Source organism: Aeromonas sp. 55A (assembly GCF_051919665.1).
Taxonomy (GTDB): Bacteria; Pseudomonadota; Gammaproteobacteria; order Enterobacterales; family Aeromonadaceae; genus Aeromonas; species Aeromonas veronii.
The window spans coordinates 286,912-401,355 of record NZ_JBQBEH010000008.1; the positions used below are offsets into that span (position 1 = coordinate 286,912).

Below are 114,444 nucleotides of genomic sequence, written 5' to 3' on the forward strand. Positions count from 1 at the left end.
CCACGATCACTTCGGTCGGGCTGACGATGTTGGCCATCGCAGGGTTCACTTCGGAGTCGAGATACTCGAACCCCACGTCCATCACCGGCGCCCAGGCATCCTTGTAATCCTCAAACACCAGTTTGAGCAGCATCTGGATAATGCGCCGCTCGGTCGGGGTAAATTCGCGCCCTTCAATCTTGGCGTGATAACGGCCATCGCCACCGAAGAAGTTCTCCACCAGGATGAAGACCAGTCGGGCCTCCATGGTGATGAGTGCCGTCCCCTTGAGCGGGCGGAACCGCACCATGTTGAGACTGGTCGGCACAAACAGGGTATGAACATACTCGCCAAACTTGAGCATCTGCACCCCGTTGATGGAGACCTCGGCGGTACGACGCATCATGTTGAACAGGCTGATCCGCATATGGCGGGCGAAACGTTCATTCACCAGCTCCAGCGTCGGCATGCGACCACGGACGATGCGGTCCTGGGAGGAGAAGTCAAACTGGGCTACGCCGGGGTCTCCAGCGCCGCCTATCTCTTCCTCTTCGACATCATCGACACCGTGCAAGAGGGCATCAATTTCGTCCTGACTTAACAGATCGCTCACGCTTCACCTACTGCATTACAAAGCCGGTAAACAGCACTTGTTCGATAACGGGGGAAGAGACCAGGTCCTTGAGCACCCGACGGCACTCTTCCAGTGAATCCTTGCGCAGCTTCTCCTTGCCTTCAAAGGTCATCAGCTGTTCGGCACTGGCTGCGCTGAATACCCGCAGCAAGGTGCCTTCAATCAGGGGGATATTCTGTTTGGCCAGCGTCTCGTCGGCGGTACCGCGCACCATCAGCTGGATCTTGATCTGCACCAGTCGATCTCGCTGGGCACCTGCAACGTTGAAGACAAAGGGGCGCGGCATACCGACATAGAGGGAAGGTTTAGGCGCTTCCTCCTTGGGTGCGGCCTCGGCACCTTCCGCCGCTTCAGCGGGCGGTTTATCGGAGCCGGAGAGCATCAGGAAGGCGCCAGCACCACCACCGCCCAGCAAAATAACCGCTAGGGCAATGATAATGATCAGCTTCTTTTTCTTGCCCGCAGCCGGGTCTTTTAGCGTCAACTCGTTATCGTCAGCCATCCCTTGTCCACCCTAGTCTCAAACTTGTTCGATATCATAAACTTACTCGGGATTGCATCAAGCATAGAAATCAATTCCGGAACCGTTTGTCGATTCCACCAGCAAACTGGGGTTGGAAGTGGTGAGTTCCCCTTCAACCAGCCCGTTACCGGACCGCGGCTGACCACTACTCTGACCTTGCTGACCCTGCCCGTTAAAGGTGGGCTGGCCCTGTTGCTGCTGTTGCTGCGACTGCTGCTGCACCTGCGTCTGGCCAAGCTGGATCCCCTGCCCTGCCAGCATGTCACGTAGCCGGGGCATCGCCTGCTCCAGCATCTCGCGGGTCTGTCCATGTTGTACCACAAAATGGACGTTTGCCTGGCTGTCGGCCCCCATCTGGATCTGGATCTTCATCTTGCCAAGGCCGAGGGGGTCGAGCTGAATTTCCGCCTGTTGCAGTTTTTCGGCCAGCATCACATTGACCTTCTGGTGCAATTCGGCAGGTGCTTCCTGACTGGCCAGTTTCAAATGGGGTAAATTCTGCGGCTCACGGCGCAGCGTCGTCTCAGCGGCGGGCGCCCGGCTATCGGCCACCTGTGGCTGAGTCTGGCTGTTCTGGCCATGCTGAACGGTCTGGCTCGGGCTGCTCTCGCCGCTAGATGTCGTCGCAACCAGGCTCTTCTCCGCCTCACCGGCCTTCGGTTTTACCTCAAGCGAAACCGCTTTGCGCACCTCGTCGGTGCCGGTCACTTCCATCTGCTTGATGCCGGCTGAAATAGTCGACAGCGGCGCTTGCGGCCCCTGAGATTCAGCCTGTGCCAACACCTGCTGCGGCGCCACCATCACGGGGGCGGCAGCACTATCGGTCTGAGCCATCGCATTTGTCGTTACGCTGCTCTGGGCTGCGGCACTTTCTGCGACACTCTGCGCCGTCCTCACGGGCGCCGAACTTTGATTAGCGGCGGTGGCTTGCTGCTGGCTACCCTCGGCGGCCCCCTTTTCTGCCCCCTTGCCAGCTACCCCACTTCCATCCACAGTTGCTGAGGTGGTTGCAGCGCCAGCTTCAGGCTGCTTGAGCCCCTCGCTGAAGGCCTTGAGCGCAGCCCCCTGAGTCGCGGCTTGCGTCGCCTGCCCCTTGTTAGTCAAAGCATTGCTGGCGGCGGGATCGGATTTGCTGTCGCCAGCCTCTTTTGCCGCGAGTGACTCCGCGGATTTGGCGGTGCTTGCCGACTCATCGACCGGCAGCACCTTGGCCAGCTGGGCCATCCGCTCTGCCCCCGTGAGGGGCTTGGTGTGCTTGCCATCTGCTCCGAGGGTTTCGCCCTTGGCAGAGGCTTTCTCCCCGGTCTGCCCATCCGCAGTGGTGGCGGCATCTTCACCTTCAGAGGAGAGAACGGCAGCAGAGGCATCGCCCTGCACCACCACTCGCGCCGCTGAGGACGATACGGTGGTTTCTGAAGTCGAATTGGCGGTCGTCGCCAGCGGCGACTGCGCCCCGGTCTGACCGGCAAGCTGGCTGGCAATTCTGGCAGCGGCAGGAGTCTGCTCGCTTTCATCAAGCGCAATCCCCTCCAGCTCACCCTCTTGCGGCAACGGATTGCCGTCTACCACAGTGGCGCTCTGTTGGGCTGCTACCGCCAGCTGGGGTGTCACTAGCGAGGTATCGAGCTTGAGGGAGTCTTGCAGACGCAGCAGAAAGTCGTTGGCAGGAACCTCCTCCACCTTGTTGTCGGCGTCAGAAGCCTGCTCCTTGCCGGTCTCCTCTTTGGGAGAGGCGCTCTCGGTCGCCAAAGATTTGGCTGATCGGACATGGTTACCGCCCTGAGTGGCCTCGGCGGCGCCCTGTTCGCTGTTCCGGGCCTTGGCAATCAGGGTGGCGAAATCCCCCTTACTGTCGCTGCCGGTCCCACCATCGATGCTTTTGCTCTCGACGGAACCGCTCAGAGGCGCTTTATCCAACCCGTTGGCCGCAGCCGAAGGCGTTTGTGTCAACAGTGTCTGCATCATGATGGGATCCCTGAATTCTGGTGGCCCCCAAAAAGATGGCCGCCGACAATGTCCATATCAAAGCAAGTTACAGGCCAGATTGATGAAAGCGTCGCAACATGGCGTACTCATCCAGCATCTTCTGCTCCTGACGCTGGGCTTTCTGCTGCTCGCGGCTCGCCTGCTTCTCCAGCAACAGCTCCACCGCCTTGCGCCGCTGCTGGGCCGCCAGCCACTCTTCACGGCGCTGTTCCAGCGCCTGACGCACCTGCAACACCCCTTCGTACTGCTGGGTCGCTGCCTGTTCGAGCTTGTTGATAAAGGCGTGATACTGGGTATTTTGCTGGGGCGAAATCCCCTGCAGGCCGCGATCGGTCCACTGCTGGTGATAGATCTGGCGGTACTGGTTGAGGGCATTTTGCTGATCCATGAACAGCTTGAGATCCTGCTGCGCCTTCACCAGTGCCAGCGCACACTGCTGCTCCGCCTCCACCAGCCGATCGGCCAACAATACCAACCCTTTACTCATCGTCGACCTCTCTGTTACCGACCATCATCAGCGCATCAATGGCATCGCCACCATCTGCAAGGCTTGCAGGCCATCATCGTAGTGAATGACCTCGCGCATCCCCTGCTGCAAGAACTGATCCAGATAGGGTTTTTGAATGATGGCGCGGTCGATGCGCGGATCGGAACCCTGACTGTAGGCGCCGATGGTGATGAGATCCCGGTTCTGCTGATAGAGGGAGTAGAACTGCTTGAGGGTGCGCGCCAGATCCATATGTTCCGGCGAGGTGACCATGGGCATGACCCGGCTGATGGACTTCTCGATATCGATAGCCGGATAGTGGCCCGCATCGGCCAGCTCGCGCGACAGCACTATGTGGCCATCGAGGATCGCCCGCGCCGCATCGGCAATGGGATCTTGCAGGTCATCCCCCTCGGTCAGGACGGTGAAGAAGGCGGTGATGGAGCCCTGGCCGTCACTGCCGTTACCCGCACGCTCCACCAGCGCCGGTAATTTGGCAAATACCGAGGGCGGATAACCCTTGGTCGCTGGCGGCTCGCCCACCGCCAGCGCGATCTCACGCTGGGCCTGGGCATAACGGGTCAATGAATCCATCAAGAGCAACACGTTGAGCCCCTGATCGCGGAAATACTCGGCGATGGCAAGCGCCGTTTCACATCCCTTGAGCCGCATCAGCGGCGAGGCATCAGCGGGAGCCGCTACCACCACGGAGCGGGCACGGCCCTCCTCTCCCAGAATGTCTTCGATAAACTCTTTCACCTCCCGGCCCCGTTCACCGATGAGGCCGACCACCACCACATCCGCCACCGAGCCACGGGTCATCATGCCAAGCAGCACCGATTTACCGACACCGGAACCGGCAAACAACCCCATCCGCTGGCCCTGACCGACCGTCAGCACGGCGTTGATGGCGCGCACCCCCACGTCCATCGGCTGATGGATCGGGCGGCGAGAGAGCGGGTTGATGCGGTGCTGGGCAAACTGCACGGTCTGGGAGGAGAGAATGGGGCCGAGGCCATCGAGTGGCTGACCGATGCCGTCGATGACCCGACCAAGCAGGTTCATCCCAACCGGAATGCCGTGCTCTTCGGTGATGGGCACCACCCGGGCACCGGGGATCACCCCCTTGAGCTGCTCGCTCGGCATCAGATAGAGGCGATCGCCAGAAAAACCGACCACTTCAGCCTCCAGCGTCCCATCAAGGGTATCGATGCGGCAGAGGGCACCGATAGCGGCACGGCAGCCGATGGCTTCGAGGGTCAGCCCCACCACCCGGGTCAATTTGCCGGCGACCGGCGGTTTGGGGGCGCTGTCGCGTACCTTGTACCCTTGCAAACGGTTCAGTAGCGAGCCGCTCATCTGGCCTCCTGAGAGCTAAAAAGTGCAGCCGGACGGCAACGTCCGGCATCGGTTATGGGCGTGAGTCCTGCGAAGCCGGTTTCTGCGACGCATTGTCCCGCAAGAAGTTGCGCAGCAACTGATCGATGCGCCCGGAGAGGGTCAAATCGATGCTGGATAGCTCGGTCGCCAGTTGCAGATCGCCGGGGGAGAGGGTGGGATCGCTCTGCAATCGCCAGTGGCGCTTGGCGCACTCTTCGGGGCCAAATGCCTGTTCGATTCGCGCTATATCGTCGGGATGCAACATCAGAGTCACCCCCTGTTCGGCGGCAGGCAGCAAGGCCAGCCCCTCTTTAAGCGCCTCCAGCAGAATGCGGGGGGAGGTCTCCGCTTCGTGACGAATCAGCGCGCGGGCCAGTTGCATCACCAGCGAGACCAACTGCTGCTCCACCGCCTGATCCAGCTCGTTAAGCGGATTGGCAAGGCGCGCGGCGAGCCCCTGCCAGTGGGCGATCTCCTGCTCCACCAGCTCGCGGCCCATAGCCAGCCCCTCCTCGCGCCCCTGTTCGAGACCGGCAGAATGACCCTGTTGCAATCCTTCCAGCTTGCCCTCTTCCATTCCCTTGGCATAACCGGACTCGCGCCCCTCAGCCATCCCCTCTTCCCAGGCGGCCTGACGGATCGCTTCAAGCTCTTCGGCGGTGATGCTGGGGGTCGGCTCCTGTTCGGGCTCCGGCTCCACCACCTCCTCTTCCTGCTGATACCAGTCAGGGGCCAGGCCAAGAGCATTGGTAGGCGCTCCCGCCTCTACCTCGACCTCCATCTCGGGCCAGCCCCAGGTCTCAACCCGGGCATCATCACCCTCGGGGCGCACATACCCACGCAGTTTGTTGTTCATGCTTTGCGCGGCTCCTCACCACTGCCTGATGCGGGCTTGGCATCGCGGTTCTGTTTATGGGCCATGGCTTAGAGGAACTCCTCGCCGCCACCGGCGCCCAGCATGATCTCGCCGGCATCCGCCAGACGACGGGCGATGGAGAGGATCTCTTTCTGGGCCGCTTCCACTTCGGAGACCCGGATCGGCCCCATGGCCTCCAGATCGTCCGCCAGCATTTCGGCCGCCCGTTTGGACATGTTCTTGAAGATCTTCTCGCGCATCTGATCGTCGGAGCCCTTGAGGGCGCGTTGCAGCAGATCCCCCGGCACTTCCCGCAGCATGGTCTGGATGCCGCGATCGTCCACATCGATGAGGTTTTCGAACACGAACATCAAATCCTGGATCTGCTGGCTCATCTCCTCGTCCGACTCGCGGATGGAGTCCATCAACTGGCCTTCGATATTGGTATCCAGATAGTTCATGATGTTGGCGGCAGCCTTCAGGCCGCCCATCTTGGCTGCCTGGGCACCAGCGGCACCGGCGAACTGTTTCTCCATGATGTCGTTCAACTCTTGCAGTGCCGCCGGTTGTACCTCTTCGAGGTTGGCGATACGCATCACCAGATCGAGGCGCACCTGCTCCGGGAACTGGCTCAGGATCTCGGCGGATTGCTCCGGCTCCAGATAGGAGAGCACGATAGTCTGGATCTGCGGGTGTTCGTTCTGGATGATGCTGGCCACCTGACGGGCATCCATCCACTTGAGCGAATCGAGGCCACGGGCGCCGGAACCGAGAATGATCTGGTCCACCAGATTGCTCGCCTTGTCCTCGCCAAGGGCCGCCACCAACGCCTTGCGCACGAAGTCTTCGCTGCCGATACCGATGTTGGTGTACTTCTGGATATCGTCGATGAATTGACGGTGCACCGCCGCCACCCGATCGTGACTGAAGTCGGACATGGAAGCCATCGACATACCGAGCCGCTGCACCTGCTTGGGCTCGAGATGACGGAAGATCTGGGCGGCATCCTCTTCATTGAGGCTCAGCATCAACACCGCAGCCATTTCCATCCCCGACATCTGGTCGAGGATCTGGCGCTGACTGTCGGTAATGTCATTGCCGGTGACTTGACTCTTCTTTTCTTCAGGCATCTTTGTTCGTTACCCATTCTTTAATGACCTGAGCGGCCAGATCCGGCTCGTTCGCCACCAGCGCACGTACCGCCTTGAGCAAGTCTTCATCACGGTGCAGATCCGGCAGTTTCAGCTGGCCATCGCGGACACCAAATACCTGATCGTTCTCGACTTGTGCTGACAGCAGACTCAACTCGTCGTCGCCACCCAGTACGGTGTGGTTGTCGAAATCCACTTCCCCTTCCGGTTTGGCATCCGGGTAGAGCAGTCGCTTGAGCATGGGGCGAACCACGGTGACGATCAAGACGATGATCACCAGTACCGAGGCGGCAATCCGCACCGCACGCCAGAACCAGGGCTGATCGTAGAGCGGCACCTCGGCCACGGTATCCAGCTCTGGGCGATTGAACGGAATCGCGATCACCTCAAGGGTATCACCACGGGTCACATCAAAGCCAAGGCCACCGCTCAGCAAACGGCGCAATGTATCGAGTTCTGCCTGGGTGCGCGCCTCACGAGTCACGGCCCCGTCGGCACCGGGCACCGCTTTGTAATCCACGGCAACCGAAACAGTCATGCGGCGAATGCCACCCATTTGGCGACGGGTATGGCTGACGGTGGTATCCAGCTCGAAATTGCGGGTCGCCTCTTTGCGGGAACGGCCCGAAGCAGCAGCGCTGGCACCATCACCACCGGTCGCCTCCTCGGGAATATTGGAGGCGGCAGGGGGCTGGTTGGAGAGGGCGCCGGGCACACCACCGTTGCTGCCGCTGGCGCTGTTCTCTTCCATGGTCATCTCGGAGCGCACTGCAGGCAGGTCCGGGTTGTAAGTCTTGCGGGTCTGCTCCTGCTGGGAGAAGTCGAGGGAGAGATCCACTTCCGCCGTATAGTTGTCGGCCCCCAGCACCGGGATCAGGATGGCGTCAATTTTTTGTTTGTACTCCAGCTCCTGCTTCTGCTGCATGGCAAACTCTTTGCGAGTCTGGGCCGAGATCGGGTCTTGCGAGCCGGAGTTGAGCAGGCGGCCATTCTGGTCGGTGACGGTGACGCGGGTCGGCTCAAGGCCATGGACGGCGGAGGCCACCATATCGACGATGGAGTCCACCTCCCCCTGCCCCAGCGCCGCCCCTTTCAGGTTGAGCACTACGGTGGCACTAGGTTTGCGTTCGTTGCGGGCAAACACGTTGTCTTTCGGGATAGCCAGCAGCACCTGGGCCTTGGCCACATTCTGGAACTGCTCGATGGCGCTCGCCAGCTGGCGCTCGCGGCTCAGCTTCAGACGTTCGCTCTCCATTCGCTGACTGACGCCGAAACTGGAATCTTTCAGCAGGATATCTTCACCACCGATGCTGCTATCGGTGGCATTGGCAAGACCGGCACGGGTCAGGGCCAGCTGGATAGTAGGGTAGCTTTCGGCGTTGACCAGCACGCTCTTGCCATCTACCTCGTAGGGGATCTTCTGCTGATCGAGGAAATCGAGAGTCTTCACCAGCTCCTGGGTGGTGTAGGTGCCGAGGGGACGCATGTCCGGCTCCTTGCCCCACAGCAGGATAAACACCGCAATGGCCAGACAGATGGCAAGCCCCAGGATCAGGGTGATTTGCCGCAGCACATCGGTGTTGGACAGGAAGCCCAGCGCCGAACTCTTCTGCTCATTTTCATCGAGGGCGGCGGTGCCCTCATCGTTTATCAGCAGATCGCCATTTTGGTCAGTAGCCACGATTTATGTCCTTATTGCTGACATGTTCATGATGTTCAGTCGTCATGGTTTATTGGCGTCGCTTATACCGGCATGTTCATGATGGTCTTGTAGGCATCGACCATCTTGTTGCGCACCTGTACCGTGGCTTCAAAGGCGATGGAGGATTTTTGGCCCGCGATCATCACCTCGGCCAGATCCACCGACTTGTCGCCCATGTCGAAACGGGTACGCAGATCATTGGCGGCTCCTTGCAGTTCGTTGACGTTGCCAAGCGCCTGTTGCAGCAGCTGACCAAAGTCGGAGGTTACCTGACGACCGGGTTGTGCCAGCGGCGTTGCGCCTGCTTCGATCTTGAGCGCCTGCATCTCTTGCATCAGGCTGCTTGCACTAATTTCCATTTTCCATCCCCAGACAATTCATTGACGCTGACGGACCAAAAGCAATAAAAGTGCCAATTAGGTAAAAACGATCTCAAGCCGCAGAAATGGAGGGGAAAAAGAGATGATGAGGGGGATCGGGGAATAGGCCGCTTCACGCACGGCACGGCTCCGTAACCGGCCACACCGTAGAACCGTGATGTTTGTCGAGCCACTTGACCAGTGGTTTGTTGTGAAGATTAACCACTCGACGGGCTATCAGTCCGGGGGGATGGCGCGTGCAGAGCCGGCTATCGGGCTCTGCACGCTTGTGGGTGCGGACTGATGCGCTCCACGGCCCCAGTCAAAGCTGGCATCGGACACTGCCGTTATGGCTCAGAAGTGTCCCCCCTGGCGGCCAGCGCCTCATCTACCTGCTGATCCCGCTGCCCGGTCATGCCGGCGTGACGGGCGATCAGGTGGTAGGTGGCGGGCACCACCAGCAGGGTAACCAGGGTCGCCAAGGAGAGACCGAAGAAGACCACGGTCCCCACCGCCATCCGGCTCTCGTAGCCAGCCCCCATGGAGAGCATCAGCGGCACAGCGCCGATGATGGCGGTGAGCGAGGTCATCAGGATCGGCCGAAGACGGCGCACCGAACCCGCGATGATCGCCTCTTCGAATCCTTCACCGCGCTGACGCAACTGGTTGATGAACTCGACGATGAGAATACCGTTCTTGGTCACCATGCCGATCAGCATGATCATCCCGATCTGGCTGTAGATGCTCATCTCCTGCCCCGTCAGCCAGAGGCCAAGCAGACCGCCGAAGATGCCGAGCGGCACCGTCATCATCACCACGGTCGGGGTGAGGGTGCTCTCGAACTGGGCCACCAGCACCAGATAGACCACCAGCAGGGCGAGGCCGAAGACCATCGCCATCTCCCCCTGATTGTCGCGGTAATCCTTGGAGTCACCGGCGTAATCGACCGTCATGCCGCTCGGCAGATGCTCGTTGGCCCAGCCGTCGAGGAAGTCGAGCGCCTCGCCCAGGGTGTGATCCGGTGCCACATCGGCGGTCAGGGTCACCGCCTTCTGGCGCTGATAGTGGTTGAGGCGATTGGCGGTCGCCACCTGCTTGACGGTCGCCAGGGTCGAGAGGCTCACCATCTCGCCATTGGCCGCTTTCAGGTAGATGCGGCCGAGATCCGAGATGCCGTTGAACTCCTTCTGGTTGGCGCGCAGATAGACGTCATACTCCTCGCCCCTGTCCACATAGGTGGTCTTGCTCACCCCGCCCAACATCGCCTGCAGGGTGCTGGCAACGGTGGAGACCGGTATGCCGAGCTGGCTGGCGCTGTCGCGCGAGACGGTCACCTGCAGCTCAGGAGTCTTCTCGGCGTAGTCGAGATCCGGGCTTATCATCAGGCCACTGGCCTGCGCCGCTTTTTGCAGCTCTAGCCCCTGCTGGTAGAGCTCGGCATAGTCGTTGCCCTGCAGCACGAACTGCACCGCAGCGGTAGAGCCGCCACGGAAGCCTGGCTGGAAGGTGCGGATCATCACATCGGGAATAACCGACAGCTTGGCCCCGAGCGAGCGGGAAAACTCGGTGGCGGTCACATCGCGCTCGGCCCAGTCGGTGAGCTGGATGATCACCATGCCGGTCTGATCGCCGCCACGGCCAAAGGCGGGGGTACTGAAGCTCATCGCCTTGACCACCCCCTGGCCCAGCATCGGCATGATGGTCGATTCCACCTGCTGCATGTTGCGCTTCATCCGCTCGATGCTGGTCCCCTCCGCCCCCTTGACGAAGACGAAGACCACACCGCGATCCTCGGTCGGGGTGAGACTGCTAGGCAGCTGGGTAAAGAGGGCACCGATACCGGCCAGACAGAGCAGCAGCGCCAGCGGCATCCAGCGCGAGCGACGCAGCAGCCCCTGCAGCAGATGACGATAGTGCCCCTCCATCCGGCCCAAAGCGCGATCGAGGGCCGCCGTCAGCCGGTTCGGCTTGTCGAGCGGGCGCATCAGCCAGGAGCCCATGGCTGGCGTGAGGGTCAGCGCCACCAGCGAGGAGCAGAGCACCGCCAACGAAAGCAACATCGCAAACTCGGTAAAGAGCCTGCCCACCATACCATCCATAAAAGCGATGGGAATAAAGACCATTACCAGCACGGCGGTGGTAGCGATGACCGCAAAGCCCACCTCGCGGGTGCCGTGCCAGGCCGCCAGCAGGGGGGCTCACCCCGCTGCAGATGGTGGTGAATGTTCTCCACCACCACGATGGCATCATCCACCACCAGACCGATGGCGAGAATAAGCGCCAGCAGGGTGATGAGGTTGATGGAAAAACCGAGATACCAGGCGCCGATAAAGGCGGAGATGAGCGACACCGGGACCGTGATGGCCGGAATGAGTGTGGTGCGCCCCTGCCCGAGGAACAGATAGAGCACTGCCACCACCAGCACGGCACAGATGGCCAGTGTTTCATATACCTCGTCGATGGCCTGCTTGATAAAGATGGTGGAGTCGTAGTCAACCTCAAGGGTGGCCCCCTCCGGCAGGAAGCGCTGCATCTCCACCAGCTTCTTCTCCACCCCCTGTGCCACCGCCAGCGGGTTGGCGGTGGACTGGGCGACGATGCCGATACCCAGACTCTCGCGGCCATTGCGCTGGTAGGCACTGTCTTCGTTCTTGGCTCCCACCTCCACATCAGCAATATCGGCCAGATAGACACTCTGACCGTTGGTCGCGGTACGGACCTGCAACTGCTGGAAATCTTCGGCGGTGTGGTAGAGCCGGGCAATCTGCACCGACATGGTCATGGAGTTGTTGCGGATCTCGCCACCCGGCAGCTCGATGTTCTCGCGCTTGAGGGCATCCTGCACATCCGCCACCGTCACGCCGCGGGCCGCCATATCGGCCGGCCTCAACCGCACATACATCACCTGGGTCAGATCGCCGGAGAGCGCCACTTCACTCACCCCATCCACCAGGCTCAAGGGGTCGACCAGCACCCGGTTGGCGTAGTCGGTCATGGCGGTGCGATCCATCTGGCTGCTGCTGAAGTTGAGCCAGACCGCCACATCACCGCTGCCGCTATCCTTGGTCACCAGCGGTTCGTCGGCATCCTCCGGCAGCTTGCTCTTGGCGCGAGTCAGGGCGTCGCGCACATCGGAGACCCCCTCCACCATGTTCCAGCCAAGCTTGAACTCGACGGTGATCATCGAGCGCCCCTTGCGGGTCACCGAGTTGATATTCTTGATACCGCTGATGCCGGAGAGCTGATCCTCGATGGGCTTGGTGACCTGACTCTCCATCACTGCGGGAGCCGCTCCCTCATAGGTGGTGGTGATGGAGACCGACGGGATCTGCACGTCCGGCATCTCCCGCACCGTCAATTTGCTAAAAGCGACCAGACCGAACACGCTGAGCAGGGCGCTGAGCACCACCGCCACCAGCGGTCGGCGTACTGAGATATCGGAGAGCCACATCAGCCATTCACCTCCGCCAGATCGTGCACCTTGGCACCATCACGCAAGTTGACCAGCCCCTCGACCACGATGCGATCGCCGACTTTCAGCCCCTCGGTAACCCAGACAGTCTCACCCTCGGTCTCGCCGAGCACCACTGGCACCCGCTTGACCCGGCCATCGGCCTCAAGGCGATAGACGAAACGCTGCTCGCCGGCGTACTCCACCGACTGGGCAGGGATCAGAGTGAGCTGGCGGGAGGGGAGCAAGAGCTCCACGTTGAGCAGCATGCCCGGGCGCAACTGGCCGTTATTATTGGGTAACTCGACCCTCGCCTTGATGTTCTGGGTCTCGTTGGAGATACGGCTATCGAGGGTGGTGAGGGTGCCGTTAAAGCGCTGATCCGGCCAGGCTGCGCTGGTCGCTGTCACCGCCATGCCGGGGCGCAGCAGGGAAAGGTAGCGCTCCGGCACTGCCAGATCGAGGCGCAGGGTGTCGATATCGTCGAGGTGCAGCAGGGTATCGCCGCTATTGACCAGGGCCCCTTCGCTCAAATCAATCAGGCTCACGGTACCGGCAAAGGGAGCGGTGAGAGTGCGCAGGGAGAGTTCGTAACGGGCGGCATCGACCCGCGCCTGCACCTGATCAACGGTGGCCTCCTGCCCCTCCAGCACCGACTGGGTGACGGCTCCACGGGCGACCAGCTTGCGCATTTCGGTCAGCTTGCGATTCTCGTCGCGCAGACTGGCACTCTGCTCGGCCAGCTCCGCCTGTTGCTTGCCCGCATCCAGCGCGACCAGCGTATCGCCCTTGTTGACCTGCTGACCCGACTGCACCGCAATCTTGACCAGGCGCCCGGTCACCTCGGGAGTGATCACCACCGAGTGGTTGGCCGCCAGTTTACCTACCAGCTTGAGAGTCGGCTCGGCCAGACTCTGCTCGACGGTCTGGGTACGAATATTTATCTCGCGGGAAGGGGCTTTGGCTGCTGGTTGCAAGTGGCCAACCGCCCACCAGATGGCCGCTACCAGAGAGAGCAGGCCGAGGCCAATCCAGATACGCATTTTCATCAAACAATCCATGAAGTGTTAAGAAGGGGAAATCTGAGTGGGGGCCATTTTAGCCCCAGACTATGCCGTGACTATGTATAAATGTGACAAAACGTAACAGGTGCATGGTGAACTCACCCGGTTTCAGGTAGTTCAGTTTGTTTTCACACCACATCGCATACACTAACGACAATTTCCTTCGCAACCCGACTGACTGCCTATGCCCAACATGTCTGGCCACCGTTTTCTCACACGCCTGACCTGGCTCCTGTTCGCCGTGGTCATCCTGCTGATTGGTTTGACTTTGTGGCAAAGCCTGAAACAGATTGAACGCCTCTATCAAAGCGATACCCTCAACAGTGCCATCTACCTGCGGGATCGGTTCAAACGGACCGAAGTATTTCTGGAGGCGATGCGCGGGCAGGCTGAGGAGCGACTGCGCAGCGACCCCCAGTCGGTGCTCACCCGCCAGCTCTATCGCCATATCGAGGCGCTGCCAGAGGGGCTGGCTCTCGACAAGCTCCCCGGTGATTTGCCGGCCGGACTGGCAGGCAACCTCACCGGTGATGGCCCGCTGCCGCCCCCCGGCAGCGAGCGTGAGGCACGCATTCATCTGGCCCTGAGCCTCTCCCCCTTGCTTGCCACCGCCAGCCAGCGCCTTGGCAACGAGATCGCCTGGGTTTACTTCACCGGTGTGGACAACTTTATCTATCTCTACCCTTGGCAACCCTCCAGCCGGTTTCGCTTTTATCCCACCATCTACCAGAAGAGCTTCTGGCAAGATGCGCTGCACAGCACCAATCCGGACAAGAAGACCGTTCTCTCGCGCCCCTATGAGGACTTTATCGGGCGCGGCCCCATGGTCACCATGTCCCAGCCCCTCTACAAAGAGGGAACTCTGGTGGGAATGATCAACATGGATGTGCTGCTCGCCCGCCTGCAGCAGCAGCTCGATCAGATGACCCCGGCGCTGGGGGAATATCTGCTGCTCAATCAGTACCACCAGGTGCTGGCCAGCAGCGCGCGCCAACCCGTGGCGCCGCAAAACACCGAACCGACCGGCGAATATCAATGGCGGCAAGGCACATTGCAGCTGACCATGGCAATCCCAGATACCCCGTTGCGACTGGTGCACAACGTCACCCTGCTGCCGCTGGTGTGGGCCATGCTCTGCCAGTCCACGCCGACCCTGCTCGCCATCCTCTTTATGCTGCTGGCCGCCCTCTCCAACCTGAGATCCCATCGCCTCAACCAACGGCTCAATTACCTCTCCTGCCACGATGCCCTCACCGGCGCCTTCAACCGCCACTATCTGGTGCTGCTGGAGCAGGCGGGAGAGCTGGCCCGGTTGCAAGCGGGGATCCTGATGTTCGATGCGGATCACTTCAAACGGGTCAATGACAACTTCGGCCATGCAGTCGGCGATATCGTGCTGATCCGGCTGGTGCAGATCTGCCAGCAGCAGCTTGGGCCCACAGATCGCCTGATCCGCTGGGGGGGTGAAGAGTTTCTGCTGCTGATTGGCCGCAGTAACGCCGCACAGATCGGCGAACTGGCGGAGCGGCTGAGAAAGGCGGTGGCAGATCACGACTGGGCCGCCATCGAGCCCGAGCTGGAGGTCACCATCAGCCTCGGCTATCTGCCCCACCAGGAGAACCTTCCCCTGCACGAAGCGGTACGCCGCGCCGATGTGGCGCTCTATCAGGCCAAGGCCAACGGTCGCAACCGCAGCGAAAGATGGCAGGATGACGCCTCCTGACTCTCGGAGTAAGCTGACCCCTCAACCCCTTTTTTGGAGGACTGTCGTGGCACGTAAACCCCGCGTAGGGCTCGCTCTCGGGAGCGGCGCCGCCAGAGGATGGGCCCATATCGGCGTCATCCGCGCCCTTGAACGTCTCGGCATTAAACCGGATTTGATCGCTGGCTGCTCCATCGGCAGCTTTGTCGGTGCCGCCTATGCCGCCGGAGAACTGGATCGGCTGGAAACCTGGGTGCGCGGCTTTACCCGCCTGCAGGTGGTCAGCCTGCTCGACCCGGCCCTCTCCGGCGGTCTGTTTCGCGGCGAAAAGGTGTTTGGCCTTGCCGCCAGCCATTTGGGGGATCCCGATCTCGAGAGCCTGCCCATCCCCTTCGCCTGCATTGCCACCGAACTCGATACCGGCCGCGAGATCTGGCTGCAACAGGGCCCGCTGCGCCAGTCGGTACGCGCCTCCTGCGGCATGCCGGGGATCCTCACCCCGACCCGGATCAACGACCGCTGGCTGGTCGATGGCGCCGTGGTCAATCCGGTGCCCATCTCGCTGGCCCGCGCCATGGGTGCCGAGGTGGTGATTGCGGTCAACCTCAACACCGACATGCACCAACCCTGGACCGACGAGCCGGATCAACCCGGCAGCGGCGGCCTGCTCAGCCAGTGGCTCAATCGCGGTGAATCCGCGCCAGCCACCCCGGGTCTGTGGAGCGTGATGAGTGGCTCCATCAACATCATGCAGGAGCGGATCACCCGCGCCCGGATGGCCGGTGACCCGCCGGAGATCCAGCTCTGCCCGCGCCTGGGCAGCTTCTCCATCATGGATTTTCATCGCGCCAGCGATGCCATCAACGAGGGGGAAGCCTGTGTCGAGCGCAATCTCGATCAGCTCAAGGATGAACTGGGCCGCCTCGGGTTGCTGGGCAGTTAGTTGTCGACATGCTGCGGTTTACACATGAAAAAAGCGCCATTCGGCGCTTTTTTTTTCAACTCACTTACCCGGTGACTCCTTACGGTAGAAGAGCAACCCGAGCAGAATCACCCCCACAGAGACCAGCAGATAGAGCCCCAGACTGGGATTGGTGATACCGCCATACAGAATGATGAGCGCGCCCAGAGTGGCGCAGGTCGGGATCACAAACCGCTTTATCCAGCCCAACTCGGTAAAGGTGCGCATGTACCAGACATAGAGGAACAGATAGAGGCCATAAATCAGCACGATCGGCATCTCGTCCAGAGCGATGTAACGACCGAATGTCTCGTTGATACTGCAGTACCACAGCACTGAGTAGATCACCGACAACAAGGCTGCCGCGAGGGCCGAATTGATTGGCATGTGGTGATGCGGTTCGATACGGCTCATCCACTTGGGGGCTGGCCCCTGATTGCGGATCGCCAGCGAGTAGGGAATACGCATGGTCGCCAACACCAGACCATTGAGGGTTCCGAGGCAGGAGATAATCACGAACACGGTCAAAATGGTCGAGGCAGTCCCGCCAAACAGGCTGGTTGTCGCGAGATTTACCGCGTTATCCCCTTGCGCCACTATCTCGTCCGTCGGCAAGACGCTGGCGATCCCCAGAAAATAGGTGACATAGACCACAAAGACTATCAGGGTACCAATCACCAGCGCTCTGGGCAGATTCTTCTTGGAATCGCGAATTTCGCTGTTGATGGTCACAGCGGCAATCCAACCCTCATAAGCGAAGGCGGTGGCAACCACGGCCGTGGCCAGCGTGCCTCCGGAGCTTCCTATCCCATCCATTGCCTGCACAAAGTTGGTCACGGTGACACCATTGAGCAACCCTGAAATGGTGCCCACAATGGCAACCAGGATCAGCGGGATCACCTTGATCAGGGTAGAACCCACTTGCAGCTTGCCCGCCAGAACCGGGGTATAGAAGTTAATCAGGTAGGTGACCGTCATATAGACAGCCGCCAGTATCCAGGTCGCACCAGAGTTGGTCGGATTATCACTACCGAGCAAGATCATGGTGTATAGAGCGGCGACCCAGGCAAGGATGGCGGAAAGAGGGGCGTAATAGAGTACGCCTTTGAACCACCCCACCAGATAACCAAACATTTTGCCGTATGCCGCTTCGGCATAATCGACGATACCGTTGGACTTTTCGATCCGCTGGGCAAACTCGGCAAACACAAGCGCGCCGAAGATCATCGAAAATGCCCCCAGCGCCCATGCCAACAGCGCAATGGCCAGATTACCGCCAGTCAGACGCAGTACATCATCGGCCTTGAAGAAGACTCCGGAGCCGATCACCACGCCGACCACCATCGCAATGGCAGTCATCAGGCCATAACGTTTATCCAACTCATTACTGCTCATACCCATACTCCATACGATTGCTCATATCATCCTGAATGTAATAGTGTTCAGGTGGCCAGATACCACCAGGGGCCCACTTTTCGGGGCCGCTTATTCTCGTTGGCCTGCATGGATAATTCAAAGCGCGTTACTTCAAAATATCGATCGGCGACCCAAAAAAATACCGCCCGAAGGCGGCATTTCTATTCACATCGATGATCACGCCTTGGCGAGGTCATCCGGGCCAATCTGGCCGATTTCGGCGACTTTCTTGTCTGCCAGCAGCCATAGGGTGAACTTGTGCAGATCAGGGTGGTGCGCCAGGGCAACCAGGAAGGCGCCCCCAACTTCACGGTAACCCAGCTCGTAGTTTTTCAGCGTGGTGGGAGGAACACCCAGCAAATCTGCAAACTTCGGACGGCTCAAACCGACCGCTTCACGGATCTGACGGATCTTCTTGCCAACAGTGACGATATTTGAATTCATAATGTTCCATACTCCGTTTGGCGGATTTACTCCGCCTTTTATTTTTCGCGACGACTCGTAGTCAAGTGTATCAGTTTTGTTCGGACTCGTTATGGTCGAGCCTCTATCTTATGAGCGCCTTTCGGCGACAACCCTTGCCTTCAAGGGGGGATGGTAATCGCTCAGCCGCCTCAGGTAAACAGTCTCGAAAAGAAACCTTTATTGTGGCCCCCCCAATAACTCGTATAATCCGCCGGATACCCATTAAGAGGAATAAGTATGGCGTTTCCCGGCATTATCTCTCGCCTGCACCCCGTATCCAGCACAGAAGAACTGGCACAACAGCGCCTGCAAGGTGAACAATATCGTGCCGAAGCATTCTGGCTTCCGGCCTTGATGTCCAGCCACGCCAGCGAGCTGCTGGCCGCCCTGCCGGAGAGCTGCAGCCTGTTTCTTGAACAGGCATGCCCGGACCTGGCCTTGCGCAGCCACGACGGCACCCTGCATAACAATGAGCAGCTCATCACGGTAAATGGTCAGGCTATTGCTCTGGCAACCACTCAAGGTGATGGTGGTCTGGTGCCCGAATCGGGCCTGTGCGAGATGGCCGACTGGCTGGAGGCGGGACACCGTCATTTCATCTGTTCAGCTGCGGTTCAGCCTGTGGCTCGCGCCATCCTCAACATCTGGCCCCTTGACCCCTATCTGGCCCGACATTTCTTGATGACATTTACCCCCCTGCTGCAGAGCGCAACCCAGGCAGATTACCTCGCGGTCTTTGCCGCCAGAGCGAATCCTGCCAGCCCGCATAGCGACTGGGTTCAGGCTTATATGAAGCTGGAGAAGAAACTGCATAGGGCCTATCTGGATCACTAATTAATCAAAATAAACAGCCAGTTAAGGGCACGACACAATTTGCCACAAGGCTCATTTGTGAGCTTGATCATGTTTTAAAATCGGCATAGAGTGCGCCTCGTCATCGGAATGACATCAGTTGCCTGGCAGTGGTTTCTCACGCATTGCGTGCCATGCCAGCGCACTCGACACACCAGGAGAGTGTGCAACCCGGTTATACCGGGTCATCTGCCAGACTCGACGCCAGCCGTACGGCGGAGCCTGCAGCTTACATAAATTACAAAGTGTGAAGCACGTGAATAACGTGCGATCTCAACGAGGATTTTTTTATGATGAAAATGGCTCCTTCCATGATCGCCATCGCCATGGCTGCTCTGGGTGCTACCGCTGCTCACGCCGCTGATGACATCTACTTCGGTGCCGGCGTCGGTGCTACTCACTTCAACGGCCTGAACAAGCTGGAAAGCACCAATGTAGGCCAAGAAGACGCGGCTGCTGCCAACGCCTTCATGGGTTACAACTTCACCGAAAACTTCGGTACCGAACTGGGCTACCAGTACACCGGTCGTGGCAACACCAACGGCAACCGTTACGAGAGCCAGGGTGCCACCCTGTCCGGTATCGCCCGTCTGCCGGTTGGCAACGACTTCTCCCTGTTCGCTGAAGGCGGCGCCTACTGGGGTCACACCGACGGTCTGGGCACCAGCGACACTAAAGTTTCCCCGCTGGCCGGTGCTGGTGTGACTTACAAGGTAAATGACGCGCTGGATCTGCAAGCTCGCTACCGCTACATGTGGGACGTGGCTGACCTGCACGCCAACGGTGAGCGTTACAAAGCCAACCAGAGCATCGCTACTCTGGAAGCGGTATACCACCCGTTCCGTACTTCCTACGTAGCTCCGGTAGCTGCTCCGGTAGTTGAAGAAGCTCCGGCTCCTGCTCCGCAAGTGGTAGAGAAGAATTTCGCCCTGAACTCAGACGTGCTGTTTGCCTTCGGCAAAGACACCCTGAAGCCGGAAGGCGTTGCAGCCCTGAACGGTCTGTATCAGCAAATCGTTGAGTTCCAGCCGAAAGATGGCAACGCTGTTGTTGTTGGTTACACCGACCGTATCGGTTCCGACGCTTACAACCAGAAGCTGTCTGAAGCCCGTGCCCGCACCGTTGCCAACTTCCTGGTCAGCAAAGGTATGGCTGCCAGCAAAGTTGCCATCGAAGGTCGTGGCGAAGCCAACCCGGTTACCGGCACCAAGTGCAACGGCGTAACTGCTAAAGCTCAACTGATCTCCTGCCTGGCTCCGGATCGTCGCGTAGAAGTTCGCGTATCTGGCGTACAAGAAGTTCAGCAATAATCTGACCTCGTTCAGATAGTGCGAAAAAAAGGGATGCTGCGGCATCCCTTTTTGTTTGTCTCGTTCTCGCTTGCATCCCTCATTCCCGCCTCCCTGCCCTTGCCTGCCCCGTCTCGAAAGCATAAAGTAGTTGCGCCTGTAAGGTATTGGATAAGCACTAAAAAGCGCTTCTTGTCCGGTCTGTTGTCCATGACGCCAATGCATCATGAGAGTCCAAAGCCTTCGCTATCCACTTTGCTGGCGATTTTTCGCAGCAATAAAAACAAGTGCATTGCCCGACATGGGCTAACACAACGAGGATAAACCGATGAAACTCAAAATGGCTCCTACCCTGATTGCACTGGCGCTCGCCGCCGCAGGAACCACGGCTCAGGCCGCCGATAACTGGTATACCGGTGTCGGTGCCGGTTGGGCTTATGCTCACAACCTGGATGACTTCGGGACAGACACTGACAAGGATGCCACCGCGCTCAATCTGTTCGGCGGCTACAACTTCAACGACTACTACTCGGCAGAACTGGGATACCTCTACGCAGGTAAAGCGGGCGTTGACGGTGCCGATTTCAAAACCCAGGGTGCCACCCTCTCCGGTATCGCCCGCCTGCCGCTGGGCGACATCTTCTCGGTGTTTGCTGAAGGCGGTGCCTACTTCAATCACGTCAACGGCAATGGCAACAGCGACAATGGCACTGCGCCGCTGGCGGGTCTGGGTCTGACTGCCAAGCTCTCCGACCTTATCGATGTGCAGGCACGCTACCGCTATCTGTGGAATCTGGGTGACGAGCAGAAAACCTGGGAGAGCGACATAAGCGTCGCGACCCTGGAGCTGGTGATGCACCCGAATCGCACCTCTTATGTTGCCCCGGTTGCCGCCCCTGCGCCTGAGCCGGTTCCCGAGCCGGTACTGGTCGACAAGAACTTCGCCCTGAGCTCTGACGTGCTGTTTGCCTTTGGCAAATCCACCCTCAAGCCAGAAGGTGTCGCAGCGCTGAACACCCTGTATCAGCAGATCGTTGATGTTCAGCCGAAAGATGGCAGCGCCGTGGTCGTCGGTTACACCGACCGTATCGGTTCTGATGCCTACAACCAGAAACTCTCCGAAGCGCGTGCCCGTACCGTGGCCGACTTCCTGGTTGGCAAAGGTCTGCCTGCCGGCAAAGTGGCCATCGAAGGTCGCGGTGAAGCCAATCCGGTCACCGGTACCCAGTGCAACAGCGTCAAGGGCAAGGCTCAGCTGATCTCCTGCCTGGCACCGGATCGCCGCGTTGAAGTGCGCGTCACCGGTGTGCAACAAGTCACACAATAATCCTGATCACCTGGATAAGCAGGAGGCCGTATGGCCTCCTTTTTATTGTCTTCCATGCCGCCCACCTCAGGCTATCTTCCCTCTTCCCGCATGGTTTCAGTGACATAGGTTCACTTATTGCCGCAATCCACACCTCTTGAGTGGTTAAAAACAACCCGTCACCTATACATAAGTGTGGGGTTTGACCAGCAGGCAACCCCCACTACACCAAACATCGACGAGGATAGGCGATGAACATAAGAGTAAAACCTGTGTGGATTGCACTGGCATTGGCGAGCACAGGCGCACAAGCGGAACCGGTTCACGACTGGTATGCCGGGGTCGGCGGTGGCTGGGCCATTGCCCACAATCTGAATGATTTCAGTCAGGATGTCGGCAAGGATGCGACTGCGCTCTCCCTGTTTGGCGGCTACAACTTCACGGAAAATCTGGGGGCCGAGATTGGTTATCTCTCCACCGGTGACTGGGATATCAGCGGCCATGACTTCAACAGCAAGGGAGCCACGCTGTCAGTCATTGGCCGCCTGCCGCTCAGCGAGATGTTCTCGCTCTTTGCCGAGGGCGGTGGCTATATCTATCACGTCGAGTCGGTCAATGGCGGGGACGACAACCTGGCGCCGCTGGCGGGTCTGGGAGTGACCGCCCGGCTCCATGACTGGGTCGATCTGCAGGCACGCTACCGCTACATAGTGCGCGTTGGCGATGATCCGGATAACGGCAAAGCCAACAGCGGCACCCAGCGCTGGGTCAGCGACATCAGCACCGCCACGCTGGAACTGGTGATCCACCCGAACCGCAGCCAACCCAAAGAAGCCGCCCCCACGCCCGCCCCGGTCGTGGTTCCCCCGCCACCGGCCGAACCGGAGGTGGTGGATCAGACCTTCAACCTCAGTTCCGATGTGTTGTTCGCCTTTGGCAAAGCGGACCTCAAACAGGAGGGAATGAGTGCGCTGGACGATCTCTACCAGCAGATCGTCGACGTGCAGCCCAAGGATGGCAGTGCAGTCGTGATGGGGTATACCGACCGCATCGGCTCGGATGCCAACAATCAGAGGTTGTCAGAAGCTCGGGCCCAAACCGTTGCCGACTTTCTGATCAGCAAGGGATTGCCTGCCGACAAGGTGAGCATCCAGGGCAATGGCGCGAGTAATCCGGTCACCGGCAACCAGTGTGATGCCATCAAGGCGAAGGCGGCGCTCATCGACTGCCTTGGGCCGGATCGCCGGGTAGAGGTGCGTGTCACCGGCGTACAGGGCGGCAGCGAGTAGTTGATCTTGAGGCGATAACCATGTCAGACGTGCAGTAAAAAGGGATGCCGAGGCATCCCTTTCGCTTTGCATCTTACCGCAGAAATCAGAACGAGGTGCGGCGGTAGCGGCGATACTCCGGATGCCAGAAGTTGGCGTCGATGGCCTGATCGATCACCTCATCCGGGGTCTGTACCGCCTTGCCCTGCAGCATGGCGGTCTTGGCCACCATCTTGGCGATGTAGCGGGAGACCTGATGGATATCCGCCAGATCCGGCAGCAGGGAGCCCTCCTCCCCTTTCACCAGCGGCGAGCACTCCGCCAGCGCGCGGCTGGCCGACATCAGCATGGCGTCGGTCACCCGGGTGGCGCCGGAGGCGATGACGCCAAGGCCGATCCCCGGGAAGATGAAAGAGTTGTTGCACTGGGCGATGACGTAGCGCTTGCCCTTGTACTCCACCGGTGCAAACGGACTGCCGGTGGCCACCAGCGCCTGACCGTCGGTCCAGCGGATAAGGTCTGCCGGCGTCGCCTCAACCCGGGAGGTGGGGTTGGAGAGCGGGAAGATGATGGGACGGGCACAGTGCTTGTGCATGGTCTTGACCACCTCTTCGGTGAACAGCCCCGGCTGACCGGAGACCCCGATCAGAATGTCCGGGCGACCGTGCTCCATTACCTCCAGCAGGGAGATATTGTCCCCCACCGGCCAGTCAGCAATGCGCTCCACCGGCTGGGAGAGACGGCGCTGGAAGTCGAGCTGGTTGGGGATCTTGTCGGTGATGAGACCAAAGCGGTCCACCATAAAGACACGGCTGCGGGCCTGGGCATCGGTCAGCCCCTCGGCCTTCATCTGCGCCACGATCTGCTCGGCGATACCGCAACCGGCGCTGCCCGCCCCGAGGAAGGCAACCCGCTTCTCGGATAGCTTGGCGCCGGAGGCCTTGCAGGCGGCGATGAGGCTGCCCAGCGTCACGGCAGCCGTACCCTGAATGTCGTCGTTGAAGCAGCAGAGCTCGTTCTTGTAGCGGTTGAGCAGCGGCATGGCGTTGTTCTGGGCGAAATCCTCGAACTGCAGCAGGATATCGGGCCAGCGGCGCTTGACCGCCTGAATGAAGGCATCGACAAACTCGGCGTACTCATCCCCCGAGATACGCGGATTGCGCCACCCCATATAGAAGGGGTCATTCAGCAGTTGCTGGTTGTTGGTGCCCACATCCAGCACCACCGGCAGGCAGTAGGCGGGCGAGATGCCACCACAGGCGGTGTAGAGGGAGAGCTTGCCGATGGGAATGCCCATGCCGCCGATGCCCTGGTCACCCAGACCCAGGATCCGCTCGCCATCGGTCACCACGATCACCTTGACGTTCTGCTTGGTGGCGTTTTGCAGCATGTCATCGATCCTGTCTTTGTCCGGATAGGAGATAAACAGGCCACGGGCGCGGCGATAGATGTTGGAGAACTCCTCGCACGCCTTGCCCACCGTCGGGGTGTAGATGATGGGCAGCATCTCGGTCAGGTGGTTGTGCAGCAGACGGTAGAACAGTGTCTCGTTGGTATCCTGGATGTTGCGCAGATAGATGTGCTTGTCCATGTCGTTGCCAAACGCCATGAACTGGCGATAGGCGCGCTCGGCCTGCTCTTCGATGGTCTCGATATTTTGGGGCAACAGACCTTCGAGGTTGAAGTTGCTGCGCTCTTCGCTGGTGAAGGCGCTGCCCTTGTTGAGCAAGGGGGTCTCCAGCAGGGCGGGACCGGCGTAGGGAATGTAGAGAGGACGTTTCTGGTTATTATCTTCAAACATGGATCTTGGTACCTAAACGGTTAGCTAGACGCAGGGACCCGCCGATCCTAGGGGCTTGTCTCATTAATTTCAAAGAGTTTGCACATCCGTTGCAAAAGGTTTGCGACCCAGTCGACGAAAGGCGCCGGGGGTCTGACCAGTCAGACGACGAAAGCGGTTGGCAAAGTTGGCCCCATCGCTGTAACCGACCCGGGCCGCCAGCTCGCCAAGTGGCCAGTTGGTATAGAGCAGCAGCTGGCGCGCCTTGTTCATTCTGAGCTCGGTCACCCTCGCCATCGGCCCCATACCGAACGCTTGCTGACAGAGCCGGTGCAGATGGGGAACGGAGCAGGCCATCTGTCGGGCCAGCAGGGCGACACTCCAGGGTTCGTCCAGGCGCGCCTCCACCCGGCGAAACAGTGCCTGCAATCTGAGTTCAGGGGTGCCACGCACCTCCCCTTGCAGGGTGCGCTCCAGCAGCGCCAGCAACAGGCTGAGCAGTTGGGGTTGCAGCGAAGAGCGAACCCCTTCCCCCTGCATCAGGCTGAGCAGATGGTAGAGCTGATCGCCGCCATCCCCTTGCCAGATACGGTGACCAAGGCGATGCAGGTGCTGCCAGCGCGGCACGTCATCGAGCAAAATCCAGCTGATCTGCCAGCTTTCGCCAATCAGCTTGAGACCACCGGGCACGGCGGCGGGCAGGAAAATCAGCGACCCGGCCGGAATGGCTTGCTCCCCCTCGTCGGTGAGCAGCGCGCCCCCCTCATCATGACTCATCATCAGGATGTGAAACTCGGGGCGATTGCGGCGGATGAGGTAGTGATCCCGCACCCGGGAGAGGCCGGTCAGGAAGATCCCTGCCTCGCCGAGCAGGGGCAGCCCTTCACGTCCCAACATCTGCTCTTCACAGGCTGGCGCTATCTCCAGACACTCGCTGGCAAATGGCATAACACCTCAACAGGATATTTTTACACAAGAAAACCGAGAGCTACTCACAGTGAGAAGAGCCTCGTCAGCCCCTATCATACCCCTGACAAACCTTGCTTTTCTCATACCCGGTTAACAACTATGAATTATTGGCAAGCGATTTTAAAACAAACCACCGATCGCGAGTTCATGACCCGATTGTGGCGGCTGGCTCTGCCTGTCTCGCTGCAATCCATGATGTTCTCCCTGCTCGGCCTCATCGATATCATGATGGTGAGCCAGCTTGGCACCACGGCTGTGGCGGCGGTCGGCTTGGGTAACCGGGTCTTCTTTTTCAATCTGCTGGTGATAGCGGGCCTCGCGGGCGGGGTCTCGGTATTGGCAGCACAATACTTCGGGCGCGGTGAGATGGCCGGGGTGCGCCGCTCCCTGGCGCTGGCCATAGTGGGCGCCCTGCTGGTCACCCTGCCCTTTGCCTTCATCTATGTGTTATCACCGGGCAGCGTGCTGGGTTTTGCCAGTCAGGATCCGGCACTGCGCGAGCTGGCGGATCAATTCTTGATGATCACCGGCGCCACCATCCTCTGTACCGCCATCGTGGTGCCGCTGGAGTCAGCCCTGCGCTCGGTCGGCAATGCCGCCGCGCCGACCCGCATCGGCATTATCGCCATCATCGCCAACGTTATCCTCAACTACGCCCTCATCTTCGGTCACTTCGGCTTCGAGGCGATGGGGGTGGCCGGTTCGGCCTGGGGCACCACCATTTCACGGCTGCTGCAGACAGCCCTGCTGCTGCTCTACGTAAAGCGTTATGAAGCGCGCCTGATCCCGCGTGCACCAGACTGGCTGGCCGCCTTCAAACGCAAGGAGGTGGTGCGCTTTACCCTGATCGCCCTGCCGCTGCTGTTCCATGACGGCCTCTGGGCCTTCGGCATGCTGATTTACGGCTTTCTCTATGCCCATCTTGGCACCGATTCGCTGGCCATCATGACCACCCTCGGCACCCTGGAGAGCATCCTTATCTCCCTCTTCTTCGGACTGGCGGTGGCCTGCTCCACCCTGCTCGGCCACCGGCTCGGGGCCGAGGAGTACGAGATTGCCTGGCAGCACTCCCAGCTGTTCCTGCTGCTGGCACCGATTGGCGCGCTACTGGTGGGGATCATCGTCTGGCTGCTGCAAGCCAACCTGCTGCAGTGGGTCGGCAACCTGCCCCCCGAGCTGATGACGGAAGCGGGACAGGTGCTCGGCATCATGTGCCTCGGGATGCTGCTCAAGGTGTTCAACATGGTGGGGATCATCGGGGTGCTGCGCTCTGGCGGCGATGTGAACTACAGCATCTTCATCGATATTGTCGGCATGTGGTGCATCGGCATCCCGCTCGCCTGGGTGGCGGTCACTCTGCTCGGCTGGCCCCTCTCCTGGGTGGTGGCGGTGGTCTTGCTGGAGGAGCTCAGCAAAGTGTTGCTGGTGCAGCGCCGTATTCGCCAACGCTGCTGGTTGAAGAATCTGGTGATCGGATAAACAGCCACAAATCGGGGTCATATCAATGACAGAAAAACCCTGTTTGCAGTATGCTGGGCGCCTCTTCAATCAGAGGCAGGGATCCACGATTTCCCTGTCCAGTAGTCGTTTAAGGAGACGAGCATGCAACCACAGAAAGAGCTGATCACCGAGACGGCCCTGCTTGAGATGGCCAACAAGATCATCAAAGAGCATGAAGACTTCATCCACGGTATGCGCGCCGATTCGGTGGAGCAGAAGGGGGATATTCTGGTGTTCAAGGGGGAGTATTTCCTGGCCGAAGATGGTACCCCGACCGGCAAGACCATGGCGGTCTTCAACATGTTCAAGCTGCTGGCCCAGCAGCTCTCCGGCAAGTACAAGCTGGCCTGATCTCGCCAGCTCATTGCCAACAGGATGCCGCCCTCAGGCGGCATCTGTTTTTGCGCGGTTCTGCCCCTCGACCACCACGCAGTTGCGTCCCGCCATCTTGGCCTGATAGAGACACTCGTCGGCACGGTTGATCAGAATATCGATGGTGTCATCGGCACGAGCCATGGCAATCCCGATACTTACTGTCACCTCCAGCAATTCGTCCGAGGTGGGGCTCTTCACCAACCGCGCCTCGACGGCAATGCGCAGCCGCTCGGCCATTTTGCTCGCCAGCGCCGGATCGGCGCAGTTATGCATCAGGATGGCAAACTCTTCGCCGCCATAACGCCCCAGCACCATGTCAGGCTCCAGCTGCTCCCCCAGGGTGGTCGCCACCTCCTTGAGCACCGCATCCCCCGCCAGATGGCCGTAGATATCGTTGATCCGCTTGAAGCGATCGAGATCCAGCAACATCACCGCAAAGGGCTTCTTCTTGAGTTGCAGCCGGATTCTGGCCTGCTCCAGCTGCTTCATCAGCAGGCGGCGGTTCATCATGCCGGTCAGCTCATCGGTGGTCGATTCCCGATAGAGCCGCAGCAGCATGTTGAGTTGGCCGCACTGCACCCAGCAACTGGCCATGGTAAACATGCCGAGCACCCACACCTGATTCAGGGTGGCCTGACTCCAGATGCTCTGACCCACCAGCAACCAGTGGCCCAGCAGCATGGTCACCAGCACCACGCCTGCCAGTTGCAAGCCGAGGGAGAGTGGGATGGGGAAGATGGCAAACAGGGTGATCAACAAATAGGGAAAAGCCGCATAGCCCGCCTGCAACTCCTGTCCGGCGCCAAAGCTGTTCAGGCAAAAGAGAGAGAAGAGCATCATCACGGCCATCAGGTAGCCAAGGGCCAGCTTCATTCGCTCTCGCTTGAAGTGGATGAGGTACGAGAGCGGAATAAGTGGCGAGAGCGCCAGGGTGCAGAAGATCCTGGCCTGGAATAGCTGCTCGAAATGAACGGCGGGCAAGGTCAACCAATCCACCACGGCCCAGGCGGGCAATCCGAGCATCAGCAAGCAGGTCAGCAGGCGCAAACGCACTGTCATAAACCCCATGCGAGTACGAGTAAAGTCTTCGGAGTGAACCCTCGCACTCCAGAACTCTGACAACTTGAGCATCCAGAGTCTCCACGATGAATACTGAGGGCTCATTCTACACCTACAAAGTGGTAAAAATGTCATTAGCGGGGAGAATAAAAAGGAGAGGTCGGTCACACAAACCGACAGATGATAATCTCAGCGCGCAAACGTTTCAACCCATCAAAAAATAAACCTTTTTTTGCATAATTAGCGCTGGTCAGCCTCATTTCAATCACTACAATAGCGCCCAATTTTCTCCCCCTCCCCACACAATTCGAGGTACTTATGGAACAGGCTGCTGTCACACGCGCCAATCGAGAGGCACATCCACCCAGGCGAGCCCATAGCGAACTGGTCTATGGCATAGAGGATGTCCCGCCTCTGCCCCAGACGCTGTTCGCCGCCCTGCAGCATATGCTCGCCATGTTTGTCGCCATCATTACCCCGCCCCTGATTATTGCCAATGCCCTCGGCCTCCCTGCCGCCGACACCCGTTATATCGTCTCCATGTCGCTGGTCATGTCCGGCATCGCCTCCTTCATTCAAACCCGCCGCTTCGGTCCCATCGGTTCCGGCCTGCTCTCGGTACAGGGCACCAGCTTCAACTTCCTCGGCCCCATCATCGCCTCCGGTCTCGCCCTCAAACAGGCGGCCATGCCCACCGACGATCTGCTGGGCACATTGTTCGGCACCATGATGGTTGCCGCACTCACTATCGTGGTGATGAGCCGCTTCCTCCATCTGGTGAAACGGATCATCACCCCGCTGGTGACCGGCATAGTGGTGCTGCTGATCGGCCTGACCCTGATCAAAGTGGGCCTGATCAGCATGGGCGGCGGCTATGCAGCCCTCTCTGATGGCAGCTTCGCCAGCCACACCAACCTCTTCCTCTCCCTGCTGGTGCTCGGCCTTATCGTGTTGCTGCAACGCAGTCGCAACCCCTGGTTGCGCCTCTCCGCCATCATGATCGCCATGCTGGCGGGCTATGCCGTGGCCCTGCTGTTGGGCAAAGTGAGCGCCCCCACCTTCGACGGCCCGCTGGTGATGGTGCCCATTCCGCTCCACTACGGTCTCGGCTTTGACTGGCAGTTGTTCGTGCCGCTCGCCATCATCTTCGTGGTGACGGCGCTCGAAGCGATCGGCGACATGACCGCCACCTCGGATATCTCCGGCGAGCCACTGGAAGGGCCTGTCTATATGGAGCGGATCAAAGGCGGCGTGCTGGCCGATGGTGCCAACTCCATGCTGGCGGCAGTTTTCTCCACCTTCCCCATGTCCACCTTCGCCCAGAATAACGGCGTCATTCAGCTGACCGGCGTCGCCAGCCGTCACGTCGGGCTCTTTATCGCCGCCATGCTGGCGCTGCTTGGCCTGTTCCCGGCGGTCGCCAGTCTGGTGCAGCAGATCCCCGAGCCAGTGCTGGGCGGTGCCACCATCGTGATGTTCGGCACCATCGCCGCCGCTGGCGTGCGCATCATTGCCCGCGAGGAGCTGGATCGCCGCGCCCTGATGATCCTGGCAGTGTCGCTGGCCATGGGGCTGGGAGTCGCGCAGGTGCCGGAAGTGCTGCAACACCTGCCGGAGCTGGCCAAGAGCGTGCTCTCCTACGGCGTCGCCACCGGTGGCATTACCGCCATCGTGCTCAACCTGCTGCTGCCCAAGCGCGAAGCGCGTCACTCCTGAGACATCGTCCACCGATAGCCAACCCAAGCCCCGCACTGCGGGGCTTTACCTTGCCAGTCTCCACGGGTAGTGTGCTGGGCAGCCTTTTTTGAGGATGCCGCCATGCCCTATCGCCTGCTCTCTCCCCTCCCCGATACCGCTTCACCCGCACAAATACTGGCGCAAGAGCAGCGCTGGCTGCGCGACTGTGCCCATGACGGCCAGCCCCGCGCTCACCTCTGGCAGGCGCCCCAATGCCTGATTGTCACTCGCAAGGATACCCGCCTCCCCCATTACGAAGCCGCCTGCAAACAGCTGGCAGACGAAGGCTGGCCGGTGCATGTGCGCGACAGTGGCGGTACCGCCGTGCCCCACGGGGCGGGGATCCTCAACCTATCCCTGCTGCTGCCCCGCACCACCACAGATCTCGCCCACTACTACCGGCTGCTGGGGGCGCCGCTGCTGACCCTGTTGGCGGAGTACGGCCTTGAGGGAAGCTATGACTTCGTGCCCGGATCCTTTTGCGATGGTCAGTACAATCTGGTGATCGGGGGACGCAAGATCACCGGTACTGCCCAGCGCTGGCTGGCGCCGGGGCAGGATCACCAGGGCGCCGTGCTGGCACAAGCCATGCTGCTGGTGGCGGGTGATGTGGATGAGGGAACCAGGATGGCGAGCCGCTTCTACGAGCTGGCGGGCGGCGAACTGCGTTTTATGGCGGGAACCTCCACCACGCTGGCAAGCAGCATCGATTGGCACGGTAGCGATCAGGCACTGGTAGAGAAAGTGCGAGCACGTCTGGATAGCCTGCTGAGCGAGGGGCTATCCCCCCCATCCTGACCTTATTCCGAAGGGAGAGGGAAAGTACCTATCCTTAGACACAGCGCACAAAAAAGCCACGACCGAAGTCGTGGCTTGTTCTTTTCAAGGGAAGCGTGAAACGAGCTGAGGCGCTCAAGCCGTCTGCGGCTCCGGCTCGGCTTCACTATCCAGATCCCGGCTAAAGTAGGCGCGGGTCTCGGCGATCACCACATGGCGCAGGCCAATCAGGCCGATGAGGTTGGGCACCGCCATCAGGCCATTAACGATATCGGCCAGCAGCCAAATCATGTCCAGATGGAGGAAGGCACCGCTCGCCACCAGCGCCAGATAGACCAGACGATAGGGCTTGATTGCCTTCACCCCAAACAGGTACTCGGTGCAGCGCTCGCCGTAGTAGTTCCAGCCAAGGATGGTGGTAAAGGCGAAGAACAGGAGGCCAATGCTCACCAGATACTGGCCGACATGGGCATCGAGCCCCTGGGCAAAGGCCAGACTGGTCATGGCCGCACCGCTTGCGTCGCCGCTCCACACGCCGGTCACCACCAGGGTCAGGCCGGTCATGGTGCAGATGATGATGGTGTCGATGAAGGTACCTGTCATAGAGACCAACCCCTGCTCCACGCACGAATCGGTCTTGGCTGCCGCCGCCGCGATGGGCGCAGAGCCCAGTCCCGATTCGTTGGAGAAGACCCCGCGCGCCACCCCGGACTGAATGGCCAGCATGATGCTGGCACCGACGAAGCCGCCGGTCGCCGCATGGCCGGTGAAGGCACTCTCGATCACCAGCATGACGGCATCGGGCATGGCGCTAGCGTTGTTCACCAGCACGCCCAGACAGGCGACGATGTAGAAGATGGCCATGAAGGGCACCACCTTGCTCGACACGCTGGAGATGGACTTGATCCCCCCCAGGGTCACCAGCGCCACGATCAGGGTCAGCACCACGGCGGTCGCTTCACGGGGCACCGAGAAGGAGAGACTCATGGCGTCGGAGATGGCATTGACCTGAGGGAAGGTACCGATGCCGAAGAAGGCCACGCCGATACCGAACAGGGCAAACAGCTTGGCGAGTGGCTTGGAACCGAGCCCCTTCTCCAGATAGTACATGGGACCGCCCGCCATCTGGCCGTTGGCATCCTGCTCGCGGTATTTGACCGCCAGCAGACACTCGGCGTACTTGGTGGCCATGCCGAACAGCGCCGCCATCCACATCCAGAACAGGGCACCGGGGCCGCCGAGCTTGATGGCGGTAGCCACTCCGACGATGTTGCCGGTACCGATGGTGGCAGAGAGGGCGGTACAGAGGGCGCCGAAGCTGGAGACATCCCCCTGCTTGCCATGCCCCTGATCGCGGCCAAAGACCAGCCGCAGAGCGAGCGGCAAGCGCACGACCTGAAGCAGACCCAGACGCAGGGTGAGATAGATACCGGTCCCGACCAGCAGGATCAGCAGGGGCGGCCCCCAGATAAAGCTATCGATGGCGGTTAACGCCGATTGAATTGATGACATGCATCCTCCTTAAGAAACAGAAATTAAGGAGGAGAAGGATGATCTTCCCATAGGTGTCGCGATCGGCCAGAGGCGATCGGATGCGGGCCAAGCCCAGGTACAACCATCCCATCCCCTCTGTCCTTTTGCCTGAGAGTTTCCGGCGCCTGCCTGCCCTTGCGGGTAGTCGTGGTGCCTTGCTCCTTCGGCGCCCGATTTAACGGGTCTCTCCAGAGTATCGTCCAGTAGCAGTCCACACCGGTTGCCCGGTACCTGAAAGATTCACTTCTTCGGTGGATGGTTGCCCATCGCTCTCCTGCTACCTTCATCCGAACTAGTTTGGATTAGGAAGTCGGCATGTTAATCCAAAAAATGTGAGCTGTCTCGCACTTGGCCGCCCCCATTTATATTTTTTTAGTGACCACCAGAATCGCAGCAAGAATGTTAAATGTTAGTTAACTATCAACAAGTTAGGCTTTCACGGATCAAATGTGGCCCAAACGGGAAAAATGGCGGATAGAGAACAGTGATCCCTCTCGTTTCGCCAAGAAAATCTTGCCGACATATCCAATCAAAATGCTTGCGCACAGAATCAATAAGCCGATAATCCGCTGCATAACCAAGCACTTTGCCATCAATTTATGCACTGTGTTCGGTTGGTCCCACCGGACCGCTCGCCTGACCCGGCCGTCGCCGGTTCAATCGCATATGGCTTGGGCATATCACGCCCCCTAAGGATGACCAAAAGAGAATGAACGAGACCCTGGTAGCACAAGATTACCGTCAGCTGGTTGAACAATTCGGCTCCCCCCTGCTGCTGCTCGACAAGGCAGCCGTCCGCAAACAGTATCGGGCCCTGGCCGCCGCCCTGCCCGATGTACGATTGCACTATGCACTCAAACCCCTGCCCCATGAGGCGGTGGTCTCTGTCTTGAAGGAAGAGGGTGCCTGTTTCGATCTGGCCACCAATGGCGAAGTGGATCTGGTGCGCAGTCAGGGGGTTCGCCCGGGACGTTGCATTCATACCCATCCCATCAAGCGCGACAGCGATATCCGTTATGCGCTGGAGTTTGGCTGCACAGTGTTTGTCTACGACAACCCGCTGGAGCTGGAAAAGTTCATTCCCTACAAGGACGAAGTGAAACTGCTGCTGCGGGTCAGCTTCCCCAACCCCGAGACCAAGGTCGATCTCTCCAAAAAGTTCGGCTGCACTCCGGAGCAGGCGCTGCCGCTGCTGCAACTGGCCCACGCCAAGGGGATCAAGGTGATGGGGCTGTCGTTCCACGTCGGCTCGCAAGTGCCTCATGCCCGTCGCCATGTGCAGGCCATCGACGCCTGCCGCGAGATCATGGAGCAGGCCTGGGCGCTCGGGCTCAAGCCCTGGGTGCTGGATATCGGCGGCGGTTTCCCGGTGGATTATGAGGGGGGCGAGTTCGATATCGACGGCTTCTGCGCGCCGATCCGCGACGCGCTGGCTAAGTTGCCCGCTACCGTGCAGAAGATTGCCGAACCGGGCCGCTTTATCAGCGCGCCGGCCATGACTTCGGTATCCAGCGTGATGGGCAAGGCCCACCGCGGCGACAAGATCTGGTACTACCTGGATGACGGCCTCTACGGCAGCTACAACGGCCAGCTCTATGACCACGTCACCTATCCGGTGAGCACGCCTTATGCCAGCGGCGAGCAGCACAACTCGGTGCTCTCCGGCCCCACCTGCGACAGCGTGGATGTGATCCGCGATGGCATCATGCTGCCGGATCTGGCTATCGGCGAGTTGGTGGTTGGCAAGGTGATGGGCGCCTACACCTGGGCCTCCGCCTCCACCTTCAACTTCTTCCCCAAGGCCAGCATCCTCATTCTGGACAGCAGCCAGAAGGGGCAGAAGCTGGTGGCAGTAGCCTGAGCACACCGCTCGCTCGCCAACAGGTTCACTGGGCAAAAACAAGAGGGGGAAGCTTGAGCTTCCCCCTCTCTCATTTCACCAACACCTATCAGATAAACTGACTGGTCAGCAGCCAGCCGGTGTAGGCGACGAAGCAAGTCAGCAGCACGCCCCCCTCCAACCGGTTGATACGGCCCTGCCCCTTGCGGCCCAGACACATCACCAGCAGCAGCAGGGTCAGCCCCATCATGATGCTCCAGTCACGGGTGAGCACCTCCGGCGCCACATCGAGCGGGTGGATGCCCGCCGCAATCCCCACCACCGCCAGGGTGTTGAACAGGTTGGAGCCGAGCACGTTGCCAAGGGCCAGGTCATGCTCGTTCTTGCGAATGGCGATGAGGGACGAGGCCAGCTCCGGCAGGGAGGTTCCCACCGCGACTATGGTGAGACCAATCACCAAATCGCTGATACCAAGCGCCTGAGCGATGGTCACCGCCCCCCAGACCAACAGGCGGGAAGCGCCGATCAGCAGCACCAGCCCGACCACCAACCAGAAAACGGCGCTCTTGAGGGACATCCCCTCGCTCTCGATATCCTCGGCGGTCTCGGTATCCAGCGCATCTCCCTTGCCATTCATGCCAGCCCAGATGGACCAGCCCATCAGGGCAACGAAGACGGCCCCCAGAATGACCGCATCCATCCGGCCCAGATGACCATCAATCAGCAGGGCACCTGAGAGCAGGGTAATACCGAGCAGGATCGGGATCTCCTTGCGCACTACCTGAGAGGCCACCGCGATAGGGCTGATCAGTGCCGTCAGACCCAGGATCAGCGCGATATTGGTGATGTTGGAGCCATAGGCATTACCAAGCGCCAACCCGGGATTGCCCTGGGACGCCGCCAGCGCCGAGACCACCATCTCCGGGGCCGAGGTACCAAAACCGATGATCACCATGCCGATCAGCAGCGGCGGCATCCCCGCATAACGGGCGGTCGCCGCAGCACCATCCACAAACTTGTCAGCACTCCAGACCAGCAGCGCCAGTCCGGCAATCAGGGCAACAACAGCCAGGGTCATAACATCTCCATCCCATCGCCAGTAAGCAACAGAGTCAGGACAAGCTCCTGACCCGATTCAAAAGTGGCGCCAGTGTAACGAGCCAGCCTCCCATTTCAAGGGGAAATCAAACTGCGATTAACATTTCACAGCACAGCCAGCAGACTCGCGGCATCGGAGACCTCAAACTTGCCAGGCGCCTCCACAAACAGCTGCTCGACCACGCCATCGTTGGCGATCAACGCAAAGCGCTGGGCGCGGATACCTCCAAAGGCGCCGGTATCCTTGGCCAGACCCAGCGCCCGGGTCCAGCTGCCGTCGCCATCCGCCAGCATGGTGATCGCCTCGGCATTCTGGGCCGTCTGCCAGGCCCGCATCACGAAAGCATCGTTGACCGACAGACAGCAGATGGCATCCACCCCTTTGGCCATAAACTGATCGGCCAGCACCACATAACCGGGCAGGTGGGCATTGGAGCAGGTGGGAGTAAAAGCACCGGGTACCGCAAACAGCACTACTTTTTTACCGGCGAACAGCGTCTGGCTATCCCGCAGCTGCTTGCCCTCGGCGGTGATAAAGGTAAATTCGCCCGAAGGCAGGGTCTGACCCATCGCAATCATTGTGCTCGTCCTTAAGTGGAGGGAGGAGGCCCCAGTCTACCCCACTGCCGAGCTGTGACACAGACCTCCCTTTGCCTGGATCATTTGAACTAACCTTGAGCAGGATCAGCCGACCAAGGAGGCCTCATGCAGCACTATTACGATGGACTGGAAATTCGCCCCCCCGCCTTGCGCGAACAACAGCAGCTGGAGCAGCTCAATCATCAGCTTACCCATGTCAGTCAATATTGCGCCGGTTACTCCAGCGTCTATCGCCAGTGCCGCCTCGAGGATCTGGCAGAGCTGGCCACCCTGCCACTGCTCGACAGCAAAGAGCTGTTTGCCGCCCAGCAGGCTCACCCTCCGTTCGCCGGACTCACCGGCCGCCCCGCCAGTCAGGCGCTGCGGGTCTTCTCCTGTCCGGGCCAGCTGGCCATCCCCGAGTATGCGGGAGCAGACTGGTGGGGGGCCGCTCGAGCACTGTTTGCCGCCGGCTTCAAGCCAGGTGAGGTAATACTCAATGGCCACGACTATCATGCCGGCCCCACCGCCTTTATCTTCGATAACGGAGCCCGCCAGCTCGGGGCTCCCGTGGCACCCTGCGGCCCCCACGATACCCAGCGCCAACTGGAGGCGCTGCTGCGCTATCAACCCACCGGCTACGTCGGCCCGCTGGTGACCCTGCTCGATCTGCTGGAAGCGGCCGAAGCGGCGGAGATCCCGAGCGACTCGCTGCGCCGCGCCCTGCTGTGTGAAGCCACTCACCCGGAAACCGCGCCGCTGCGCGCCATTCACGGCATTGCGGCCCTCAACTGTCTGGTGTGGCAAGATGTGGGGGTGGTGGCTTACGAGAGCCGACCAGGAGAGGGATTTATTGTGAGCGAGAGTTGCATCATCGAGATCATCGATCCCGCCAGCGGCGAGCCGGTGAGCGGCGACGAGACCGGCCAGCTGGTGCTGACCAGGCTTGACCTAGAGTATCCATTGCTGCGCCTCGTCACCGACTGGCAGGGGCACTGGCTCACGACGCCAAGCCCGTGCGGTCGCTCCAACCGGCGCCTAAAACTGGTGTAGCAGGCCAAGTAAATTCACAAATGCAGACGGGCAGCCATCAGGCTGCCCGTCTTCTCTCTGGCGAAGAAAATGTGCGGCGCTTGTCAGCGTCTCGCCTGCCAGGTGGCGATGGCGAGCAGGGAGTCGGGGGTAAATTCGCTGGCACGCTCGGCAATCTCGGCCAGGCTCATCCAGTGCACCGCGCTCACCTCTTCGGCCTGCAACTGCAGCGGCCCCTGATAACGGCAGCTGAAGAGACCGCCCCAGACCCGGTAGCCCTCCCCTTCGGCATAGAAGCTGCCAAAGCCCTGCAGTGGAACATCCATAATCCCCAGCTCTTCGGCCAACTCGCGCCGAGCGGAGCGCTCCATCTCCTCACCGGTGGTGACCACGCCACCAGCGCAGGCATCCAGCATGCCGGGGCAGAAATCCTTGCTGAGGGTGCGTCGCTGCACCAGGATCCGATCCGCGTCGTCGAGCACCAGAATATAGCTGGCGCGATGGCAGAGATTCTCCCGCCGCACCTTGGCTCGCTCGGCCACGCCAATCACCCGGTTATTCCCGTCCACCACATCAACCCATTCCACGCACAGGCCCTTTCGTTTGTTCCATTCAAGCCCGCAGTATATCGGTGCGGTGGTTTGCCATGGCACAACTTTTTCGATGATGACGTCAATTTGCCGAACTCACTGGCAAAATAAGGATTCATGCAAATCTTTATAAACCGTCATATCAATGTCATTGACCGACACCATAGTGTGCCCTGTCCAGGCAATCAGGGAACCGTGTGATGAAGGTATTCAAGCAGTTATCCCCACGGCAGATCGCTCGCTACATCAAGAGCTTTCATCGAGGCTATTTTGCCATCGAGTCGCTGGGGACATTTGAATTCAACGCGGGCAGGATCAGCCTCCATGGCCTGACCTGCCGCCAGCGGCTAAGACTGGCTCGCCAGATCAATCTGGCGGTCAGACAACTTGGTCACAACGACCCCTTGCCGGACATGTGAGTCAAAGGGTCTTGCCCTGCTGTCTGTTGTGCATCCATGCCTTTCGCCCGCCGGCTACTCGCCGCGCGGGCCATTTTCGATGTCGATTACCTTGCCGTTGCGCACGGTGACAAAACGCATGAATTCGTTCTTGCCGAAGTTATAGGTCCAGCGTTCACCATATTTGACCTCGACCACGTTGCCGTACTGATTCTCCTCGTTACGGGTAATATCTTCCCGCAACATCGGCTCGCCGCACTTGAGCAGCATCTCGGCGGTGGTGTCTCCCTCTGTGATCAGGGCGTTCTTGCAGCGCATGGCATCGGCGCTGGCCGGAATGCTCAGCAGCAACAGAGCAAGCCCCGCTACATTCTTCATCTTATTGCTCATCGGGTTCTCCTTATCCTCTCTAATGAGTCGCAGTATGCCTGTTTCCGTTTCTGAAAAAACCAGTCAATGGCGCAAAAACGCCGTCCTTTTCTGCTCTCCAGCCCGCTGCCCGCGACAAATGCTGTCTATCACATAACCCAAAAACAAACGGCGACCCGAGGGTCGCCGTTTGCATCAAGCCAGCAGGATCACAGGATGTCCAGCAGCTCGACTTCAAATACCAGTGCAGAGTAAGGCGGGATGGAGCCCGCGCCACGGGCACCGTAGGCCAGATCGTGGGGGATGTAGAGCTTCCACTTGGAACCAACCGGCATCAGCTGCAGCGCTTCAACCCAGCCAGCGATCACGCCGGTCACCGGGAATTCAGCCGGCTGGCCGCGAGCGACGGAGCTGTCGAATACGCCACCGTGGGTGAAGGTACCGTGGTAGTGCACACGCACGGACTGACCGGCTACCGGAACGGCACCGTTGCCTTCTACCAGCACTTCGTACTGCAGACCGGAGTCGGTCACCTTCACTTCAGCGCGCTTGGCGTTATCAGCCAGGAAGGCTTCGCCGTCAGCAGCGGCGGCCTTGGCGGCGGCTTCCTGCTCTTCTTGCATACGCGCAGTGATCACCTGGAAGGCATCATTGATATCGTCACGGCTGACCGCGAACTCCAGACCATTCAGGGCATCTGCCAGACCTTGTTGCAGGGCCGGGATATCCAGACCGGCAAAGGCTTGCTGCGCCAGCTGATCACCCATGTTGCGGCCGATGCCATAGCTGGCCTTCTGTTCGATAGAGTCGTATTGGGACATTGAGATGTTGCTCCAGATCCATGTAGTAAAGAGGCGGGATAATATCAGACTTTTGGCCGGGGTGCTGCCGGGGGCGCCCCTGATTTCCCCGTCAGTGGGAGGAACTTCACACAAGATGCGGATGAACGCCGCCCAACGGCGGCGATCTGCTTAACCGCGATCCAGCAATGCTCTGACCGCAGCGACCTTGGCACCATCGGTGATATTGACCCGACCATCATCCGAAGTGCCCATATTCACTCCGTGCGGCACCATGCCACCGCGCCAGCCCATGCCGGACATATGCACTTCACTCACCCCGGTGAACTCGATGATGGTACGCACATTGTCGGCATTGACCCCGGCGCCCGGCATCAGGCTGGCACGTCCCGCCAGCGCCTGCTGCATCTCCTGCAGGGTCTCGAGCCCAGCCAGCGCGGTTGCGGCGTGGCCCGAGCTCAGAATACGCTCGCAACCGGCCGCGACTATGGTCTCCAGATCCAGACGCCAGTCGGAGGAGAGGTCGATGGCGCGATGGAAGGTGACCCCCAACGGGCCGGCAGCATCCACCAGCTGTTTGAGCTTGGCGGCTGGCACCCGCCCCTCCTCATCCAGCAAACCGACCACCACCCCTTGCAGCCCCGCAGCGCGTGCCGCCGCGATATCTTGCAGCATCATCTCGAACTCGCCGTCGTTGAAGCAAAAATCCCCGGCGCGCGGGCGGATCATGGCGTACACCGGCACGGTGGCGTGGCGGGCAGCCAGTTGCATAAAGCCGTAGGAGGGGGTCAGACCGCCCAGCCCCAGCGCAGAGCAGAGCTCGATGCGATCCGCCCCGGATTGCTGGGCGGTAAACAGGGATTCCAGGTTGTCGATACAGATTTCAAGACGGGTCATGAGGACTCCTTTTTCGGGGAGATCAGACCCCACATCTGATCTCATAGATTGAGCAAGGCTGCGCCGCGCACACCACCGGCACCGCCGAAGCGAGCCTGGCGGATCTCGGGCAGGGCGACCCCGGGCAGCAAGTGACCGGGCAGACGCAGCGGCAGCTGTTCATAGAGGGCGGGCAGGCCGCTCAGGCCGCCCCCCAACACCACCACTTCGGGATCAATCACCGAAATGGCGGTGGCAAGCCCGGCGGCCATGACCTCCAGCCAGCAGTCGACCGTCTCGACCGCATGGGGTTCATGGGCCTCGAAGCGTCCCACAATCTGGTGACCCGTGGCGCGCTGGCCATGGAAATGATGATAGAGACGCTCCAGACCGGTGCCGGAGGCATAGGTTTCAAAACAGACCAGACGGCCGCAGCCGCAACGGGGACGGGGCAACTCGGGGAACTTCATCAGCATGGTCGCGGGCAGGGGGTAGTGACCAATCTCGCCAGCCAGCCAGTTGCGCCCCTGAATAAGCTTGCCCGCCAGATAGACGGCGCCGCCGATGCCGGTGCCAATGGTGACGCCAAGCGCACTGCCTGCGCCGTCGGCTGCCCCTTGATGCACTTCGGACCAGAGGAAGCAGTTGGCGTCGTTATCCACCTTGACCGGCCGCTCCAGCAGCTCGGCCAGATCGGCACCCAGATGGCGACCATTGATGGAGGGTAGATTGGCCGCCACTATGCTGTGATCCTGGCTGTTGATGACACCGGGGAAACCGATGCCGACCGAGCCCCGAGCGCCGAAGCGGGCATCCGCCTGCTCGACCCGGGAGCGGATCAGCTGCTGCAGCCCCTCGTAATCGTTGCCCGGGGTGCTCATGCGCTCCTCGTGGCAGAGGTTCAATGCACCGTCATAGACCGCGAAGGCGATCTTGGTGCCACCGATATCAAAGCCGTAATACATGCCAGCACTCCCTTGTCAGCCCGTGTTTATCCAACTCTGTTCCAAGGGGGACATTGTATTAATTCGCAAAAAAAATAAAGTGACCGAAGGCGAAAAACGGGAGAGTGATCAGAGCAAACGGCTCATTTGTCGCTGCAGGCAGGGCTGCCCGAGGCTTATCAGGGTGCGCTCCTCGCCATCAAAAACGAAGCCGCGGCGCAGGTAGAATCCCTCGCCAATGTGGTTGCCATCGAGCAGCCACAATTTGACGCTATGGCAACCGGCGCGGCGCATCTGCATCGCCACCGCCTGCCACAGCCGTTTGCCATAGCCTTGTCGCCAGTGGTCGGGATGGAGGTAAAAAGCGCGGATCAGGGCATGGCTCTGTCCCGCTTCCTGCTGTGGTTGCCAGTAGAGCAGACCAATCACCACCTCATCGAGACAAAGCAGCATGGGCCTTGGGCCCGGCTCGGCCAGACGGCTCTGCCAGATCTGCAGATGCGCGGTGACATCGAGCTGTTCCAGCAGGTCGGCTCCGAGCACCTGGCCATAGGCAGCGAGCCAGCTGGCTCGCTGCATCACCGTCATGGCGGCAGCATCGTCGCTGCGCGCCATGCGCAGGCTTATGCCTTGCATTGGGGCACCAGACCGTTGGCGCGGGCCTGCTCATAGAGCGGCAACACTTGCGTCTGTTGCGCCTGCAACTCGGCGATCCGGTTCTCGTTGCTCGGGTGGGTGGAGAGCAGTTGCGGCGGGGTGTTGCCACCGGCGGCGGCACTCATGTTTTGCCACAGGGGGATTGCCTCGGCCGGATTGAACCCGGCGCGCGCCATCAGCTCAAGCCCCAGCCGATCCGCTTCGCTCTCCTGAGTGCGGCCGTAGGGCAGCATCACTCCGACCTCGACCCCGAGGCCAAGGGCGGCCATGGTGGCGCCGCGATACTCGCTGGTGCCCATGGCAATGTCCGCAGCCGCCAGACCGATCCCCGCCAACTGGCTGCGTGAGAGTCGCTCGTTGGAGTGCTGGGCCAGCACGTGAGTCAACTCGTGACCGATGACGGTCGCCAGCTGATCCTGATTCTTGGCCACCTTGAGCAGGCCGCTGTAGACCCCGATCTTGCCGCCGGGCAGGGCGAAGGCGTTGACCTGCTTGGAGTCAAACACCACCACTTCCCAATTGGTGATGCCATAGCTGGCCGGCACCTGGGCGGTCACCGCCTTGGCGACACAGGAGACATAGGCGTTGAGTTTGGCATCCTTGCTCACCTTCTCCTGCTTTTTCATATGCTCGAAGGAGTCGGCACCAAGCTGGTTCATCTGCTGGGGGGAGTAGAGCAGCATCTGGCTGCGGCCAGTCGGCGACTGGGCGCAGGCGACCAGCAGGGAACTACAGAGGGCTACCAGGCCAAACTTGGAGAGGGACGCAATCATGAAGGGATCCTTTGCCATAACGTTGCCCTATTCTCGGAAATGCAGCCCTGCTACGCAAGGGAACCTGCCCCCGGCTGGCGGAAAAACATCCATCCAGCGCTATTAACAGAACTGACAGTCACCAAAAACAAAACGAGCCCGATTGGGGCTCGTTTTATCAGTAGATGCTGGCAGCAAGCGGTTACATGATGCCCAGCTTTTTCAGATCCGCCTGCACCACCTTGGCCGGTACCGGTACGTAGCCATCTTTGGCAACGATGTTCTGGCCCGCCTTGGAGAGCATCATCTTGACGAACTCCTGCTCCATCGGAGAGAGCGGCTTGTTCGGATGCTTGTTCACGTAAACGTACAGGAAGCGTGACAGCGGATATTTGCCGGTGATGGCATTATCGGCAGTAGCATCGACAAAGGTCTTGCCATCCTTGGAGAGCGGAATGGCACGAACGCCGGAGGTAACGTAACCAATACCGGAGTAACCGATACTGTTGAGGGAAGCGGAAACAGACTGCACCACGGAGGCGGAACCCGGCTGCTCGTTCACACCGCTCTTGAAGTCACCATTACAGAGCGCGTGCTCCTTGAAGTAACCGTAGGTGCCGGATACCGAGTTGCGACCGAACAGTTGCAGATCCTTGCCGGACCAGCTGCCATCCAGACCCAGATCAGACCACTTGGTAGCCGCCTTGGCTTCGCCGCACTTGAGTGTGCTGGAGAAAACGGCATCAACCTGCTGCATGGTCAGCCCCTTGATGGGGTTGTCCTTGTTGACGAATACCGCCAGGGCATCGACGGCAACGCGGATAGCGGTCGGCTTGTAGCCATAACGCTTCTCGAACGCTTCGATTTCACCGGCCTTCATGGCGCGGCTCATGGGACCAAACTGGGCAACCCCTTCGGTCAGGGCGGTCGGTGCGGTAGAAGAGCCGGCAGCCTGGATCTGGACATTGACGTTGGGGTAGACACGCTTAAATTCTTCTGCCCACAGGGTCATCATGTTGGCCAGAGTATCAGAGCCGACAGAGGACAGGTTGCCTGAGATACCGCTGGTCGGAGTGTAATCCGGCAGATCCTTGTCGACACCATAGGCCAGGGTGCTGGCAGAAAACAGGGTTGCTGCGGTAAATCCGATTACACCAGCCAGTTTGTTGAGTTTCATCCAATCTCTCCAAAGTTACAGAAGGTCCGTTCTTAAGACGGCGCCAGTATCTGACCTGGCAGTGACAAATTTATGGATTAAATGTGACACTTTAATGACATGACAACAAAGTTGCACAAATGCAGAGAGGGCCCGCATTGTGGCCCTCTCGAATTTACTAACCCATTGTCATAAAAGCTATTTTAACACCACCATACGAGCCGGTATCAGGAAGCTGAAGCGACTGCCAAGGCCGACACGACTTTCAATCTCGAGCTGACAGTCATGATGACTGAGGGCATGCTTGACGATGGCAAGGCCGAGTCCGGAGCCACCGGTGTGGCGGGAGCGGGCCTTGTCGACCCGATAGAACCGTTCGGTCAGCCGCGCCAGATGCTCGGGGGCAATCCCCTCCCCCTCATCCCTCACGGCAAACAGCGCCATTGCCCCCTGCTTGCGCCACTCCACGCTGATCTTGCGCCCTGCCGGTGTGTAGTGGATGGCGTTGTAGACCAGATTGGAGACGGCGCTGCGCAGCTGCTCCTTATCCCCGCGCACAAACAGGTCTGGCTGCACCATGAATTCGATCTGGTGGGCCCGTTCGCCCGAGAGCGCCCGCGCCTCCTGCTCCAGCAGTCCGAGCATGGCAGGCATGTCCACCAGATGGGAGAGATCCACGGTCGGGGCCGCCTCGATGCGCGACAGGGTGAGCAGCTGGTTGACCAGATTGTCCATCCGGATGGTCTGCTCCATCATCACCCGGTGCGCCTTGGCCCACATGGCAGGCGGGGGCGGATCTTCAGTCATCTCCAGATAGCCCTTGAGCACGGTGAGCGGAGTGCGCAGCTCGTGGGAGACATTGGAGACAAAGTGCTTGCGGGTCTTCTCCAGACTGCGCAGGCGGGTGACATCGCGTACCACCAGCATCGCCTGATCGGAGGCGTAGGGCATAATGCGAAACTCGAGAAACTTCTCTTCGTTGATCGGAGAAGTCATCTCCAGTGGTTCATCATAGCTCCCCTTCCCCAGATAGGCGGCAAAGGCAGGATGGCGGATCAGGTTACCAATGTGCTGACCTGCATCTTCCGGCCAGCGGAAACCGAGCAGTTGCTCTGCCAGCCGGTTGCACCATAGGATGCTGCCATCTTCGCGAAACACCACGGCCGCATCGGGCAGCGCCTCGGCCCCCTCCCGAAAGCGGCGGATCAGCCCCGCCAGCTCGCGCCGCCGAGCCCGGTGACGCTGTTGCAATTTGTAGATCCCGTTGAAAATGTGCTCCCAGCTGCCACTGCCGTTAGGTGGTACCAGGCTGCGGTCGTGCCACAGCCAATCAGACAGCCGCTTCTGAAAACGGTAATGCCAGCCCAGATGCAACACTGCCGCCACCAACAGGCAGAGGGCAAGATGATCAATCAACCAGCCAACCAATGCGAAGGGGGCGTAGAAAAACGCCATTCGCCACAACTGTCGCCGCCAGGCGTAAGGTTGCAACATAACTGCCTCTAGAGACGGGTTGAGAAGCGGTATCCGGCTCCACGCACCGTCTGGATCAATCTGTCGTGCCCTGTCTCTTCAATCGCCTTGCGCAGGCGCCGAATATGCACATCCACGGTTCTGTCCTCGACGTACACATTGGTACCCCAGACATTGTTGAGCAACTGCTCACGGCTATAGACCCGCTCGGGGTGAGTCATGAAGAAATGCAGCAGCTTGAATTCGGTCGGCCCCATGTCGAGCGCCTTCTCCTCGGCACTGACCCGGTGGGAGACGGGGTCCAGCTTGAGCCCCTGCACCTCGATCACCTCGTCTACCGAGGTAGGGGAGACTCTACGCATCACCGCATGGAGGCGAGCGGTGAGCTCCTTGGGCGAGAACGGCTTGGTGATATAGTCGTCGGCACCGGCCTCCAGACCACGCACCTTGTCCTCCTCCTCACCGCGGGCGGTGAGCATCACCACCGGGATCTGGCGGGTCACCTCATCCTGCTTGAGCTGTTTGATAAACTGGATGCCACTGCCGCCCGGCATCATCCAGTCCAGCACGATCAGTTCCGGGTAGGGTTCACGCACCTTCGCCAGTCCGTCGGCGAAATCTTCCGCTTCAATCGTCTCATACCCCTTCTGCTCCAGCACGAAACAGAGCATTTCGCGGATCGGTGCTTCGTCCTCGACCACCAGAATTCGCTTAGCCATTCCCTTCTCTCTCCTCTGTGAAGATGGGTGCGCCAATTATTAGAATTTTCTGTGACACTTTTATGACTTTATGACAGGCGGGATGATAAACGTTTTCAGATTCAGTTGGCAGCAGCGCGTTGCAGCAGGTCCCAGCGGTTGCCACTGATATCCTCGAACACTACCACGGTGCCGTAGGACTCCTGTCGAGGCTGTTCACAAAAATGGACACCATACTGCTGCATCCGCCGGTAATCCCGCCAGAAGTCATCGGTCTCGAGGAACAGAAATACCCGTCCGCCACCCTGTTTGCCAATGGCGGCCAGCTGCTCCGGGGTCGCAGCCCGCGCCAGCAGCAACGAGGAACCCGAGCTGCCAGCGGGAGCAACCCGCACCCAGCGTTTGCCCGGTTTACCCGGTTCGTCGAGCCGGGTATCTTCCAGCAGCGCAAACCCCAGCCCCTCGGTGAAAAAGGCGATAGCCTCGTCATAGTCGGCCACCAGCAGGGTCAGGGCACCAATAGATTGTCTGGTCATCTTGCTCTCGTCTTTAACATGTCATGCTACCGCCCTCAATGCGCCACTACCCGGTTGCGTCCCTGCGTCTTGGCCTGATAGAGCGCCTCGTCGGCACGTTTGAGTACGCATTCCCATGGCTCTCCCCCCCGCTCGGCCACCCCGAACGAAGCGGTCACCCGCAAGGCCAGCGGCCAATGGGGAGATGCCTCCAGCAGGGTACGCAGCCGCTCGGCCAGGATACACGCCCGCAACTCATCGTAATCAAGGCAGACCAACACAAACTCCTCTCCCCCCCAGCGCACCAGATGGCAGAGGGGATCGCAGTGGCGCAGGATCTCGCTGACCAGCAGTTTGAGCACCTCGTCTCCCACCGGATGGCCATGGCTATCGTTGATCTGTTTGAAGTGATCCACATCGATATAGACAAGAGTGCAGGGCTGCTCACCTATCTCGAGCAGCAGTCGCTCACCGCCGAGCCGGTTGAGGGCGCCGGTCAGGGCATCATAACAGGCCTCCTCGCGGGAGCGGCGATTCTCTTCACTCAAGGTCCGGTTGAGCGCCTCGGCCTCCAGTTTGGCCTGATGGGCATGCTGCAAGCGCTGCTTCATCAAAAGGTGGTTGATCAGAAAAACGGTACAACCGTAAAGAAACCAGACAAACAGGATCAGCCGATAGAAGAGGGTGGCATCGAGCCAGCTACCGTGAAACTGCAGCGCTTCGATCACCACGCCATGCTTACCGGGCGGCATATCTGAACCAGCCATAACCTCGATGGCATAAACCCGATCCAGATTGGCCCCCTGCTGCTGCAACGGCACATTGTAACGGGTGATCCACCAGGTCGCCGGGGTAAACACATCCAGTGGCACCTCGTGATCCCGGCCGTAATCCGCCGGCCGAAAAATGATCTCGTTGAACTTGGATTGCTCAGGCTCATCAACCCGGTCATAGACCGGATTGTAGTTGCGCAGATACAAGCGCCAATCCTGCTCGCCAGCCCCGGTTACGCTCAAACGGATATGAAGTGTGCCAAAACGGGTCAGATTAATCCCCTTGTCACGGGGGGTCAGGGTGAGGATAAGGCCGCAACTTGGGTAGCTGGCCGGATTGGCGGTTAACGTACAGACCACTCCGGGATGATCATCCGCCGAGGGTTGATAGCGCACCGCCCCCGGCCCAGCATCTCGTGGCTGCTGCACTGTGATGGAGAGCGGCCACTCCTTGATATCGAGAACTCGCTCTGGCCCGAACTCGAACAGCAGGATGGCACAACCGGTGAGCGCCAGCAGATACCAGAATAGTGACTCGGCCAAACGGGAACCGGACGCGATCATGCTTACCCTAACCCCTGAATATGAAGGCACAGCTATTCACTCGGGCAGACAACCGATCGTTGCTGCCAGATGGCCCATGATAACAGGGCTCTATGATAATCCCTGTAACGACAAGAAACAGGCTACTTATCATGGCATTCACACTGCATCGCTCCCGTTTTTTCCCATTAGAGCCCCCGTTCTGCCGATTGCTGGCGATAACGCTGGGGTGAACATCCCAGCTCCCGGTTGAACATGGCGATAAAGGCCGAGGTGGAGCCGTAACCGAGCCGCCAGCTGATCTCCTGAATGGGCATGTCCCCCTTGAGCCAGGCCAGCGCCTTGAGCAGCCGCAACCGCGCCCGCCACTGACCGAAGCTCATCCCCAGCTCCCGCAGGCAGCGCCGCGCCAGGGTGCGCTCTGTGGTATGCAGTTGTCCGGCCCACTGGGCCAGAGTTCGGGGATCGGCAGGATCGCGGTGTAACGCCGCCAGCATGGGAGCCAGCAGCTTGTCCTGACTCATCGGCAGGTAGCTCTCCTGACAGCGGGTGCGCGCCAGTCGCTCCACCAGTAACTCGGCCTGACGCTGATCCCACTCATCCGCCATATGGCTCACCCGCCGTTCGCAAAAATCGCTCAGCAGGGCGCGGATCAGCGGGGTGAGCAGCAGCAATCTGGGCTCTGGCGGCAGCTTGGCCGCCAGCTCGTGACTGACGTAGATGGAGGTGTAGTCGAGGGTCTGCTCGTTGTAGGAGGTGTGCTCGAGATCCGCCGGCACCCAGATAAGATAGTCGGCAGGGGCCACCAGTCGCTGATCCCCCAGCTCTATCTCCATGATCCCCAGGCTGATCATGTTGAGCTGGCCCCAGGGGTGGGAGTGCAGCACGGTCGCGCTGTCGGCCAGCATCTGCTGGTAACTGAAATAGAGCGGATTGGGAGCGGGCAGAACGGCATCTACCGGCTGAAAGTGGTGAGTGGCCATCAGCGCCCCTTGTCAGTGAGAGAGAGGAGCAGGCGTGATGCAACGCCCTGTTGGCTCGGTCTCCGGCACAGGCCAAAAGCAGCCATCAGTTGCGAGCAAACGCAGCCCGTGTGGGCCGGAATAAGGTGCATCAGAAAGAGTTGTCTTTTCCGCTGGGTCATCTGTCTGTTTTACGCTACTTGATATTATTAAGACAAGGGTAGACTTGGCCCCCTGTTAATAAGGAGCCTCTGATGCGAATCTTTTCCCCTCTTCTCTTTCCGCTGATGGCGGTACTGATCTGGGCTACCAATACCGTGGTGTCCAAGGCGGCCGCTAGCGTGCTCGACCCCGCGGCTATCTCCTTCTATCGCTGGGTGATCGCCGCTCTGGCACTGACCCCCTTCTGCCTGCCGCAGCTGTGGCGCCGCCGTAGCGAGGTTCGCCCCTGGCTCGGCAAGCTGCTGGTGCTGGCGGCCCTCGGTATGGTGCTCTACCAGTGCCTCGCTTACTACGCTGCTCACAGCACTTCGGCCACCAATATGGGGGTGATCGGCTCCCTCATTCCACTGCTCACCCTGCTGCAAGGGTCGCTCTTCTTCGGCCAGCGTCCCGGCAAACAGGCACTGCTCGGCATGAGTATCTCCCTGTTCGGGGTGCTCTGGCTGCTTGGCAAGGGCGAACCGCTTGCCCTGCTCCATAACGGCATCAACCCGGGGGATGGCATGATACTGCTGGGGTCCGCCAGCTACGCCCTTTACGGCCTCTTGATCCGCCGCTGGCACCTGCCGTTTGGCCCCTGGCTAAACCTCTACATGCAGATCCTGCTGGCGGTACTGCTGCTGGTGCCGCTCGCTCTCAGTGCCGACTCGATGGCGGTGCCGGCAGAAGGGTGGGGACTGGTGCTCTTCGCCGGGCTCGCCTCCTCCCTGCTGGCGGCTTACTGCTGGATGCGCGGCCTCGCTTGCATGGGGGCAGAGCGCACCTCGGTCTTTATGAACCTGATGCCGCTCTGTACGGCGCTGATCGCCGTCGTCGGTCTGGGGGAACCGATCCATGGCTACCACCTGCTGGGTGGCGGGCTTATTCTGGGAGGCGTGATGATCTCCCAGCTGAAAAAGCGTGTCCCACTGCCGGAACGCAATGCGGCCTGACGGGCAACATGCAAAAAACAACAAGGGAGCCGCTGGCTCCCTTGTTCATTTCTATCGTGCTCTAACGACGGTGAACCTACTTCACCCCGCCCGGCGCCAGCGGTAGCGCCGCTCCGGCCGCCCCCGCTGACCATAGTTGAGATCCACATCCACCCGGTCTTCCGACTCCAGATACTCCAGATAGCGGCGCGCCGTGGTGCGGCTGAGGGAGAGCCGCAGCGCCACCGTGTCGGTGGAGAAGACGTTCTCCGGCTCGCCCGCCAGCAGATCCAGCACCTGACGCAGGGTGATGCTGTCGATCCCCTTGGGAGTGACGCGCATCTCCTTAATCTGGGAGCGCCCCCCCTTGCCCAGCAACTTGTCGAGATCTTCCTGCTCCAGCCGACCCCGCTCGCAGAGGCGGCTGTGCAGTTGCAGGATCTCGTCCAGACTCTGCTGGATGCGAAACAGCCGCAATGGTTTGATGACGTAGTCATGAACCCCCAGGTTGAGGGCCTGCTGGATGGTCTCCACATCCCGCGAGGCAGTCACCATGATGACGTAGGCTTCGCGGTTGTGGCTGCGCAGGCGGCTCACCCACTCAAGGCCGGAGCCATCGGGCAGGGAGACATCCACCAGCAGCAGTTGGGGCACCACACCGGCCATCATGGCATCGGCCTGGGCCAGGGTGCCGGCCCGCCCCAGCAGGGAGAAACCGGGTGTCGCCGCCACCAGTTCTGACAAGATGGCACCGATCCGATCGTCATCTTCAATAACAAGCGTGATTATTGGGTCCATGGCTCACATTAATTGGTTTTTATTCAAGTAGATACCAAACAGGGTGGTCTGCTCGGCGGTTCGCCGCCATTCTATCACACCCTCGTGCCGACCCACGGTCTCCTTGACCAGGAACAGACCCACCCCGTGATCGCCGCTCTGGCGACTCACCCCGTAATCGAACAGGTGATCGGCCAGCTCCTCGTCGACTCCCTCGCCACTATCCTCCACCTCGATCACCAGTCGCCGCCCCACATCGCACAGAGAGAGCAGCACCCGCGGCGGCCGCTGCTGGCGGTTGCGCCAAGCCGCCTGCAGACCGTTGTCCAGCAGGTTGCCAATGAGGGTGATGAGATCGGCCGAGACCGAGGCCGGATACTCCGCCAGCGCCGAATCGGGATCTAGCTCCAGGGTCACCCCGAGCTCGCGGGCCCGGCTGAACTTGCCGAGAATAAGCCCCGCCACCGGCTTGTTGTCGATCAGCCGCAGCAGCTCCTGCAGCATGGTCTGGCACGCTTCGTTCTCCTGCTGGATCAGCTCCACCGCCTGATCCACATGGCCCAGCTGCAACAGGCCGGAGAGGCTGCTCAGCTTGTTGGCGAACTCGTGGCTCTGCATCCGCAGCATCTCGGCATACTGGCGCAGATGGGTCACCTGTACCCCCAGACTGGCAGCCACCTCCGGACGACTGAAGATCAGAAGCCGCCCCGGCGCCTTGCCCTGCACCGCCTGCCAGCGACCGACGAAGGACTCCCCCTGAATGGTGAAACTCACTTCTCCACCCTCCTGCTCCAGACAGGGGGCAAGGGGCGGCACCAGCTCCGCCAGCGACTGTCCCTGCAGGGCGTGGCGCCCGGTGACCGGCAGCCGCAACTGATAGCTGGCGGTGCTGTTGATCATGTTGATATTGCCGCGACCATCAAGGGCAATCACCCCTTCAGTGATGTGCTCCAGCACCAGATCCTGCAGGGTAAAGCGGCGCACGATCGCCTCCGGCTCCAGATCGAGCAGGGTCTTGCGCAGCAGGTATTGCACCCAGAGCGCCAGCAGCAGGCCGCACCCCAGCACCGCCACAATGGCGCTGATGAGCAGGGCCACCCGCTCCATGTAGATGCCCTCCACCTGCTGCATCAGGTAGCCCACCACCACGGCACCCATGACGCGCCCATCCCCGCCCACCACCGGGGAGAAGCAGCGGATCGCTGGCCCCATGGTGCCCCGATCCTTGGAGCAGTAGCTGCGCCGCTCCTGCAGCGCGGGCCAGATATCCTCGCCGCGAAACTTCTGCCCCACCAGCTCGGGGTTGGGGTGGCTGAGGCGGCGACCATGCTCGTCGGTCACCACCATATAGGTGGCGTCGGTGCGGTTGCAGACCGCCTCCACATAGTCGCGCAGGGTAGGATCACTGCCCTGACGCAGGGCCTCGACCACCCGGGTGTCCGCCGCCATGACCCGTGCCAGATCGCTCCCCTTATCCTGCAGATTGCTCTCCAGCAGATGGCGGATAAAGAGGGCCAGCAGGCTGCCCAGAATGAGGATCAGCAGCAAGGAGAGCCCAAGAGAGAGGGTGACCAACTGGTGGCGAAGTTTCATGCACATACCTTAAAACGTCAGGACGCAGCCCAATAGTGCGGATGCCACCAGGTCTGGTCAATCAAAGGTGCCGGATCGCCGACAAAATCGGCCAATCCTTCCTCGCGGGCACAGAGTGCCACCGCTCTGGCGACGGCGCGGGCCACCTCTCCCACCTGCTCGATGGGGGGCAACAGCCGACCCGCCACCAACGGATAGGCGCCGACCGCCCGCACCGCGGCCAGCAACATGCCATCGCTGATGCGGCGCGCCTTGACCGCGCAGGCCCCGAGACCAATCCCCGGGAAGACATAGACGTTGTTGCACTGGGAGACTACCCGCCGCTCCCCGGCCACCGTTACCGGCGCAAAGGGGCTGCCGGTGGCCAGCAGGGCGCGGCCATCTGTGGCGGCCCACACCTGCTCGGGCGTCGCCTCGGCGCTGCGGGTCGGGTTGGAGAGTGGCAGGATCACCGGCTGATCGCACACCGCCCCCATCGCCTGCAATACCTCGCGGGTAAAGAGGCCACCCTGACCACTCACGCCAATCAAGACCGCCGGTCGCACTTGGCGGATGGTCTCCAGCAGCGAGCAGTTACCCTCCTCCACGGCGCGGGCAAACGGCTGCTGGGCGCGGGTCAAGTTGGGACGATCGCAGCAGACCACCCCATCCTGATCAAACAGCCAGACACCGTCGTGACTCCCCGCCAGCTGGGCCAGCATGGCGGCAATGCCGCAACCGGCCGAGCCCGCCCCGACGATCAGCACCGGGGCATCGCACAGGGCCGTGCCCGCCTGTTGCAACCCGGCCAGCACGCAGGCGGAGGCCACAGCCGCCGTGCCCTGAATATCGTCGTTGAACATGCAGAGCTCGTCCCGATAGCGGGTTAGCAGGTTGGCGGCGTGCTTGCCGGCAAAGTCTTCAAACTGCAGCACCACCTGCGGCCAGCGCTTGCGAATGGCGGCCACCACCTTGTCCATGAAGTGGTAGTAGCTCTCGCCATCAATGCGCGGGGATTGCCAGCCGAGGTAGGAGTCATCCTCCAGCAGCTCGGGGTTGTTGGTTCCCACATCAACGCAGAGCGGCAGAGTACGGGCCGGGTTGATGCCGCCAGCGGCGGAGTAGAGCGCCAGCTTGCCGATACAGATCCCCATGCCGCCGATACCTAGATCGCCGAGCCCCAGCACCCGCTCGCCATCGGAGATGACGATCACATCCACCTCCTGCTCCACCGACTCGAGGATGTCGTCAAGATCATCCCGGTCGTGCCAGGAGAGGTAGAGGCCGTGACTGCGCAGATAGAGATCGCTGTGGCGCTGACACGCCTCCCCCACCACCGGGGTGTAGATGATCGGCAGCAGCTCCGGCAGGTGGTGGCGCACCAGATCGTAGAAGAGCACCGGGTTGTCCTCCTGCAACTGGCGTAGCAGCAGATGCTGGTCAAACGGGCTCTGCATCGCGCTGACCAACCGGTAGATCCGGCGCCGCTGTTGGGAGAGTGACTCCTCCTTGTGGGGCATGCGGCCTCGCACCCCCTGACGCTTGCGTTCTGCATAGGGCAGGCTGGTGCCCATCATGATGTCGTTCATCTTATGTGTTCCTCAATCCGGTATCAGGCAAGCAGGGAGATTAGGGCGGTGGCCAAGATCAGCATCACGGCGCCGCCGAGGCGAGAGGAGATCTGGGCAAAGGGCATCAGCTTCATCCGCTGGGCCGCCGAGAGCACGGCCACATCGCCGGTGCCGCCCATGTTGGCCATGCAGAGTCCGCCGGTGATGGCCGCCTCGATGGGATAGAAACCGATCATCCGGCCCACCAGCGCTGCGCCGAGGGCGCCACCGATCACGGTGACCATGACCAATACGAAGTAGCTGATGGAAAAAGCGCTGATGAGCTCCGGAATACTGGTATAGGCGACGCCGATCCCCACCAGCAGGGAGGGGGTCAGGTTGCTCACCACAAACTGATACCAGTCGGCCGCCGCCTGCTCATAACGGCGCGGCAGCAGGCCGCTCACCTTGATAAAGGCGACCGCCAAAATCATCAGGGCGAAGGGGTGCATGGGGATAAAGTTGCCAAGCAGGGAGCCCAGCACAAACATGCTGGAGCTGATAAAAAGCCCCATGCCCAGACTCTGCAGGGTCGGCGCCTCAGCCTGCTCCTCGGCGATACTCTGGCTACTCTCTTTAACCATCAGCTTGCCGTTACCAGTCAGGGAGGGGTAGCGGCGGCCGAGCCGCGCCAGCAGCGAGCCCACCAGAATGGCCAGGGTATTGGCGATCACCACCGCCGGTACCATGCGTGACAAGAGATCCGCACTGGACATCTGCATCGGGCCGGAGAGGATCTCCACCAGAGGCACCGCACCGGCGCCCATGCCACCGCCCATGATCGGCAGGCCGATCAGCAGCACCGCATTCTTGAAGCCATACCCCATCAGGGAGCCGACCAGCCCCACACTCAGCAGTGCCAGTGCGACGCCGCCAAGAATGACCGGCAGATAGCGCATGGCGGCATTTTTCAGCAAAGCGCCGCTCATGCCGAACACGGAGCCAGTCACTAAGCTGGCGATAAAGAAGTTGAGAAACCCTCCCTCCTTCATGAAGTTGGTGATGACCTGCCCCGCCTGCACCGGCAGCAGCTGGTATTCGAACAGGGCGGCGCCGCCAAAGATGGCGAGTATGGTGCCACCCCCCAGGTATTCACGGATCGGCATGATCCGCTCACCCAGCTCGGTCAGCAGGGTGCCCAGCACAAACATCAGTGCCAGTGCACCGACCATGCCGAGCGGCAACGAGCCATTCCAGCCGGAAAAGAGAACGCAGGTCGCCAGCCCCAGAAATATAAAGAGCGGCATACCGGCAATTTGTTGGCCGCCCATAAAGGCGGCCTTTTCTTGTGTGGTTTGTAGGGGGGAGAGGTTTTTCATTGTTATGTACTCTGCGTGTGATTGTGGCCGCTACTTTATTGATCCCCCTCTCCCCTGTCGGTTAGCCAGACTGCAAAGCCATATAAAAACATTAAAAACTTAAACATCATGGTGCCGCCAACGTGCGCTGCACAATAGAACACCAGACCATCGATGCCCTGCTCGACCAGGAAATAGGGCGATAAAACGAGCGAGCCCAATGGCGGATATTTCGGTGATCAGCAGTAATAACGATGCGATGATCTCCCCCCTTCGGGGAAATAACAGAGCCAGATGACAAGCTCTGCGACCATTTATCGCCACAGATCCTGTGAGTGATAATCAGCGGGCAATGTCATCGTCATAACGCGAGCGCCACGGCTTGCCACATCAGGGTTTAAGTCAGCGTGCAGGAAGCACGCACGATGAAAAAGGGTGAGGAGAAAGATGCAAAAAGGGGAGATTGAAATAGTGATGAGTCAAGCCAGCGAATACCAGAGCACTGGCTTGAACTCACAAGGATCACACACGGTCAGGTCTATTCTGCCAACAGCAATGGAATATTGGCGGGGTCAAAATCATGACTGATATCGGTACTTCTGATTGCGCCTTCCCGATTCACGCCATGGTGTGACTCTGCACCATATTCTCCATCACTCAACAGCGCTTCAATTGCCAGATACACACATCCACTGTCATATCCATCCACAACCCGTTTCTCCCTTGTTTTATAACCCCATCAATATTAGCGGATAAAAAAAGAGCTGCTCGCTGAAGCTGAAAATTTCATGAAAATAACCACCGGATATCCTCTATTCACGGCGCAATATCCGAATCGGCAAGAGAGTCTCGAGTGGATCAGCCCCGAGAATAATATCAGGGGCTCGAATGCTGCTCGCCCTCACCAGCGAAAGATCTGACCAGAAACATGATCAGCATCACACTATTTACTTAGCCTGCTAAACAAGTATGATAGTTAGCATGCTAAGTACATTGAGGATGAGAAGATGACGGATCTGGAAAGGTTGCGCGAGCTGTCGCTCGCCGAGCAGATAGCGCGGATGCACCGGCTATGGCGTACTGCCGCCGACCTGGAGCTGGCTCCCCTTGGCCTCACCCATCCCCGCTGGACCGCGCTGTGGAAACTCTCCCGCATGGGGAACCATGTCAGCCAGAAGACCCTGGCCGAAGCCCTCGAGATAGAGCTCCCCTCCCTGATGCGCACCCTGGGCCAGCTGGAAGAGCAGGGACTGATTGAGCGCCACTGCTGCAGTCAGGACAAGCGGGCCCGCATCGTCTGTGTGACCCCGGCCGGCCAGACCCTGCTCGATCAGATCGCCGACCGCATCATGAATATCCGCCGGGAGCTGCTGGGGGGCATCGACGAGCAGACCCTGCAACTGTTTGAAGCCACGGTGCAGCGGATCTCGGCCAACGCCCTCAGCAAAATTGAACAACACCACGACCGACAAGCCGGAGGCGATACAAGCCCTCCCGAGACCGACACAGAGAGAGAATAAGATGACCCCGGATCAACAATTTACCCGCTGGATCAAATGGTCCATGGCTGGCTTTGCCACCTTGTTTGCCTATTTTCTGATAGCCGACCTGCTGATGCCCCTCACCCCTCAGGCGATGGCGACCCGGGTGGTCACCAAGCTGGCCCCCCAGGTGAGCGGCAAGGTGATCGAGGTTGCCGTTCACAACAACCAGCAGGTCAAGAAGGGGGATCTGCTGTTCAGGCTGGATCCGGCCCCTTTTGAACTGGCGGTGGAGCAGGCCCGCCTTGCGCTGGCGCAGGCAGAGCAGCAGAACAGTGAACTGGATGCCGCCCTGACCGCTGCCGTTGCCGAGATCAACGCCAAGGAGACCCTGGCCAGCCAGAAGTGGCGCGAGGCTGAGCGGATCGATGCGCTCTACCAACGTCATATGGTTTCGCTGCAACAAAAAGATGAAGCTGACAGCGCCCTGCGCAGCGCCCAGGCCAACCTGCGCGCCAGTCAGGCCAAACTGGCCCAGATCAAAGCCAGTCGTGGCGTAACCGGTGAGGATAATCTGTTGCTGCGCCAGGCCCGCAACAAGCTGGCGCAAGCGCAACTGGCCCTCTCTTACAGCCGGGTCCACGCGGATCAGGATGGCACCATCACCAACCTGCAGCTCAAGCCGGGCAGTATCGCCAGCGCGGGCAGCCCGCTGCTGGCGCTGGTGTCGGAACAGGTGGACGTCATTGCCGATTTTCGGGAGAAAAGCCTGCGCCATGTCGGCGCGCAAACCCGCGCACTGGTCGCCTTCGATGGCGAGCCGGGTCAGCTCTATCCTGCTCGGGTAAGCAGTCTGGATGCCGGGGTGAGTGCCGGTCAGTTTGATGCCAATGGTCGACTGGCCGCACCGGTGGAGTCGGATCGCTGGGTACGGGATGCCCAGCGGATGCGGCTGCACCTCGAGCTGGAGCAGCTCCCCGACCATCTGCCAGCCGGGGCGCGGGCCACGGTGCAACTGCTGCCGGACAATGCCCTGACTGCCATGCTGGCACGGGGCCAGATCCACCTGCTCAGCCTGCTCCATTATGTCTACTAACCACGCCACTCACCCGTCGGCCGATACCGCCCCAGCCCACCCCGCCGGTGGGGCTGCCGCTCACCTCTGGTATCGGCCCCTCACCGGCAACGAGCTGCGCCAGTGCCTGCGCATCGCCTTTGGCTGCACCACGGGCTTTCTGCTCTGCAAGCTGTTTGGCTGGAATTACGGAGTCTTCTATACGGTCACGCCTGTGCTGCTGCTGGGGATGGTGCCGGTGATGAATCGCCATGCCGCGCGCCAGCTGATCGCGGCGGCGGTGGTCTGTGGGGTGGAGGTCGGGCTGCTGGGGGGACTGTTTGGCAGCCATCCGGCGCTGATGACCCCTATCGCCTTCATGCTGTTTCTCTACCGCTTCGCCGCCATGTCGCGGGGCAGCCTGTTTCTGTTCGGGGCCAACGGGGTGCTGAGCCTCAGCATCATGCTGCACTTTGCCAGCTATCCGCAGACCGACCTCAACGACCTGCTCCTCAACAATATCTGGGCGAGCCTGCTGTCGGTGCTGATCGCCTACCTGATGACCATGCTGATCCCGGATGTGGAAGCCAGACCCAAGCCAGCCTCGGCCCCCAAGGCGCCGCACCGGATGCGCCATGAAGCTCTGCTGGGGGCCACTGTGGCCACCCTGTCGTTTCTGGTATTTCAGGTGTTTGACCTGCGTGACTCCATGTCTGCCCAGGCCACAACCCTGCTGGTGCTGTTCCCCATGCATTGGAACGGTGCGCTGAGTTATGCCCGCAAACGGGCGATGGGCACCTTGCTGGGTGTCACCTTCGGCTTGCTCGGCCAGCTGGTGCTCTATGACTGGTCAGGGCAACTGCTGCTGGTCGCTCCACTGCTGTGGCTCGGCGCCATGCTGTTCAGCCATGCCCACGTCAAGGAGGCTGGCGGCTCCGGAGTCGGCTTTGGCGCCCTCACTACCCTCGGCATCCTGTTTGGCCAGTACCTCACCCCGGGCAACGATCTGGTGTTCAGCGCCCTCTACCGGGTGAGCAGCATCCTGTTTGCCATCGTGGTCACCCTGCTGGCCTGCTACCTCGTCCATCGGCTGCTCAACCGCTTCGAGGCAACCCGCTTCGGTTATTGATTTCCTGTTGTAAGCACTGTTGTCAGCCCATGGATGAGCTCTCTTTCGCCCCGTCGCCTGCCGGGGCTTTTTTTCTCGCCCTCGCTTACCTCCCTCACCAATACTCCTGCCACTACAAGTCAGCGCAGAAGTGTGGCTATGCTTGTAAGGCTGCTGTCGATGAGGTGCACACTTATGGTTCCGTTGTTAAAAAAATGGCTGGTTTGTCTGATGCTGTTGGCTACCAGCCCGCTCGGGGCCACCTCGCTTGTCATTGGTGCCGAAGATGACTGGGCCCCCTACTGCGAGCGCGACAAGGACAATGAGGATGACCAGCCCCACGGATTGGCGCCTGAGCTGGTCAAGGCGGTGTTCGCCGCCGAAGGGATCGAGATTGTCTTTCGCACCCTCCCCTTCGCCCGCTGCATGCACGATGCGAAAAGCGGCAAACTTGCGGGGTGCTTCAACGCCACCATCACCGAAGAGAACCGCTACCAGTACCATTGGCACGATACCCCCATGTTCGAAGAGGATCTTGCCATCTTCGCCCTTGCCAGCGACCCGCAACGGGATCTCAAACTCACCTCGCTGGAGGGCAAGCGGGTGGGCATCACCCTCGGCTACACCTACCCCACCGATTTTATGGAGAACCCCAGGATCACCCGCTTTCAGGCCAAATCCGATGCCCAGATCCTCGAGATGCTGGTACGTGGCCGGGTCGACTACATCCTGATGAACGGCATGCCGGGCTACCTCAAGATCCAGCAGAAGCAGCTGACCGGCAAGGTGGTCAAGGTTGGCAAGCTCTCCACTGATGGCTTCTGGCTCGCCTTCTCCCGCCACCACCCGCAAGGGGAAGCGCTGGCCAAGCAGTTCGAGCAGGGGCTGCAGAAGATCAAAAACAACGGCATCTATGAGACGCTGATCCGCCAGTTTGAAACCAGACTTGGCCTCTACTGATTGACGATGCCTTCCTGATAGCACCCTCTCATACTCGCGCGGTATGCCGGACAGCCAGCGACGCACCGAATGGCCCCGCGGATTGCACAATAACGGCAACCTGTTAGGCTCACGCCCGTATGACACCAATGGAGCTGTAATCATGAATAAGGTACATATGATGGCCGCTGGTGCGCTGGCCCTCGGCCTGCTCGCTGGCTGCAATCAGGGCAATACCCTCTCCGTCACTGGTGGCGAACCGGTCAGTTACCAGTGCGAGCAAGGCAAGAAGGTGCAGGTGCGCTACTTCTCCCTCTCCGACGAGAGCCTCAGCTTTATCAAGCTGTCGCTGCCGGATGGCAAGGATTACACCCTGCCCCAGGCCGTCTCGGCCTCCGGCGCCCGCTATACAGACGAACATGAGGCCGTCTGGTGGAACAAGGGGGATGAGGGCTTTGTCGAGCTTCGGGATCAGGATGGCGAGTGGCAGACCGCCTACAACGACTGCAAACAGCAATAAACGTGACCCCGGCCTGGCCGGGGTCTCTCTTTCTCTGGCATCAGAGTGGTGGGGAATCAGTTGATCTCGATCTTGAAGCGGTTGGTCACCTCGACCGGAATGGCATCCGGGTTGCCCTCTGCCGGGCTGTAGCGGATCCGCGAGAGAGTCGCCAGCGCGCTCTGTTCCAGCTCGCCGGGGGGCTCGGCCGCCACCACTTCCGGCTTGACCGGCGTGCCGCTGGCGTCGATTTGATAGCGAACTTCCACATACCCCTTGACCGGTTTGGCCGGCTGGGCGGGCTCGTCATTGCCAAGCCATGACCACTGCTTCTCCTGAACCCAGTAGCTGGACAACTGCTCGAGAGAGATAGCGATCGGAGCGCGCTCGTGCGCTACCTCCTGACGGGATGAGCACCCCAGCAACAGTGTCACTGCCAGACCTGACCATACTGCGACTTTCCACTTCATGTAACGCTCCTTGTTCTCTGCCGGTACTTATTGCCGGACTGCAGGCCGCTCAACACGCGCCCTTTTGGTCAGTCACCCATCCTAACGAAAAAGTATTCGTATGAACATGAACAAAAGGGCCAACCCCGAGAGGTTGGCCCTTTTATCGTCAATAAGCTCACTAACCATCCGCTGGCATCAGCCGCGCTTGTCGCTCACCACCAGCCAGAGCGCATGGACCATGCCCGGCAGACCGCCCATCAGGGTCAGCACGATGTTGATTAAAAAGTGCAGGCTAAAGCCCACTTGGATAAACGCGCACACCGGGGGCAGGAAAATGGCCAGCAGGATCTTGAGCAGATTGTTCATCTCGGCTCTCCTCTTCATGAATGTCGTCAGGATTGGAATGGGCTAACCATAAACATCCCGGGCTTCAACTGCAAACCAGACAGGGAATTAGCTCACCCGCATCACGCCAGGCGTTGAGGTCGTGGATCTGCTGATTGCTGCTGCCACGCCAGAGCAGGCCGGGGTCTGCCAACTCCTTTTCATACTTGCCATCCACCAGCACATCCAGCAAGGCCACCAGCTCGCGCTGGGCCTCTGACAGTTCGCCGAGCAGATAACCGGTCCAGCACCAGATATCCTTGCCCGGACACTCGGCGCGTACCCGTTTCACCAGTGCCAGCACGTGGGGCACGTTGGCCGGGTGGAGCGGATCGCCGCCGGAGAGCGACAGGCCTCGCCGTTTGATCCGGCTGTCGTTGAGGTCGCTAATGACGCGATCGCTCATCGCCTCATCGAACGGCTTGCCGCCATCGAGCCGCCAGGTGCTCTGGTTGTAGCAACCCGGGCACTGGTGCTCGCAGCCCGAGACAAACAGGGTGGCACGGGTGCCGGGGCCGTTGATCACATCGACCGGGTAGTATTGGTGGTAGTGCATCGCTTGTTTCCTGCCTCGTTCACGGGACAGCGGCATAACTGCCGCCCTCCAATGAAAATGGCCCCTTGAGTCAGGGGCCAGCTCTTCATCGCCTGTGCGCTTACATATGTTTGACGCGGCGCTTCACCTCTTCCTGCTTGCCCGCATTGAAGGGGCGCGCATCCGGGCTGCCGAGGTAGCCGCAGACACGGCGGGTCACCGACACCTTGGCCGGGTCGTGGTTACCGCAGCGCGGGCAGGTAAAGCCCTTGGAGGTGCACTCGAACTCGCCGGTGAAGCCGCAGTCGTAGCACTCGTCGATGGGGGTGTTGGTACCGTAGTAGGGCACCTTGTCATAGCTGTAATCCCAGACGTTTTCGAGCGCTTCCAGATTGTGCTGGATATTGGGGTACTCGCCATAGCAGATGAAGCCGCCGCTGGCGATGGGCGGATAGGGCGCCTCGAAGTCCAGCTTGTCGTACGGGTTGACCTGCTTTTCCACATCGAGGTGGAAGCTGTTGGTGTAGTAACCCTTGTCGGTCACGCCGGATACCACGCCAAACTCCTTGGCATCGATGCGGCAGAAGCGGGTGCAGAGGTTCTCGCTCGGGGTGGAGTAGAGGCTGAAGCCGTAGCCAGTCTCCTCTTTCCACTCATCGATGGCCGCCCTGAGACGGGCGATGATGGCGATGGCCTTCTGTTGCAGCTCGGCGCTGTCAAACAGGTGCACCTTGTCACCAAACAGGGCGTTGATGGTCTCGTGAACCCCGATATAACCGAGGGAAATGGAGGCACGACCGTTCTTGAAGATCTCGCTGACGTTGTCGTCCGCCTTCAGCCGCACGCCGCAAGCCCCTTCCATATAGAGGATCGGAGCAACCCGTGCTTTCACCCCGTCCAGACGGGTGATGCGGTACATCAGCGCCTTCTTGGCGACCCGCAGGGAGGCATCCAGACGATCCCAGAAGTCCGCTTCGTCACGGGATTTCAGGGCAATGCGCGGCAGGTTGAGGCTCACCACACCCAGGTTGTTGCGACCTTCGTGGATCAGCTCGCCATTCTCCTCGTAGGCACCGAGGAAGGAGCGGCAACCCATGGGGGTCTTGAAGGAGCCGGTCACTTTCACGACCTGGTCGTAGTTGAGGATGTCCGGATACATCCGCTTGGAGGCACACTCCAGCGCCAGCTGCTTGATGTCGTAGTTGGGATCGCCCTGCTTGTGGTTGAGGCCATCCTTGATGGCAAACACCAGTTTCGGGAACACGGCGGTCTTCTTGTTCTTGCCAAGACCAGCGATACGGTTGCTGAGGATGGCACGCTGGATCATCCGCGACTCCCAGCTGTCCCCCAAGCCAAAGCCGAAGGTGACGAAGGGCGTCTGACCGTTGGCGGTGTGCAGGGTGTTGACCTCGTACTCCAGCGACTGGAAGGCGTCGTAGCACTCTTTCTCGGTGCGGGCCATGGCATAGGCTTCCACATCGGCAATGCCCCACTCTTCGGCCACTTCACGGTGCTTCTGCCAGCTGATGGTCACATAGGGGGCCAGCACTTCATCGATGCGGTTGATGGTGGTGCCACCATAGATGTGGCTCGCCACCTGGGCGATGATCTGGGCGGTCACGGCCGTGGCGGTGCTGATGGATTTCGGGGTATCGATCTCCGCATTGCCCATCTTGAAGCCGTGGGTCAGCATCCCTTTCAGATCGATCAACATGCAGTTGAACATCGGGAAGAAAGGTGAGTAATCGAGATCGTGGAAGTGCAGATCACCGCTCTCGTGGGCCTGAACCACATCACGGGGCAGCATGTGGCTGGTGGCATAGTGCTTGGCGACAATACCGGCCAGCAGGTCGCGCTGGGTCGGGATCACCTTGGAGTCTTTGTTGGCGTTTTCGTTGAGCAGGGCGGCGTTGGTCTGCTCGACCAGACCACGGATCTCCTGCGCCAGACGGCCGCGCGCCTCGCGAGCCTGATCCCTGTCGTGGCGATATTCGATATAGGCACGGGCGATGGCCTTGTCGTCGGAAGCCATCAGGTGGTTTTCGACCCGGTTCTGGATCTCGTGGATATCAACTTCACCACGCCCTTCCAGCTCCTGACTCACGGCATTGGCAATGCGGGAGGCGAGTGCCGGATTGGCCTGATTGACCGCTTCCGCCGCTCGGCTGACCGCATCGCGAATCAGCTGGGCATTGAATGGTGCGCGACATCCGTCACGTTTGATCACAACCGGTTTCATGGATTTTCCCCGTTAAAAGGCCAGGCATTTGCCTCTGGCTCACCCTTGTTGGGCCCCCCTCCCGGCATCTCGTCCTGGACGCAAATAAATTCAGCCGAGGCTTGACAAGCCTGGGCTGAAGATAGGAGGGGAACAGCTTATACACAGCTTAATAACACAACATATAGGGATTAAAAACGAATGCGTCCCTATATGTGGTGTCTATTAGGCACCAAAGCGCAGCCTCATTTCTTGATCCAGAACAGGTTTTTCAGCGAGCGGGACAGTTCACGACCAACCAAAAAAAGACTCAATAAAACCCGACCCCAAGCAGAGTGCGGGCTGGCGTCCGATCCGCTCAACCGAAAAAAAATCGCGCCCTGCCATACCGGTTTCGAGATGACAGTAACGGCAAACACTGCCCATACTGAGCATGCATACACTATCACTCGACAGGGGCCTTCCCATGCGCACCTCCCTGCTGTTACTACTGCTCTCCACCCTCTCCCTGCCGCTCTGGGCCGCCAACATTCTGGTGATCAGCAGCTACCATCCCGAATACCTTTGGGACCAGAGCTACAACGAAGGTTTGCGCAAAGGGTTGCAGGGGGAGCACAAGATCTCTCACTTCTATATGGATACCAAACGCCATCCACGGGAGGCGTTCGACGACATCGCTCAACGGGCTATCGCTTTTTATCTCAAGAGCAAACCGGATCTGGTGGTGCTGGGGGATGACAATGCCATCAACTATCTGGCCAACGAGATCGCCTCGCTGGGTACTCCCGTTGTTTTTCTCGGCATGAACGAAAACCCCCGCCTCAAGGGCTTTGTCGGCCACCCCAAGATCACCGGGGTGCTGGAACGCCCCCTGCTCAAGCGCAACATCAGCGAAATAAGCCAGATGATGGGGGATTACAGCCTCTGGCAGGAGGCGGTGCTCAACGCCAAGAAGAATGGCTATCAGGCAATCTTCCTCGGCCTCTACCACACGCTGGTCGACGATAATGGCAAGCATGTGAGCGAACAGACGGTGCTGGAGTGGACCAGCGCCAACACACCGGTTCCTCTCTTCTGTTTCTGGGAGTTTGCCGTCGGCAAGGGGATGGCCATCGGCGGGCTGGAACTGGACGGCCACGATCAGGGGTTGCAGGCAGCGTCCCTTATCAACACCATACTGGCGGGCACCCTGCCCCGTACTATCTCCCCGCGAGCGGCCCTGCGCGGCGAATATGTCTTCAGCAAGAGCGAGCTGGCCCGCTGGCAGCTCACTGTGCCCGACAAATGGCACAACAAAATCATGTGGCGTGAGTAACAATAAGTAACCCGGCACATTGGCCGGGTAACACCTGCACAGTCAGATGACTGATGACCGAAAGCCGCGTGCGTCAGCTGGCAGCAAAAGGCAGGGAGAGGCGCTTGGCAAGCGCCTGGAAGTGCTGGCTGATCTCGGCACCAAACAGAGGATCACCGATAGCTCGGTTCTGCCAGTTTTGCTCCAGATGACGCCAGTCATCCTCGGTCAGGGAGTCACGCAGATGGGGGAAGATCACCCCTTCTTCGTAGTTCATGTGTGCCTCTTGCAGCTCCACGAAGCGCTCCAGCTTGGCGGTGAACTGATCGAGCGGGATCACCGCATCCATCAGGATCATCTCCACCATCTCCTTGAGCTCGGTCCCCGCCTCCAGCAACTTGAGATGCTCCTCATGCAAGCGGTTCGCGACATCCCCCTCCACCACCCGGTATTTCAGGTAGTAGTCATAGACAAGATCTTCCTTGGGGTGGTGATACTTGTCAGAAACCTCCCGCAGATAATCGATGACATCGCGCACCAGAAAATAGCTGATAGGTTGCTCGGCACGAATGGCGGCCAGCTTCTGCTTCAGCAGATCCAGCAGTCGGGCGATATTGAGGTGATCCTTGTGCAGACTCGATAACATGGGCACTCCTTGGCGCTGAAATAAAATGTTACTTTCCTGAGTATACGGTCATTTGTCGCCCGAACTTTGCACTCAATCAAGTGGTTGGCAGACAGATTGCCATTCGATCGGGCTTTTACCCTGCAATTCCAGCAGGCGGTTGGTCTCGGAAAAGTGGCCGCAGCCGATAAAACCACGGTGGGCAGAAAGGGGGCTGGGATGGGGTGCCGTCAACACGTGGTGGCGCTGCCGGTCGATAAAACGCCCTTTCTTCTGGGCATGGGAGCCCCACAACAGAAATACCACCCCGTTACAACTGGCATTGATCTGCTCGATGACCCGATCGGTGAAGGTTTCCCACCCCAGATGGGCATGAGAGTGTGCCTGACCGGCCTGCACTGTCAGCACTGTGTTGAGCAGCAGAACCCCCTGTCTGGCCCAGGACTCCAGAAAACCGTGATTGGGTGTGACGAAACCAGGCAGATCCCGCTGCATCTCCTTATAGATGTTGACCAGTGAGGGGGGAGTACGCACCCCGGGCAGGACGGAGAAGCAGAGACCATGTGCCTGATTCGGGCCATGGTAGGGATCCTGCCCCAGGATCACCACCTTGACCTGATCCAGCTCGGTCAGCTTGAAGGCATTGAACACATCGGTGGCTGGCGGATAGATCACCTTGCCCGCTTCCCGCTCGGCTCTGACAGTTGCCAGCGTACTCTTGAAATAGTCCTGCTCTTTCTCAGAGCCAATCACATCACTCCAGGTCAGCACCCCGGCCTCCTCACTTGATACGGCGAAGGGCTCAGGATAGGGGGCCAGCCCGCAAGACGCAACCGTGGCTCACGCTTTCCAGAGCCTGGCGAGGCGTCCCGAGCGCTCCAGCTTGCGCAGGCCGGTATTGAACAGCAGCATCAGACGGCGTGCCTCGGGATCAGCCTTGCGCATCAGCAGGTATCCCGGTTGCGACCAGATGGGGTCGGCGGCACCGGTCAGTGACAGCGATTGGGGATGACGAACGAGCGCCTGCTGGAACAGAGTCTGTGCCACCTGCTCATCCATCACCAGATAGTGGATCCGCCCGTCAAGCAGCTTGCCCATGCTCTGCTCATCGGAATCTGACCACTCGAGAGTGAGCCCGGCTTGGCGAGCGGCAAAACCATCGCCATAGAAGTAGCCACGGGTCACCCCGACCGGCTCGTGTTTCAGCTCACCCAGATTGACCGCGGGCGTACCGGTCAGCGTCATCAGGCGAGTGGTGAAATGGCCGAGCGAGGCGGAGAGATAGAAAAGCTGCTCCCGCTCGCGGGAGCGAAACCAGGGCATGGTGACCACATAGCGCCCTTCCAGAGTCAGTCGGTAAGCCTCGGCCCAGGAATAGAAGTGAAAGCTGACATCGAGCCCCTCTTCGGCAAAGGCCTGGCGCACCACCTCACAGAGAAAGCCCTGATTGGGCAACGCCTCACTGATATAGGGCGGCCACTCGCCCACAGCAATACGCACCGTCTCGGCCCGTACCGCAACACTGCTTGCCCAGCAACAGAACAGGGCCAGCCATGCCCACTTTCGCCACCCATTATTCACCCGGCACTCTCCTCGCTTTTTTTGCTGAGTGTAGCCAACCCCTCAATTAACCCCAGAAAAAGCCGAAAAGATGTGGTTAAATTACTAGATTAACGAGATAAAAGATGCATAATTTGGATATCTTAAAAAATCAGAAAAATGACCTATTTTTGATTCAACTCAAGAATTTAATCCCATTGAAATGGCGATTTGTCGGATTTTCTTGATCCAGATCAACTTTGGTAATATTACCACCGTGGTATATATGACCCCATCAAAGAAAAGGTGTAAGGCAAGGGCCCTTTAAGTCATCGCTATCGACGGTAGCTTAAATACATCAGGGTAATTTCCTTACAGTTGGATTCGCGTTCCCATTGAGGAGTCATACCATGATCAAAGGCATTCAAATCACCCAGGCCGCCAACACCGCTCTGCTGAACTCTTTCTGGCTGCTGGACGAAGAGAAGCAACAAGCTCGCTGCATCTGCGTCAAAGGCGATGCTTTCGCTGCCGATCAAGAAGTACAACTGGCTGACCTGGGTCAGTTCGAATACCGCGAACTGCCGGTTCAGGCTGAACCTGCTGTTGAAGGTGGCCAGCACCTGAACGTCAACGTGCTGCGTCGCGAAACTCTGGAAGATGCAATCGCCAACCCGGAGAAGTACCCGCAGCTGACCATCCGTGTATCTGGCTACGCAGTGCGTTTCAACGCCCTGACCCCGGAACAGCAGCGTGACGTGGTTACCCGTACTTTCACCCAGAGCCTGTAATCAGCGTCCTGCAGTGAACCGCTGATACTTGCTGTATCAGCACAAAAAACGGCCTGTCGGCCGTTTTTTTATACGTGCTTTCACTGGGCAAGCGCAAAAAACAAGGCCTCGCATTGCGAGGCCTTGTGATAAGTGCTTGTCCCATCAAGCAGAGGTATCCAGGGGCTCAAAACCCTTGATCAGGTCATCGATGGCCTTCATCTGTTTGAGGAAGCCTTCCAGCTTGTCGAGCGGCAGGGCGCTCGGGCCATCACAGCGGGCAATTTTCGGATCCGGGTGTGATTCGATAAAGAGACCGGCCAGACCGACCGCCATGCCGGCGCGCGCCAGCTCGGTCACTTGCTCGCGACGGCCACCGGAGGCGGCACCCAGCGGATCACGGCACTGCAGGGAGTGGGTCACGTCGAAGATCACCGGATAGCCACCGGTGCTCTTCTTCATCACGCCCAGACCCAGCATGTCCACCACCAGGTTGTCGTAGCCGAAGTTGGCACCGCGCTCGCACAGGATCAGCTGATCGTTGCCGCACTCCTCAAACTTGTCGGTGATGTTCTTCATCTGGCTTGGGCTGAGGAACTGCGGCTTCTTGATGTTGATGACGTTGCCGGTGCGGGCCATGGCTTCCACCAGATCAGTCTGGCGCGCCAGGAAGGCGGGCAGCTGGATAACGTCCACCACCTCGGCGACCGGCTTGGCCTGATGGGGTTCGTGCAGATCGGAGATGACCGGCATGCCGAAGGTCGCTTTCAGCTCCTGGAAAATCTTCATACCCTCTTCCAGACCCGGACCGCGGTAGGAGTGGATGGAGGAGCGGTTGGCCTTGTCCCAGCTCGCCTTGAAGACAAACGGGATGCCCAGCTTGCTTGTCACTTCCACGTACTTCTCGCACACCGCCATCGCCATGTCGCGGGATTCCAACACGTTCATGCCACCAAACAGCACGAACGGTTTGTCGTTGGCAACGTCGATCTGGTTGATCTTGATATTCTTCTGTTCCATCTAAGACATCCTTAATAAAAGGGCTTGAAGCCTAGTTACTCCGTTGCGACCGGACGCAGCGGCCTTGATATTCTTCTGTTTCAGTTTCAAGCCGCCCTTAATGGAGGGGCTTGGGGCTCAGATCCAGCGCGGCCAGCTGTACTTTCAGCACATCGGCGACCGGATCGTCCGGGCATTGTTCAATAAAATATTCAAAATCGTCGGCGGCCTGGCGCGGGCAATCGAGCTGCTCGTAGATAAAGCCGCGATCCCGCGTCTCCAGCGGATCGCCGGGCTTCATCCGCAGCAACAGCTCGCTGCAACGCAGCGCCTCGGGCATGCGATCTTCCCGCAGCAGGGCCCCCTTGCTGACGTTGAGCAGCCGTTCGATGATCTCCCACTGGCCGGAGGGCTGCAGGTAGTCGGGAGTGAGGGTCGCCAAGTCCCCCAACGCACCGCGCAGCAGCAGCTCGATGCGGGCCAGACTCAGCTCGTCGCCGGTAAAGGGGTCGACATAGACCTCCCCCTCGCCACCGGCAAAGCTCACCAGGAAGTGGCCGGGGAAGCAGATCCCCTCCACATCGAGCCCGAGCTTGCGCCCCAGCTGGATAATGAGAATGCCGAGGCTGACCGGGATCCCCTTGCGCTGAACCAGCACCTGATTGAGATCGCAGTTGTTGGCAGAGAAATAATCCTGCCAGTCGCCATGAAAACCGAGGCTGTGGTAGAAGCCCTGCAGCAACTGCTGGCGCACCTCGTCGCAGGTGCCCTCTTCGATCTGCTCGTCCAGCCATTCGTCCAGCAGGTTCAACTCGCGCATCCCCTCCTCGACCGAGCCATAAATTTCGTCACTGACTGACAACGCCAGCTCGGTGATGTCGTGGGCTTCGAAATCGGTCCATTCGTCTATGTGTAACATTCTCTTCATGCCTTAGCCGAACACACTCGTCTGTTTGAGCACTGCCAACTTGGCAATAAAGTAGATCCAGCCGAGCGCCCCCAGAAAGGAGCACCAGCGCACCAGATTGCTTTTGGCCAGCCGCAGCGCCATCGCCGCCAGAAATACCAGCACCAGAATGGCCATCAGCTTCTCGCTGAGCCAGGGCGTTCCGTTATTGAGCGGGTTGAGATCCAGCACCATGCAAAGCAATACGCCGGAGAGCACCACCAGCCCGTTGAGCCAGCCGCTGACCTTCATCACCGGCGCGCTATAGGCACGGCCAGTAGCGGTCTGTACCCAGTAGAAGCGGAGCATAAACATCAGCACGGCCCCGGCAATCAGGGTGAGGTGCAGGTGTTTGAGCACAAAAACCATATTCAATCCTTGCATGGGGGCGCACAGGCAACCCGCCGTGTAACAGTGAGGAACCGTCAGCGCAGCGGGCAGAGGCCCAGCGTCACCCTGTCGTTATCCCCGTAATCGCGCACCGTGGCTACCTCACGGTAGCCGCCATCACGCAGCAACTGACGCACCGCCTCCCCCTGATCCCAGCCATGCTCCAGCAGCAACCAGCCATCGGTCAGCAGATAAGCGGGGGCGTGGGCCACGATGTGGCGGATATCGGCCAGCCCGGCGTCATCGGCAACCAGCGCCGAGCGGGGTTCAAAGCGCACGTCACCCTGCTCGAGATGGGGATCGGCGCCATCAATATAGGGGGGATTGGAGACAATCACCGCAAAACGTGGCGCTTCGTCGCGATCCGGCTCGCCAAGGGGCTCGAACCAGCTGCCGTCGCGCACCTCGATGGGTAGCCCCAGCGCGGCGCTGTTCTCGCGGGCCAGCGCCGCGGCATCCGCCATCCGATCCACCGCCCACACATCGACCTCGGGCCGCTCGGACTTGAGCGCCAGCGCGATGGCGCCGGTGCCGGTGCCGAGATCCAGCACGGCGCACGGCCCTTGCGGGATTCTGGTCAGTGCCTGCTCGACCAGCACCTCGGTATCGGGGCGCGGGATCAGGGTCGCCGGGCTCACTTTCAGCGGCAGCGACCAGAACTCCCGCTCGCCAACGAGATGGGCGATAGGTTCGCCGTTGAGACGACGAGCCAGCCACGTCTGCAGGGTGGCCTGCTGGGCGGCATCCAGCTCACGCTCGGGCCAGGTCATCAGATAGCTGCGACGGCAATCGAGCAGATGACAGAGCAGTACATCGGCGTCGGCGCGGGGGGATTCTCCCCCAGCCAGCATGGTCATGATATGGGCGCGGGCCTGCTGGATCTGCATCAGTGCCACTCCACCTTATGGGCACGACACTTAATGCGAGCTTGCCGAATCACCATTTGCATCAGTTGTTCTCGGCCAGCGAGGCGAGCTGATCGGCCTGATACTCCTGCACCAGCGGGGTGATGACGCAGTCCAGATCCCCTTCCAAAATTTCGGAGAGGCGATAGAGGGTCAGGTTGATGCGATGCTCGGAGAGGCGGCCCTGCGGGTAGTTGTAGGTACGAATGCGCTCGGAGCGATCACCGGAGCCCACCAGATTGCGGCGGGTGCTCTGCTCGGCGGCGCGGTGGCGCTCATCCTCGGCCGCTTGCAGGCGGGCGGAGAGCACCGACATCGCCTTGGCGCGGTTCTTGTGCTGGGAGCGCTCGTCCTGACACTCCACCACCAGACCGGTCGGCAGGTGGGTGATGCGGATGGCCGAGTCGGTCTTGTTGACGTGCTGACCACCGGCACCGGAGGCACGGAAGGTATCGATCTTCAAGTCGGAAGGGTTGATCTCGATCTGCTCGGCTTCCGGCACTTCCGGCAGCACGGCGACGGTACAGGCGGAGGTGTGCACCCGGCCCTGGGATTCGGTCTCCGGCACCCGCTGCACCCGGTGACCACCGGATTCAAACTTGAGGCGGCCATAGACGCGCTCGCCGTCGATCTTGGCGATCACCTCCTTGTAGCCACCGTATTCACCGTCATTGCAGCTGACGATGGAGACGCGCCAGCCCTGACGCTCGGCAAACCGTGAATACATACGGAACAGGTCACCGGCAAAGATGGCCGCTTCGTCGCCACCGGCACCGGCGCGGATCTCCAGATAGCAGTTGTTGTCATCCTTGGGATCCTTGGGCAGCAACATCAGTTGCAGCTCCTGCTCCAGCGCCTCCAGATTGGCCTTGGCCAGCGGCAGCTCCTCCTGCGCCATCTCGCGCAGGTCGGCATCATCCTCCTCCAGCATCATCTGGGTGGTCTCAAGATCATCCTGCGCCTGACGGTAACGCTGGAAGGCGTGAACGATATCTTCCAGCTGGGCATATTCGCGGGTCAGGGCGCGGTAGCGATCCTGATCCGAGACCACATCCGGCTCGCCGAGCATGGCCTGTACTTCTTCGTGGCGCTCGATGAGGCCTTCCAGCTTTCTGATCAGTGACGGATTCATAACTCTTGCATTCTCAATGGAGGACGGGACAACCGGCAGGTTGCCCGAAAATTATGGCTCTTGTGACAACCCCAGCGCCTGCCGCAAGCGGGAGAGCTCGCTCTGATCCCCCTGGGAGGCAGCCTGGCGCAACGCCTGGGTCGGCGCGTGGATCAATTTGTTGGTGAGGCGATGGGCCATCGCCTTGAGCGCCTGTTCGGCACTCTCGCCCTGCGCCAATGCCAGCAGGGCCCGTTGCAACTCTTCATCAGCCACTTGCTGGGACTGATGGCGGTAATCGCGAATGAGGTCGACCGAGCTCTGGCCACGATACCAGCCCATAAACTCGTCGCGCTCTTCCTGCACGATCACTTCCGCCTGGGCGGCAGCCCGTTTACGGGTTTCGAGGTTCTGCTCAATGATCCCCTGCAAATCATCCACCGTGTAGAGATAGGCATCGGAGAGCTCATCGACTTCGGCTTCGATGTCGCGCGGCACGGCAATATCCACCAGAAACATGGGTTTGAAGCGGCGGGCCTTCAGCGCGCGCTCCACCATCCCCTTGCCGATGATGGGCAGTGGGCTGGCGGTCGAGCTGATGACAATATCCGCCTCGTGCAGATAGTCGGGGATCTCTTCGAGCGTCATCACCTGGGCACCGAATTCGGCTGCCAGGGTCTGGGCGCGCTGCAAGGTGCGGTTGGCCACCATCATCTTGGTGACGCTCTGCTCGCGCAGGTGACGGGCCACCAGTTCGATGGTCTCCCCCGCCCCGACCAGCAATACCTTGGTCTGGGAGAGATCGGAGAAGATCCGCCGACCCAGACTGACGGCGGCAAAGGCCACCGACACGGCACTGGCGCCAATCTCGGTATCGGTACGCACTCTTTTCGCCACCGAGAAGGATTTCTGGAACAGCCGCTCCAGCGCCCCCTTCACCGACTCCGCCTGCTGGGCGTGAGCGTAGGATTGCTTGATCTGCCCCAGGATCTGCGGCTCCCCCAACACCAGCGAGTCGAGCCCGCACGCCACCCGCATCAGGTGGCGCACCGCCTCTTCATCGTGATGCTGATAGATGGCAGTGACCAGTTCGGCCGCGTCCAGCCCGTGGAACTGTTGCAGCCAGCGCAGCACTTGCTCCTGCCGCTCCTCCTCCAGATTGCAATAGAGTTCGGTCCGGTTGCAGGTGGAGACGATCACCGCCTCGCTGACACCGGGTTGGCTCACCAGCTCACGCAAGGCGCGATCGATGCAGTCCGGGCCAAAGGCGACCCGTTCCCGCAAGGCGACACTGGCGGTGTTGTGGTTGATTCCGAGGGCAAGCAAACTCATGAGTGGGCGACGATCATTTCATACGCTGGGTGCAAAGGCTGCCAATTGTACGAGAAAGGGTAAGTCTTTAAAAGCAATACGGCCGCCCCGTATACTGTGGCAAATTCCTCTCTCTGGAGCCGTCCCTTGCTGCTACGTATTTTTACCCTCACCAGCCTGCTGTTGCTGGCCGGTTGTGCCACCACCCAGCCCCAGCGTGACCAGGTGAACTGGAACCAGGAGCGGGCCCGTCTCGAGCAGCTGACCCACTGGCAGCTATCCGGCAAGATGGCCATCATCACCCCCCAGCAAAAGGGCAGCGCCCGTCTCAACTGGCAGCAGGATGGGGAGGATTATCGTCTCAACCTCACCAGCCTGATTGGCACCAACATTCTGGAGCTCTCCCGCAGCAAGGGGGAGATCACCCTGCTCGACAGCGACGGCAATCGCCACCAGAGCCAAGACGCCGAAGCGCTCATCTATCAACTGACCGGCTGGCATATTCCGGTCGCCGGATTGCCAGAGTGGATCAAGGGGCTGCCGGGTCAGGCGGAATTTGCGCTCAACCCCGACAGCAGTCTGGCCAGCGTGCGCGACGGCCAGTGGCAGATCGTCTATGGCGATTATCGGGATCAGGATGGCTACCGCCTGCCGCACCAGCTGACCATGACTGGCCAGAACAGCCGCCTCAAGCTTCAGATCAACCAATGGACTCTTGCACGTTAATGGCTTCCACACGCTGGCCGGCACCGGCCAAACTCAACCTGTTTTTACACGTCAATGGCCGTCGTCCCGATGGCTATCACGAGCTGCAGACCCTGTTTATCTTCCTCAACCACAGCGACTGGCTCGAGTTCGAGGTGATACCGAATAGCGACACACTCACCCTGAAACCGGCCATTCCCGGGGTACCGGATGAGCAGAATCTGATTATCCGGGCGGCGCGGCTGCTGCAGGCAACCCTGCCGAGCCCGCAAGGTGCCCATATCCGGCTGGAGAAGGTGCTGCCCATGGGCGGCGGCATTGGCGGCGGTTCGTCCGATGCAGCGACCACGCTGGTAGCGCTTAACCACCTCTGGCAAGCGGGTTTGAGTGAAGATGAACTGGCTGCGCTCGGCGTCCAGTTGGGGGCTGATGTACCGGTGTTTGTTCGTGGCAAGGCGGCCTTTGCCGAAGGGGTGGGCGAGCGACTGCAACCGGTCGAACTGCCCGATGCCTGGTATCTGGTACTCAAACCCGATTGCCATGTAGCTACTGCGGCCGTATTCCAGGATCCGGACCTGCCCAGAGCCACGCCGAAAATGGCGCTGGACAACCTGCTGGAAGGCGAGTGGAAAAACGATTGCGAATCACTGGTGAAAAAGCGCCACCCCGAGGTTGCCAATGCGCTCGGCTGGTTGCTAGAATACGCGCCGTCAAGAATGACGGGCACAGGAGCCTGCGTCTTTGCTCAATTTGAAGACGAAGTGACTGCTCGGGAAGTGTTGGCCTGCGTGCCGAAGGGACTTGATGGGTTTGTCGCCAAGGGCGAGAACATATCACCTCTCTTCTCCACATTGCAACAGTTCAAATGATTGGGGTATCGCCAAGCGGTAAGGCAGCGGGTTTTGATCTCGCCATTCCTAGGTTCGAATCCTAGTACCCCAGCCAATTTTACCGAACGGTATTGATGATGATTAACGTGGCCGGTTTTGCACTCGGCCACGGATTCGGGTTACCGGTATCATCACATTCATTGGGCAGCAGACACCTTGTACGTTATCTTGATAAATCGTTTGCCCCAAAACGATAGGGTCTGATTTCAGACTCCCCCACATACTGGATGCAACCCCGAGGTTTCAAACCGTGCCTGACATGAAGCTGTTTGCTGGTAACGCAACGCCGGAACTAGCCCAGAAGATCGCAGATCGCCTGTTTATCAAACTCGGCAATGCTGCCGTAGGTCGCTTTAGCGACGGCGAGATCAGCGTACAGATCAATGAGAATGTACGTGGTGGCGATATCTTCATCATTCAATCCACCTGTGCCCCGACCAACGACAATTTGATGGAATTGATCGTCATGGTGGATGCTCTGCGTCGTGCTTCAGCTGGCCGTATCACTGCCGTTATCCCCTACTTTGGTTATGCCCGTCAGGACCGCCGCGTCCGCTCCGCCCGTGTACCCATCACCGCCAAGGTTGTCGCTGACTTCCTCTCCAGCGTCGGTGTGGATCGCGTGCTGACCGTTGACCTGCATGCCGAGCAAATTCAAGGTTTCTTCGACGTTCCGGTAGACAACGTGTTCGGTAGCCCGGTGCTGCTGGAAGACATGAAGTCCAAGAACCTCGAGTCTCCTGTCGTCGTCTCTCCGGACATCGGTGGCGTCGTGCGTGCCCGCGCCATCGCCAAGCTGCTGGATGACACCGACATCGCCATCATCGACAAGCGCCGTCCCCGCCCGAACGTCTCCCAGGTCATGCACCTGATCGGTGACGTTGCCGGCCGCGACTGCATCATCGTTGATGACATGATCGACACCGGCGGCACCCTGTGCAAAGCCGCAGAGGCCCTGAAAGAGCGCGGTGCCAAGCGCGTATTCGCTTACGCCACTCACCCGGTCTTCTCCGGCTCTGCCGTCGAGAACATCAAGAACTCCGTGATCGATGAACTGATCATCACCGACTCCATCCCGCTCACTGCGGAGATGAAAGCGGTCGGCAAGGTCAAGCAGCTGACGCTGTCAACTGTACTGGCCGAAGCCATTCGTCGCATCAGCAACGAAGAGTCCATCTCTGCCATGTTTGAGCATTGATAGATTCAGCAATAACGAAAACCGCCATCAGGCGGTTTTCGTCTTTCTGGACCTTCTCTTTCCAACTTTCTGCTATCTGGTACGACCCTGCCCCCGGCAGGCTTAAGGATTTACCCATGAATTGCTTGCGTCCCCTCCTGCTCGCGACCCTCACCTCCGCCCTGTTCGCCTGTCAGCCCGTCAAAGAGAACCCGCCCTTTGTGCTGACCCTGGCTCACATGAACGACACCCACTCCCAGTTTGATCCGGTCAATGCCGAGATCAAAGGGCAGATCTTTGCCCAGCAGGGGGAGACGGACACCCTCTATACCCGCTTCGGCGGTTATCCACGCCTGCTGACCATGGCGAAAGCCTATCAGGCCGATGCGCTGGCCAAGAACCAGCCCTTGCTGCTGCTGCACGGCGGCGATGCCTGGCAGGGCAGTGGCTACTTCAAGCTCAACGAGGGGATGGCCAACGCCGAGTTGCTGAGCCAGTTCGGCCTCGATGCCATGGCGCTGGGCAACCACGAGTTCGATCTGGATAACCAGAAGCTGGCCCGCTTCATCGAGGGGGTCAACTTCCCGGTGCTGGCCGCCAACCTCGACACCAAGGCCGATCCGGCCCTCAGCAAGGCTGACAACCTCAAGCCCTTCGTGGTCTACGCCTTTGACGGCAACCAGAAGAGCCCGGTCACCGATCTCGACAACCTGCCGCAAGGCAAACAGCTGGTCGCCGTCATCGGTCTGGTGCTGGAAGACATGGGCAATATCGCCCCCAACGTCGGCAAGCTGCGCTTTGGCAAGGAGGTCGCCTCGGCTCAGGCCACGGTCGACATGCTGCAAGCCAAGGGGATCCACCAGATCGTGGCGCTGACCCACATCGGCAACGAGCGGGATCTGGCGCTGGCGGCCAAGGTAAACGGCCTCGATGCCATCGTCGGCGGCCACTCCCACAGCCTGCTCGGCGATTTTCGCAATATCGGCTGGGGCAAGACCGGCGATTACGCCAAGCTGGTGACCAATCCGGATGGCATCGGCAAAACCTGCGTGGTGCAGGCGGGCTCCTACGCCCAGGCCATCGGTCTGGCACAGATAACCTTTGACAGCCAGGGTCAGGTGACCGACTGCCAGGGCCACAATAGCCTGCTGGCCAGCCGCGACTTCTTCGCCGATGCGGCGCGCAAGCAAGCGCTCGACGATGCCCGCAGCAAAGAGGCAAGCCAGTTTGTCGACAACCAGCCCAATCTGGTGACCGTGGATGAAGATCCGCGCCTGCGCGGCATCATCGACAGCCACTACAAACCGGCGCTGGAGAAAGCCTACGGCCCGGTGATCGGCACCATCCCCGAGCAGCTGCAAAATGCCCGTCGCCCCGGTGACAACGGCAGCGACAGCCACGGCTCAGATGTCGCGCCGCTGGTTGCCGAAGGGGAGTTCTACTGGGCCAATACCCCAGCAGTGCAAACCCTGACCGGCGGCCCGGTCGATTTTTCTCTGGTGGCGGTGGGTGGCGTGCGCGCCGACCTGCCTGCTGGCGAATGGCGCGAGGGGGATAGCGCCCTCACCCTGCTGCCGTTCAAGAACCAGCTCTCGGTGCTGACCCTGACCGGCGCCGAGGTACGCGCCCTCCTGACCGAAACCATCACCGCCACCCTGCCCGCCAGCGCCCATGCCGGCAAGTTCCCCTATGGCGGCCACCTGCGTTACACCTTCCAGGAGACCGACGCAGGCAAAGCGGGCACCCTGACCCAATTGCAGCGCAAGACCGCAAGCGGCGAGTGGCAGGATCTGGTGGATAGCCAGCACTATCGGGTGGTGATGAACGCCTACAGCGCCAACGGCAACGATGGCTGGCAAGCACTGGCCAATGCCCAGCGTCAGAAGAGCGAGCGGGTCGATATCGCCAGCATCAACGGCAAGCTGACCGCCTTCCCGGTGCTGAAGGTGGCACAAAACGGCGAACTGCTGAGCGCCGTCTATGCCCCAGGCCAGCCCCTCGATTGCAAAGCCAGCGGCGTGGATTGCGGCACCGATGCAGCCTCTTTCGTGGAGTATGTGCGCGATGCCCGTCCCACCCTGACCGCACTGGATGAAGAGACCGTCACCCTGCTGCGTGCCAAATAACGACGGTAGTCAACCGGGCACAACCCATCGGCAAGCTGAAACGGGCCTCATGCAAGAGGCCCGTTTGCCCACCGTTAGCCACCCATTGGCCGCAATAATGCTGCAAATCCCGCCATAACATGCGCATTGGTTGAGTGATCGCCACTCGGCGGCTAGAATATTGCGTCCTATTGCCCTGGGTAGTGTGCCCACGGCAGCTGCGAGTGAAGACATCAAGCGTGACAAGCGAAATCAAACTGATCGTCGGACTGGGCAACCCCGGCCCGGAATATGCCAAGACCCGCCACAACGCGGGCGCCTGGTATGTGGAGCAACTGGCCCGCTGGCACAATGTCAGCCTGCGTGAAGAACCCAAGTTCTTCGGCCATACTGCCCGCATCCTGGTCGAGGGGCAGGATGTGCGGCTGCTCATCCCGAACACCTATATGAACCTCTCTGGCAAGGCGGTGGCCGCACTGGCGCGTTTTTATCAGATTGAACCGGAAGCGATACTGGTTGCCCATGATGAACTGGATCTGCCGCCTGGCATCGCCAAGTTCAAGCAGGGTGGTGGTCACGGTGGCCATAACGGCCTCAAGGACATCATCGCCAAGATGGGCAACAACAATAATTTCTTCCGGCTGCGGCTCGGGATCGGCCATCCCGGCAGCAAAGAGCAGGTGGCTGGCTTCGTCCTGACCAAGGCCCCCAGCAGTGAACAGAACCTGATCGACGCCGCGCTGGACGAGTCCCTGCGCGCCACCGACATCCTGTTCAAACAAGATATGACCAAGGCCATGAATCGCTTGCACAGCTTCAAGGCTGAAAAGGGTTAGGTCGGTTTGACCCTGTACGGGCATTGTGCCGGTACTACATGAGCAACGACCAGAACAAGCATGACATGGGCCGCCTGCGGGCGACCCCCAACAGCATCCATCAAGTAAGGTAACAATCCATGGGTTTTAAATGCGGTATCGTGGGCCTGCCCAATGTAGGCAAATCCACCCTGTTCAACGCGCTGACCAAGGCCGGTATCGAAGCCGCCAACTTCCCGTTCTGCACCATCGAGCCCAACACAGGTGTGGTGCCGATGCCGGATCCCCGCCTCGATCAGCTGGCTGCCATCATCAATCCGCAGCGCGTTGTGCCGACCACCATGGAATTCGTCGACATCGCCGGTTTGGTTGCCGGTGCCTCCAAGGGTGAAGGTCTGGGTAACCAGTTCCTGGCCAATATCCGTGAAACCGAAGCGATCGGCCACGTAGTGCGCTGCTTCGACGACGAGAACATCATTCACGTTGCCGGCAAGGTCTCTCCCGCTGACGATATCGAAGTGATCAACACCGAGCTGGCCCTGTCGGATCTGGACGCCTGCGAGCGCGCCATTCACCGTCAGTCCAAGCGCGCCAAAGGCGGCGACAAGGATGCCAAGCTGGAAGTGGAAGTGCTTGAGAAGATCAAGGTCGCGCTGGAAAACGGCCAGATGATCCGCGGCATGAAGTTGGATAAGGAAGAGCTGGCCGCCGTCAGCCACCTCAACTTCCTGACCCTGAAACCCACCATGTATATCGCCAACGTGGCGGAAGATGGTTTCGAGAACAATCCCTATCTGGACAAGGTGCGTGAAATCGCCGCCGCCGAGAACGCGGTCGTGGTCGTGGTCTGCTGCGCCATCGAAGCCGACATCGCCGAACTGGACGACGAAGATCGCGCCGAGTTCATGGCTGACCTTGGCATCGAAGAGCCGGGCCTGAATCGCGTTATCCGCTCCGGCTACCAGCTGCTCAACCTGCAGACCTACTTCACCGCCGGTGTGAAAGAGGTACGTGCCTGGACTATTCCGGTCGGTGCCACTGCCCCGCAAGCGGCAGGCAAGATCCACACTGACTTTGAAAAAGGCTTTATTCGCGCCCAAACCATCGCCTTTGAAGACTTTATCAACTACAAGGGTGAGCAAGGCGCCAAGGAAGCGGGCAAGATGCGCGCTGAAGGGAAAGATTACATCGTCAAAGATGGCGATATCATGAATTTCCTGTTCAACGTCTAATCCTATGACAGGCCAGCATTTGCTGGCCTGTTTTTTATCTGCCATTGCCCGGGCAATCATGGCAATGTCGTAAAAAAAAGCAGATTGTTGGGCTTTTGCGCAACAGAGACCAATAACTGGTCAAACGCACTCAAATTGCGTTTTTCTGGCAAAAAAAGGGTTGACGCCCCAGAGCCAGATACGCATAATTCGGCCCGCACGGTGACGAGGTAACGACTCACCGGAAGCAAGGTTGGCTATGTAGCTCAGTTGGTTAGAGCATCGCACTCATAATGCGGGGGTCACAGGTTCGAATCCCGTCATAGCCACCATCTCTAGTTGGGGTATCGCCAAGCGGTAAGGCAGCGGGTTTTGATCTCGCCATCCCTAGGTTCGAATCCTAGTACCCCAGCCATTTTTAAAAGTTCTTTGCCAGTCTCGCGACTGTTGAGGAACGCTGTTGGGGTATCGCCAAGCGGTAAGGCAGCGGGTTTTGATCTCGCCATCCCTAGGTTCGAATCCTAGTACCCCAGCCATTTTTAAAAGTTCTTTGCCAGTCTCATGACTGTTGAGGAGCACTGTTGGGGTATCGCCAAGCGGTAAGGCAGCGGGTTTTGATCTCGCCATCCCTAGGTTCGAATCCTAGTACCCCAGCCATATTTCTGTTCTCTTCCACATCAGTGGTTGATAACAAACGGCTATGTAGCTCAGTTGGTTAGAGCATCGCACTCATAATGCGGGGGTCACAGGTTCGAATCCCGTCATAGCCACCATTATTTCTGTTGGGGTATCGCCAAGCGGTAAGGCAGCGGGTTTTGATCTCGCCATCCCTAGGTTCGAATCCTAGTACCCCAGCCATTTTTCTGTTCTCTTCCACATCTGTGGTCGATAACAAACGGCTATGTAGCTCAGTTGGTTAGAGCATCGCACTCATAATGCGGGGGTCACAGGTTCGAATCCCGTCATAGCCACCATTAATATTGCGGAAGTGGCGAAATTGGTAGACGCACCAGATTTAGGTTCTGGCGCCCTAGGCGTGAGAGTTCGAGTCTCTCCTTCCGCACCATTAATAGCAGTACCAAACAGACCAGCTCACGCTGGTTTTTTTGTATCTGAAATTTGCCTCTCCCCAGTTTTTCTCTCGCGCCTCTATTAACCCAGCTCCAGGTTAATTCCCGTTCACGTCCCTCTTCATTTATTCCGAGCACGCCTTGCCACTCTTGTCTCCCGGCCACAAAAAAGCGGCCCGCAGGCCGCTGGTGCACACATTCATCATCCCGGTTATCAGAACGGGAAGAACCAGGGGATCGCTACCACGCTGACCGCCATCACCAACAGGGTGAATGGCACCCCGATACGGATAAAATCGGCAAACTTGTAGTTGCCCGGCCCCAGCACCAGGGTATTGACCGGTGACGAGACCGGCGTCATAAAAGCGGCCGAGGCGGCGATGGCAATGGTCATGGCAAACGGATAGGGCGATACCCCCATCTGTTGCGCCGTGCCCAGCGCAATCGGCGCCATCAGCACTGCGGTGGCGGTGTTGGAGATAAAGAGCCCGATCACCGCGCAGAGGGCAAACAGGCTGGCCAGCATGACCCGCGGCCCCATCTCCCCTACCGCATTGATCAGACCACCGACGATCAGATCCACCCCGCCGGTTTTTTGCAGCGCCAGCGCAAAGGGGAGCATACCGACGATGAGGATCAGGGTCGGCCAGTGGATCGACTTGTAGGCACTTTCCATATCGATGCAGCGAAACTTGCCCATCAGCAGACAGGCGATCAGCGCGGCAATCACGTTGGGCACCGGATCGGTCACCATCAGCAGGATCATCACTCCAAGACAGAAGAGGGCATGAATGGCCTGACTGCGGGCGGGGGCCATCTCGTCCACTTCGGCGGGCAGCCCCATCAGCAGAAAGTCGCGGCTATGGGTCTGCAACTGTCTGATATGGCTCCAATTTCCTACCACCAGCAGGGTGTCGCCCATCTGCAACGGCTCGTCCACCAGCTTGCCTGCCAGTGCCTCACCGTCGCGGCGCAGCCCCACCACGCTCAGACCATAGCTGGAGCGGAAGGTCACCTCACGCACGCTTTTACCCAGCAGCTTGGACTCAGGGATCAGCGACACCTCGGCCATCCCCACCTCCCGCGCCTGATCGGAGAAATACTCCCCGCGCAGGATCATGGGTTCGAGCCGTGCCTCGGTGCAAAACGCCCGCACATCCACCTCGGGGTCTGACATGTCGATCAGCAGCACATCCTTGGCCTGAAATTCACTGATCCCCGACACCGGCACCATCACCCGGCGGAACTTGCGCCAGCGCTCCACCCCGATAACGTGGGCACCATAACGGGCGCGCAGTTGCAGTTCGTCCAGGGTGTGACCAATCAGCGGGGAGTCCGGCCGCAGCGCCAGACGACGGGCCCTACCGGCCAATCGGTAGTCACGGATCAGATCGCGCAGGGTGCGGCGCCCGGTCGGCTTGCCCTTGCCCTCTTCCCCCTCGCCCACCAGGGAGCCGCGCACCAGCAGCATGTAGAGGATGCCCAGCCCCAGGATCAGCACGCCCATGGGGGTGAAATCGAAGAAGCCGAAGCCGTGAATGCGGTGGCGCATCAGCTCGCTGTTGACCACCATGTTGGGGGGCGTGGCCACCAGCGTCATCATGCCGCTGATCAGCCCGGCAAAACCGAGGGGCATCATCAGGCGACCGGCCGGGATCCCCATCCGGTTCGCCACGCTCAGCACCACCGGGATAAAGATGGCCACCACTCCGGTGCTGCTCATCACAGCCCCCAGACTCGCCACCGCTACCATCAGCAACACCAGCAGCTTGGTCTCGCTGCTGCCCGCCACCTTCACCAACGCATCCCCCACCTGATAAGCGATACCGGTGCGCACCAACCCCTCCCCGACAACAAACAGGGCGGCTATCAGAATAACGTTGGGATCGCTAAAGCCCGCCAGTGCCTCCGGCAGGGTGAGGGTGTCGCTCAGCACAAAGAGGATAATGATCAACAGGGCGACCACGTCCATGCGCACCTTGTTGGTCATAAAGAGATAGATGGCGCCAGCCAGCAAACAGAGCACCCAGACAAGCTCGGAATTCAATACAACCTCCTTTTATCACGTGATTCTCCTCCCGGAGAGTGGACTCTATCAGACCACAGCCACGGCGCTATCATCTTGCTACATATCAATAAAGTCCGGCCCGCCGGGGCACCATAACCCATCACTGCTGGAATAACCGGGCGGCAGCGGCGATTTCTTTGATATGGGCCAAGCCCGGGGCGGACAAAAGTCCTGCCCCTCCTCCCCCTCACCCCTTAGAATGGCGCCCTCGCATACTAACCCTCATGCCCAAGGATCAGAAAATGAGCATATTCGAGCTGTTCAGCATCAATAACACGCTAGTGACCATACCGCTGGGTGGCGGCTATGCCATGTCATGGATTGAAGCCATCGGCACCCTGTTTGGTCTGGCCTGTATCTGGTTCGCCAGTCAGGAGAAAACCATCAACTACCTGTTCGGTCTGATCAACGTCAGCCTGTTTGCCATCATCTTCTTCCAGATCCAGCTCTACGGGCTGTTGATGCTGCAGCTGTTCTTCTTCTGCGCCAACGTCTACGGCTGGTACGCCTGGACCCGCCCGGCCAACGATCAGGGGGATACCCTGCAGATCCGCTGGCTCAGCAAATCCAAACTGATGGTGACCGCCGCCGTGAGCGTGCTGGCCATCGCCCTGCTGACCCGCTATATCGACCCGGTCTTCGCCACCCTGGCACGCACCTCGGTCTCCCTGCTCAACCTCTTTGGTGCCAACCTTGCCATCCCCGAGCCCTCCCCCGATGCCTTCCCGTTCTGGGATGCCAGCATGACGGTGCTCTCGGTCGTCGCCCAGATCCTGATGACCCGCAAATACGTGGAGAACTGGATCCTCTGGGTCGTCATCAACATCATCAGCATCGGTGTCTATGCCGCGCAGGGCGTCTACGCCATGTCGCTGGAGTACCTGATCCTGCTGTTTATCGCCGCCAACGGCACTCGCCTCTGGGTGATTGCCGCAAAGCGCCAGCCACAAGGTCTGTAAGCCATGAGTCTGTTACCCCATCTCCAGTGCCGCCCCGACCAGATTGCCGAGCGGGTGGTACTGTGCGGCGACCCGGCCCGGGTCGATCGCATCGCCAGCCAGCTTGAAGAGTGTGAGGTGCTGGGGCAAAACCGGGAGTTTCGCCTCATCAACGGATCCTATCAGGGGCAGCCCATCACGGTTTGCAGCACCGGCATTGGCGGTGCCTCGGCCATCATAGCGCTGGAGGAGCTGGTGCAAGCCGGCGCCCGCTCGCTGATCCGGGTCGGCTCCGCCGGTGCCCTGCAGCACGACATCGGCCTTGGCGACCTTATCGTGGTGGAAGGGGCGGTTCGCAATGAGGGGGCCTCACAGGCCTATCTGCCCGCCGAGTACCCCGCCTGCGCCGATATCTGGCTGCAGGCCGCCTTGCTCAACCATGTAGCGACCGGCAGCCAGCCTCATTGGCACGGGCTGGTACGCTCCCACGACAGCTTCTATCGAGATGATGAACAGGAGGTGTGCCGCTACTGGCATGCCCGTGGCGTGCTCGGCGCTGACATGGAGACCGCCTCCCTGCTGACCGTGGGTCGCCTGCGCAAGGTGCGGGTCGCCGCCGTGCTCTGCAACGTGGTGCTATTCGAGCAGGATGTGCAACAAGGGGTGGCGGATTACGCCAGCGCCGAACAGGCGATGATGGCCGGTGAGCAGCAAGCCATCGCCGCCGCCCTCCACGCTCTGGTGCAATAAGCCGCAAACCGTTAACTGCGGCACATCCGCTACCGTGCGGGCTGGTATCCGGCCCGCACTCTTGCTAGCCTCATGGCCCTCGTCATCGGTGCGACAGGTACGTCATGCAGCAACAGCCCTACCCCCTCGGCCGTTTTCACGCCGAACTCCAGCAGCTTGAACCCCGCTTTGCCGCGGCGCTCGACGCCTGCACCCTGTTTCTGCGTCGTTACCTGCCGGGCGAATTGATCATGCGGCAGGGGGAGCAGAGCGAGCAGCTCTATCTGGTCGAACGTGGCCGGGTCTCCCTCAACAGCACGGTACACTCTGGCCGCCGCTTCCAGCTCGGCGAGATTGAGTGTCACAGCCAGATCTTCGGTGAGATGGAGTTCTTCAGTGCCACCCCGGTGCAGTGGAACGTGGTAGCCGAGACCGAGCTGGACGCCCGAGTCATCTGTGCCCACAAGCTGGCCCAGCGGCTGCTGGCCGAGCCCGAGCTGACCCTCTTCTTCGCCGCGGCGCTTGCCAGCGACTATCTCGATACCCTGGAGATCACCACCAGCCGGCTGCTCCACCCCATTGCCTACAACATCGCCTATGAGCTGTGGCGAGAACGCCAGCGCACCCCCATGCTGGGATCGCGCAAGCGGGCCCACGAGGCGGCCCGCTTTGGCACCACAGAGCGGGTCTACCGCCGCGCCCTCAAGGAGCTGGTCGAACAGGGCATAGTTGCCGACGGCAGCGATGGCCCTGTTATCGCCGATCTGACCAGGCTGCGCGCCTATCTCGACCTTTGATTTCCATTCACCTCATTTCGATTAACCCTGTCAGGAGAGAGCCATGTCTACCCATCCCGAATTCACCTTCTTCAGCCGCTTCGTCGCCGATATTCAGGCGGGCCGCAAAACCATCACCATTCGCGACGAGAGCGAAGCCAACTGGCAGCCTGGCCAGCGGTTGGCGCTGTTTACCAACCCGGAGCACCAGCCCTTTGGCACCATAGAGGTGCTCTCGGTCAAGGCGGTCGCCTTCGATGAACTGAACGACGAGCACGCCCGTCAGGAGAACATGGCCCTCCCCGAGCTCAAACAGGTGATCCGCGATATCTACCCAGCTCTGCCGCCGCTCTATGTGATTGAATTCAAACTGATTGCCTGAACCGGATTTGGCCTTTGCCAAGCGATGTGTTAATAGTGTCCTCTTTTGAATCAGGGAGGTGACCCGAGTGTTTGAGATAGCGAGCCTGAAAGAGGGGATGATGCACGGGGTCGAGCTGTTCCAGCTGCTGCTGGAGATCATCTCCATCGCCTGTGTGGTGATAGGGCTTGGCAAGACCCTCTGGCTAGCGGCGCGGGTGCGAGATCACCAACCCGGTTTTCCGCGTATTCGTCTCTGCTTTGGCAGTTGGCTCATTCTGGCGCTGGAGTTCCAGCTGGCCGCAGACATCCTGGCCACCACGGTCGCACCGAGCAAGGAGGAGCTGATCCGCCTCGCCATCATCGCGGTGATCCGCACTTTCCTGAACTACTTCCTCGGCAAGGAGCTGGAGGCGCAAGCGGAAAGCCAACAAGAGAAGGCAGAGCGCCAGCAGGAGCAGCACAGCGAGCAGGCCAAGGCTGCTCAATAACCGGTATTCCTGCATAGCATCCAACGCTAAGTGCCGTGCCATCCCGACCACAGCCGTGGCCTGGGATGGCACCTTTGTGACCCTTCCCGCACTTTTGGCAATCAGCCAACAATGGAACCCTTTTCAAGGTTTCCCCTGCCCTGTCGAGTAGCAGCTCATCTGCGTAAGATAGAAAATCTCCTCCCCCAACCGGCCACGCTGATGAACCCGCAACCCCTCCACACGCCCGATATAGACCTCGATAGCTGCGTCATCTACCAGATCTACCCCATGAGCTTTCAGGACAGCGATGGCGACGGACTGGGCGACATCAACGGCATCCGTCAGCGCCTCGACTATCTGGCCACCCTCGGGGTCGATATGCTCTGGCTCACCCCCATCTATCGCTCCCCCAAACGGGACAACGGCTACGATGTGGCGGACTACCGTGCCATCGACCCCGCCTTCGGCACCCTGACCGAGATGGAGCTGCTGATAGCCGAAGCGGCCGCTCACGGCATCGGCATCATGATGGATATCGTCGCCAACCACACCTCCACCGAGCACGAGTGGTTTATGAAGGTACTGGCCGGGGATCCCCGTTATCAGAGTTATTACGTGTTTCGCGACCAGGCCTTCGTTGACGCTCACCCCATTACCTCGATTTTTGGCGGCAGCGGCTGGCAGTACGTGCCGGAGCTTGATCGCTACTACCTGCACAACTTCGATCCCAGTCAAGCCGATCTGGACTGGGACAACCCGGCGGTGCGCGCCGAAATGGCGGCGGTGATCAACTTCTGGCTGGGCAAAGGGATCAAGGGATTTCGCTTCGATGTGATCGATATGGTGAGCAAGGAGTGGGACCAGCTTGCCATGAGCAATGGCCCGCGCCTGCACGACTATATCCGCGAGCTCAATGCCGCCAGCTTCGGCGGCAAGGGGATCATCACGGTGGGGGAGACCTGGGGAGCCGATCTCGCCCATATGCAGAACTATTCGAACCACGATGGCAGCGAGTTCAGCATGGTGTTCAACTTCGAGCATCTGGGGCTCGGCAGTGACAAGTGGTCATCCCGCTTTGCTCCCCTCGCCTTCAAGCGAGCCATGGCCCGCCACCAGCAAGGGCTACACGGGCGTGGCTGGAACAGCCTGTTTCTCGGCAACCACGACCTGCCCCGCGCCGTCTCCCGCTTTGGCGATGACAGGCCCGAGTGGCGGGAAACCAGTGCCAGGCTGTGGGCCATGGTGCTGCACATGATGCAGGGCACTCCCTTCATCTATCAGGGGGAGGAGCTCGCCATGACCAACCGCCACTGGCAGCCGGACGAGCTGCGCGATGTGGAGGCAATCAACTACCGCGCCAGCCAGTCAGGGCTGGCTCCTGCCGAGCTGAGTCGGCGGCTCGATGCCATCGGCCGCGACAACGCCCGTACCCCGATGCAGTGGGACGCTGTCCCCCACGCAGGATTCAGTACGGCCACGCCCTGGATTGCCCTCAATGCAAACCACGTCGAGATAAATGCCGCCGAGCAGCTGGCCCGCCCCGACTCCCCGTTTCACTGCTATCGCCAGCTCATCGCCCTGCGCAAGGCTCACCCGGTCGTTCGCCACGGCAATTTCGATCTGCTGGATGGGGATGATCCCGAGCGCATCAGCTATCGCCGCCACTGGCAGGATCCGGCGAACGGCGAGCGGCACACCCTGCTGCTGCTCGCCAATCTCACTGCGAACCCCTTGCCGATGCCCCACTTCGACAAGGTGACAGACAAGATGCGGTTGCTGCTGGCCAATTACCCAGGCGAACCACTGCCACTCTTCGCCCCTTATCAGTGTGCCATCTGGCTGCGAGTGGATCAGGATTAACCCCGTGCTGACGGGCCATGCCAATGGCCCGTCAATCGCCATCCATCGGCTGTCAGCAGAAAATCATTCCCCCACGCGGCGGGATTAAATTAACCACTATTACTGACTTATTAATTGATTATTTATCCCGTTTGATACGCTCTCATTGCCCCTCTTACTATGCCTGCGACCTATCCATTGCCGATGCAACTATCGGCTTTCAAACTGGCATAGCAAAGTGGAAAACAGATGATCACCACAGACGGGAATAACGCAGTCGCCTCGGTGGCGTACCGCACCAGCGAAGTCATCGCCATCTACCCCATCACCCCCAGCTCGGCCATGGCTGAGCAGTCGTCGGCCTGGTCGAGCGAACGGGGCAAGAACCTCTGGGGGGATGTGCCCCGGGTTGTCGAGATGCAGTCGGAAGGGGGCGCCATCGCCGCCGTCCACGGAGCCCTGCAGACCGGCGCGCTGGCGACCTCGTTTACCTCGTCGCAGGGGTTACTGCTGATGATCCCCAACCTCTACAAGCTGGCGGGTCAGCTCATTCCCTTCGTGCTGCATGTGGCGGCGCGCACCGTGGCGACCCATGCGCTATCGATCTTTGGCGATCACTCGGACGTGATGGCGGTGCGCCAGACCGGCTGTGCCATGCTCTGTGCCAGCAATGTGCAGGAGGCGCAGGATTTTGCCCTGATCTCCCAGATAGCGAGCCTCAACAGCCGCCTCCCCTTTATCCACTTCTTCGACGGCTTTCGTACCTCTCACGAGATCGCCAAGATAGCGCCGCTCGCTGACGACACCCTGCGTGCCCTGCTGCCCGCTGATGCCATCCGCGCCCATCGTGACCGGGCGCTCACCCCCGACAAACCGGTCATTCGCGGCACCGCCGCCAACCCGGACACCTACTTCCAGTGCCGGGAGGCGAGCAATCCCTGGTATGACGCCGCCTATGGCCATGTGAGCGAAGCGATGCAGGCCTTTGGCGAGCAGACCGACCGCCACTACCGGCCGTTTGAATATGTCGGCCACCCGCAGGCGGAGCGGATTGTGGTGCTGATGGGCTCGGCCATCGGCACCTGCGAGGAGGTGATCGAGCGCCTGCTGGCCCAAGGGGAGAAGGTTGGGCTGGTGAAGGTGCGGCTGTTCCGTCCCTTCTCGGCCGAGCATCTGCTGGCCGCTATTCCCGAGAGTGCACGCTCCATCGCCGTGCTGGATCGCACCAAGGAGCCGGGCGCACAGGCCGAGCCCCTCTATCTCGACGTGATGACGGCGCTGGCCGAAGCGGTCAGCCGGGGCGAGCGGGCAAGCCTGCCGCGGGTTATCGGCGGCCGCTATGGTCTATCCTCCAAAGAGTTCGGTCCCGCCTGCGCGCTGGCGGTGTTTGCTGAACTGGCGCAGGAGAACCCGCGTCCGCGCTTTACCGTCGGCATCTTCGATGACATCACAGGTCTCTCGCTACCGCTAAACGCGCTGGACACCTCAAGCCCCATTCACAGCCAGCAACACAAGCTGGAGGCGCTCTTCTACGGCCTTGGCAGCGATGGCACCGTCTCGGCGGCCAAGAACAGCATCAAGATCCTCGGCAACCACACCGAGCTCTATCCGCAGGGCTATTTCGTCTACGACTCGAAAAAGGCGGGGGGTCTCACCGTCTCTCACCTGCGGGTGGGCGAGCGGCCGCTGCAGTCGGCCTACCTGGTGGACGAGGCGGACTTTATCGGCTGCCATCAGTGGCAGTTTGTCGACAAGTACCGGATGGCGGAGCACTTGAAAGCAGGTGGCATCTTCCTGCTTAACACCCCTTACAGCGAAGCGGAGATCTGGCAACGACTACCCAGCGAGGTGCAGCATGCCCTGCGCGAGAAAGAAGCGCGTTTCTACATCATCAACGCCGCCAAAATTGCCCGCGATTGCCAGCTCGGTAACCGCATCAATACCGTGATGCAGATGGCCTTCTTCCAGCTCAGCGCCATCATTCCCCCCGCAGAGGCGACCAGCCTGCTGAAGCAGGCCATCGCCACCAGCTATGGCAGCAAGGGGCAGACACTGGTCGAACGCAACTGGATGGCCCTGGAGGCAACCTGCGCCGCCCTGACCCGGGTGCCGCTGGGTGAGCTGGATCCCGCCAGCCGCCCCCGCCCACCGGTGGTTTCGGCCAAGGCCCCCGACTTTGTCCAGACCGTCACCGCCGCCATGCTGGCAGGGCTGGGTAACAGCCTGCCGGTCTCCGCCTTCCCGCCGGATGGCACCTGGCCGGTCGGCACCACCCGCTGGGAAAAGCGCAATATCGCCAAGGAGATCCCCATCTGGGAGGCGGAGCTCTGCACCCAGTGCAACTACTGTGTCGCCGCCTGTCCCCACTCGGCCATTCGCGCCAAGGTGGTGGAAGCGGATGCGCTGGCCGCAGCTCCCGCCACTCTCGATGCGCTGGATGTGAAATCCCGTGACATGCGCGGCCAACAGTACGTGCTGCAGGTGGCGCCGGAGGATTGCACCGGCTGCAACCTCTGCGTCGAGGTGTGCCCGGCCAAGGATCGCAGCAACCCGGATCGCAAGGCGATCAATATGGCTTCACGGCTCGATCACCTCGACGAGCAGAAGGCCAACTACGATTTCTTCCTCGACCTGCCAGAGCGCAGCGCCGAGCAGCTGGAGCGCATCGACATCCGCACCTCCCAGCTCATCTCGCCGCTGTTTGAATACTCGGGCGCCTGCTCCGGCTGTGGCGAGACCCCCTACATCAAGCTGCTGACCCAGCTCTATGGCGATCGGCTGCTGATTGCCAACGCCACCGGCTGCTCGTCCATTTATGGCGGCAACCTGCCTACCACCCCCTACACCACCAACGCCGACGGGCGCGGGCCGGCCTGGGCCAACTAGTTGTTTGAAGACAACGCCGAGTTCGGACTGGGGTTCCGTCTCACCGTCGATCAGCACAGGGAGCGGGTGCGCCGTCTGCTGGCGAGCCTGGACGACACCATTCCGGCAGCGCTGCGCGAGGTGCTCGGCGATGCCACCCTGCCGGTTTCCGAGCAGCGGGCCCATATCCAGCAGTTGCGGGAGCTGCTGCAACAGAGCCAGGATCCGGCAGCCCAAGAGCTGGCTCGCGATGCGGACTATCTGGTGGAAAAATCGGTCTGGCTCATCGGCGGCGATGGCTGGGCCTACGACATCGGCTTTGGCGGGCTCGACCATGTGCTGAGTCTGGGGGAGAACATCAATGTGCTGGTGCTCGACACCCAGTGCTACTCCAACACCGGCGGCCAGCAGTCGAAGGCAACCCCGCTTGGGGCCATCACCAAGTTTGGCGAGCAGGGCAAACGCAAAGCGCGCAAGGATCTCGGGGCCAGCGTGATGATGTATGGCCACGTCTATGTGGCGCAGATCTCCCTCGGCGCCCAGATGAACCAGACTGTGAAAGCAATTCAGGAGGCGGAAGCCTATCCGGGCCCCTCGCTCATCATCGCCTACAGCCCCTGCGAGGAGCATGGCTACGACATGGCCGAGAGCCATGAGCAGATGAAGCAGCTGACCGCCACCGGCTTCTGGCCGCTCTACCGCTTCGATCCGCGCCGCGCTGGAGAGGGCAAGTTGCCGCTGGCGCTCGACTCGCGGGCCCCCAACGCCTCGCTGGCCGAGACCTTGCGCCATGAGCCCCGCTTCCAGCGGCTGGAGCGCCAGCTGCCTGAGGTGGCCAGCCAGCTCTATGAAGAGGCAGAGCAGGAGGCCAATCGCCGCTTCGCCTGGCTGAGCCAGCTGGCGGGCAAGGAGAGTCAGGCGCAGGAGTAATATGCGAATGGCTTGATGGCAACAGCCACTCTATTCGCCAAATAACCATCAGGGCTCCCCGCGGGGAGCCCTGATGCTATCTATGGTGAGCCAATGTCGGCGCAGGCCTGATCAGGCACTGATGGAGGCCAGCTCGTGGCGCTTCAACGCCAGCAGTGTGATGAGCAGCGCCAGCGTGGCGATCAATGCCATGCCGATATAGGTCGCGCTGAAGCCCGGGGCCAGCAGATCGGGGGCGAGCCGGCTCAGATCGCCACCGCTGCCAGCTGGCAGGCGGAAATGGAACAGCATGGAGCAGATAGCCACGCCGACGGCACCGCCAAGCTCCCGCCCGAAGTTGAACAGCGACATGCCGATGCCGCGATCTTCCCGTGGCAGGGCATTCTGCACCACCACGGAGAGGGCGGGCAGCACCAGACCGAGACCGATACCGGCAAACCCGAGCGCCAGCCTGACCCAGGCATCGAAGTGGATCTGCCACAGAGCCACCGCCGCGAGGCCAAAGCCCACCGCGACAAAGCTCTTGTAGTGGCCGGTACGGCCAATCAGCTTGCCGCCGACAAAGGCACCGGCAGTGATGCAAATCATGAAGATGACCATGATGGCGCCGCTCTCGCTGGCGCTCATCCCCTTCTGCCACTGCATCTGCAACGGCAGATAGACCAGCACGGCAAACATCAGCAACTGGGAGAGCATCACCAGCAGCACGCTCACCAGATAGCCGGGCAGCCGGGCCAGATGGGCGGGCAATATGGGGTCGTGGGCACGCCGCTCAATCAGAATGAGCAACAGCAGTGCAACGCCCAGCGCCGCCGAGAGCCAGACGGCGGGCAGCGCCGCCTCCGGCGAGAGCAGCAACAGGGTGAGCGTGGTGACGGTAATCAGCAGACCCGCCCCCTTCCAGTCGAAGCGACTGTGGCGACGCACGTTGAGCTGCTTGAGGTTGCGGTTGATGAGAAAGACCGCCAGCGCCCCGAGCGGCAGGTTGATCCAGAAGATCCAGCGCCAGCTGAGCTGCTCGGTGAAATAGCCGCCAAGCAAGGGGCCAGCGATGCTGGAGACCGCATAGACCGCCGAGATGTAGCCCTGATACTTGCCCACCTCCCGCGGCGGAATGGTGTCGGCAATCACGGTAAACGCGAGGGCAATCAGGCCGCCGCCCCCCAGCCCTTGCAGTACCCGTGCCGCCAAAAGGGTCGGCAGATCCTGGGAAAGAGCACAGGCCACCGAGCCCGCCAGAAACAGGCCGATGCCGATATTGAGCATCCGCACCCGGCCAAAGAGATCGCTCAGTTTGCCGTAGAGAGGCAGCACGGCGGTGGCCGCCAGCAGGTAGGCGGTGACCACCCAGGTGAGGGCGGCCCCAGCGTGCAGCTCGGCGCCAATCATGGGCAGCGGGGTGGTGACTATGCTCTTTTCCAGTGAACCAAGCGCGATCACCAGCGCCACACTGGAGAAGATGGTTTTAGGGGATATTTTCGAGGTCATAAGCGGACTCGCAGATCTGATATGCCAAAGTATCCGGCAATGAACGGATTATTGTCTCACAAATCAGCAAGAGATAGAAAAAACGGCGGCCACAATATGCCCAACCATGAAGCCGATCCCACAAAACGCCGACCGTTTCTGCTAACCTGCTCTATTTGATTCGAGGAGCCCCCATGAGCGAGCGTGAGCAGTACGGGTTTGATCACTACGATGCCCTGATTTTCGATATGGATGGCACTTTGGTAGATTCCATGCCCCTCCATCTGGATGCCTGGGAGCTCACCTGCGCCGAGTTCGGCATCCCCTTCGAGCGGGATCAGCTCTATCAGTACGGCGGCATTCCCACCCGCAAGATCATCGCCATGCTGGCCGAGCAGCAGGGGCTGACGGTGGATGTCGAGGCCTTTACCCGTCGCAAGATTGCCCTCTATATGGAACATATCGACAAGGTCAGCGTCTTTCCCAAGATGTGGGAGCTGGTCAGGCACTATCACGGCAAGGTGAAGATGGGGATTGGCACCGGCTCACCGCGCAATCAGGCGGACTCCATCCTCAAAAGCACCGGACTCGACGCCTATATTTCGGTGTTGGTGAGCGCCGATGATGTCACCAACCACAAGCCGCACCCCGACACCTTTTTGCGGGTGGCCGAACTGCTCGGCGCCAATCCCGCCAACTGTCTGGTGTTTGAAGATACCCGGATCGGGCTTGAGGCTGGCAAGGCGGCAGGGATGGATACTCTACTGGTAATGGAAGGCGAACTGCACCAGAGGTAGATCGCAAGCGGACAGCGGCAACATGGCGCCACCTCGATGGTGCCATGATGCTGTTCAACTCGCGGATAAAAGGTTCTCCTGCAAACAGGAGACGAGCGTCGGCCCGGTGGCAACTGTCAAGGAGAGTGCATCGACCATGGCTTCCTCCTTCCATGCCTGATGCTGGCGCAGCAACGCCAGTGCTTCAGCTGGCGTATCTGCAAAGATGGGGGCCGCCATGGCGGCAAATCCCTGCTCAACCAGTTGACGACGCTCATCGCTATAGCGCGGGGCATTGGCATCGAGATAGGTAAGCGCCTGGCCCAGCGTGAAAAAGTGATAGTTGGGCATCGAATGACCCTCAAAATAAAGTGCCATTCTACTCCTTTCTGCTCCATTTCCAGCCTTAAACCCTTGTCCATCCGGTGATCTCGTTCACATTTTTGTTAACAATCCCGCAGACAACCATGCCACGGCAGCTGGCCTCGCCCGCGACCCTTTCATCCCTGGCAGGCTGTAGACTACAACCGGCGCAGAGAGCCCGATCCATAGCGCTGCGTCGAGCCAAGGTCATCCTCTTGTTTGATGCCTTGACCATGCCGCACCTGGTCAGCCGATATATTGCCAACCCTGGTCACCTCGATATGGGACCACTGGGCTGTGTCACGCATATTTCACCAGATATATAAAAAGATAAAAACGCTCCGAATCTGGGCCAACCGTCAGCCTACCGATAATTAACAAGCATCCCCCATGCAAATATTTGAATTATATTCCAGCCACATCTTTAACTACTGTTACAGTAATCTCTGCTAGCATATTTTTGCGCGGCAAGATAGATGACTAAAAAAACATAAAGTACATATCTATGCACAATAAAATCGTTTGATGGCAGCTTGATGCATCGCATTAACCCTTTCTTTACACTCCTTCACTGCCAAGGTATCTGCCCCAACCCCCGCCCGGACTGGACTATTGTTCGATGCATGGCCATTGGCGGACAAACAGGTGACTATTCAGCATGAATTGAATAGCAATATGATTAAATTTGCACCCATTGAGCCATCTCATAGAAATGCAATCAGCGGTTTGCAACCCCTGATAGCCACTCATAGAATCGCAGCGTCTGAAATATCTACCCTGTCCTCTTATCCCTTATTCCTCTCAGTAATTGAGTGGATCACAAATAATAACCGGGGATGCCGCCGCTGGCGCAGTGGCCGTGGCACACAACAAGATGGGGTAAACCTGTACCTGAATGAACAACAAATATTAAAAAGAGGCATATCTATGAGTGGCACCATCATCAAGTCGGCAAGAAATACCCCCCATGCACCCCAGGATCTGGGCCCCTGCACCCAAACGGTGGCGTTTTCTCATTACAACAATATCTCCGCCCAGCTGCCGGTCGATCCCGCCACCGGCAAGATGGTGAGTGGCGATGTCACCGCGCAGGCCAGACAGTGCCTGAGCAACCTCAAGGCGATCATCGAGAGCATCGGCCATGTGATGGACGATATGGTCAAAGCGACCATCTTCCTGAAAGAGATGGCGGATCTGGAGGCGGTCAACGCCGTCTATCGCGAATTCTTCCCGGGCTATCTGCCGACCCGCACCACCCTCGCCGTCGCCGCCCTGCCGCTGGGCGCGCTGGTACAGATCGATGCCATCATCTCCAACGGCGAAGGTACCTTCCCGCAAGATCCTTGCCCGCTGGTTAAACTGGCCCGCAACAGTGACAAGGCGCCGCACAATCCGTTCTCCACCCATACCGTGGCCTTCTCCCACTACAACAATATCGGCGCCCAGCTGCCGGTCGATGCGGCCTCTGGCCAGCTGGTTGCCGGTGGCATCACGGAGCAGGCGGGCCAATGCCTGCGCAATATCAAGGCGGTGCTGGAGAGCATCGACGTGCCGTTTGACGATATCGTCAAGGTGACCGTCTATCTGACCGATCTGGCCGATCTGGAGGCCGTCAACGAGGTCTACACCACCTTCTTCCCCGACTCCGCCATCGCTCGCGCCGTGGCCTATCTGCCCGCCCGCTCGGTAGTCAGTGCCGCCGCTCTGCCCATGGGTGCACGGGTGCAGATGGATGCGGTCATCTCCCACGGTGATGGCACCCCGCCGCAACTGGTGGAAGACCGTCACAATCTGGTGATCCGTGCCCGTAATACCGACAAGGCACCACGCAGCCCGCTCCATTGCCAGACTGTCGCCTTCTCCCACTACAACCATCTCTCTGCGCAACTGCCGATTGACCCCGCCACCGGCAAGATCCTGGCTGGCTGCATCAAGGAGCAGACCGCCCAGTGCCTGAGCAATATCAAAGCGATTGTGGAGAGCATCGGCCATGTGATGGACGATATCGTCAAGGTCAATATCCAGCTCGGCAATATCACCGATCTGGATGCGGTCAACGCCGTCTACACCAAATACTTCCCGGGCTACCTGCCTGCCCGCACCGTAATCGGGGTAAGTGAACTTCCCGCCGGTGCTCTGGTACAAATCGATGCAGTGATGTCCAACGCCGAAAGCACCCCGCCACAGGCGTAAAGGTTGCGGAAATAAAAAAGAGACCGGCTATATGCCGGTCTCTTTTTACATGCCAGACAAAGGGGTAGCCCCTCAGCCCTCAATATCGCGGTTCCTGATCGCCACTCTGACCGCCTCTGCGGTAGTGGCCACCCCCAGTCGACGGCGAGCACTGCGCAGATGGTTCTCGACCGTGCGCACCGAAAGCTTCAGGGTGGTGGCGATATCGGCATGGCGCCAACCCCGGGAGACCCACTCCAGAACTTCGCGCTCGCGCCCAGTGAGGCCACGCTCGTGGCCCTCTACAGGCATATCCATCAGCCGACGAGCTGCATGAAAAGCCGCCGCCGCGATCAGCGCAAGGCCAACCCGAGTGTGGGCACTGGCATCGATCTGATCGCCGCCAAAGCTCATCGCCCCTTCCAGTCCCAACGGCCCATAGACGGGAACCTGCAAGCCATGTCGGCCAGGCCCCTCAGGCTGGCGAACGATACGGTACTGCTCGCCAGCAGCGCCAACCGTTTTGCTCCAGAAGAAGGGCTGGTCTCGCTCCCTGATATGCATCGCCATCGGGCACTCGCGCATATAGGCATGCAGGTCGACCGCCTCGCCGCTCTCCAGCCACTCCCCCTCCAGCCAGTAGAGATGCTCGACCACCCCCTCCTCGCTGGCACTGATGGAGAAGAGCGCAAAGCGGTGATACCCCAGCGGGGTGGCAAAGGCGCGCACCAGTTGCTGGATCTCCTCCAGCCGCTGACCCCCTTCGAGCGCCACCGCGACCTGCAGCGCATTTGCTGGCGACGACGACAACCTCATCGCTTGGCAACCGCCTCCAGCAAGGTGGTAGCAGCCAGCTTGCCGAGGTTATTACCAGCCAGCGGGCTGTCACCGGTCAGCAGATTGCGATCCCGGCACACCTCTCCCGAGATGCCGTTGTTGACGATCTCGAAGCCAATCTCTTTAAGCTTCTCGCCAAACTTCCAGGTGAGGTGGCCCGGCATATAGCCAATTGCCGGGGTCTGGGCATCCAGCTCATCGGGGAAAGCGCAGAGCTTGTAGCCGGCGAAGGTCTCTGGATTGGCCACCGCAAGCAGCGCAGCAGGCCCGTGACAGAGGGAGATGATGAAGCGATCGTTGGCCATCGCCCACTCCAGCAGCGCTTTCACCTCGGCACTCTGCGGCAACCCCATCAGGGCGCCGTGGCCGCCGGGGATAAAGACGCCGATATAGTCCGAGTCAGTGGCCAGCGCCTCTTTCAGCAGATCGGCCAGCTTGGCAGGTTGGCGGAACTGCGCCTGATATTTGCCATAGAGCCCCAGCACCTCTTCATCTTCGCCGGGCATGGCCCACCACTCGAACTTGACCGGATTGCCGGAGAGGGTGGCCACATCAAAGGCAAAGCCCGCCTTGTCGAGGTGATACATGGGCAGCAGGGTTTCGACCGGATGGTTGCCGGTGGAAAACAGGGTGCCGTTGTCGGTGGGCAGATAGCGCTCATCGGCCCCGATCAGCAGGATCTTCCAGCGCCCCTCCCGATAGGGAGCGGGATAGTCGGCCCCGGCAAGGTCAGATTTGCGCGAAGTGAACTGGCTCAGGGAGTAGGGCGACGGGAAGAAGGCATTCTGCTCTGCCGGATCCGGGGTCGGTTGTTTATCGTCAACAAGCATGTCGGTCATGGGTCAGGCTCCAGTAGTGGTGGACTCGGTCTCACAGTATTGACTGTCAGAGAGCAAGTAAATGAGGGTTTTCCCTCAACCGCCATGACTATGGCAAGAGGTGTGACCACGCTGCGACAAAACCTGAACAGAGCGCCCGCCAGACTTAGGGCATCGCGGCAAATGCCCTGACGATGGCATCCATGACCGCCCTGACCCGCGCGGCATGCTGCACATCCTGATGGGTCACCAGCCACACATCGTAGGATTGCTCTAATTGCCGCTCGGGCCAGACCCGCACCAACCCGGCTTGCTCGGCAAGCGGAACCGCTACCTCGCCAAGCCCCAACCCCATCAACAGGGCCTGACGCAGCATCAGGCTGGTATTGACCCCCGCGGCGACCGTGGCCCCCTCGGCCGCCTCTTCGAGCATCATTGGCGAGCGAGCGCTCTGCCAGTGGGGCTCATACACCACCAGCGAATGGCCCGCAAAACCGGTGCCCGCTTCGGGAATGCCATGGCGAGCCAGATAGTCGGCGGAGGCATACAACCCGACCGGCCAGGAGGCCAGCTTGCGGATAATCAGGTCGGGATTGTCCGGCTTCACCGTCCGGATCGCGATATCCGCGTCCCGCAGGGACAGATTGACTACCTGGGTCGAGGTATTGAGGATGACCCTGATATCGGGATAACGCTGATGCAGCTCGGTCAGGGCCGGTATCAGAAAATCCATCCCCAGGGTGTCTGTGGTCGCCACACTGACCTCCCCAACCAGGCGGTTGTCGACCCCTTGCGCCGCCCGCACAAAATCAATGGCTGCCAGCTCCATCTGCTGGGCGCTGGCCAGCACTATCTCTCCGACATGAGTCAGCACATACCCTTTGGATGTGCGGAGAAACAGCGTGGCCGCCAGACGATGCTCCAGTGCGGCAATCCGCCTGCCAATGGTGGCCTGATCGACCCCGACCACACGGGCGGCGCCCCTCAGGCTCCCTTCCCGATGCAACGCCAGAAAAATTTTCGCATCATCCCAGTTCATCACGACTCTCGGTTGAAATGCATTTTTGCATTACAGGTGAGGGATAATACTGCGTTTATTCATCAGCAATCTCCACTATCTTGATGCTCATCCCACTCGGGGAACCTCATATCACCTCGTTACAAGGAGCCGCTGATGCCTAACGCCTATTCCATTCCCGCCACCATGAGCGCGGTAGAAATTACCCAACCCGGTGGCCCCGATGTCTTGCAACTGACCACCCGCGCCACACCAGAGCCCAAGCCCGATGAGGTCTTGATCCGGCACTATGCGACCGGCATCAATGGGCCGGATGTGATGCAGCGCAAAGGGCTCTACCCGCCTCCGGCAGGAGCATCGGATATTCCCGGGCTGGAGGTCGCCGGGGTCGTGGTCGCCAAGGGGGAGCAGGTGACTCATCTCAAGATTGGCGACAAGGTCGCCGCGCTGATTTCGGGTGGCGGCTATGCCGAGTACAGCGTCGCCCACCAGAGCAATGTCCTGCCCCTGCCGCCCGGATTGAGCTTTGTCGAAGCCGCGGCACTGCCGGAAACCTTTATGACGGTCTGGTCAAATATGTTTGAACGGGGCCAGTTTAAAAAAGGCGACATCATCTTGATCCATGGCGGTGCCTCCGGTATCGGCACGACAGCCACCATGCTGGCCAAGGCATTTGGCGCCGCCAAAATCATCACCACGGTCGGCTCACCCGAGCAGCAGGCCGCCAGCATCAAGCTGGGCGCGGATGTGGCCGTGCTCTACAAGGAGGAGGATTTTGTCGAGGCAGTGCATGCAGCTACCGATGGCCATGGCGCCGACATCATTCTCGATATCATTGGCGGAGAGTATGTCGCGCGCAACTATGCGGCGGCCGCCATCAATGGTCGCATAGTCCAGATCGGCATTATTGCGGGCGCCGCCCCCAATCTGGATCTGTTTCTCATGCTGCAAAAGCGGCTGACCCATATCGGCTCCACCCTGCGCTCGCGTACTCCGCAGGAAAAAGCCGAGCTGATTGCCCAGCTGCAAACTCATGTCTGGCCATTTATCGAACGCGGCGAGGTCAAACCGCAGGTTTACCAGACCTTCCCGCTGCATGAGGCCGCCGCCGCCCACCATTTGCTGGACTCAGGCCGCCATATCGGCAAGCTGGTATTAACCATGGCACCCTTGTCGTCAGATTGATAAGGCCCATAGTGGAGCAGGCCGAGGTGGATGCGGTGATATCCAACGCGGAAAGTACCCCGCCGCAGGCGTAAGGGTTGCAGAAATAAAAAAGAGACCGGCTATATGCCGGTCTCTTTTTAGGTAATAGGATGGACATTATTTTTATGGCAACGTCTAAAAAACGCGAACGTCCGATTACGCTTCGCTAATCGAACCTACGGGCTACGGGCTACGGGCTACGGGCTACGGGCTAATCAAATCTGCAGAAAATAATTTTTAATGCTTATCTTTTATCTATAGCCTTTTTAATTTCATTATAATAATAGCCTTCTTCAGGCTCTTGACCAAATGCGATCTGCATCATCATTTTGATCATCATAATGGTTCCAACTTGAATTCCTTTTTCGTCTATTTCTTGTACTGAATAATCTGGGTGGATTGATAGTTCATAATTCATGACCCAAAAGACACCAATTTTATTTGTAACCTCAAGCATTGTATTAAAAATGCCTACATCAACCTCATAATCTGGCTCTGATATGAATTTAGGTAAGTTATGTGCAATTTCATTACGATGTGCTATTGCTTTTTCAAAATGCTCTATATCGGTGTCACTTATAGCTCCTTGTTCTTTGAACCATAACAATGATGCTTTAAGAGGGCTTCGGCCAAAAGACATAACATCCTTTGAATATTCCTCACTCATAGTCTCACCATTGATTCCCCAGTTATCAGTAAAAAAGTCTCTTGGTTTTGATATAATGAAATCTCTACACATTTCATATGATGAAATATATACAGAGGCACTCATCAAGTTCTCTCTCAACTTCGTTGGATTTGTTAGCTTCTCCCATGCATCCATGACTATATCTCCGAACAATTAAAATTTATATTGAAGAATAACTCACTATATAAGCAACTATAACAAATTTTATATTTTATATTTCAAACCATAAAAAACGCCCCCCATCTTGCGATGGAGAGCGTTTTATTTTCCAACTATTGGACCAGAGCAGCCCAATGGTCAGCGATTACAGGGATTCAGCGGTCGCAACCACGTTTTCCACGGTAAAGCCAAATTCCTTGAACAGCAGCTCGGCCGGAGCAGACTCACCAAAGGTGGTCATACCGATGATCTTGCCGCCGAAACCGACGTACTTGTACCAGTAGTCAGCGATGCCTGCTTCGATGGCCACACGCTTGGTGACGGAAGACGGCAGGACGGACTCTTTGTACTCGGCAGACTGGGCGTCGAACACGTCGGTAGACGGCAGAGAGACCACGCGCACGGCACGGCCCTTGGCAGTCAGCTGCTCATAGGCGGCAACGGCCAGTTCCACTTCGGAACCGGTGGCGATCAGGATCAGCTCCGGAGTACCGGCGCAATCCTTCAGCACGTAGCCACCCTTGGCGGTATCGGCCAGCTGCTGGGCGGTACGATCCATCTGGGCCAGGTTCTGACGAGAGAAGATCAGAGAGGTCGGGCCGTCAGTACGCTCGATGGCGTGTTTCCAGGCGATGGCGGATTCAACCTGGTCACACGGACGCCAGGTGCTCATGTTCGGAGTCAGACGCAGGGAGGCGATCTGCTCAACCGGCTGGTGAGTCGGGCCATCTTCACCCAGACCGATGGAGTCGTGGGTGTAAACGAAGATGGCGCGCTGCTTCATCAGGGCGGCCATGCGCAGGGCGTTGCGAGCGTACTCCATAAACATCAGGAAGGTTGCGCCGTAGGGGATGAAACCACCGTGCAGGGCGATACCGTTCATGATGGCGGACATGCCGAACTCGCGTACACCGTAGTGGATGTAGTTGCCGGAGGCATCGTCGTTGGTCAGGGACTTGGAGCCGGACCACATGGTCAGGTTGGACGGAGCCAGGTCGGCAGAGCCGCCCATGAACTCCGGCAGCAGCTTGCCGAAGGCTTCCAGAGAGTTCTGGGACGCTTTACGGGTCGCAATCTTGGCCGGGTTGGCTTGCAGGGTTTCGATGATCTTGGCGGATTCGGCAGCCCAGTTGGCCGGCAGTTCGCCAGCGGTGCGGCGCTTGAATTCGGCAGCCAGCGTCGGGTGAGCGGCTTCATAGGCAGCAAACTTGGCAGCCCAGTCGGCTTCCAGTGCAGCGCCCTTCTCCTGAGCGTTCCACTCGGCAGCGATATCGGCCGGGATAACGAACGGAGCGTGGTCCCACTTCAGGAAGGCACGAGCAGCGGCGATCTCGTCGTTGCCCAGCGGTGAGCCGTGGCAGTCGTGAGAACCGGATTTGTTCGGGGAGCCGTAACCGATGATGGTGCGGCAGCAGATCAGGGTCGGCTTGCCGGTCTCGGCCTTGGCGGCTTCGATGGCTGCATTGATGGCTTCCGGGCTGTGACCGTCAACAGCCGGGATTACGTGCCAGCCGTAGGCTTCGAAACGCTTGACGGTGTCGTCGGTGAACCAACCCTCTACGTGACCGTCGATGGAGATACCGTTGTCATCCCAGAACGCGATCAATTTGCCCAGTTGCAGGGTACCTGCCAGGGAGCACGCTTCGTGGGAGATACCTTCCATCAGGCAGCCGTCGCCCATAAAGGCGTAGGTGTAGTGGTCAACGATATCGTGGCCCGGCTGGTTGAACTGCTCAGCCATGGCTTTTTCGGCGATCGCCATACCAACGGCGTTGGTGATGCCCTGACCCAGCGGGCCAGTGGTGGTTTCCACGCCCGGTGCATAGCCGTACTCCGGGTGACCCGGGGTGCGAGAGTGCAGTTGGCGGAAGTTTTTCAGATCGTCGATGGAGAGGTCATAACCGGAGAGGTGCAGCAGGGAGTACAGCAGCATGGAGCCGTGGCCGTTGGAGAGAATGAAACGGTCGCGGTCGGCCCACTTGGGGTTGTTCGGGTTATGTCTGAGGTGGCTACGCCACAGCACTTCGGCGATATCCGCCATTCCCATGGGGGCGCCCGGGTGACCGGAGTTGGCTTTTTGAACGGCATCCATACTCAATGCACGAATGGCATTGGCAAGCTCTTTACGAGAAGGCATCTGAATCTCCTGCGATTGCTTCATTTGATGGCCAAGATTAAGGCGCGTTATTGTCCCAGCAGGGCGAGCGGCGTGCAAATATTATCTGGATGAATAAAGTGGCTTTGGGAGGACAATCGCTTTTCTTGCCCCCTATTGACCAAAGCAACCAGAGAAAAACGTTTGATTTCCATCCCTTTCGGGATAGGAGAGCACCGCTTGTGACCCATTGGACACTGCGCGACAAAATAGTGCTGGCAATCACGGGGGGCGCTAATTAAAATAGACGTCCAGATGTAGATACCTCTACACCATCCCATTCATCCGGTTATTGCCGTGGCGATAACCCAGACAAGCTGAGATTAAAATCATGGCAAAGCTGTTTACTTCCGAGTCGGTCTCCGAAGGCCATCCCGACAAGATTGCGGACCAGATCTCCGATGCGGTACTGGACGCCATCCTCAAGCAAGATACCAAGGCACGCGTTGCCTGTGAGACCCTGGTCAAGACCGGTATGGTCATGGTGGCCGGCGAAGTAACCACCTCTGCCTGGGTTGATATCGAAGAGATCGTGCGTGATACCGTACGTGAAATCGGCTACACCCACTCCGACATGGGCTTCGACGCTGACTCCTGCGCCGTGCTGAACGCCATCGGCAAGCAGTCCCCGGACATCAACCAGGGCGTTGACCGCAGCGATCCGCTGGAGCAGGGCGCTGGCGACCAGGGCCTGATGTTCGGCTACGCCACCAACGAAACCGACGTGCTGATGCCGGCCCCCATCACCTACTCTCACCTGCTGGTGAAGCGTCAGGCTGAAGTGCGCAAGAACGGCACCCTGCCGTGGCTGCGTCCGGATGCCAAGAGCCAGCTGACCTTCGCCTACGACGATGCAGGCAAGATCATAGGTGTCGATGCAGTTGTTCTGTCTACCCAGCACGCCGAATCCATCAGCCACAAGGATCTGGTTGAAGCGGTACGCGAAGAGATCATCAAGCCGGTACTGCCGGCCGAGTGGGTCAACAAGGACACCAAATACTTCATCAACCCGACCGGCCGTTTCGTTATCGGCGGCCCGATGGGTGACTGCGGTCTGACCGGTCGCAAGATCATCGTCGACACTTACGGCGGCATGGCTCGTCACGGTGGTGGCGCCTTCTCCGGCAAGGATCCGTCCAAGGTTGACCGCTCCGCTGCCTACGCCGCCCGCTACGTTGCCAAAAACATCGTTGCCGCCGGTCTGGCCGATCGCTGTGAAATCCAGATCTCCTACGCCATCGGCGTGGCCGAGCCGACCTCCATCAGCGTCGAAACCTTCGGTACTGCCAAGGTCGCCGAAGAACTGCTGGTCAAGCTGGTGCGCGAGCACTTCGAACTGCGCCCGTATGGCCTGATCGAAATGCTGGATCTGAAGCGCCCGATCTACCAGGCTACCGCTGCCTACGGTCACTTCGGTCGCGACGAGTTCCCGTGGGAGCAGACCGACAAGGCCGAACTGCTGCGTTCTGCCGCTGGCCTGTAAGGCTCGCTGTTGTGATAAAAGGGGAGCCTGGCTCCCCTTTTGCTTATCCGCTATCTTGTAGCCCGCCGCGAAAAATGAAAAATGTTTTCGCTAAAAACGAAAACCCGCCACAACGGTGGTTTTATCAAACTTGGTGAACCGGTTTCGCAGACTTTGATAAGATGTATCGAGGCGTTAAACGAAGGTATTTAAATGGCCACATCGCGTGGCCATTGTCTTTCTCAGCGGGTGAGGTCTTCTATCTTGACCACCTTGCCGTTGATGATGGTCACGGCCTGGGGGATAGCATTCGCCCCTTGCTGATACGTCCAGCGCTCCCCTATCTTAGGGGCATCCAGCAGGCGCTCGTCGATAATGTCCTCTTTCATTTGCGGCTGGCCGCAGCTCTTGAGCACATTGAACGATGAGTCGCCGTCACTGATTAAGGCGTTCTTGCAGCGCATGGCGCCTGCATTTGCTGTCAGGGGCAGCAAGGCGACCAAGCCGAGTAACATCCAGTGTTTCATTTGTCCTCCACTAAAAACTCACTTGAGCCCTCCACTCTACACCTCCAGCTCAAAGGTGGGTAGATCCGGCGCCTCTCCTGCCAGCTCCCCTCCCCTGTAAAACGCCTTCTTGCCGATGGCTACCCCGGTACCCCTTACTGTGACCGTTCCACCCGCCAACGCGGTAAGAGTGGTGGTCGTGGTACCTACTGCGGTCACGGTACCAACCAGCAAGGGATCAGCGCCCGGCACCAACTCAAGGAATCGCTTAAACAGGTTCATACAAATCGCTCCACACTGAGTTGCTGGCGCACCGTCATGGCCCTGTTCTGCAACGCAGCAGAGACCCTGACGCCCCGGTTGTAACCCTTCCAACCGTCCACGGCGAGCAGCGCACCTGGCAGGATCAAGCCGGTATCAGCTGACAACGGCAGTTCAATGGTCTGGGTACGTTTGGGCATGGTCTTGGCCAGCCCCACCACACCCTGGGCACGGGCTGCCGTCACATCACACACCAACGGGTGGGTGATGGTCGGCGCTTGTTGCTCGCCAGCCGTCCCCTGGCGCACCACCCGCGCACTGATGCCCTGATGGCCACCACTTACCCAGATCCCGTTGGCGGCATGACCCGGCTGGAAGTCACTGCCCAAGGTGGTAATGATGGCGCGGGGGATCGCCACATCGGCCACAGCAGTGTCAAGCTGCCATGGCACTGTGGGGTAACGCGGTTTGATGACCAGATGGCGGTTGCGCTGGTGTGGCAGCACAAAGCCACCGGCCGCCTCGGCCAGGTACCTAACCACCTCGATCGGGGTCTGGTTATCCAGGCTAAAGAATCCGGCAGGCACCAACCAGTCAGCCGCTTGCCAATCCAGCGTCCAACCCACCGGCAATACAGCAGCAGCCAGCTGGGCCATGGTCGCGGCAGCAGGCTCGCTTACCGCCTGCGCCAATACATGGGTCGGTGACAAGTAAGCAGTGCGAGAGCGTCCCGTCAGCGTTGCTGACTCACGGCCAAAGCTCTGGCTCGATTGCCAGCCATCACACACGCAGTCCCATTGCTGACCGTTGATATGAATGCTGACCTCTTCCTCATCGGTCAGCGCAGCCGCCGCGATACGGGGGATCTGGGCGCTGAACTGCCATGCCCAGGAGTCGGTATCGAGCTCGATACTTACCGCCGTGGCAGGGATATCGAGCCCATCGCGTACCCGCACGATCTTCGCTGTATTGCTCACCAGATAAACCCTCCTGGTTGGAATAACGATTGCTGCATCACTGCCGTGCCAAACAAACTCCAGCTCGGCCTCGCCCCGCTTGCGCCCGAACTCCAGGCGCAGGGTGCGCTTGTCTGGTCGCTCCGGGATGATCGGCGGCTTCGGATCCGGGCTGGTGCCTGGCCCCGGCTGCATCGCCTCCTCCCAGCCATCGCGCCACCCCTTCCAGAGCGGCAGGCCAAGGCGGGTGCGGCGGCCATAGAGCAGCAGGCCAACGGCATCGCCCTGGCTCCACTGGTCGGCCTGCCACACCTTGTCAAAGCGCGGCGGGTTGCGATAACCGCCGACCTGCCACATACCGGCTTTGTCCCCCTCGACCCAGAGGGCGCGATTGACGGCATGGCCGGGGGCAAGGTGCTCCACCTGCTGGCCATGATCGTGACCGGTGGCCAGCCCCTCCTGGTACTGACTGCGGGCCAGCTCATAGCGCTGGGGCATGATGGCGCTCTGCTCCACCTGCTCACTGTTGGCGGGTTCGGCCTCCTGCCAGCTGACGGCGCCAACGGTGCGGGTCAGCTCTGGCCGCTCCCAGGTACTATCTACCAGACTGCTGACCAGCCCAGCTCGCTCCCAGCGGCTTTCCTCGGTGGCGCTCGGGCCACGGAATACGTTGATATCGTACTCCCCAGCCAGCAACGGCACCGGCTGCTGATTGCTGGCCGCCATACCGCACTCAATGACGAATGCGCCCACCATGGCGCAATCTGGGGCGGTGGTACTGGCGAGACTCCCCTCCAGCACCACGGCACCGCCCAGCGCGGCTATGGGGCGGTCTAGCTGGCTGGCCCAGCTGGCTGGCAGGGTCAGCAGGTCGGGGGAGACGGCCAGGCGCGGCGGCATGGAGGCGCCAACCAAGATCGCCTCATAGCGCACCACCTCGGCCTGGTTCAGCTCCAGCTGGCCGGTGGTACTGCGGGCCTTGCGTAGTTCTAAGCTCGCATCCTTTCTGGCCATATAGCCCCCGGTTACGGTTCGGTGATGGTGGCGTTATTGATGCGGATCAGCGCACCGGCAAAAAACTCGCTCGCCGGTATCTCCAGATCGGCGCCGCTGCCTGGCACACCCACATCGAGATCCGCCACAAAGGCGCCATCCCGGTCAGTAATGCGCCCCCAGGTGGGGGCGCCGCTGGCGGTGGCCATCTGCTCGGCCAGGGGTTTCATGGTCAGCACCCCGCCGCTGACCGTCTTGGCACAGGGGTGGGTGAACTTGAGCACCACCAGAGCCAGCTGGTCGGTAATGGCCGCCCCCGGCGCCGGTCTGGTGCCGGTGTAGATGGTCAGGGTAGCGCTGGTGCCGCTGCCGGTGTCGATGGCCGTTGCCAGCAACTGGGCGCGGCTGGTGCGCAGCGTGTCCACATAGGTGAGCATGGCTATTTCCTCTTGAGCGGGGCCAGCATGGGGAAGGGCGCAGGGGCCACCCCCCCGCCAGGCGGGTAGGGTTTCGGTGCCTGGTAGTCGGCGGCCACGGCGTTATAGTCGGCGGGGCCAAAGGCGGGATCGTCCTGGGCGACCAGCATATAACGCTTGTTCAGCCACAGCAGATCGAACCGATAGACCCCATCCGATGCGCGGCTGTAGGTCTCGCCAACCAGTTCGCCATCCTGGGTAAAACAGAGCACCCGGCGCCGCACCCCTACCCCGTTGATGGTTACCGTGCTTTCAATAAACCCCTGCTCCACGTTGCGCACCCCATCACGCCACCAATAGTAATCCCTTCCCTTGCAGAGCGGGGTATGGGTCTGTTGCTGGAGATTAAGCGGCCCGGCACACATCGGCGGGGTGCCGCGCCAGGCTACATCTTGCGGCTGAAATTGGCTGCGGGGCTCCTGGTTTGCTGGTATTGCATTTATCTGATGTGGCTTAAAAGTCGTTTCGCTGAAAACCTCTATAAAGTCAGCAATGTGGTCAAATAAGATGATTTCACTAAAAAATCCTTTTATTAGTGAATCGTTGGTGTATATCCTCCCTAGCATTTTCCCTTTTGTATATGTGTTGGTTGTTGGGGTGGCTGCATTGATATCCGCTGTTCTAGTAAAGCCAGCAGGGCATTCTATCAACTTCAATCCTGACTTTATGGCTGCATAGCATTTTATTGGCTCACCAATTTTTACAATGCCACCTAGCGCATAATCATTACTATTAACTTTCCATGCAGCATAAATACGCCCATAAGTTGCCACGCTTGTTTCTAATGGCATCGACAATAGAATAGCGCTATCCCCTACTGGGGTCGTGCTGCCATTGTTGATGCCAAATATTGTCCCCCAACCTTGATTTGCCTCCAGCATCCCTTTGAAGGCAATCGTAACCCCCTTTGATGGTTGAATGGTTAGTGAGCCAGCAAGATTGATTGATGGGCCAGATCCTACCCTCACCCCACTCACCCCCCCCTCAATAGTAATAGCAGGCGGGGGGCCATCCCAGGTGGCGACTAACCCGCTGGCTCCCGACATTTCATCGAACACCAGACCATTAACTGGGGCGATATCAAATCGCCAATGAGCGATCTTCGCCATACGTTATCTCCACGGCCCAGTGATATCGAACCCCATCAGTGAGCGAGGATCAGACTGGTATACGTTCGCCTGATAAAGTCCACGGATAAACCTCAACTTTTTCCCCGGCAATGCTGGCAAGTCACTAAAGTTTTTACGGTGCCAAGCTGTGATGTCACCGTATGGAACTATAAGCCCAGGCATATAACCGCGCAGGTGGTTGCCGGTCTCTAGCACCATGCAGGGGTCGGTGGAGAAATAGAATCCATTATCCGAGCCATTAGGGAGCGACAAACCAGACCCAAATCGCCCAAACAGACCTTTTAACCACCAGGATGTTGCACCGAACAGTTGGTGATAGGGGCGAGCTATCGCTCGCTGGCCTGAATTGTCGAAGGTGGTTAGTGGTGTACCCCAGTTATTAGGGGACATATTTTCCCTATTGGCCCACGACACGTTTTGATCAGCGGGGTTGGTACTGGCATAGTGGCAGATTACCGCATGATAACGGTCACCTGGTCTTATTGAGCGTAAATAGCCAGCACAATAGACGGTTTGAAAGTTGTAGTGACCAATAGATGGCAACCAATAAAACAGCTGCTGATCACCTATAAGATCCCAGATCTTGGCGGTGTATCTCTGGGTGGCTGGCCAACGGTGTTCGTAGATAGTGGTATAGGTGTTGATATCCACCACATCCTCTACCATGGCGATTTTAGCCAGATAATGCGTTGAGCCGACATAAGTTCCAGTCCACCCGGTAAACGCCGTGTTATCAATGCGAAAACTGACATTCCCCGACTCGCTGACGTTGGTGGGGCGCACAATAAACACCTTACCATCACCACTTTCATGGGTAATCGTCCAGCCCAGCGGTGCCACCTTCATCGTCATAGCCGCGCCGGAACCCGCAGCGCCAGGGTTGCCACCATCAATCTCGAACCACACCTGGGTACTGCTTACCTGCATCACCCGATGCTCGCCGTTGTAGGCGGCAGGCGATACCCCATCGACCTGGATCACTGAATCTTGCTGATAGGCATGGCCGCCGCTAAAGGTGGCCACCGCCCACCCCTTGTCGGCATCAAACGACAGGGCGTTAATCGTCAGGGTGCCAAAGCCGGTGACCAGCACCGCCTTGAGCAGCGCTGCCAGGGCGCCATCTGCGGTATCGCCCAGACTCGGGGCGCCTTGCATTTCGCTTGCAAACCATTTGACCTTGTATTCAGCCATGTTGCCGTTCTCCATTGCGGGGCGCAGCTCTACAAAAGAGTGCCCCACGAAAAATAAAGGGCGGGGCACGGTGCCCCACCCGGTTAGCGGTTAACGTTGCCGCGCAGTTGCAGCTCAAAGCGGTCGCTCTCGCTGGCCGCAACCGATTGCAGCACGGTACGAATAGCCCAGATCGGGAAGTTGGCCGCCTTGGTGTTGAAGCGCAGCACGTTGCCACTCGCCCAACCAGACCCCCAACCACGCTTGTCCAGCCGAAAATAGGGCTGGCCGTTGTTGGGGTTGATTGGGGCAAAGTCGGTATTCACATCCCCCACCGCGATCTGGCCCACATGCACCCCGACCAGCACAAAGCTGGTACTGGTCTGGAAGATGATGGCCCAGCGCTCCTCCAGGGTGGCGCGGTTGGTTACCACGATGGGGAAGTCGGTGTCGTTGTACTGCGCCGTGCTCTGGTCGCCGTCTACAAAGTCCTGCCATTTGTTCGTCCAGGTGCGCTGGTCAAACAGGTTGGTATAACGCGCCCACAAGTCGCCCATGATCAGCGCTGACGACACCAGGGTATCGGCGGCGTCATAGGCGTGAGACAGGGGGCGGGCCAGCACCAGGCGGCCAGAGATCTCCACATCGGTGACCAGGCTCATATCCTCGATCCGGTGAACCACCGCCAGCGGCTCCACATAGCCGGTCAGGTTCAACGGGGTGGCTAAGGTGACCACGCCGCTATCCAGATTGGCGCTGTAGAGCGCAGGATCGAGCCGCTTGCCGTTCTTATCCTCCACATGGCAGTACGCCAGCCGCTGGCGACCGGTATTGAACTGCTGGCCAGCCGTCACCCCCATCGGGTAGGCACCGCGCTTGGTGCTATGCACCACCACGATGTTGCCCTTGCGGATAAACGGCACCCGGCCATCAGACGGCAGCCGCACCGGATCCAGCCCGATAATATCGGCGTCCAACGGGAGGTAAGAGAACACCACGCAGTTGAAACGAATGGAGTCGGCTACCACGCTGTTCGGGCGCCAGATCTTCTTGGTGATAGCCCCATTGCTGCCTACCTCATCGATCACCATGTCCGGGTCATACCAGGGCTCATTTTCATGGCCAGCAGCCAGGATCAAGCGGCCAAAGCGCACGGTGACGATGCCGGTCTGGTAGTTCACCTTGCCATCCATGTCGGTGGTGGTGAAAAAGCCGTCCCCGTCTGCCGTGGCCTCGATACGGCGCCCGCTCGCGGTGTTGGCGCTGATGTAGAGGCTGCCCGGTGCCAAGGGGGCGCCAGGGGTGCGGAACGTCACCGCATCCACCGACTGGGCACTGAATGAGGTGGCCAGACTCTGGAGCGATGGCTGGGCCGGTTGCCCGGCTGCCCAGTCGGCCAGCACCGCCAACCCGTTGGAATAGTCGATGGTGCCTGCCTGGATGCCTGCCCCCGTCTCGGGATCCGGGTCGCGGTAGAGCAGCCCTTGCCGGTCAACGTAGGTAGAGCCCCCCAGGGTGAAGCGCATCGACCCCTCCAGAATTGCCTCGGCAAAGCCTGGGGTAACGTCTATGCGTAGCGCCTGGGCGGTCAGGGTGGCATTCTGGGCCTCGGCGCTGTTGTTGTTGCGGTAGGTCACATCCACCCACCCCTGCTCGCCGTCTGGGAACGTATAGGCGGTGTTGTGGTACTCGATACCGGTCATCGTCCAGCGCTGCACCGCGATCTGGTTGTTGCCTTCCCAGCGGGTGCCCACGGTCACCCAGGCATATTTCGGCTTGGGCAATGGGCTGGAGCCATCCGGCATAAAGTGCAGGGTGCCCGCCGCATAGTCGATGGCACCCAGCACCACGCCGCTGGCATCGATCAGCTTGCCCAGCCCGTCATCGCGCAGAGTGATGATGGGATCGCGGGTCTGGATCACCAGCTGCTGATCGTCCACATCGAACTTGTGATAGAGGGCGTTGAACTTGACCCGCACAGATCCCGGCGTGAGGTTGTGGGCGCCGCCGCCGTCCTTGCCGTCCAGGGTGATGGACAAGTGCCCCTGCACCCCCGGCCCCGTCAGACGGTTTGGCTCGATATGGTGCTCGGTCACCGGCTCACCGTACTGGTACTGGGCGGCGTACTCCTGACCCAGTGCGGGCAGGGTGACGTGCTCCAGATCGATGATCCCCTCGGCATAGTTGATGATGCCGGTGATATCGCCGCTTATCTTGCCGTCCCCCGCCACATCGGTGGCCCGCTTGCCGCTGCCCCATGTCAGGATCACGCTCTTGGGGGTGATCCCCTTGTGGGGGAGCTGCCAGGCGCTTTTGCCGATGCTGATGGCCTGCCCGCTGCGGTTGGTGTAGTTCACCGGGGTGGCCCAGCTGAACATGATGGAGGTATCCACATCCGGCAGGGCGCCCAGGGTCAGCATCACCGACCCGGTAGCCAGGTTGATGGTGCCAGAGCCATAAGAGCGGTCAGCGCCAAGCAGTTCCCCGCGCCCGTTGTCTTTCAGGTCATACCATTTTCCTTGCGCCATAAAGCTCACGGTAGTGGTGCCAGGCGCCGGGGTCGGATGCAGGGTGATGGTGTAGGCATAGCCCCGGTTGTTGGCCTTGACCTCGATCCGCGCCGTGTCAGCGATACGGGCAGGGCGGGCCGCTGGCCAGAAAGAGACGGTCTTGCTCTGGGTGCCGTAGTTCGGGCACTGGGCATTGAACTCCAGCTGGCCACGGCCATAGTCGATGGAACCGACTACCGACCCGGCAACAACCAGCTCGCCCCCCTTATCGGTGATGGTGGCCGCGCCGATGGTGATGGTCACCGTGCCAGGCTTGGCTCCGCTGCCCAGGAACAGGCCACGGCTCGGGGCGATCACCGCTGCGGTGTTGATGCTCACCAGCCCACGGCCAGAATCCACCAGGCTGGCCAGCTCACCGGCAGCGGTCAGATCCACCGCTGGGGTTTCGCTGCGGGCCGCTGGCACCAGCTGGGTAAAGATGGTCTTGGCCCGTACCTGCATCGACCCAAAGGCGGCATCTTCCACCATCCGGGTAGATGCAAAGTAATTGGCCGCATCCGCCACCACGGTTTCGCGCAGGGCGGTCTTGGGGTTGGTCACCACATCATAGGGGGTCGGCTGCTCCCCCTCGAAGGTGAAGCGCAGCGGATCCGCCAGGGTGCAAGTAACCACGTTGCGGGTGAACTCGGGTACACCAGGGATCTGGAACTTGGTCAGCTTCTGGGTTACATCCAGCACCCGCACATACTGCTCGAACTCCCCGGCCTTGTTCTCGTTGCCGACCATCACCAGGGTTTCGCCCAC

At 59.8% G+C, this 114,444-nt stretch carries 100 protein-coding genes, 9 tRNA genes, 3 pseudogenes and 1 riboswitch (2 of these 113 cut by a window edge); of the genes and pseudogenes, 47 read left to right on the plus strand and 65 right to left on the minus strand.

Features of this window, described 5'->3' with window-relative positions:
* The 11 genes and pseudogenes from fliM to ACTG2G_RS05130 all read right to left on the minus strand — a co-directional run.
* On the minus strand, window positions 1–592 hold the 5' portion of the coding sequence (gene fliM / locus ACTG2G_RS05080; RefSeq protein WP_005334736.1) for a flagellar motor switch protein FliM. Its footprint begins 479 nt before the window's first position; only the first 592 of its 1,071 coding nucleotides appear in the window; it begins with the start codon at window positions 590–592; its stop codon lies beyond the left edge, outside the window.
* A gap of 7 nt (window positions 593–599) precedes the next feature.
* Window positions 600–1,115, minus strand: a complete 516-nt coding sequence (gene fliL, locus ACTG2G_RS05085; RefSeq protein WP_005334744.1) for a flagellar basal body-associated protein FliL — start codon at window positions 1,113–1,115, stop codon at window positions 600–602.
* 57 nt (window positions 1,116–1,172) lie between these two features.
* Window positions 1,173–3,101 carry a flagellar hook-length control protein FliK gene (locus ACTG2G_RS05090; protein ID WP_274161142.1) on the minus strand — a complete coding sequence of 643 codons (1,929 nt, stop codon included), beginning with the start codon at window positions 3,099–3,101 and terminating at the stop codon, window positions 1,173–1,175.
* A 67-nt stretch (window positions 3,102–3,168) separates the two neighbouring features.
* Window positions 3,169–3,609, minus strand: coding sequence for a flagellar export protein FliJ (fliJ, locus tag ACTG2G_RS05095; RefSeq protein ID WP_005334746.1), 441 nt, complete (start codon window positions 3,607–3,609; stop codon window positions 3,169–3,171).
* A gap of 27 nt (window positions 3,610–3,636) precedes the next feature.
* Window positions 3,637–4,968 (minus strand): flagellar protein export ATPase FliI, encoded by a 1,332-nt coding sequence (gene fliI, locus ACTG2G_RS05100; RefSeq protein ID WP_005334747.1) that lies wholly within the window; start codon window positions 4,966–4,968, stop codon window positions 3,637–3,639.
* A gap of 52 nt (window positions 4,969–5,020) precedes the next feature.
* Complete coding sequence (fliH, locus tag ACTG2G_RS05105; protein ID WP_274161141.1) at window positions 5,021–5,845, minus strand: flagellar assembly protein FliH; 825 nt, start codon at window positions 5,843–5,845, stop codon at window positions 5,021–5,023.
* Window positions 5,846–5,913: 68 nt separating this feature from the next.
* A complete protein-coding gene (gene fliG, locus ACTG2G_RS05110) occupies window positions 5,914–6,975 on the minus strand; it encodes a flagellar motor switch protein FliG (RefSeq protein WP_005334749.1) in 1,062 nt (353 codons plus the stop codon).
* On the minus strand, window positions 6,968–8,677 hold the full coding sequence (gene fliF / locus ACTG2G_RS05115; RefSeq protein ID WP_274161140.1) for a flagellar basal-body MS-ring/collar protein FliF: 1,710 nt from the start codon (window positions 8,675–8,677) through the stop codon (window positions 6,968–6,970). The genes fliG and fliF overlap by 8 nt, the downstream gene beginning before the upstream one ends.
* A gap of 62 nt (window positions 8,678–8,739) precedes the next feature.
* Window positions 8,740–9,057 carry a flagellar hook-basal body complex protein FliE gene (gene fliE, locus ACTG2G_RS05120; RefSeq protein ID WP_005362062.1) on the minus strand — a complete coding sequence of 106 codons (318 nt, stop codon included), beginning with the start codon at window positions 9,055–9,057 and terminating at the stop codon, window positions 8,740–8,742.
* Window positions 9,058–9,404: 347 nt separating this feature from the next.
* Window positions 9,405–12,508, minus strand: a pseudogene (locus ACTG2G_RS05125) (efflux RND transporter permease subunit).
* Window positions 12,508–13,557: an efflux RND transporter periplasmic adaptor subunit gene (locus tag ACTG2G_RS05130; protein WP_421222773.1), complete on the minus strand. Its 1,050-nt coding sequence runs from the start codon at window positions 13,555–13,557 to the stop codon at window positions 12,508–12,510. The pseudogene ACTG2G_RS05125 and the gene ACTG2G_RS05130 overlap by 1 nt, the downstream one beginning before the upstream one ends.
* 199 nt (window positions 13,558–13,756) lie before the next feature.
* On the opposite strand from ACTG2G_RS05130, the gene ACTG2G_RS05135 reads away from it, so the two are divergent.
* Window positions 13,757–15,295, plus strand: a complete 1,539-nt coding sequence (locus tag ACTG2G_RS05135; protein WP_429204587.1) for a sensor domain-containing diguanylate cyclase — start codon at window positions 13,757–13,759, stop codon at window positions 15,293–15,295.
* A gap of 46 nt (window positions 15,296–15,341) precedes the next feature.
* Complete coding sequence (locus tag ACTG2G_RS05140; protein WP_058059756.1) at window positions 15,342–16,217, plus strand: patatin-like phospholipase family protein; 876 nt, start codon at window positions 15,342–15,344, stop codon at window positions 16,215–16,217.
* 60 nt (window positions 16,218–16,277) lie between these two features.
* Here ACTG2G_RS05140 and ACTG2G_RS05145 read toward each other — a convergent pair whose 3' ends face one another.
* Together ACTG2G_RS05145 and ACTG2G_RS05150 are read right to left on the minus strand one after the other, a co-directional pair.
* Window positions 16,278–17,630, minus strand: a complete 1,353-nt coding sequence (locus ACTG2G_RS05145) for an APC family permease (RefSeq protein ID WP_421387485.1) — start codon at window positions 17,628–17,630, stop codon at window positions 16,278–16,280.
* Window positions 17,631–17,828: 198 nt separating this feature from the next.
* Window positions 17,829–18,095: a helix-turn-helix domain-containing protein gene (locus tag ACTG2G_RS05150; protein WP_005338367.1), complete on the minus strand. Its 267-nt coding sequence runs from the start codon at window positions 18,093–18,095 to the stop codon at window positions 17,829–17,831.
* Window positions 18,096–18,353: 258 nt separating this feature from the next.
* Between ACTG2G_RS05150 and ACTG2G_RS05155 the strand changes: the two genes are divergently transcribed.
* The 4 genes from ACTG2G_RS05155 (at window position 18,354) to ACTG2G_RS05170 (ending at window position 22,852) form a co-directional block, all read left to right on the plus strand.
* Window positions 18,354–18,950, plus strand: coding sequence for a hypothetical protein (locus ACTG2G_RS05155; protein WP_421387482.1), 597 nt, complete (start codon window positions 18,354–18,356; stop codon window positions 18,948–18,950).
* 308 nt (window positions 18,951–19,258) lie between these two features.
* On the plus strand, window positions 19,259–20,278 hold the full coding sequence (ompA, locus tag ACTG2G_RS05160) for a porin OmpA (protein ID WP_421346350.1): 1,020 nt from the start codon (window positions 19,259–19,261) through the stop codon (window positions 20,276–20,278).
* Window positions 20,279–20,585: 307 nt separating this feature from the next.
* Window positions 20,586–21,584: a porin OmpA gene (gene ompA / locus ACTG2G_RS05165; RefSeq protein ID WP_421387481.1), complete on the plus strand. Its 999-nt coding sequence runs from the start codon at window positions 20,586–20,588 to the stop codon at window positions 21,582–21,584.
* Between the two features lie 230 nt (window positions 21,585–21,814).
* Window positions 21,815–22,852: an OmpA family protein gene (locus ACTG2G_RS05170; protein WP_123173541.1), complete on the plus strand. Its 1,038-nt coding sequence runs from the start codon at window positions 21,815–21,817 to the stop codon at window positions 22,850–22,852.
* A gap of 85 nt (window positions 22,853–22,937) precedes the next feature.
* Here ACTG2G_RS05170 and ACTG2G_RS05175 read toward each other — a convergent pair whose 3' ends face one another.
* Window positions 22,938–24,632: an NAD-dependent malic enzyme gene (locus ACTG2G_RS05175; RefSeq protein WP_005358917.1), complete on the minus strand. Its 1,695-nt coding sequence runs from the start codon at window positions 24,630–24,632 to the stop codon at window positions 22,938–22,940.
* A gap of 69 nt (window positions 24,633–24,701) precedes the next feature.
* Window positions 24,702–25,559: a helix-turn-helix transcriptional regulator gene (locus tag ACTG2G_RS05180; protein WP_162628346.1), complete on the minus strand. Its 858-nt coding sequence runs from the start codon at window positions 25,557–25,559 to the stop codon at window positions 24,702–24,704.
* A 120-nt stretch (window positions 25,560–25,679) separates the two neighbouring features.
* Between ACTG2G_RS05180 and ACTG2G_RS05185 the strand changes: the two genes are divergently transcribed.
* Window positions 25,680–27,059: an MATE family efflux transporter gene (locus tag ACTG2G_RS05185; protein WP_005343930.1), complete on the plus strand. Its 1,380-nt coding sequence runs from the start codon at window positions 25,680–25,682 to the stop codon at window positions 27,057–27,059.
* 123 nt (window positions 27,060–27,182) lie between these two features.
* Window positions 27,183–27,431 (plus strand): YciN family protein, encoded by a 249-nt coding sequence (locus ACTG2G_RS05190; RefSeq protein ID WP_005338382.1) that lies wholly within the window; start codon window positions 27,183–27,185, stop codon window positions 27,429–27,431.
* 33 nt (window positions 27,432–27,464) lie between these two features.
* Here ACTG2G_RS05190 and ACTG2G_RS05195 read toward each other — a convergent pair whose 3' ends face one another.
* Complete coding sequence (locus tag ACTG2G_RS05195) at window positions 27,465–28,586, minus strand: GGDEF domain-containing protein (protein ID WP_005338383.1); 1,122 nt, start codon at window positions 28,584–28,586, stop codon at window positions 27,465–27,467.
* Window positions 28,587–28,832: 246 nt separating this feature from the next.
* Here ACTG2G_RS05195 and ACTG2G_RS05200 point away from each other — a divergent pair, with 246 nt between their 5' ends.
* Together ACTG2G_RS05200 and ACTG2G_RS05205 are read left to right on the plus strand one after the other, a co-directional pair.
* Entirely contained in the window at window positions 28,833–30,230 is a 1,398-nt protein-coding gene (locus ACTG2G_RS05200) for a nucleobase:cation symporter-2 family protein (protein ID WP_439985243.1), read from the plus strand.
* 102 nt (window positions 30,231–30,332) lie between these two features.
* Window positions 30,333–31,049 carry a lipoyl protein ligase domain-containing protein gene (locus ACTG2G_RS05205; protein WP_439985244.1) on the plus strand — a complete coding sequence of 239 codons (717 nt, stop codon included), beginning with the start codon at window positions 30,333–30,335 and terminating at the stop codon, window positions 31,047–31,049.
* Window positions 31,050–31,163: 114 nt separating this feature from the next.
* On the opposite strand, the gene ACTG2G_RS05210 is transcribed toward ACTG2G_RS05205, so the two are convergent.
* Window positions 31,164–32,540: an alanine/glycine:cation symporter family protein gene (locus ACTG2G_RS05210; protein ID WP_421387477.1), complete on the minus strand. Its 1,377-nt coding sequence runs from the start codon at window positions 32,538–32,540 to the stop codon at window positions 31,164–31,166.
* Between the two features lie 107 nt (window positions 32,541–32,647).
* Window positions 32,648–32,763: riboswitch (glycine riboswitch) on the minus strand.
* A 507-nt stretch (window positions 32,764–33,270) separates the two neighbouring features.
* Here ACTG2G_RS05210 and ACTG2G_RS05215 point away from each other — a divergent pair.
* Window positions 33,271–34,422: a type III PLP-dependent enzyme gene (locus ACTG2G_RS05215; protein ID WP_421269684.1), complete on the plus strand. Its 1,152-nt coding sequence runs from the start codon at window positions 33,271–33,273 to the stop codon at window positions 34,420–34,422.
* 88 nt (window positions 34,423–34,510) lie between these two features.
* Here the strand turns inward: ACTG2G_RS05215 and ACTG2G_RS05220 are convergent, their stop codons facing one another.
* The gene (locus ACTG2G_RS05220) at window positions 34,511–35,479 is read right to left on the minus strand and encodes a calcium/sodium antiporter (protein WP_439985245.1); all 969 of its coding nucleotides are present in this window, start codon (window positions 35,477–35,479) and stop codon (window positions 34,511–34,513) included.
* A gap of 125 nt (window positions 35,480–35,604) precedes the next feature.
* Window positions 35,605–36,078 (minus strand): peroxiredoxin, encoded by a 474-nt coding sequence (locus ACTG2G_RS05225; RefSeq protein WP_100646526.1) that lies wholly within the window; start codon window positions 36,076–36,078, stop codon window positions 35,605–35,607.
* Window positions 36,079–36,204: 126 nt separating this feature from the next.
* On the opposite strand from ACTG2G_RS05225, the gene ACTG2G_RS05230 reads away from it, so the two are divergent.
* A complete protein-coding gene (locus tag ACTG2G_RS05230; protein WP_421172538.1) occupies window positions 36,205–37,131 on the plus strand; it encodes a phenylacetate--CoA ligase family protein in 927 nt (308 codons plus the stop codon).
* Between the two features lie 83 nt (window positions 37,132–37,214).
* Here the strand turns inward: ACTG2G_RS05230 and yfcD are convergent, their stop codons facing one another.
* Complete coding sequence (yfcD, locus tag ACTG2G_RS05235) at window positions 37,215–37,697, minus strand: NUDIX hydrolase YfcD (protein ID WP_021229132.1); 483 nt, start codon at window positions 37,695–37,697, stop codon at window positions 37,215–37,217.
* Between the two features lie 203 nt (window positions 37,698–37,900).
* Between yfcD and ACTG2G_RS05240 the strand changes: the two genes are divergently transcribed.
* On the plus strand, window positions 37,901–38,119 hold the full coding sequence (locus ACTG2G_RS05240; protein ID WP_421172537.1) for a DUF1107 family protein: 219 nt from the start codon (window positions 37,901–37,903) through the stop codon (window positions 38,117–38,119).
* Between the two features lie 54 nt (window positions 38,120–38,173).
* On the opposite strand, the gene ACTG2G_RS05245 is transcribed toward ACTG2G_RS05240, so the two are convergent.
* The 12 genes from ACTG2G_RS05245 to ACTG2G_RS05300 form a co-directional block, all read right to left on the minus strand.
* Window positions 38,174–38,488: a DUF2845 domain-containing protein gene (locus tag ACTG2G_RS05245; protein WP_439985246.1), complete on the minus strand. Its 315-nt coding sequence runs from the start codon at window positions 38,486–38,488 to the stop codon at window positions 38,174–38,176.
* A gap of 188 nt (window positions 38,489–38,676) precedes the next feature.
* Window positions 38,677–39,288 carry an FKBP-type peptidyl-prolyl cis-trans isomerase gene (locus ACTG2G_RS05250; RefSeq protein WP_005338405.1) on the minus strand — a complete coding sequence of 204 codons (612 nt, stop codon included), beginning with the start codon at window positions 39,286–39,288 and terminating at the stop codon, window positions 38,677–38,679.
* A gap of 150 nt (window positions 39,289–39,438) precedes the next feature.
* The gene (locus ACTG2G_RS05255) at window positions 39,439–40,164 is read right to left on the minus strand and encodes a copper homeostasis protein CutC (RefSeq protein WP_439985247.1); all 726 of its coding nucleotides are present in this window, start codon (window positions 40,162–40,164) and stop codon (window positions 39,439–39,441) included.
* 41 nt (window positions 40,165–40,205) lie between these two features.
* A complete protein-coding gene (locus ACTG2G_RS05260) occupies window positions 40,206–41,108 on the minus strand; it encodes an ROK family protein (RefSeq protein WP_421236333.1) in 903 nt (300 codons plus the stop codon).
* A gap of 108 nt (window positions 41,109–41,216) precedes the next feature.
* Window positions 41,217–41,723: a GNAT family N-acetyltransferase gene (locus ACTG2G_RS05265; protein ID WP_005338408.1), complete on the minus strand. Its 507-nt coding sequence runs from the start codon at window positions 41,721–41,723 to the stop codon at window positions 41,217–41,219.
* Entirely contained in the window at window positions 41,711–42,517 is an 807-nt protein-coding gene (locus ACTG2G_RS05270) for a M48 family metallopeptidase (protein ID WP_421387471.1), read from the minus strand. The genes ACTG2G_RS05265 and ACTG2G_RS05270 overlap by 13 nt, the downstream gene beginning before the upstream one ends.
* A gap of 181 nt (window positions 42,518–42,698) precedes the next feature.
* Entirely contained in the window at window positions 42,699–43,673 is a 975-nt protein-coding gene (locus ACTG2G_RS05275) for a PstS family phosphate ABC transporter substrate-binding protein (RefSeq protein ID WP_216951835.1), read from the minus strand.
* 177 nt (window positions 43,674–43,850) lie between these two features.
* On the minus strand, window positions 43,851–45,146 hold the full coding sequence (gene phoR, locus ACTG2G_RS05280; protein WP_216951836.1) for a phosphate regulon sensor histidine kinase PhoR: 1,296 nt from the start codon (window positions 45,144–45,146) through the stop codon (window positions 43,851–43,853).
* A gap of 8 nt (window positions 45,147–45,154) precedes the next feature.
* Window positions 45,155–45,844: a phosphate regulon transcriptional regulator PhoB gene (gene phoB / locus ACTG2G_RS05285; protein ID WP_026457670.1), complete on the minus strand. Its 690-nt coding sequence runs from the start codon at window positions 45,842–45,844 to the stop codon at window positions 45,155–45,157.
* A gap of 101 nt (window positions 45,845–45,945) precedes the next feature.
* Window positions 45,946–46,359, minus strand: coding sequence for a VOC family protein (locus ACTG2G_RS05290; RefSeq protein WP_167572379.1), 414 nt, complete (start codon window positions 46,357–46,359; stop codon window positions 45,946–45,948).
* 35 nt (window positions 46,360–46,394) lie between these two features.
* The gene (locus tag ACTG2G_RS05295; RefSeq protein ID WP_266134087.1) at window positions 46,395–47,675 is read right to left on the minus strand and encodes a GGDEF domain-containing protein; all 1,281 of its coding nucleotides are present in this window, start codon (window positions 47,673–47,675) and stop codon (window positions 46,395–46,397) included.
* Window positions 47,676–47,842: 167 nt separating this feature from the next.
* Window positions 47,843–48,637 carry an AraC family transcriptional regulator gene (locus tag ACTG2G_RS05300; protein ID WP_429204565.1) on the minus strand — a complete coding sequence of 265 codons (795 nt, stop codon included), beginning with the start codon at window positions 48,635–48,637 and terminating at the stop codon, window positions 47,843–47,845.
* Between the two features lie 233 nt (window positions 48,638–48,870).
* On the opposite strand from ACTG2G_RS05300, the gene ACTG2G_RS05305 reads away from it, so the two are divergent.
* Entirely contained in the window at window positions 48,871–49,770 is a 900-nt protein-coding gene (locus ACTG2G_RS05305; RefSeq protein WP_266134089.1) for a DMT family transporter, read from the plus strand.
* Between the two features lie 81 nt (window positions 49,771–49,851).
* Here the strand turns inward: ACTG2G_RS05305 and ACTG2G_RS05310 are convergent, their stop codons facing one another.
* The 5 genes from ACTG2G_RS05310 to ACTG2G_RS05330 all read right to left on the minus strand — a co-directional run bounded on the left by ACTG2G_RS05310 (window position 49,852) and on the right by ACTG2G_RS05330 (window position 55,715).
* On the minus strand, window positions 49,852–50,547 hold the full coding sequence (locus tag ACTG2G_RS05310; RefSeq protein ID WP_005338420.1) for a response regulator: 696 nt from the start codon (window positions 50,545–50,547) through the stop codon (window positions 49,852–49,854).
* Between the two features lie 3 nt (window positions 50,548–50,550).
* Complete coding sequence (locus tag ACTG2G_RS05315) at window positions 50,551–52,119, minus strand: ATP-binding protein (protein ID WP_021229142.1); 1,569 nt, start codon at window positions 52,117–52,119, stop codon at window positions 50,551–50,553.
* Window positions 52,120–52,136: 17 nt separating this feature from the next.
* Window positions 52,137–53,687: an NAD-dependent malic enzyme gene (locus tag ACTG2G_RS05320; protein WP_429204563.1), complete on the minus strand. Its 1,551-nt coding sequence runs from the start codon at window positions 53,685–53,687 to the stop codon at window positions 52,137–52,139.
* Window positions 53,688–53,710: 23 nt separating this feature from the next.
* Window positions 53,711–55,027 carry a 2-hydroxycarboxylate transporter family protein gene (locus ACTG2G_RS05325; RefSeq protein ID WP_421343311.1) on the minus strand — a complete coding sequence of 439 codons (1,317 nt, stop codon included), beginning with the start codon at window positions 55,025–55,027 and terminating at the stop codon, window positions 53,711–53,713.
* A gap of 517 nt (window positions 55,028–55,544) precedes the next feature.
* Window positions 55,545–55,715, minus strand: coding sequence for a hypothetical protein (locus ACTG2G_RS05330; RefSeq protein ID WP_162838752.1), 171 nt, complete (start codon window positions 55,713–55,715; stop codon window positions 55,545–55,547).
* A gap of 298 nt (window positions 55,716–56,013) precedes the next feature.
* On the opposite strand from ACTG2G_RS05330, the gene ACTG2G_RS05335 reads away from it, so the two are divergent.
* From ACTG2G_RS05335 to ACTG2G_RS05355, 5 genes are all read left to right on the plus strand, one after another.
* On the plus strand, window positions 56,014–56,526 hold the full coding sequence (locus ACTG2G_RS05335; RefSeq protein WP_005349886.1) for a MarR family transcriptional regulator: 513 nt from the start codon (window positions 56,014–56,016) through the stop codon (window positions 56,524–56,526).
* A 1-nt stretch (window position 56,527) separates the two neighbouring features.
* Window positions 56,528–57,583 (plus strand): HlyD family secretion protein, encoded by a 1,056-nt coding sequence (locus tag ACTG2G_RS05340; RefSeq protein WP_429204560.1) that lies wholly within the window; start codon window positions 56,528–56,530, stop codon window positions 57,581–57,583.
* Window positions 57,573–58,670, plus strand: coding sequence for a DUF2955 domain-containing protein (locus tag ACTG2G_RS05345; protein WP_439985248.1), 1,098 nt, complete (start codon window positions 57,573–57,575; stop codon window positions 58,668–58,670). The genes ACTG2G_RS05340 and ACTG2G_RS05345 overlap by 11 nt, the downstream gene beginning before the upstream one ends.
* 174 nt (window positions 58,671–58,844) lie before the next feature.
* Complete coding sequence (locus ACTG2G_RS05350) at window positions 58,845–59,609, plus strand: substrate-binding periplasmic protein (RefSeq protein ID WP_416033847.1); 765 nt, start codon at window positions 58,845–58,847, stop codon at window positions 59,607–59,609.
* Between the two features lie 142 nt (window positions 59,610–59,751).
* On the plus strand, window positions 59,752–60,108 hold the full coding sequence (locus ACTG2G_RS05355) for an MliC family protein (protein WP_139464163.1): 357 nt from the start codon (window positions 59,752–59,754) through the stop codon (window positions 60,106–60,108).
* A gap of 56 nt (window positions 60,109–60,164) precedes the next feature.
* On the opposite strand, the gene ACTG2G_RS05360 is transcribed toward ACTG2G_RS05355, so the two are convergent.
* From ACTG2G_RS05360 to nrdD, 4 genes are all read right to left on the minus strand, one after another.
* Entirely contained in the window at window positions 60,165–60,557 is a 393-nt protein-coding gene (locus tag ACTG2G_RS05360) for a TonB family protein (RefSeq protein ID WP_429204556.1), read from the minus strand.
* A gap of 177 nt (window positions 60,558–60,734) precedes the next feature.
* Window positions 60,735–60,905: a YqaE/Pmp3 family membrane protein gene (locus ACTG2G_RS05365; protein WP_005338440.1), complete on the minus strand. Its 171-nt coding sequence runs from the start codon at window positions 60,903–60,905 to the stop codon at window positions 60,735–60,737.
* Between the two features lie 64 nt (window positions 60,906–60,969).
* Complete coding sequence (nrdG, locus tag ACTG2G_RS05370; protein ID WP_421257963.1) at window positions 60,970–61,479, minus strand: anaerobic ribonucleoside-triphosphate reductase-activating protein; 510 nt, start codon at window positions 61,477–61,479, stop codon at window positions 60,970–60,972.
* A 100-nt stretch (window positions 61,480–61,579) separates the two neighbouring features.
* Complete coding sequence (nrdD, locus tag ACTG2G_RS05375) at window positions 61,580–63,697, minus strand: anaerobic ribonucleoside-triphosphate reductase (protein ID WP_257687142.1); 2,118 nt, start codon at window positions 63,695–63,697, stop codon at window positions 61,580–61,582.
* Window positions 63,698–64,142: 445 nt separating this feature from the next.
* On the opposite strand from nrdD, the gene ACTG2G_RS05380 reads away from it, so the two are divergent.
* Window positions 64,143–64,991 (plus strand): ABC transporter substrate-binding protein, encoded by an 849-nt coding sequence (locus ACTG2G_RS05380; RefSeq protein ID WP_421387456.1) that lies wholly within the window; start codon window positions 64,143–64,145, stop codon window positions 64,989–64,991.
* Between the two features lie 73 nt (window positions 64,992–65,064).
* On the opposite strand, the gene ACTG2G_RS05385 is transcribed toward ACTG2G_RS05380, so the two are convergent.
* The 3 genes from ACTG2G_RS05385 to ACTG2G_RS05395 all read right to left on the minus strand — a co-directional run bounded on the left by ACTG2G_RS05385 (window position 65,065) and on the right by ACTG2G_RS05395 (window position 67,176).
* Window positions 65,065–65,616 (minus strand): hemerythrin domain-containing protein, encoded by a 552-nt coding sequence (locus ACTG2G_RS05385; protein WP_216951846.1) that lies wholly within the window; start codon window positions 65,614–65,616, stop codon window positions 65,065–65,067.
* 72 nt (window positions 65,617–65,688) lie between these two features.
* The gene (ung, locus tag ACTG2G_RS05390; protein WP_429204552.1) at window positions 65,689–66,366 is read right to left on the minus strand and encodes a uracil-DNA glycosylase; all 678 of its coding nucleotides are present in this window, start codon (window positions 66,364–66,366) and stop codon (window positions 65,689–65,691) included.
* A 69-nt stretch (window positions 66,367–66,435) separates the two neighbouring features.
* Window positions 66,436–67,176: a substrate-binding periplasmic protein gene (locus ACTG2G_RS05395; RefSeq protein WP_058055670.1), complete on the minus strand. Its 741-nt coding sequence runs from the start codon at window positions 67,174–67,176 to the stop codon at window positions 66,436–66,438.
* A gap of 368 nt (window positions 67,177–67,544) precedes the next feature.
* On the opposite strand from ACTG2G_RS05395, the gene grcA reads away from it, so the two are divergent.
* Complete coding sequence (gene grcA, locus ACTG2G_RS05400) at window positions 67,545–67,925, plus strand: autonomous glycyl radical cofactor GrcA (protein WP_033115325.1); 381 nt, start codon at window positions 67,545–67,547, stop codon at window positions 67,923–67,925.
* A 144-nt stretch (window positions 67,926–68,069) separates the two neighbouring features.
* On the opposite strand, the gene kdsA is transcribed toward grcA, so the two are convergent.
* The 6 genes from kdsA to hemA all read right to left on the minus strand — a co-directional run bounded on the left by kdsA (window position 68,070) and on the right by hemA (window position 73,587).
* Window positions 68,070–68,924 carry a 3-deoxy-8-phosphooctulonate synthase gene (gene kdsA / locus ACTG2G_RS05405; protein WP_216951850.1) on the minus strand — a complete coding sequence of 285 codons (855 nt, stop codon included), beginning with the start codon at window positions 68,922–68,924 and terminating at the stop codon, window positions 68,070–68,072.
* Between the two features lie 97 nt (window positions 68,925–69,021).
* On the minus strand, window positions 69,022–69,822 hold the full coding sequence (locus ACTG2G_RS05410; RefSeq protein WP_005334938.1) for a SirB1 family protein: 801 nt from the start codon (window positions 69,820–69,822) through the stop codon (window positions 69,022–69,024).
* A 12-nt stretch (window positions 69,823–69,834) separates the two neighbouring features.
* On the minus strand, window positions 69,835–70,218 hold the full coding sequence (locus ACTG2G_RS05415; RefSeq protein ID WP_005334939.1) for a SirB2 family protein: 384 nt from the start codon (window positions 70,216–70,218) through the stop codon (window positions 69,835–69,837).
* 56 nt (window positions 70,219–70,274) lie between these two features.
* On the minus strand, window positions 70,275–71,126 hold the full coding sequence (gene prmC, locus ACTG2G_RS05420) for a peptide chain release factor N(5)-glutamine methyltransferase (RefSeq protein ID WP_429204549.1): 852 nt from the start codon (window positions 71,124–71,126) through the stop codon (window positions 70,275–70,277).
* Between the two features lie 61 nt (window positions 71,127–71,187).
* A complete protein-coding gene (gene prfA / locus ACTG2G_RS05425) occupies window positions 71,188–72,276 on the minus strand; it encodes a peptide chain release factor 1 (protein ID WP_005353897.1) in 1,089 nt (362 codons plus the stop codon).
* A 51-nt stretch (window positions 72,277–72,327) separates the two neighbouring features.
* On the minus strand, window positions 72,328–73,587 hold the full coding sequence (gene hemA / locus ACTG2G_RS05430; RefSeq protein WP_120415613.1) for a glutamyl-tRNA reductase: 1,260 nt from the start codon (window positions 73,585–73,587) through the stop codon (window positions 72,328–72,330).
* A gap of 126 nt (window positions 73,588–73,713) precedes the next feature.
* Here hemA and lolB point away from each other — a divergent pair, with 126 nt between their 5' ends.
* The 15 genes and pseudogenes from lolB (at window position 73,714) to ACTG2G_RS05505 (ending at window position 81,535) form a co-directional block, all read left to right on the plus strand.
* Window positions 73,714–74,292: a lipoprotein insertase outer membrane protein LolB gene (lolB, locus tag ACTG2G_RS05435; protein WP_421332977.1), complete on the plus strand. Its 579-nt coding sequence runs from the start codon at window positions 73,714–73,716 to the stop codon at window positions 74,290–74,292.
* Window positions 74,292–75,162: pseudogene (gene ispE, locus ACTG2G_RS05440) on the plus strand (4-(cytidine 5'-diphospho)-2-C-methyl-D-erythritol kinase). Before lolB ends, ispE begins: the two are co-directional and overlap by 1 nt.
* Window positions 75,142–75,216, plus strand: a tRNA-Gln gene (locus ACTG2G_RS05445). The pseudogene ispE and the gene ACTG2G_RS05445 overlap by 21 nt, the downstream one beginning before the upstream one ends.
* A 195-nt stretch (window positions 75,217–75,411) precedes the next feature.
* A complete protein-coding gene (locus tag ACTG2G_RS05450) occupies window positions 75,412–76,359 on the plus strand; it encodes a ribose-phosphate pyrophosphokinase (protein ID WP_005343846.1) in 948 nt (315 codons plus the stop codon).
* Between the two features lie 116 nt (window positions 76,360–76,475).
* Window positions 76,476–78,464 (plus strand): bifunctional metallophosphatase/5'-nucleotidase, encoded by a 1,989-nt coding sequence (locus tag ACTG2G_RS05455; protein ID WP_429204546.1) that lies wholly within the window; start codon window positions 76,476–76,478, stop codon window positions 78,462–78,464.
* A 218-nt stretch (window positions 78,465–78,682) separates the two neighbouring features.
* Window positions 78,683–79,279 (plus strand): aminoacyl-tRNA hydrolase, encoded by a 597-nt coding sequence (gene pth / locus ACTG2G_RS05460; RefSeq protein ID WP_058059203.1) that lies wholly within the window; start codon window positions 78,683–78,685, stop codon window positions 79,277–79,279.
* Between the two features lie 119 nt (window positions 79,280–79,398).
* The gene (gene ychF / locus ACTG2G_RS05465) at window positions 79,399–80,490 is read left to right on the plus strand and encodes a redox-regulated ATPase YchF (RefSeq protein WP_005353921.1); all 1,092 of its coding nucleotides are present in this window, start codon (window positions 79,399–79,401) and stop codon (window positions 80,488–80,490) included.
* Window positions 80,491–80,724: 234 nt separating this feature from the next.
* Window positions 80,725–80,801, plus strand: a tRNA-Met gene (locus ACTG2G_RS05470).
* 8 nt (window positions 80,802–80,809) lie between these two features.
* Window positions 80,810–80,884: transfer RNA gene (locus ACTG2G_RS05475), tRNA-Gln, on the plus strand.
* Window positions 80,885–80,930: 46 nt separating this feature from the next.
* Window positions 80,931–81,005 (plus strand) — tRNA-Gln (locus ACTG2G_RS05480).
* A 46-nt stretch (window positions 81,006–81,051) separates the two neighbouring features.
* Window positions 81,052–81,126, plus strand: a tRNA-Gln gene (locus tag ACTG2G_RS05485).
* Window positions 81,127–81,165: 39 nt separating this feature from the next.
* A tRNA-Met gene (locus ACTG2G_RS05490) sits at window positions 81,166–81,242 on the plus strand.
* A gap of 10 nt (window positions 81,243–81,252) precedes the next feature.
* Window positions 81,253–81,327, plus strand: a tRNA-Gln gene (locus ACTG2G_RS05495).
* A gap of 39 nt (window positions 81,328–81,366) precedes the next feature.
* Window positions 81,367–81,443: transfer RNA gene (locus ACTG2G_RS05500), tRNA-Met, on the plus strand.
* Window positions 81,444–81,451: 8 nt separating this feature from the next.
* Window positions 81,452–81,535: transfer RNA gene (locus tag ACTG2G_RS05505), tRNA-Leu, on the plus strand.
* 218 nt (window positions 81,536–81,753) lie between these two features.
* Here the strand turns inward: ACTG2G_RS05505 and ACTG2G_RS05510 are convergent.
* Complete coding sequence (locus ACTG2G_RS05510; RefSeq protein ID WP_338711232.1) at window positions 81,754–83,586, minus strand: SLC13 family permease; 1,833 nt, start codon at window positions 83,584–83,586, stop codon at window positions 81,754–81,756.
* A 263-nt stretch (window positions 83,587–83,849) separates the two neighbouring features.
* Here ACTG2G_RS05510 and pnuC point away from each other — a divergent pair, with 263 nt between their 5' ends.
* The 7 genes and pseudogenes from pnuC to nifJ all read left to right on the plus strand — a co-directional run bounded on the left by pnuC (window position 83,850) and on the right by nifJ (window position 92,517).
* Complete coding sequence (gene pnuC, locus ACTG2G_RS05515; RefSeq protein WP_040066934.1) at window positions 83,850–84,566, plus strand: nicotinamide riboside transporter PnuC; 717 nt, start codon at window positions 83,850–83,852, stop codon at window positions 84,564–84,566.
* Window positions 84,567–84,569: 3 nt separating this feature from the next.
* On the plus strand, window positions 84,570–85,295 hold the full coding sequence (locus ACTG2G_RS05520) for a nucleoside phosphorylase (protein WP_236289635.1): 726 nt from the start codon (window positions 84,570–84,572) through the stop codon (window positions 85,293–85,295).
* Between the two features lie 104 nt (window positions 85,296–85,399).
* Window positions 85,400–86,071: a Crp/Fnr family transcriptional regulator gene (locus ACTG2G_RS05525; RefSeq protein ID WP_227341140.1), complete on the plus strand. Its 672-nt coding sequence runs from the start codon at window positions 85,400–85,402 to the stop codon at window positions 86,069–86,071.
* 43 nt (window positions 86,072–86,114) lie between these two features.
* Window positions 86,115–86,432: a N(4)-acetylcytidine aminohydrolase gene (yqfB, locus tag ACTG2G_RS05530; RefSeq protein ID WP_439985249.1), complete on the plus strand. Its 318-nt coding sequence runs from the start codon at window positions 86,115–86,117 to the stop codon at window positions 86,430–86,432.
* Between the two features lie 67 nt (window positions 86,433–86,499).
* Complete coding sequence (locus ACTG2G_RS05535) at window positions 86,500–86,901, plus strand: DUF1622 domain-containing protein (protein ID WP_338711230.1); 402 nt, start codon at window positions 86,500–86,502, stop codon at window positions 86,899–86,901.
* 201 nt (window positions 86,902–87,102) lie between these two features.
* Entirely contained in the window at window positions 87,103–88,743 is a 1,641-nt protein-coding gene (locus ACTG2G_RS05540) for an alpha-glucosidase (RefSeq protein ID WP_439985250.1), read from the plus strand.
* Between the two features lie 228 nt (window positions 88,744–88,971).
* Window positions 88,972–92,517, plus strand: a pseudogene (gene nifJ, locus ACTG2G_RS05545) (pyruvate:ferredoxin (flavodoxin) oxidoreductase).
* Window positions 92,518–92,628: 111 nt separating this feature from the next.
* Here nifJ and ACTG2G_RS05550 read toward each other — a convergent pair.
* Window positions 92,629–94,005, minus strand: a complete 1,377-nt coding sequence (locus tag ACTG2G_RS05550) for an MDR family MFS transporter (protein ID WP_421386992.1) — start codon at window positions 94,003–94,005, stop codon at window positions 92,629–92,631.
* Between the two features lie 173 nt (window positions 94,006–94,178).
* Between ACTG2G_RS05550 and ACTG2G_RS05555 the strand changes: the two genes are divergently transcribed.
* Window positions 94,179–94,781, plus strand: a complete 603-nt coding sequence (locus tag ACTG2G_RS05555) for an HAD family hydrolase (protein ID WP_421386991.1) — start codon at window positions 94,179–94,181, stop codon at window positions 94,779–94,781.
* 54 nt (window positions 94,782–94,835) lie between these two features.
* Here the strand turns inward: ACTG2G_RS05555 and ACTG2G_RS05560 are convergent, their stop codons facing one another.
* Window positions 94,836–95,138, minus strand: coding sequence for a hypothetical protein (locus ACTG2G_RS05560; protein WP_439985251.1), 303 nt, complete (start codon window positions 95,136–95,138; stop codon window positions 94,836–94,838).
* A 912-nt stretch (window positions 95,139–96,050) separates the two neighbouring features.
* Between ACTG2G_RS05560 and ACTG2G_RS05565 the strand changes: the two genes are divergently transcribed.
* The gene (locus ACTG2G_RS05565) at window positions 96,051–97,316 is read left to right on the plus strand and encodes a RidA family protein (RefSeq protein WP_421386987.1); all 1,266 of its coding nucleotides are present in this window, start codon (window positions 96,051–96,053) and stop codon (window positions 97,314–97,316) included.
* Window positions 97,317–97,388: 72 nt separating this feature from the next.
* Here ACTG2G_RS05565 and ACTG2G_RS05570 read toward each other — a convergent pair whose 3' ends face one another.
* The 3 genes from ACTG2G_RS05570 to ACTG2G_RS05580 form a co-directional block, all read right to left on the minus strand.
* Window positions 97,389–98,111 (minus strand): PA1136 family autoinducer-binding transcriptional regulator, encoded by a 723-nt coding sequence (locus tag ACTG2G_RS05570; protein ID WP_439985252.1) that lies wholly within the window; start codon window positions 98,109–98,111, stop codon window positions 97,389–97,391.
* Window positions 98,108–98,971, minus strand: a complete 864-nt coding sequence (gene hchA / locus ACTG2G_RS05575; RefSeq protein ID WP_439985253.1) for a glyoxalase III HchA — start codon at window positions 98,969–98,971, stop codon at window positions 98,108–98,110. Before hchA ends, ACTG2G_RS05570 begins: the two co-directional genes overlap by 4 nt.
* A 145-nt stretch (window positions 98,972–99,116) precedes the next feature.
* Window positions 99,117–99,989 (minus strand): LysR family transcriptional regulator, encoded by an 873-nt coding sequence (locus ACTG2G_RS05580; protein ID WP_323906211.1) that lies wholly within the window; start codon window positions 99,987–99,989, stop codon window positions 99,117–99,119.
* Window positions 99,990–100,124: 135 nt separating this feature from the next.
* Between ACTG2G_RS05580 and ACTG2G_RS05585 the strand changes: the two genes are divergently transcribed.
* Window positions 100,125–101,153, plus strand: a complete 1,029-nt coding sequence (locus tag ACTG2G_RS05585; protein ID WP_439985254.1) for an NAD(P)H-quinone oxidoreductase — start codon at window positions 100,125–100,127, stop codon at window positions 101,151–101,153.
* 265 nt (window positions 101,154–101,418) lie between these two features.
* Here the strand turns inward: ACTG2G_RS05585 and ACTG2G_RS05590 are convergent, their stop codons facing one another.
* Together ACTG2G_RS05590 and tkt are read right to left on the minus strand one after the other, a co-directional pair.
* Complete coding sequence (locus ACTG2G_RS05590) at window positions 101,419–101,997, minus strand: hypothetical protein (RefSeq protein ID WP_439985255.1); 579 nt, start codon at window positions 101,995–101,997, stop codon at window positions 101,419–101,421.
* 169 nt (window positions 101,998–102,166) lie between these two features.
* Window positions 102,167–104,158 carry a transketolase gene (gene tkt, locus ACTG2G_RS05595; RefSeq protein ID WP_005338517.1) on the minus strand — a complete coding sequence of 664 codons (1,992 nt, stop codon included), beginning with the start codon at window positions 104,156–104,158 and terminating at the stop codon, window positions 102,167–102,169.
* 349 nt (window positions 104,159–104,507) lie between these two features.
* On the opposite strand from tkt, the gene metK reads away from it, so the two are divergent.
* Entirely contained in the window at window positions 104,508–105,659 is a 1,152-nt protein-coding gene (gene metK, locus ACTG2G_RS05600; RefSeq protein ID WP_005338519.1) for a methionine adenosyltransferase, read from the plus strand.
* Between the two features lie 221 nt (window positions 105,660–105,880).
* Here metK and ACTG2G_RS05605 read toward each other — a convergent pair whose 3' ends face one another.
* The 7 genes from ACTG2G_RS05605 to ACTG2G_RS05635 form a co-directional block, all read right to left on the minus strand.
* A complete protein-coding gene (locus ACTG2G_RS05605; RefSeq protein ID WP_058059897.1) occupies window positions 105,881–106,165 on the minus strand; it encodes a DUF2845 domain-containing protein in 285 nt (94 codons plus the stop codon).
* Between the two features lie 36 nt (window positions 106,166–106,201).
* Window positions 106,202–106,426: a hypothetical protein gene (locus ACTG2G_RS05610; RefSeq protein WP_215783570.1), complete on the minus strand. Its 225-nt coding sequence runs from the start codon at window positions 106,424–106,426 to the stop codon at window positions 106,202–106,204.
* Window positions 106,423–108,375 (minus strand): hypothetical protein, encoded by a 1,953-nt coding sequence (locus ACTG2G_RS05615; RefSeq protein WP_439985256.1) that lies wholly within the window; start codon window positions 108,373–108,375, stop codon window positions 106,423–106,425. Before ACTG2G_RS05615 ends, ACTG2G_RS05610 begins: the two co-directional genes overlap by 4 nt.
* Before the next feature lie 11 nt (window positions 108,376–108,386).
* Window positions 108,387–108,791 carry a hypothetical protein gene (locus ACTG2G_RS05620; protein ID WP_439985257.1) on the minus strand — a complete coding sequence of 135 codons (405 nt, stop codon included), beginning with the start codon at window positions 108,789–108,791 and terminating at the stop codon, window positions 108,387–108,389.
* Between the two features lie 2 nt (window positions 108,792–108,793).
* Complete coding sequence (locus ACTG2G_RS05625) at window positions 108,794–109,939, minus strand: hypothetical protein (protein ID WP_439985258.1); 1,146 nt, start codon at window positions 109,937–109,939, stop codon at window positions 108,794–108,796.
* Between the two features lie 3 nt (window positions 109,940–109,942).
* Window positions 109,943–111,151 (minus strand): hypothetical protein, encoded by a 1,209-nt coding sequence (locus ACTG2G_RS05630; protein ID WP_439985259.1) that lies wholly within the window; start codon window positions 111,149–111,151, stop codon window positions 109,943–109,945.
* Between the two features lie 83 nt (window positions 111,152–111,234).
* A protein-coding gene (locus tag ACTG2G_RS05635) for a curculin (mannose-binding) lectin protein (RefSeq protein ID WP_439985260.1) crosses the window boundary here: on the minus strand, window positions 111,235–114,444 show its 3' portion. It continues 432 nt past the right edge of the window; the window shows 3,210 of its 3,642 coding nt (coding positions 433–3,642); its start codon lies beyond the right edge, outside the window; its stop codon occupies window positions 111,235–111,237.

Excerpts from the sequence above, each read along its gene's own strand:
- fliL (WP_005334744.1), bottom strand. The coding sequence starts at position 1,115 with ATGGCTGACGATAACGAGTTGACGCTAAAAGACCCGGCTGCGGGCAAG.
- fliI (WP_005334747.1), bottom strand. The coding sequence starts at position 4,968 with ATGAGCGGCTCGCTACTGAACCGTTTGCAAGGGTACAAGGTACGCGAC.
- ACTG2G_RS05300 (WP_429204565.1), bottom strand. The coding sequence starts at position 48,637 with ATGGCCACTCACCACTTTCAGCCGGTAGATGCCGTTCTGCCCGCTCCC.
- ACTG2G_RS05150 (WP_005338367.1), bottom strand. The coding sequence starts at position 18,095 with ATGAATTCAAATATCGTCACTGTTGGCAAGAAGATCCGTCAGATCCGT.
- ACTG2G_RS05185 (WP_005343930.1), top strand. The coding sequence starts at position 25,680 with ATGAATTATTGGCAAGCGATTTTAAAACAAACCACCGATCGCGAGTTC.
- ACTG2G_RS05550 (WP_421386992.1), bottom strand. The coding sequence starts at position 94,005 with ATGACCTCGAAAATATCCCCTAAAACCATCTTCTCCAGTGTGGCGCTG.
- fliJ (WP_005334746.1), bottom strand. The coding sequence starts at position 3,609 with ATGAGTAAAGGGTTGGTATTGTTGGCCGATCGGCTGGTGGAGGCGGAG.
- ACTG2G_RS05215 (WP_421269684.1), top strand. The coding sequence starts at position 33,271 with ATGAACGAGACCCTGGTAGCACAAGATTACCGTCAGCTGGTTGAACAA.
- ompA (WP_421346350.1), top strand. The coding sequence starts at position 19,259 with ATGATGAAAATGGCTCCTTCCATGATCGCCATCGCCATGGCTGCTCTG.
- ACTG2G_RS05520 (WP_236289635.1), top strand. The coding sequence starts at position 84,570 with ATGAGTCTGTTACCCCATCTCCAGTGCCGCCCCGACCAGATTGCCGAG.
- tkt (WP_005338517.1), bottom strand. The coding sequence starts at position 104,158 with ATGCCTTCTCGTAAAGAGCTTGCCAATGCCATTCGTGCATTGAGTATG.
- ACTG2G_RS05610 (WP_215783570.1), bottom strand. The coding sequence starts at position 106,426 with ATGAACCTGTTTAAGCGATTCCTTGAGTTGGTGCCGGGCGCTGATCCC.
- hemA (WP_120415613.1), bottom strand. The coding sequence starts at position 73,587 with ATGAGTTTGCTTGCCCTCGGAATCAACCACAACACCGCCAGTGTCGCC.
- ACTG2G_RS05255 (WP_439985247.1), bottom strand. The coding sequence starts at position 40,164 with ATGACCCGTCTTGAAATCTGTATCGACAACCTGGAATCCCTGTTTACC.
- ACTG2G_RS05410 (WP_005334938.1), bottom strand. The coding sequence starts at position 69,822 with ATGTTACACATAGACGAATGGACCGATTTCGAAGCCCACGACATCACC.
- ACTG2G_RS05345 (WP_439985248.1), top strand. The coding sequence starts at position 57,573 with ATGTCTACTAACCACGCCACTCACCCGTCGGCCGATACCGCCCCAGCC.
- ACTG2G_RS05630 (WP_439985259.1), bottom strand. The coding sequence starts at position 111,151 with ATGGCTGAATACAAGGTCAAATGGTTTGCAAGCGAAATGCAAGGCGCC.
- ACTG2G_RS05585 (WP_439985254.1), top strand. The coding sequence starts at position 100,125 with ATGCCTAACGCCTATTCCATTCCCGCCACCATGAGCGCGGTAGAAATT.
- ACTG2G_RS05415 (WP_005334939.1), bottom strand. The coding sequence starts at position 70,218 with ATGGTTTTTGTGCTCAAACACCTGCACCTCACCCTGATTGCCGGGGCC.
- kdsA (WP_216951850.1), bottom strand. The coding sequence starts at position 68,924 with ATGGAACAGAAGAATATCAAGATCAACCAGATCGACGTTGCCAACGAC.
- ACTG2G_RS05290 (WP_167572379.1), bottom strand. The coding sequence starts at position 46,359 with ATGACCAGACAATCTATTGGTGCCCTGACCCTGCTGGTGGCCGACTAT.
- ACTG2G_RS05555 (WP_421386991.1), top strand. The coding sequence starts at position 94,179 with ATGAGCGAGCGTGAGCAGTACGGGTTTGATCACTACGATGCCCTGATT.
- ACTG2G_RS05340 (WP_429204560.1), top strand. The coding sequence starts at position 56,528 with ATGACCCCGGATCAACAATTTACCCGCTGGATCAAATGGTCCATGGCT.
- ACTG2G_RS05260 (WP_421236333.1), bottom strand. The coding sequence starts at position 41,108 with ATGTATTACGGCTTTGATATCGGTGGCACCAAGATCGCCTTCGCGGTC.
- ACTG2G_RS05135 (WP_429204587.1), top strand. The coding sequence starts at position 13,757 with ATGCCCAACATGTCTGGCCACCGTTTTCTCACACGCCTGACCTGGCTC.
- phoR (WP_216951836.1), bottom strand. The coding sequence starts at position 45,146 with ATGTTGCAACCTTACGCCTGGCGGCGACAGTTGTGGCGAATGGCGTTT.
- metK (WP_005338519.1), top strand. The coding sequence starts at position 104,508 with ATGGCAAAGCTGTTTACTTCCGAGTCGGTCTCCGAAGGCCATCCCGAC.
- ACTG2G_RS05220 (WP_439985245.1), bottom strand. The coding sequence starts at position 35,479 with ATGACCCTGGCTGTTGTTGCCCTGATTGCCGGACTGGCGCTGCTGGTC.
- ACTG2G_RS05225 (WP_100646526.1), bottom strand. The coding sequence starts at position 36,078 with ATGATTGCGATGGGTCAGACCCTGCCTTCGGGCGAATTTACCTTTATC.
- ACTG2G_RS05270 (WP_421387471.1), bottom strand. The coding sequence starts at position 42,517 with ATGATTGCGTCCCTCTCCAAGTTTGGCCTGGTAGCCCTCTGTAGTTCC.
- ACTG2G_RS05180 (WP_162628346.1), bottom strand. The coding sequence starts at position 25,559 with ATGCCATTTGCCAGCGAGTGTCTGGAGATAGCGCCAGCCTGTGAAGAG.
- fliH (WP_274161141.1), bottom strand. The coding sequence starts at position 5,845 with ATGAACAACAAACTGCGTGGGTATGTGCGCCCCGAGGGTGATGATGCC.
- ACTG2G_RS05315 (WP_021229142.1), bottom strand. The coding sequence starts at position 52,119 with ATGAAACTTCGCCACCAGTTGGTCACCCTCTCTCTTGGGCTCTCCTTG.
- ACTG2G_RS05615 (WP_439985256.1), bottom strand. The coding sequence starts at position 108,375 with ATGGCCAGAAAGGATGCGAGCTTAGAACTACGCAAGGCCCGCAGTACC.
- ACTG2G_RS05195 (WP_005338383.1), bottom strand. The coding sequence starts at position 28,586 with ATGCTCAAGTTGTCAGAGTTCTGGAGTGCGAGGGTTCACTCCGAAGAC.
- ACTG2G_RS05250 (WP_005338405.1), bottom strand. The coding sequence starts at position 39,288 with ATGTCCCAATACGACTCTATCGAACAGAAGGCCAGCTATGGCATCGGC.
- prfA (WP_005353897.1), bottom strand. The coding sequence starts at position 72,276 with ATGAATCCGTCACTGATCAGAAAGCTGGAAGGCCTCATCGAGCGCCAC.
- ACTG2G_RS05355 (WP_139464163.1), top strand. The coding sequence starts at position 59,752 with ATGAATAAGGTACATATGATGGCCGCTGGTGCGCTGGCCCTCGGCCTG.
- ACTG2G_RS05240 (WP_421172537.1), top strand. The coding sequence starts at position 37,901 with ATGAAGGTATTCAAGCAGTTATCCCCACGGCAGATCGCTCGCTACATC.
- ACTG2G_RS05130 (WP_421222773.1), bottom strand. The coding sequence starts at position 13,557 with ATGAAAATGCGTATCTGGATTGGCCTCGGCCTGCTCTCTCTGGTAGCG.
- ACTG2G_RS05455 (WP_429204546.1), top strand. The coding sequence starts at position 76,476 with ATGAATTGCTTGCGTCCCCTCCTGCTCGCGACCCTCACCTCCGCCCTG.
- ACTG2G_RS05590 (WP_439985255.1), bottom strand. The coding sequence starts at position 101,997 with ATGGATGCATGGGAGAAGCTAACAAATCCAACGAAGTTGAGAGAGAAC.
- ACTG2G_RS05175 (WP_005358917.1), bottom strand. The coding sequence starts at position 24,632 with ATGTTTGAAGATAATAACCAGAAACGTCCTCTCTACATTCCCTACGCC.
- hchA (WP_439985253.1), bottom strand. The coding sequence starts at position 98,971 with ATGACCGACATGCTTGTTGACGATAAACAACCGACCCCGGATCCGGCA.
- nrdG (WP_421257963.1), bottom strand. The coding sequence starts at position 61,479 with ATGCACTACCACCAATACTACCCGGTCGATGTGATCAACGGCCCCGGC.
- ACTG2G_RS05245 (WP_439985246.1), bottom strand. The coding sequence starts at position 38,488 with ATGAGCAATAAGATGAAGAATGTAGCGGGGCTTGCTCTGTTGCTGCTG.
- nrdD (WP_257687142.1), bottom strand. The coding sequence starts at position 63,697 with ATGAAACCGGTTGTGATCAAACGTGACGGATGTCGCGCACCATTCAAT.
- ACTG2G_RS05275 (WP_216951835.1), bottom strand. The coding sequence starts at position 43,673 with ATGAAACTCAACAAACTGGCTGGTGTAATCGGATTTACCGCAGCAACC.
- prmC (WP_429204549.1), bottom strand. The coding sequence starts at position 71,126 with ATGCAGATCCAGCAGGCCCGCGCCCATATCATGACCATGCTGGCTGGG.
- fliE (WP_005362062.1), bottom strand. The coding sequence starts at position 9,057 with ATGGAAATTAGTGCAAGCAGCCTGATGCAAGAGATGCAGGCGCTCAAG.
- ACTG2G_RS05325 (WP_421343311.1), bottom strand. The coding sequence starts at position 55,027 with ATGAAAAACCTCTCCCCCCTACAAACCACACAAGAAAAGGCCGCCTTT.
- ACTG2G_RS05620 (WP_439985257.1), bottom strand. The coding sequence starts at position 108,791 with ATGCTCACCTATGTGGACACGCTGCGCACCAGCCGCGCCCAGTTGCTG.
- ACTG2G_RS05605 (WP_058059897.1), bottom strand. The coding sequence starts at position 106,165 with ATGAAACACTGGATGTTACTCGGCTTGGTCGCCTTGCTGCCCCTGACA.
- ACTG2G_RS05350 (WP_416033847.1), top strand. The coding sequence starts at position 58,845 with ATGGTTCCGTTGTTAAAAAAATGGCTGGTTTGTCTGATGCTGTTGGCT.
- ACTG2G_RS05090 (WP_274161142.1), bottom strand. The coding sequence starts at position 3,101 with ATGATGCAGACACTGTTGACACAAACGCCTTCGGCTGCGGCCAACGGG.
- ACTG2G_RS05335 (WP_005349886.1), top strand. The coding sequence starts at position 56,014 with ATGACGGATCTGGAAAGGTTGCGCGAGCTGTCGCTCGCCGAGCAGATA.
- ACTG2G_RS05170 (WP_123173541.1), top strand. The coding sequence starts at position 21,815 with ATGAACATAAGAGTAAAACCTGTGTGGATTGCACTGGCATTGGCGAGC.
- ACTG2G_RS05360 (WP_429204556.1), bottom strand. The coding sequence starts at position 60,557 with ATGAAGTGGAAAGTCGCAGTATGGTCAGGTCTGGCAGTGACACTGTTG.
- ACTG2G_RS05210 (WP_421387477.1), bottom strand. The coding sequence starts at position 32,540 with ATGTCATCAATTCAATCGGCGTTAACCGCCATCGATAGCTTTATCTGG.
- ACTG2G_RS05525 (WP_227341140.1), top strand. The coding sequence starts at position 85,400 with ATGCAGCAACAGCCCTACCCCCTCGGCCGTTTTCACGCCGAACTCCAG.
- ACTG2G_RS05230 (WP_421172538.1), top strand. The coding sequence starts at position 36,205 with ATGCAGCACTATTACGATGGACTGGAAATTCGCCCCCCCGCCTTGCGC.
- pnuC (WP_040066934.1), top strand. The coding sequence starts at position 83,850 with ATGAGCATATTCGAGCTGTTCAGCATCAATAACACGCTAGTGACCATA.
- grcA (WP_033115325.1), top strand. The coding sequence starts at position 67,545 with ATGATCAAAGGCATTCAAATCACCCAGGCCGCCAACACCGCTCTGCTG.
- ompA (WP_421387481.1), top strand. The coding sequence starts at position 20,586 with ATGAAACTCAAAATGGCTCCTACCCTGATTGCACTGGCGCTCGCCGCC.
- ACTG2G_RS05625 (WP_439985258.1), bottom strand. The coding sequence starts at position 109,939 with ATGGCGAAGATCGCTCATTGGCGATTTGATATCGCCCCAGTTAATGGT.
- ACTG2G_RS05320 (WP_429204563.1), bottom strand. The coding sequence starts at position 53,687 with ATGAACGACATCATGATGGGCACCAGCCTGCCCTATGCAGAACGCAAG.
- ACTG2G_RS05295 (WP_266134087.1), bottom strand. The coding sequence starts at position 47,675 with ATGATCGCGTCCGGTTCCCGTTTGGCCGAGTCACTATTCTGGTATCTG.
- ACTG2G_RS05385 (WP_216951846.1), bottom strand. The coding sequence starts at position 65,616 with ATGTTATCGAGTCTGCACAAGGATCACCTCAATATCGCCCGACTGCTG.
- ACTG2G_RS05580 (WP_323906211.1), bottom strand. The coding sequence starts at position 99,989 with ATGAACTGGGATGATGCGAAAATTTTTCTGGCGTTGCATCGGGAAGGG.
- ACTG2G_RS05205 (WP_439985244.1), top strand. The coding sequence starts at position 30,333 with ATGCCCTATCGCCTGCTCTCTCCCCTCCCCGATACCGCTTCACCCGCA.
- ACTG2G_RS05365 (WP_005338440.1), bottom strand. The coding sequence starts at position 60,905 with ATGAACAATCTGCTCAAGATCCTGCTGGCCATTTTCCTGCCCCCGGTG.
- ACTG2G_RS05200 (WP_439985243.1), top strand. The coding sequence starts at position 28,833 with ATGGAACAGGCTGCTGTCACACGCGCCAATCGAGAGGCACATCCACCC.
- ychF (WP_005353921.1), top strand. The coding sequence starts at position 79,399 with ATGGGTTTTAAATGCGGTATCGTGGGCCTGCCCAATGTAGGCAAATCC.
- ACTG2G_RS05305 (WP_266134089.1), top strand. The coding sequence starts at position 48,871 with ATGCGAATCTTTTCCCCTCTTCTCTTTCCGCTGATGGCGGTACTGATC.
- ACTG2G_RS05560 (WP_439985251.1), bottom strand. The coding sequence starts at position 95,138 with ATGGCACTTTATTTTGAGGGTCATTCGATGCCCAACTATCACTTTTTC.
- ACTG2G_RS05565 (WP_421386987.1), top strand. The coding sequence starts at position 96,051 with ATGAGTGGCACCATCATCAAGTCGGCAAGAAATACCCCCCATGCACCC.
- fliG (WP_005334749.1), bottom strand. The coding sequence starts at position 6,975 with ATGCCTGAAGAAAAGAAGAGTCAAGTCACCGGCAATGACATTACCGAC.
- ACTG2G_RS05540 (WP_439985250.1), top strand. The coding sequence starts at position 87,103 with ATGAACCCGCAACCCCTCCACACGCCCGATATAGACCTCGATAGCTGC.
- ACTG2G_RS05380 (WP_421387456.1), top strand. The coding sequence starts at position 64,143 with ATGCGCACCTCCCTGCTGTTACTACTGCTCTCCACCCTCTCCCTGCCG.
- yqfB (WP_439985249.1), top strand. The coding sequence starts at position 86,115 with ATGTCTACCCATCCCGAATTCACCTTCTTCAGCCGCTTCGTCGCCGAT.
- ACTG2G_RS05155 (WP_421387482.1), top strand. The coding sequence starts at position 18,354 with ATGGCGTTTCCCGGCATTATCTCTCGCCTGCACCCCGTATCCAGCACA.
- ACTG2G_RS05190 (WP_005338382.1), top strand. The coding sequence starts at position 27,183 with ATGCAACCACAGAAAGAGCTGATCACCGAGACGGCCCTGCTTGAGATG.
- ACTG2G_RS05265 (WP_005338408.1), bottom strand. The coding sequence starts at position 41,723 with ATGCAAGGCATAAGCCTGCGCATGGCGCGCAGCGACGATGCTGCCGCC.
- ACTG2G_RS05570 (WP_439985252.1), bottom strand. The coding sequence starts at position 98,111 with ATGAGGTTGTCGTCGTCGCCAGCAAATGCGCTGCAGGTCGCGGTGGCG.
- ACTG2G_RS05145 (WP_421387485.1), bottom strand. The coding sequence starts at position 17,630 with ATGAGCAGTAATGAGTTGGATAAACGTTATGGCCTGATGACTGCCATT.
- phoB (WP_026457670.1), bottom strand. The coding sequence starts at position 45,844 with ATGGCTAAGCGAATTCTGGTGGTCGAGGACGAAGCACCGATCCGCGAA.
- ACTG2G_RS05310 (WP_005338420.1), bottom strand. The coding sequence starts at position 50,547 with ATGGACCCAATAATCACGCTTGTTATTGAAGATGACGATCGGATCGGT.